This window comes from Actinomadura geliboluensis, assembly GCF_043197915.1.
GTDB lineage: Bacteria > Actinomycetota > Actinomycetes > Streptosporangiales > Streptosporangiaceae > Spirillospora > Spirillospora geliboluensis.
This window is the reverse complement of the sequence record NZ_JBICUA010000008.1, coordinates 327772-440521: the sequence shown is the minus strand read 5'-3', so window position 1 is coordinate 440521 and position 112750 is coordinate 327772. Positions and strand designations below refer to the sequence as shown.

Here is a 112750-nt window from a genome sequence, read left to right as displayed (position 1 = left end):
AGTCGGGGTCGGGGTGGGAGGGGTGGGCGTGGGGGTGGGCGGAGTCGGCGTGGGGGTCGGAGGAGTAGGCGTGGGCGTAGGAGTCGGGGTGGGGGTCGGCGTGGGCGTCGGGGTCGGGGTCGGCGTGGGCGTGGGCGTCCCGTTGGTGATCTCGAAGGTGGCGAACGGGTCGTCCTGGCCCGGGTCCTTCGTGCACTGGACGTCCTTGCCGCCCGCCCAGACCTCGCTGCCGTCGGCCTTCTTCGGGTTGATGCGCTGCAGCATGTTCTCGACGAAGATCTCGCCGGGGCCGGCCTCGCTGAAGACCAGCTGCGGGGCGTCGCCCTCGGCGACCAGGTCCCAGGTCGCGCCCGCCTGCTGCGGGATGTCGACCGGCGGGATGACGACGTCGACCGCCACCGGCAGCTCCGGCGACTCGGGCACCGACAGCACCGCGTCCGCCGTGGCCGTGCCCTCCAGGGTCGTGGCCTTCACGGCGCGGAGCCCGTTGGTGATCGTGCCGGTGATGTGCGCGGTCGCCTTGATGTGGAACGCGGGCGTCAGCTCGCCGACCGGGATCTGCGCGGGGATGTCGGACTCGACGTCCACCGTGAGCGGCTGGTTGCCGATCAGCGGGAAGACGCAGTGGTAGTTGATCGACTGGTTGACCGGTTCCGCCATCGCGGGGCCGGCGGCGAGCACGCCGAGCAGGGAGAGGCCGAGACCGCCGACGGCCGCGGCGGCGAGGCCCTTGGCCCCGGACCTTCTGCGCTTGCTGAGCTTGGCTTCCAACGTCCTGCCTTTCGTCTGGACGAGACCGGGCGCGCCTGGCGCGGCGCTACCGGATCGTGCGATCCCCCGAGATTCGAGTCACCTCCGCGGATCATTCGTGTGCTTCGGGGAGATTTCGAGCAGATGTCGTGCGCTTCAGGCCGGAAAACTATCGACCCCCAAGAGCACTGTCTTTACGGCCGACTGACAAAATCGGAAGCGTTGATACTCACCGATTCAAGGCTTTTCCAGAGCCCAGATAATGCGCACTTTTCAACACATCAACACGAGCCCAGGGCAAGCCTTGCTCACCCTCCGACACAATCACCGAGAAATTATCAGCGGACGATTATTCTTCGCCCTTTGACCGACGCCCCCGACTCCCCACTCAGAGGTGCTTGTACGTCGTGTAGTCGGACGCGAAGTCGTTGTAGCGCAGGAAGTTGGTGAAGCTCATCGTGATCGTGGCGTCCAGGCCCTCGACGTAGTGCCACCAGCCGATCGGGATGAACAGCAGCTCACCGGGCGCGAGCGTGCACTCCAGCACCTGCGCCTTCCGCATCGCCGGGAACCGCTCGTAGTCGACCGCGCTCGCGTCGACCTCCGAATAGCAGTGCACGGTGTTGTAGACGTAGGCGGTGTCGTGCAGCGGCACCATCTTGACCTTCTTGCGGCCCATCACCTGCGCCATGAAGTTGTTGGTGAGGTCATGGTGGTAGGGCGTCTTCGTGCCGGCCGGGCCGAGCCAGAAGAAACTGCGCCCTCGCGGGTCGCCGTCGAGGTATTCGGAGAGGGGGTCGATGTCGTCCCACAGGACGTCCAGCGCCTGCTGGTTGCGGGACGTGTTGTTGGCCGTCATGTAGAAGTCGTTCGTCGTCCCCGCGGCCTCGACCATGTCGACGTAATCGCGGAACGGCATCAGCTTCTTGTGCTGCGGCCCGTTGATCTCGTAGTTCTCGTCGGACTCGCGTCCGAACTGCACCTCGACCTCGTTGCCGCCGCACGTCTCACGGAGGTAGTCGAAGTCCCACTTGGCGCAGGCCGCCCACGACTTGAGCATTCCGGTGATGATGACCGGGCGGTTCTGGAAGTAGTACTCCTCGAAGAACTCGTCCCGCGACAGCCGCTCCCGGCGCTCGATCTCCCCGGCGTTCGCGCGCATCCGGGCGAGCCGGCCGTAGACGGTCAGCGTCCATTCGCGCTTCCGCAGCCGGTTGGCGATGCGGGACGCGCCCTGCACGTACGGGCTGGCGAGCGCGCCCGCCACCTCCCGCGCGGCCTCCTCCTCGCTGAACTCGTTCTTGACGAGCGCCGCGCGGATCACCTCCGGCGGATTGCCGAGCAGCAGGTTCTCGGCGATCCAGCGACGCCATTGCTCCTTCGGATGTGTCGTCGTCATGGCGTTCCTCCTCTTTCGCGGGCGGATGTCATCCCTTCGGGGCGGTGCGGGACGGGGCGGGAAGGGCCGGCGGGCAACTGATGTCGGCGTCCGGGATGCAGGTGGATCCGAGGGTGACGCGCAGCAGATTTCCGGGACCGGCGACCGTTCCGCTGAACAGCCGGTCGAGGTCCTCGCGGGCGCCGCATCCCGAGAACGGCGGGATGGTGAAGGCGCCTTCGAGAATTCCGCCCTGGAGTATGTTGGGCATCTGGCCCTTGAGCGTGATGTCCACGTCGCGCACGGTGCGGCAGCGGGGACCGACGTCCAGCGGCGTTCCGTCGACCTCGACGTCGTAGATGCGGATCGACATCCGCATGTGCGCGCTGACGGACTGGATTCCCGTCTGCATGTCGCTGACCGCGTCGAACGTCCCGTAGTCGGCACCGGGTTCCACGGGACGCTGCGTCATCTCCATCGTCGCGGTCGTCGGCATGAACCCGAACGTGAGAAAGGTCGACCTCGACCGCAGCGGCGCGACGAACTTCTGCCGGACCGACGCGCCCGTGTCGGTGAGCGAATAGACCAGGTTGGTCAGCGCCGGACGCCCGGTCTTCGGATCGTTCAGGACCGTCGCGCCTTTGAGCTTCTTCACATTGGAGAAGCCGGAGAGATAGGTGCAGCCCGGATACCAGTCGTCCGTCGGCCCGGCGTATTTCCCGCATTCGGCCGGCGTCCCACCGGGAGCCGCAGCAGCTTTCTGCCCCGCCTTGGGCGCCCCAGGTGCCACCGGCGCCGTATCCCCCGGCCGCGTCCCCGCCGCGACGGGCACCGTGGCGATACCCCGCTCATCTCCAGACGGTTCACAGGAAACCGCAAGCGGCGGTTGAGCATCCTGCGGCACCTCGCCACCCGCGTCACGCGGCGCGAGCACCACTTCCAGGCCCCCAACGCTGAACGCGAGCTCACCCACCCCAGCGGGCGTCACCGACGGAACGTCCCCAGACGCGGCAAGCACCAGATCGCCGTCCTCCGGCACCGACGTAGGCGGCGTAGCGAGCCCCGCCCACTCGACCGCAGCCGCCTTACCGCCCTGCGCGACGGACACACCAACCCCGACAGTTGCGGCGACCGCAGCACCACCGAGCGCCCTCACATCGCCGAGCGCCGCCTTCGGAATCGCCACCGTCGCCGTGACCCTGCCCGGCTGGACGGGCTCGCCGACCGTCCCGCCATCAGGGAACGTCGCCCGCAGCCGAACACCGACCGCCCCGACCGTCCCGGACGGAAAGGCACAGGAAAAGGACAACGCAGCATCGGCCTCCTGCGCCCGCGCCGCACCGCCGGGCAGCACACCCGTTACGAGCACACCGAGCCCGGCGACTGCGACGCCGAGCGCCCAGCGATTCCGGATCCTCATCGTCGATCACCTCTCGTCAAGCTGCGGGGGTGCGAAGTCACGCGGATCACGTCCAGCCGGGAAGCCACAGGCGTGCCAGCCGATCGGCCTCCGGGACGGTCTCGGCCGTGAGGATCGGATGGAGGTACAGCAGGTTCACCGCGACGACCACGAGATAGCCGACGCCGACCGCACCGACCAGCACACGCGCCACCGGGCGTTCACGGACCGGCACAGCGACCGCGTCATAGAGCAGGACGATCGCGAGGATCGCGAACGGCAGCATCGGCAGCGCGTAGGTGGAGTACATCGTCCGGTGGTCGAACGCGGCCGGAAACCAGGGCAGCCACCCCGCTAGATAGCCGCCCACAACGGCAACGGCCCGCCAATCGCCGCAATAGGTGGAGATGAACACCATGGCGAGCACAGCGACGGTGGAGAACCACCAGATCGAGGGCGTGCCGAGATGGGCGATCTCGCTGACGCACTTGGCGGCATGGCACCCGTCCTGCCCCTGCGGCACCTCCGTGCGCCACATGACGGCGGGATGCCCGAGGACGGGCCATTGCCACGGCCAAGACTGCCCAGGGTTCGGCCCCGTGACACCGCTATGAAAGTCCAAGGTCATCGCGTGGTAATGCCACAGCGACCGGACCGGATCCAGGAACTCCGGCCAGATCCCGCTCGGATGCTGCTCGGCCCAATTCCGCTGAAATCCCGGGACGACCTGACCGAACAGGCTCTTCTGCAGACTCGTCCCCGAAACGAACCAGCCCCACCAACTGGCGACGTAAACAAGCCCGCCAACAAGCCACACCTGCAGCACCGACACCGGAAAGTCGAGCTTGAGCATGCAGCGCCAGGACTTCTCGGCCCCCGCGCCCTTCCGAGCATTCCGGTCCCAGACGAGGACGAGCACCCAGAAGAAGAGCATCGCGTAGACGCCGGACCACTTCGTCGCACACCCGAGCCCGAAACACACCCCAGCAGCCAGACGCCACCCATGCCGGACGAACGAGCCACCCGCACCAGCGGCCATCGCGGCACGCGTCCTGTCCCGATCGATGAGCAGGCACCCGAACCCGGCAAGCACCCAAACGAGTAGGAAGATGTCGAGCATCGAGACCCGGCTCAACACCAGCCACGACCCGTCCAGCGCGAGCAGCAACCCGGCCGCGCAGCCGAGGACGGTCGAACCGGTCAGCCGCCGTGCGATCCGGGCCAGCAGCAGCACCGCCAGAATCCCGGCCACCGCCGCAGCACACCGGTAACCGAACGGCCCGGAGCCGAAGACCGCCATACCGGCCGCGATGAACCACTTGCCCAGCGGCGGATGCGCGGCCCACTCCCCGCCGCCCGCCAGCCCCGCCACCGGATGCCCGGCGAGGAAGTAGGTGTTGGCAGGATTGCCGTCCGCCCCGGTACGCCAGTTGTGCTCCACGCCGTAGTGCAGAAGGGACCAGGCGTCCTTGGCGTAGTAGGTCTCGTCCCACACCAAGGCGTGCGGCGAGCCGAGACGGTGGAACACCAGCACCCCGGCGAACACCGCGACAAGCAGCGGCCCGCCCCACCCCCACAACGGCGCCCGCCATCCGGACGGCCGACCCGTCCGGGTGACGGCTTCTTCCACGGCGACCGAGGCGGCCAACGGACTCCCCCTTCGCTGCGGCATGGGCGGGGATCAAGAACCGTAATGAACGCCGAACCACCGAATGAACCAAGTCCGCGACGAATAAAAGGGCCCGGCCACTCACCCCGGTGAGCCTTCTAAGCCCCCACCCCGCAAACCCGAATCCCGTTATGGGAATCGATGACAAACTTTCCGAGCCCCCGATTCCGCATTGCGCGCTTCCTCACAGACCCGCCCAACCAACCACCCACGCCGATGCCACGCCCACACCCCACCAAAAGGCGCCCGGCCACCCACCGCCCCTCGCCCTAGCGCACCACCGCCACCTGCAGCACCCATGGCCGTACGGCGGCACGAAATACCCCGAAACCGTGAACGTCCTTAAGCCGCCCTACCTCGCGCGCCCGGCGCCTACCCGGTGGGCACTGCTGCACGCCGTGAGCGTCCCTAGGCCGCCCTACCGCCCAGCATGAGCGAGACCAACGCACCCGGAGGTCTCAGTAAGCCGCGCTAACGCCCGGCTGAGGTTCCACGGCAGGTGCCTGCTGGTTCGCCGTGTCGTGTTCAATGGCCGCCCGGTCGCGCATGTCGCGGCCGGGCTGGGAGTGTCGCGGCGGTGCGCGCACCGGTGGGTGGGCCGATACCGGCGTCAGGGATGGGACGGCCGGCCGACCGGCGCAGCGGCCCCCGCACGTCCCCGTCCAAGACTGCGGCCCAGACCGAGGAGTGCTGGCGGCCCGCTGCGAACTGCGGCCCGGACCATCTCGCGGCGGACACCGGGGTGCCGGCCCGCACCGTGACCCGGATCCTGCGCCGTCACGGCGTCCCGGTGCCGGCCGCCTGCGACCCGGTCACCGGGCACCAGATCCGCGCGACCCGCCACAGTGACCGCCGCTACGAACCCCCCGAGCCGAGCGCGATGATCCACCTCGACGTCAAGAAGCCCGGCCGGATCCCCGACGGCGGCGGCCGGCGGGTGCACGGCCGCAGTGAGGCCGTCCGCGGCCGCGGTATCGGCTACGACCACGCCCACACCGCCATCGACGACCACACCCGGCTGGCCTACGCGCAGGTGCTGCCCGATGAGAAGAGCACCACCTGCGCGGCGTTCCCGACCCGGGCGGCGGCGTTCTTCACCGCCCACGGCCTCACCCGCATCCACCGGGCGCCGACCGACAACCCCCCGCAACCACCGCACCTCGGCCGCCTTCCAACAGGCCTGCGCCGAACCGGGCGCCCGGCAGAAGTTCACCCGCCCCCGCTGCCCGTGGACCCACGGAAAGGCCGAACGCCTCAACCGCACCCTGGCCACCGAAATGGCCTACCAGCGCCCCTACACCAACAACGACCAGCCCACCCGCACCCTGCCCGCCTGGCTCAAGCACGACAACACCCAACACCCCCACCCGACCCCGGGCGGCAAACCACCCATCACCCGACTGCCACCAAGATCATGACCGAGTACACCTAGCGCACCACCGCCGCCTGCAGCACCCGTGGCCGTACGGCGGCACGACATACTCCGGAGCCGCGAACGTCCCTAATGCGCCCTACCTCGCGCCGCCGACGCCTACCCGGCGGGCACTGCTGTGCACCGTGAGCGTCCCTAGGCCCCCTACCGCTCCGAACTATGAGCGAGGCCAACGCGCCCGCAGGCTGGAAGGCAACCGCCCACACCACCACGAGCACCCTGCCCCGCCACGCCTGCTCAATCCAGACGCGGGGAACGCCGCCGCTCTAGCGATCACAAGGACGAACGCCCGAGCGCCCTACCTCCACTGACCAACACCAGGTCGCGACAATCCGCCGACGCGCGTCCGTTCGGATGCGAAGGGTGATAGCGATCGTGGACATGAACAGGGTGCGTCGTCGGAAGGCGACCACGCGGCCCTCGCGGAGCTGTGCACCTACCGGGGGGATCGGGCTGAGCCTGGCGGCGACGGCCGCGCTGTAGGGCCACGGTCGGGTCGGCGCGCCACCACCGGTCCCCCAGGACCTCGATCACCTCGGCGCCCACCACGCACAGAGCGGCAAGGACATGCCCTCACCGCCTCGGGGTCGGTCTCGACCGACACAACGTCGGCACCTAGCAGCGCAGCCATTAGGGGTACAGCCAACCTGCCGAGATCTGCACCTCCCCGGTGACCTTCTGCACCGACGTCCCATGCAAGGTGTTCGCAAAGCAGCGCTTGGGCCTCTTTCGGCTTCACGGCGATAGGGGCTGCGTTCTGGCGGCTGCGGGACCGCCCACCGACCGGGATCACCACACAGCTCGCGGAAAGCACGGTGTGTCCACGGATTTCGGTATCAGTGCCGAGCCGGCCGATCATGCGCTCGGCCGGTCCCGTAGCGGGTGGACCACCAAGATCAATCTGGCGTGTGAGCAGGGCCAACGGCCGCTTTCGGTGGTGATCACCGCTGGGCAGCGGGCGATTCGCCGCAGTTCACCGCGGCGCTGGAGGCCATCAGCGTGCCCCGTCTGGGCCCTGGCCGTCCGCGCGCCCGTCCCGTTCGGGTCCGTGCCGACAAGGCTGACTCTTCGCGAAGCAACCGTGCCTACCTGCGCGGCCGCGGCATTGCATGCACCATTCCCGAGCCGGTGGACCAGATCGGCCACCGGCAGCGACGCTGTCCGGCGGGCGGATGTCCTCCCGCGTTCGACGATGATGATTGCAAGGCAAGACACGCCGTCGAGTGCGGCATCTACCGACTCAAGCGGAACCAGGCGGTGGCAACCCGCTACGACAAGTTGGCGGTCCGCTTTGAAGCCAGTGTGCATATCGCTGTGATCGGCGAGTGGCTGCGACCAGGGCCTGTGCCATCCTGACCGTGCCGATCAAGCACCCCAGGTGACAGGGCCCCGCCATGGCTCTGCACTTTGCCGTCGAGAACGCCTCCCACCGCGCCGAAACCGAGAGCGGTGACTTCGTCGACGAGCCGTCCGAAGATGCGATCTTCATGCTGATCGGCGACCTCAACCTCACGGATAACACCTTCATCACCATCGAACCGCCCATGGACGACCCCGCCTGGTACGCCTCGATCTCCCTGCTGGACGAAGGCGGCTACGAAGTCGAGTACCGCGACGCCCGCCGCAGAGATCACCAACTGACCACCGAAACCGACCCAAGCAAAATCGCCAAGACATCATCATCTGGCTAGCTCACCGATAGCGCAGCCAATCAGCACGCCGAACGACTTCTGAAACACGGCCTAGTGTTCTGCGCCTGAAATCCGTTGTAGATATCGGGCGAGGGAGTCGAGGATCTCTTCGCTGGTCTTGGTCCACACGAATGGTTTGGGGTTGGTGTTCCATTGCTGGACCCAGGCGCGGACGTCGGCTTCGAGGGCTTGCACGCTTTTGTGGACGCCGCGTTGGGTGAGCTGGGTGGTGAGGTAGGCGAACCAGCGTTCGACCTGGTTGAGCCAGGACGACCCGGTCGGGGTCAAGTGAACGTGGAAGCGGGGGTGGCGCGCCGGCCACTCGTGGATGAGGGGTGTCTTGTGGGTGGCCAGGTTGTCGCAGACCAGGTGCACCTCCAACTCGGCGGGCACGGCCTTGTCGATCGCGACCAGGAACTTTTTGAACTCGGTTGCGCGGTGCCGGCGGTGCAGTTCGGTGCCGGCGGTGCCGTCGGCGATGTTGAAGGCGGCGAACAGGCTGGTGGTGCCGTGCCGGGCGTAGTCGTGGGTGCGCCGCTCGGGCATGCCCGGCATCATCGGCAGCACCGGCTGTGACCGGTCCAGGGCCTGCATCTGCGACTTCTCGTCCACGCACAGCACCACGGCCCGCTCGGGCGGATGATGGTAGAGCCCGACCACGTCCACGACCTTTTCCACGAACAGCGGATCGGTGGAGATCTTGAAGGTATCGGCCCGGTGCGGTTTGAGGTCGAACCGGCGCCAGATCCGCCCGACCGTGGACTTGCTCAGGCCGGTGCGTTCGGCCATCGAGGCCCTCGACCAGTGCGTGGCGCCCGCCGGGGTCTGCTCCAAAGTCAGCGTGACCACTTCCTGGACCTTGTCCAGCAGGATCGAGGGCGGACGACCGGGCCGGGGCTCATCGGCCAGCCCGGCCAGCCCGTGCTCGATGAACCGGCGACGCCACTTGGCCACCGTCGGCGGCGAGACGCCCAGCTCGGCGGCCACATGCGTGTGAAATGCCCCCGGCCGGGCGCATGCCAGCACGATCCGGCACCGCAACGCATACGCCTGCGTCGAGGTCGCCGCCCGCGCCCCACGCTCCAACTCCGCCCGCTCGGCCGCGGTCACCGAAAACGGCGCCTTCGGTCGTCCTGTCCTCGCCATCGGCCCAGCATAGATTTACACAACGGATTTCAGGCGCAGAACACTAGCCTGCCGCGTGCACACCTTCTAGCCCGGTCTCCGTCTCCTACGCTCGGCAACCCGTGACCGGTGGCTCAGCAGCGTCCTCGGCTCGCGTGGGCGCGGCCGTGGGTGTCCTTCCTCTTCTTCGACGAAAACGACCGCCACATGCTGGTCGATCCCTCGTGCCTGGACTGTCGCGATGTCGGCGGCGGCAGTTGCATCGAACGCGAAACGAAACCCCGCACACCGAGCCGCGGTACGCGTAGTCGCTAGGTCTGGACATCCGGTTAAAGATCAGTCGGCTGTCAAGGACTCTCCGCACCTGACGCCTTTGGGCGGTGCTCGCTTCGGCTCCTTTGGTGGTGGTGTTAGGGGCCGGCGGTTTGGCGGCGGCTTCTGGGTGTGGTTGGTCGGGTGCGGCGGGGGCGTGGGTGGGCGTGGTGTGTGGTGGTGGTCCAGAGTTTGGTGGCGGATGGTGTTTGGGGGGTGGGTGGTGGGGTGTCGGGTGGGAGGAGGCGGTAGCGGTAGCGTCCGGCTGGGTCTTTGGTGATGGCGATCTGGTGCGGGTTGGTGTGCTTGAAGCGGTTGTGCCAGCCGCAGGTGAGGGCGAGTTTGTCGATGTCGGTGGGGCTGTGGCCGAGGGCCCAGCCGTTGACGTGGTCGACCTCGCACAGTGTCCCGGGGACTTCGCACCCCTGCACCGCGCAGGTGGAATACAGGGTCTCCAGGACCTGGCGCTGTGGGGCGGTGGCGAACCGGACCCGATGGCCCAGATACAGCGGGGTGTTGCCGCCGCCGAGCAGGAGCGGAGACACCCCTGCGCTGAGCGCGATGCGGCGGGCTTGGGCGGCGGGGATGGGGGTGCCGTCGGTGAGGCGTGCCGGGGTGGTGCCGCCGGTGAGGGTGTCCAGGTCGCAGATCACGGTGACCTTGGTGGCCTTGTGCCCACCCGACAGCACCGTGGTCAGCGCAGCGGCCGTCCGCTCCGACAGGTCACGCTGGTCGTCGGTCCCGGCGGGTTTGGCCAGCGGCCCGAGAGTGCCGTCCCAGATAGCTGCGTCTTCGGCGTTCAGCCAGCCCTTGATGTAGCGGCCGCCGCCGAGGGACCGGGTCGAGTCGATCCAGGATTGTTCGTAGCCGCGCGCCACGTCTTCGGGGGCTTGTTCGGTGCCGTCGCGTTCGGCGATGACGTCGCGGATCCGCTTGCCGAAGGAGGCGACCTTTCCTGCGGAGAAGCCCTGGTCGACCATGCCCAGCAGGATGTCTTCGGCTTTGCCGCAGTCATCGTCATCGAGTCGGGCGACTGCGTCGGCGATGGTGGCGGCATAGCCGTAGGAGAGGTGGCCGGTGGTCCACCGCTCGGTCATCTCGGGCAGGCGGTGGCGCTGCCGGGCCAGGGTGAGGCGTTCCTTGGCGCGGGACTCGCGCATGCCCAGCCGGGACCGCAGCCAGGATCGGGTGGAGGGGTATCCCCACCGCTGCACCTCCCGAGCACCGTCGACCACGCCGATGAACCCGGCGAGGGTGGCTTCATGCAGGTCGGTTGTGGTGGCGAGGGTCTCGGTGAGTTCCATGCACGCCGCCGCTGATTCGGGGGCGGTGCGGGAGGCGAGTTCGGCGGCGATCGAGGCGGCCGCGTGCACCAGTTGGCTGGTGGACATCGACGCGGTATCGATCTCACTCGAACACATAACTCTATGTTATCGAACAGTCACGCTATCGTACAGTCGTTCCGGAAAATAGTTTGCCCGTCTTGGAGGCTGACCGCGTTGCGGGATATTTCACCCCCTTCCGGGCACAGAAAGGGAAACCCGGTCACCTAGCCGAAGTTCTCGGGGCCGAAGGCCCCGGGGACAGCAACCATGCACAGACCCGCAGCCGAATCACCACACCCCTGCCGCCGAGCCCAGCCGAAGTGACTCCAGCCCACAGCGACCGAAGCGTCCGCGCCGACCTGCCAGGGGCCACCGCAACCGGGCACCCACAGAAACCACACTAATCCGGTAAAAGACCGCCGCAACCTTGAGCAACAACAGAACATTCGCTAGAGAGCTTGAACGACGGGTGTTATCGGCAGGTGGGTGGGGCCACTGGAGCATCCCAGGCGTGTGTTGATCAGGTTTGCGGGTCGGTTGATGCACTAGCCCACACGCCCAGCGAGGCGAAGACGACGTGGTACTAGTCCTCTTCGACAGCGCTGGCGGTGGCGGGCGCTCGTGGTGCTTCTGGTGGGAGCCGCGCTCGACTTCACGGCGACACAGGCTGCGTTCTGGTGGCGTCGGTGGCTGCAAAGGGTCGCCCGATTACCGGGTCCACCCGCAGTACAGAGAGCTCGGCGAGTCCGTGATCCTCCGGCAGGTAGAACGCCGCGCCCCGGAAGCGTGGGCGGCGCGGGCGCAGCCGGCGACGGGCCCGGACCGTCGGGTACACCAGCCAGGCCATGTAGATCACGATCCCGGTTTCGGCCGTGGGACGTCACGCCGAAAGGTGATGTCGAGGCTCTAGCCGAGGAGTGCGATGTCTGGGACTGGACTGCAAGGCCGCCCGAAGGCGGACACCTCGTCCTCTTCTGCAAGGGGTTCGCTCAGTTCATCGGACGTGTGGGAGCGCGGAGAGCTGGACGTCCAGAGGTACGGGTGAGGGCGTGACGAGCCTGTCGGCTCGGGCAAGCAGCTCATCAGGAGGGTTGAGAAGGTGCCCGTGTGCGGAACGGCCGTCACCGCACTGCGTTGGCCGTTCGGAGCAGCGGGGCCGTGAGGAACCTTGATCGTCCGTTGTGGTCTGGACGAAGAGGTTGCGGAGGAGCGCGACGTCCTGCCCCCACTTTCACTTTATATCAGAAACCCGTTCCTCATGAGGCGCGAAAAAATGGCCCATACTGCCGTCGTTGCGAGTCAGCTCGACGGACGATGGGGGCAGCGGAATTGGCTGACGTGCTGGGTTTCGAGCAAATCGACGCTACGAATGTCGCGGACGTCGGCGGTAAGGGGGCGAACCTCGCGGAACTCTCACGGATCGACGGCGTGCGGGTACCGGACGGCTTCTGCGTCACCGTGGACGCCTTTCAGCGAGTCGTGGCCAAGGCGCCCGCGGTCAGCGCTCAACTCGACCTGCTGGCGCGCGTGGATCCGGACGACGGCGCGGCGGTCCGCGACCTCAGCGCCGAGGTGCGCCGGGCCGTCGAGGAACTCGCGATGCCGGACGATCTCGTGGCGGCGGTCGGCGGGGCGCTCGCCCGGCTCGGGGAGCGGGGCGCCTATGCGGTGCGTTCCAGCGCTACCGCCGAGGATCTGCCTACCGCGTCCTTCGCCGGGCAGCAGGACTCCTACCTGAACGTCGTGGGCGCGGACGCGGTTCTGCGCCACGTCCGGCGCTGCTGGGCCTCGCTGTTCACCGAGCGGGCGGTCGCCTACCGGCACCGCAACGGCTTCGACCACCGGAAGGTGCGGATGGCCGTGGTCGTCCAGCGGATGGTGTTCCCGGACGCGGCCGGGGTCCTGTTCACCGCCGACCCCGTGACCTCGAACCGGAAGGTCGCCACCGTGGAGGCCGGTTGGGGGCTCGGTGAGGCGCTCGTGTCAGGACTGGTCGCCGCAGACGTCTACGCGGTGCGCGATGACCAGGTGCTCACTACAGCGGTCGCTGCCAAGGCGCGTTCTGTTCGGGCGGCGCCGGGCGGCGGCACCGAGGACGTGCCGGTCGAGTCGCAGCGGCAGAGGCAGGCGGCGTTGACGGACGCGCAAGTCGTGCGCCTGGTGCGGCTGGGCCGGCGGATCGAGGCGCACTTCGGGCGGCCTCAGGACATCGAATGGTGTCTGGTCGGCGATGACTTCCACATTGTCCAGAGCCGTCCGATCACCACCCTGTTCCCCATTCCCGAGGCCGATGACCAGGAGAACCACGCCTATCTCTCCGTCGGCCACCAGCAGATGATGACCGACGCGATGAAGCCGCTGGGGCTCTCGATGTGGCAGCTGACGACGCCTCGACCAATGTATGAGGCGGGTGGACGGCTGTTCGTCGATGTGGCCCCACTCCTGGCCTCGCCCGCAGCGCGCGCGAACCTTCTGGAGACCGCGGGGAAAGCCGATCCGTTGATGCGGGACGCGCTACAGGTCGTCCTCGACCGTCCTGATTTCCTTCCCCCGGTTTCGGACGAGGGGTCCGGCGGCCGTCCTAGCGGCCGTCCGGCGCCCGTCCCGATGGAGACCGATCCGGGCATCGTCACGGAGCTGATCCGGGAGAGTGAGGCGTCCGTCGCTGCGCTGCGGCGCGAGATCCGAGAGCTGTCCGGGACGGAGCTGCTCGACTTCATCCTCGGCGACATCGCGGAGGTGAAGCGCATCCTGTTCGCCCCGCGCAGTCACCAGGCGATCATGGCCGGGATGGAGGCGGCCTGGTGGCTCAATGAGCACATGGAGGCGTGGCTCGGCGAGAAGAACGCGGCTGACGCGCTGACGTTGTCCGTTCCGCACAACGTGACGTCGGAGATGGGGCTGGCGCTCCTCGATGTCGCGGACGTGATCCGCCCGCACGCGGACGTCGTCGCATTCCTGCAGCGTGTCGCGGACGAAGGCCGGGACGGTGACGGTTTCCTGAGCGAACTGGCCGACTTGCCCGGCGGACGCGAGGTACGGGAAGCCATCCAGAGCTACCTCGACGCCTACGGCATGCGCTGCGCGGGCGAGATCGACATCACCAGGACGCGCTGGAGCGAGCAGCCCGCCATGCTCGTCCCCGCCCTCCTCGGCAACGTCAAGAACTTCGGGCCGGGTGCCGGAAGGCAGCGCTTCGCTGAAGGCCACGATGAGGCGCAGCGGAAAGAACGGGAACTGTTGACGCGGTTGCGCGCCCTGGACGACGACGGGGAGCGGAAGGCCGAGGAGACCAAGCGGATGATCGATCGTGTCCGCGCCTTCGCCGGATACCGGGAGTACCCCAAGTACGGCATGGTCAGCCGCTACTTCGCCTACAAGCAGGCATTGCTGCGGGAGGCCGATCGCCTCGTCCGGTCCGGCATCCTGCGCCAGAAGGACGACATCTTCTTCCTCCGTTTCCAGGAGTTGCAGGAGGTTGTACGAACGGGCAGCGCCGACGCCGAACTCATCGCAGAAAGGCGACGGGCGTTCCGGTCGTACGAGGCCCTCACCCCACCACGCGTCATCACATCGGACGGCGAGGCCATCACCGGCCGGTACCAGCCGGACAACGCCCCGCCCGGCGCGCTGGTCGGTCTCCCAGTCTCGGCCGGCATCGTCGAGGGCCGCGCCCGCGTCGTCCTGGACATGGCACAAGCCGACCTCGAAGCGGGCGACATCCTCGTCACCGCCTACACCGACCCCAGTTGGACGCCCCTGTTCGTCGCGGCCGCCGGCCTGGTGACGGAGGTAGGCGGCCTCATGACGCACGGCGCGGTGGTCGCGCGAGAGTACGGTCTGCCAGCGGTCGTGGGCGTCGAGCAGGCCACCCGGCTGATCCGGGACGGGCAGCGCATCCGTATCCACGGAACCGATGGGTACGTCCAGATTCTCGACTGATCCACCCCGCCGGGGCCGATGAGTCCGCCGGTGCCCGCGGGTCTACCTCCTGACCGAGAAGACCAACGCGTTGGAGGAAGATATGGGCGTCATCCAGATCGAGATGTTCGCGACCCTCGACCTCGTCGGGCAGTCGCCCGGCGCTCCCGACGAGGACCCGCTCGGGTTCCCGTTCGGCGGCTGGCAGGCCCCCCTGCTGGACGAGGTCTCCGGAGCGCAGGTCGGCGCCGCCTACGAGGGCACGGACGCCCTCCTGCTCGGCCGGCGGACGTACGACATCTTCGCCGCCTACTGGCCGAACTACGAGGGCGACGAGGACAACGAGATCGCCACGCTCTTCAACAGCGTCCCGAAGTACGTCGCCTCCCGCGGCAAGCCCGAGCTGTCGTGGGCCGGATCCAAGCAGCTCGGCCCCGACCTGGCCGAGGCCGTGCGCGAGATCCGCGACCGGCACGAGCACGTCAAGGTCGTCGGCAGCCTGAACCTGGTGCAGACGCTCCTGCGCGAGAAGCTCTTCGACCGGCTCGACCTGTGGGTGCACCCGATCGTCCTCGGCGTCGGGAAAAAGGTGTTCGACGGCGGCGCGGTGCCCTCGAACCTCACGCTCCTCGAACCGCCGGCGGCCAGCCCGAAGGGCACCGTGTACCTGCGCTACGGGCTCGCCGACGGCATCCCGGGGACGGGTGACATGAGCGCGCCCGACCGCGGCGTCTGACGCGAAGGCGGCATCCCGCGGGGTGTCGTCAGGTACACCACCGGCTCGGGGTCTTGGCCCAGTGCCGTGATGCGCGCCCGCCGGAAGGCTTGATCACGTCAACGGACGGCCTTCCAGGAGGAATTCATGTCGCGCATCCCCCGATTCGCCGCGCTCGCCACGGCGTCCGCTCTGGTCGCCGGGGTCGGGGTCGGGCTCGCACCGGCCGCGAACGCCGCCGCCCCCGCCCCCGCCGGCCCCGCCACCACCCACGGCAACGGGAAGGGCCATGGCAACCAGCTCGACAGGAAGGTGCGTGAGCAGGCGGCGAAGCTGGTCGCGGACGGGGCGCCCGGCGTCATCGTCATGACGCGGCGCGGCGGCCGGGTGTCGCACGTGACCGCCGGGGTGGCGGACAAGGCGACCGGCGCCCCGATGGACCACCGGCTCCAGTTCCGCATCGCCAGCGTGACCAAGTCGTTCACCTCGACGGTCGTGCTGCAGCTCGCCGCCGAGCACCGCCTGTCGCTGGACGACACCGTGGACGACTGGCTCCCCGGCCTGCTCGGCGCGAACGGCAACGACGGGTCGAAGATCACCGTCCGGCAGCTGCTCGCGCAGACCAGCGGGCTGAACGACTACACGCCCGACCCCCGGGTGATGTCCGACCCGGCCCGGTCCTGGACGCCCGAGGAGCTGATCGCGATCGCGACGGAGAAGCCGCCGCTGTACGCGCCGGGCACGGACTGGAACTACGCCAACACCAACTACATCCTCGCCGGAATGATCATCGAGAAGGCGACCGGGCGGCCGGTGGGCGCGGAGCTGCAGCGGCGGATCTTCACGCCGCTGCGGCTCCGGCACACCTTCTACCCGACGACCGACCCCGGCTTCCGCGGCCCGTACGTGCACGGCTACTACTACGACTACGGCGACGTGAGCACGCTGGTCAGCCCGTCCAGCGCCCGGACGTCCGGCGGCATCGTCAGCACGGTGGACGACGTGGCGCGCTTCCACCGGGCGCTGTTCACCGGGCGGCTGCTGCCGGCGAAGCAGATGCGCGAGCTGCGGACGGTCCGTCCCGTCAACGACGACGGGGTGGTGGAGGACTACGGGCTCGGCGTCGCCCGCATCAAGTTCTCCTGCGGGTACGCGTGGGGCCACGACGGCGGCTTCCCCGGCTACCGCACCTGGACCTACACCAGCGCCGACGGCGGCCGCCAGGCGATCATCACCTACAACGAGTCGAAGCTGGAGCACGACACGGCCTTCCGGGCTGACCTCGCCAAGGCCGCCGACACCGCTTTCTGCGCCTGAACCGCTTTCTGCGCCTGAACGGCCTTCTGCGCCTGAACGAAGGGCACCCGGTTATAAGCGGGTGAGCAGTGGCCGCAGGGTTTTGTTCTTCCGCACTACAGAACAGCGGCGGGGGCGGTGCGTACCGTCGGGGCGTCCAGCAGCACAGCCGGGCAGACGGAGGTGTGCCGATGACCAGAACCCTCGCATCCGGAGACGCAGGCGAGCGGCAGGGTGACGGCGAGCGGCAAGGTACAGGTGAGGGGCGAGGCGCCGCCGAGGGGCGAGGCGCCGGCGCGCGGCGAGGTGACGGGGCGCGGCAAGGTGACGGCGCGCGGCCCGTGCTCCTCCCGCCGCGCCTCGCCGGGCTGATGCGGCCGGAGCTGCCGAGCCTCGCGGAGGAGATCGTCACCGAGATCCGTCGCGCCATCCCGGAGTACGCCCGGCCGCTCGACGGCCCCTACGGGCATGTGCTGCGGCTCAGCGTCGAGCACAACCTGGCCGCGTTCGTCGACCGGATCGCCGCCCCGCACGGCGCGCCGGCCGACGGCGACTCCGCGGCGACCGCGCGGATGCTCGGCCAGTACGAGGCGCACGAGGGCCGCGATCTGGACTCCCTCCAGGCCGCGTACCGCATCGGCGGGCAGGTCGCCTGGCGCCGCGTCATGCGGGTCGCGCCCCGGCACGACATCTCCGCCGCCGTCATGTCCCGGCTCGCCGACGCCCTCTTCGTCTACCTGGACGAGCTGGCGGAGCTGTCGCTCGACGGGTACCGGCAGGCCAGGGCCCGTCCGATCCCCGCGCTGGACGAGCGGCGCCGCCGCCTGCTGCGCCTGCTCCTGGACGGCCCCGAGGCGGAGGTCGCGGAGTCGGCCGAGGCCGCCGGGTGGCCCGTCCCGGACGAGGTCACGCTCGTCGCCGTCGAACCGGACGCCCGCTGCGCGTGGGCGGCGCTGGACGAGGACGTCCTCGCCGACCTGGAGTGCGCCGCCCCGCACCTGCTCCTGCCGGGCCCGTTCACGCCGGAGCGGCGCCGCATGCTGGACGAGGCGCTGCCCGGCCGCCTGATCGCGGTCGGCGTGACGATGCCGACCGGGCAGGCCGCCGACTCGCTGCGCTGGGCCCGGCGGGCGCTCGGGCTCGCGCTCGGCGGCGTCCTCGACGGCCCGGTGGTCCGGTGCGAGGAGCACCTCGTGACGCTGTGGCTGCTGTCGGACCCGGCGCTGGTGGACGAGCTGGCCCGGCGCCGCCTCGGCGTCCTGGACGGCATGACGCCCGGCCAGCGGGACCGGCTGACCGAGACCCTGCGGACCTGGCTCGTCACCCGCGGCACCGCCGCCGAGATGGCCGCGATCCTGCACATCCACCCGCAGACCGTCCGGTACCGGATGCGCAAGATCGAGCAGACCTTCGGCGCCGAACTGGCCGACCCGGAGGCCCGGTTCGGCATCGAGGTCGTGCTGCGCGCCGCCCACCTGCGGGCCCGCGCCGGACGGGCCGGGGCAGGCATCGGCACCGACACCGGCACACGACGTCCACATCCGTCTGCCATCATCCCCAGGTGACTCCGACAAAGCGGACATCGATCCTGCTGCTCGCGGCGGCGGCGGTGCTGGCCGGCGCGGCGGGCTGCGGCACCGAGACCGCGCCCGCCGCCCTCCCGTCCGAGCCGTATCCCGTGCTGCCGTCGAAGCCGGCGACGCCGACGCCGATCCCGCTGGAGCGGAACACGCCCGCCCCGCCGGTCTGCACGCCGGAGGGCATCAGCATCGGGATGGAGGAGCCGGAGGCGGCGATGGGCCTGCGCGCCGCGACCATCCGGCTCCGCAACTGCGGCGACCGCCCGTACCGGCTGAACGGCTACCCGTCCGTGCGCGTCCTCGACAAGGACCGGCAGCCGTTCGACGTGGAGATCGTGCGCGGCACGACGCAGGTCGAGGACCCGGGGCCGAAGCCGCTGACGATCCGTCCGGACGGGTCCGCCGTCTTCGGGATCGTCTGGCGGAACCTCGTCACCGACCCGACGACGACGGCGGTGGCGGGCACGTACCTGGAGGTCCGGCCCGCGCCGGGACGGCCGGTCGTCATCGTGGAGTCCGATGGGCCCATCGACCTCGGCAACACCGGACGCCTGGAGGAGACCGCCTGGCGCCTCCCCCGCCCCTGACCCGGCTCAGCGGGGCGGCGCCTGGACCTTGCCGATGCCGAGCGTGTTCTCGGCGGGCATCAGGCCGGTCTCCAGGACCTTGACCAGGATCGGCATCGTCAGCTGCCCCAGCCGCTCGGCCTTGGCCTCGCCGAGGGCGCGCCAGGGCGCGTAGGCGAGGTCGTCGGTCATCCGCTCGACGGAGTCGCGCAGCTCCCGGCCCCGGTCGGTCGCGGTGCCGTCACCGCTCACGAGGCCGCGGGACGCGAGGCGGTCGCGGGCGGCGGCCCACTCCTCGTCCGTCCAGCCGCGGCTCGCGAACGTCTCCACGGACGCGGCGCCGACCGCGGCGAACGAGACGAGCGACTCGGCCGGGTCGAGCCCGTGGGTGAGGAGCGCGGCGACGTGGCCGTCCCCGCGCTGCTCGCGCAGGATGCCGATCGCGTGCCACAGCGCGAGGTGCGGCTCGTCCGGCCAGGGCAGGTCGGCGTTGGCGGCGGCGATCGGGCGGCCCGCGGTGCCCGCCTCCTCGGCGGCGGCGCGGGCCAGCGAGGCGGCCTCGGCGAGGTCCGGGGAGCCGATGGCGTCGCCGAGCAGCGCCCGGTACATGCGGTCGACGGCGCGCACCCGTGCCCGCAGGACGCGCTCGGGCGGCGCGACCGTCCACACGGCGGGGACGTGCTCGGCCACCATGCGCGGGCTGAAGCTGTAGAACGCGGACGCGACCCGCTCCGGACCGGCGGCGCCGAGCGGGGCGGCGCGCCAGGCGAAGTAGCTCGGCCAGCGCGTATCGACCTCGTACCCGAGCTCCGCCGCCTCGGCGAAGACGTCGGGCGAGTACCAGAACAGGGCGTGGACGGCTTCGAGCTGGTGCCACATCTGCCGTGCCAGGCCGGGGTTCTCCGTCATCGGCGCTCCTTCGCTCGGGATCACCACCAGCCTATCTAGACAGTGACAAGATTTCACCGGCCGAGCCGGAACGCGTCCGCCTCGGACCACCGCCCGTCCGTCCCCAACGCCGCCGACCAGGCACCCGACGCCCCGCTGACCTGCGTTGACGGCATCCCCGGAGCGACACGCACCTCCCCGGAATAGGCACCGCTCGACGCTGCCGGATAAGCACCAGATGCAACGGACTGGCCGTGTGGCACCCCGCGATAGGCCCCCGAGGCTGCGGGATGCTCGTCCAACACGGCCGGGTAGGCGCCAGACGCTGCCGGGTGTGAGGGCGTAGGGGCGGCAGCGGGGAGGGCGCGGGTGTAGGCGCCAGAGCGGGTCGGTGGGCGTCCTGTCGTGATCGGCGCCGGCGCGGAGGCGGTGCGGCGGGTGCGGCGTTCGTGGCGGGGGAAGGCCAGGAGCGCCAGGACGGCCAGACCGACGCCCGCGACGCGCAACAGGAACGGTCCCGACTCGTGCGGCCACGGCTCGCCGTACAGCAGCGTGGCCGACAGCAGCAGGTGCGTCTTGGCGGTGACCGTGACGACCGTGACGATGATCATGAGGCGGCAGCGCTGCAGGCCGATCGAGAGCAGCCCGAGGCCGAGGAGGCCCGCGAGCAGAAACAGGTAGGGGTGCGGCGAGGCCAGCACCCCTGCGCCCCGGCCGTCGGCGAGCATCATCGCCATGCCCTGGCCGAACACCTCGGTGGCGCCGAGCAGGACGCCCGCGCCGAGCCCGTGGGCGATGCCGGTCAGCGGGCGCGCGTGCCGTCCGCTGACGGGGCGGTCGCGCACGCAGAACATCCACAGCGGCAGGACAAGCGACGGCACGAACACCAGGCCCGCCTTCCACAGCGGGAGGGTATCGGCGGCACTGGCGCCGCCCGGCCGGTGCAGGGCGTCCGGCAACGACTCGCCGGCGCCGGGCAGCACCGACAGCGCCGCGGTGATCATCGCGGCCACAGTGATGAGGACCGCGAGCCACTCCCGCGACGTCGGCCGTTCACCGAACCCGCTCATCCCCACCGCGAGGAGCGTGATGAGGCCGAGCCCGTAGGCGGGCAGGGTCGCGACCACGGGCAGCGTCACTAGCGCGAAGGCCGACAGGGCGAACCCCGCCAGCAGCACCGCGACCCCGGCGAGCCAGCGCGGACTGCGCCCGAGCCGTCCGGCGGCGTGCAGCGGGTGCCGACCCCCGATCGGGCTCATCCGCCCGGCGGCCGTCTTGAACAGGACGTAGGCGGCGATATAGACGGCCTGCGCGGCGCAGGCGAGGACGACCGCGTGCATGGCGCACCTCCGGGACGGACTCGCGTCCTTCACCCCACCCGGCGAAAAACGCTGTCGAAACGGATGGTGACATGAGGAGGGCGTCCGCCGATTCTCGCCGCGAGACGGAGAAAACACCCGATTTGTGCGCCTCGGTGAGTATCGCGGGGCCCGGCTGTCCCGGAAAGGCCAAGATCAATGCATCGGGCGCATTGCCGATCACTCACCGCAGGTGAATGATTGCGGTGCGCTTCCGAGTCAGGTGTGGTGATGCAGTGTCGGTCAGGTTGGAGAGGCTGGGCGAACCGTTCGGCTTCAGCGACGGCGAGGGCGGCCGCCGGGCCCGCCGAGCGGTGCGCGAGCGCGCCGCCAAGCTCATCGCGGACGAGGGGCTCCTCGACGACGTCGAGCTGATGACGGCCGAGGCCGTCGCCAACGCCGTCCTGCACGGTTCCGGGCTCGTCACGGTGACCGTCGCCACCGACGGCCGCGCGCTGCTCGTGGAGGTCGCCGACGACGGCCCCGCCCGCCCCGGACCGGCGGCGGCCGACCCGCACGTCCGCCGCCGCCTCGACCACGGCCGCGGCCTGACCGTCATCGACGCCCTCGCCGACGAATGGGGACTGGATCAGACCCCCGACCGCACCCGCCTCTGGTTCACCCTCAGCCCCTGAACCCAGCCGAGCGCTAGGGCAGGGATAGGAGCGCAGGGCGCTAGGGGGGCGGCGTTAAGAGGCAGGGCGTTAAGAGGCAGGGCGTTAGGCGGGCCGGGCTCTAAAAGGGCCGGGCGGTAGGCGGGCCGGGCGGTAGGCGGGCCGGGCGGTAGGCGGGCCGGGCGGTAGGCGGGCCGGGCGCTAGGAGAGCAGAGCGCTAGGAGAGCAGAGCGCTAGGAGAGCAGAGCGCGGCGGACGACCTTGCCTGTGGCGTTGCGGGGGAGCGCGTCCAGGAAGTGGACGTCGCGGGGCACGGCGAAGCGGGCCAGATGCTCCCGGACGTGCGCGCGAACGGCGTCGGCGTCCAGCTCAGCCCCTTCGCGCAGGACGAGGAAGGCGGCGGCGCGCTGACCGAACTCCTCGTCCGGGACGCCGACGACGGCCACCTCCCTGACCTGCGGCAGCTTCTCCAGCACCTCTTCGATCGCGCCCGGGAAGACGTTCTCGCCGCCCGAGACGATCATGTCGTCGTCGCGGCCGTGCACGAACAGCCGGCCCTGGTCGTCGAGGTGCCCGACGTCGCCGAGGCTCATCAGGCCGTCCCGCATCTCTTTGGTGCCGCCACCGGTGTAGCCGGCGAACAGCAGTTCGTTGGCGGCGAAGATGCGGCCGGTGGTGCCGGGCGGGACGGGGCGTCCCTCGTCGTCCAGGATCGCGACCTTCGTCCCCGGCGGCGGCGTGCCGGCCGTGTCGGGGTCGGCGCGCAGGTCGGCGGGCGTGGCGATGGTGACCCAGGACGCCTCGGTCGACCCGTACAGGTTGTAGAGGACGTCGCCGAACGCGTCCATGAACGCGGTGGCGAGCGTCGCGGGCAGGGCCGAGCCGCTGACGGCGGCAATCCGCAGGGAGGACGTGTCGTGCTTGCACCTCGCCGCCTCCGGGACGTCCAGGACGCGCTGGAGCATGACCGGCACGGCGACGAGCGCGGTCGCTCCCGTGACGTCGATCGTGCGGAGGGTCTGCTCGGGGTCGAACCGGCTCCGCAGGACGATCGTGGCGCGCAGCGAGATCGCGGTCTGGAGCATCGCGTAGCCCCAGGTGTGGAACAGCGGCGCCTCGATGAACATCCGTTCGTGCACCCGGTAGGGGATGCGGGAAAGGATCGAGGTGAGCGGCGACAGCCCGGGGCGCGAGTGCCGGTCGGCGCCCTTGGGGTGGCCGGTGGTGCCGGAGCTGAGCACGATCGTCCGGCCGGGCTTCGCCGGCGGGTCGACCGGCGCCGTCGGCGCGGTCGCGATGACGTTCTCCAGCTCCGACCCGGGCCCGCCGGCCGTGATGACGTGCGCGGTCTTCGGCACGGCCGCGATGAACCCGGCGAACTCGGCGTCGGCGATGACGACCTCGACCTGCTGCTGCCGCAGGACGGTGACGAGCTGCTCGGTGCTCATCCCCGTGTTGAGCAGCACCAGGTCGGAGCCGCGCTTGCTGCACGCGGTGAGCGCCTCGACCATGCCGCGGTGGTTGCGGCACAGCACCGCCACGCGGGGCGAGTCGTTGAACCGGCCGAGCGCGGCGGCGAGCCGGTCGGTGCGGGCGTCCAGCTCGCCGTAGGTCAGCTCCCCGGCGTCGTCGGCGATCGCGACGACGCCGGGGTCGCGGGCGGCCGCGGAGGCGACCGTCCCGCCGAGCAGGGTGCCCCAGCGGCGCAGGGCGTCGAGCTGGCGGACGACCTTCAGCGGCGGCCCGGGGCGCCACAGCCCGCTCCGGGCGAACATGCCGCCCGCGCGCGCGACCGACGCCGCACGGTGCCCGAACTCCGATCGTCCGCTCATCTCCCACCGCCTCCGGTACGGGGTTCCGGATTACCGACCGTACGGTTGGCGGCTTTCGTGCACTTCTGACTGAAGTCAGCTCTTCGCGGCGGCGATTGTCAGGTGCCTGACAACGAACCGTCCGCGGCGGCGGTCATCGGGGCGTCCGCCTTGTGCGTCCTGCCCGCCTTCTCCGCCGCGTCCGCCGCGTTCGCCTCGGCGGGCGCCGCGGGCTCGGCCAGGTCGAGGCTGTCGCGCAGCGTGACCGGCTTGAGCAGCGCCGCCGCGATGATCCCGACGACCGCGATGGCGGTGGATACCAGGAAGATGTGCCCGGTGGCATCGCCGTAGGCGGCCCGGACGATCTCCTTGACCGGTCCCGGCAGCGCCGCGATGTCGAGGTTGCCGGCGTCGCCGCCGCCCGCGGTCGGGTCGACGCCGAGCCGCCGCAGCCCGCCGGCGATCTTGTCGGCGACCTGGTTGGCGAGCACCGCGCCGAGCACCGACACGCCGACCGTCCCGCCGAGGGAGCGGAAGAAGGTGACGGTCCCGCTGGCGGCGCCGATCTCGTTCAGGTGGACGGAGTTCTGCACGACGAGCACGAGGTTCTGCATCGTCATGCCGACCCCGGCGCCGATCAGGAACATCCCGACGCCGAGGTAGACCAGCGAGGTCTCGTGGTCGATGGTCGCCAGCATGCCGAACCCGGCGGTCAGGACTAGCGTCCCGAACACGATGTACGGCTTCACCTTGCCGGTCTTGGTGGCGAGGCGTCCGGCGATGGTGGACGCGCCGAACACGCCGAGCATCATCGGGAAGGTCAGCAGGCCCGCCTTGGTCGGGCTGTAGCCGCGTCCGATCTGGAAGTACTGGCCGAGGAAGACGGCGCCGCCGAACATGGCCATGCCGACCGCGAGGCTCGCGATGATCGCGAGGGCGGTGTTGCGGCGCGCGACGATGTCCAGCGGGACGATCGGCTCGGCCGCCCGCCTCTCGACCCACACGGCGATCGCCAGCAGCACGACGCCGCCGCCCGCCATCGCGGCCGTCTGCCAGGACAGCCAGGCGAAGTTCTCGCCGACGAAGGTGACCCAGATGAGCAGGACGCTGACACCGGCGGCGATCAGCGTCGCCCCCGCGTAGTCGATCTTCACGTCGGGGCGCCGCATGACCGGCAGCTTGAGGGTCTTCTGCAGCAGCACGAACGCGACGACGGCGAACGGGACGCCGATGAAGAAGCACCAGCGCCAGCCGAGCGCCGAGTCGACGATCAGCCCGCCGAGCAGCGGCCCGCCGACGGTCGCGACCGCCATCACGCCGCCGAGGTAGCCGTAGTAGCGGCCCCGGTCACGCGGGCTGATCATCGCGGCCATGATGATCTGGACGAGGATCTGCAGCGCGCCGACGCCGAGCCCCTGCACGGCGCGGAAGAAGATGAGCTGCGCGGTGTTCTGCGCGAACCCGGACGCGGCCGACGCCACGATGAAGATGACGACGCCCGCCTGGAGCAGCGTCTTCTTGTTGTAGAGGTCGGCCAGCTTGCCCCAGATGGGGGTACTGGCGGTGGACACCAGCAGGGTCGCGGTGACGACCCACGTGTACTGCGACTGGCTGCCCTTGAGCGCACCGATGATCTGCGGCAGCGCGGTGGACACGACGGTGCCGCTGAGCATCGCCACGAACAGCACCAGCAGCAGGCCGCTGAGTGCTTCTAGGACCTGCCGGTGCGTCATCTGCGCAGGTCTGGTCGGGGCAGGAACGGTCAAGAGACGCCTCCGCGAGAAGTTGGGAACGAGGCTTCAACCCCGCCGCCCCGGGCTCTTATTCCCAGTGGGCAAATTTTCTCACAGAGCAGCATTTGAAGGTGGGTAGGCTGGACGCACCATGGAGAGCACCGGTGGGCTGCGCGAACACAAGGGCGGACTTCGCGAGCGCGAGGGCGGGTCGCCCGAGCGGCAGAGCGGACGCCCCGAGCCCCAGGGCGGATCGTCCGGGCAGCAGGGCGGATCGTCCGGGCAGCGGGACGGACGCCCCGAGCCCCAGGGAGCGCGGCCTGAGCCGCGCGGCGGGCTCCGCGAGCGCAAGAAGGAGGCGACACGCCGCGCCCTTCACGAGGCCGCGATGCGCCTCTCCGTCGAGCACGGCCTTGACGAGGTCACCGTCGAGGCCATCGCCGACGCCGCCGGCGTGTCCCGCCGCACCTTCTCCAACTACTTCGGCGGCAAGGAGGAGGCCCTCCTCTACGGCGGCGAGCAGCGGATGCGCGCCCTCCTGGAGACGTTCCAGGCCCGCCCGGAGGACGAGTCGTCCTGGACGGCGCTGCAGGCCACGTGGCGGCTCGTCCACGAGCGGTTCGGCGACCTCGACCCGCAGTGGGCGGCGCAGGTCCGGCTCGCCCGCAACCACCCGTCCGTCCTGGCCCGGCAGCTCGCCCACTACGCCGAGTTCGAGCGGGCCCTCACCGAGCTGATCGCCGCCCGCGACGGCGTCCCGTCCGCCGGCCTGCGCCACCGCGTCATGGCCGGGGCGTTCATGACCGCGCTCCGCGTCGCGTCCGTGACCTGGACCGAGGAGCGCTCCACCCGCTCCCTCGCCGAGGTGGTCGAGGAGTCCCTGGCCGAGATCGCCCGCGAGTACCGCTAACCGGCGCCGGCGCTCTCCGCGAGCTCGGCGGGGTGCAGGTCCCCGGTGAGCAGCCGCCGCGCCCGCGCCCACCGGTCGGGGCCGTCCAGCCAGGCCCGGACGAGCCGCCATCCGTGGTAGTAGGCGTAGAGGTAGGGGTTGCCTCCCGGCACCATGACGAGCGGCATCGCGGCGGCCGCCTCGTCCTCCCCGAGCAGCGCCCAGCGCACCAGGTAGTCGCGGACCTCGCGTTCCGGCCGCCCCTCGGCGGCCATCAGCGTGGCGTTGGGCCAGACGCCCCACAGCAGGTTCGCCGCGCGGTGCAGGGCGGCGACCTCGCCGGGGTCCCGGCCGAGGACGTTCCCGGAGAGCCATTCCCGGGCCTCGTCCCCGGGGAAGACCAGTTCCTCCGCCGCCAGCCCCAGCCCCTCGCTGAGGACGCCCTGCGGTGAGAGCAGGAACCAGACCCGCCGTTCGAGCCGTCCGGGCAGGTGGATCTCCTTGAGCACCGCTTCGGCGATATGCCCCGGATGCCCCTCGTGGGCCACGACGTACAGCAGGTCGGCCAGGTTGAACGGGACATCGCGGTTGATGTGGATGGTGGAGGATCTGCCGCCCGCGTACTCGCCCGCCGCATGGAACGGCACATCGGACACGAGCCGGCACGTGACGGTCTCGTCCTCGGGCAGCGGGACGATCCGGGAGGTGCGGGCCCGGGTCTCGGTGACCGCCCGGTCCACGAGCGCGGGGAGCCGGTCGACGTCGTCGAGCCGGTGGGCGCCGCGCCAGCCCGCCCGGCGCTCGGCGAGCGACCCGCCGGGGGTGCCCGGTGGGAGCGCCGCGTCGAGCATCTCGTGCGCCTCGGCGAACACCGCCTCCGGCACCCGCTCCGCCTCGATGCCCAGGCATTCGCGGACGTACTCCGGCAGCGCGGCCGGCACACCCGCAAGGCGCCGCGCCACCGCCCGCAACGCCCGCACCTGCCCGGCGAGATGGACGGCACGATGGTCGGCGCGGTGGCCAGTACGCTGGTCGACGCGGTGGTCGGCATGGCGGTCGGCACGGTGGTCAGTCCGGTGGTCGGCGCGGCGGTCGGCATCGCGGTCGGCGCGGCGGTCGGCATCGCGGTCGGCGCGGCGGTCGGCATCGCGGTCGGCATCGAGGTCGGCATCGAGGTCGGCGCGGTGGTTAGTGCGGCGAGCGGCGTGGTGAGGGGCTCGGGTGGGTTCGGACGGGAGGGCGTCCAGCAGCGCGTCCGCGTCCTCGGCGAGGCGGGCGGGCGGGACCGGCTCCTCCGCCGCGACCGCCTCCCGCCATCCGGCCGGACCCCGGTAGACCAGCGCCAGCCCGCTGGTGTTCGGCCCGTCCGCGGCTCGGGCGACTCGCAGCGCCAGCAGCGCGTAGGAACGCAGCCACTCGTCGTCCATGTCGCCTCCTTCTGTCAGAGGGGGTTCCGCAATCGAGGCCAAGCTAGCCGTACGGTTTTCCGTACACTGCACGGATGGAGGCTGCGCGGATGGGAACTGCACGCAGTGACTCGGTCTGGTTTCGCGGCGCGGAACGTCCGCGCAAGCCCCGGCTGTCGCGCGAGCGGATCGTCGCGGCGGCGGTCGCGCTACTTGACGCCGAGGGCGTGGACGGCTTCTCGATGCGGCGGCTCGCCGCCCGGCTCGGCGCCGGGACCATGTCGCTGTACGAGTACGTCGCCGCCAAGGAGGACGTCCTCGATCTGGCCCTCGACGCCGCCATCGCCGAGATCGAGCCGGTGCCGGACGAGACCGGCGCCTGGCGGGACGTCGTCGCCGCGCACATGGCTCGCGGGCGGGAGGTCATGCTCCGCCACCCGTGGGTGCCCGCCCTGATGGGGACGAGACCGCTGCTGGGCCCCGGTTCCCTGGCCCGCTCGGAGCGCGTGTTCGCGGCGCTCCACCGGGCGGGCCTGTCGGGGCCGGAGCTCACCGCGGCCGTGAGCGCGGTCAGCGGCTACCTGCACGGGTTCGTCGCCGAGGAGCTGGCATGGCGCGCCCGGTTCGCGACCCGGCGGCGGAGGCGGAGCTGCGGGAGCGGGCCGGGGAGCTGATCCGGCGGGACGCCGCCGACTATCCGACGCTCGCCGTGCACCTGGACGCCGGGGGCACCGACTTCGGCGCGGGGTTCGAGCTCGGCCTGTCGATCGTCCTGGACGGGATCGCGGCGCGGCTCCCCGCCTGATCCCGACCGCAGCACCCCGCCTGATCCCGACCGCGACTCTCCCTTGATCCCGACCGCGGCTCCCGGGCGGTCAGGGGCGGGGGATGTTGCGCAGGTTGCTGCGCGCCAGGTCGAGCATCTTGCCGACGCCGCCGGTGAGGACGGTCTTGCCCGCCGACAGCGCGAACCCCTTGACCTGCTGCGGCGTGATGTGCGGCGGGATGGACAGGGCGTTCGGGTCGGTGACGACGTCCAGCAGGTAGGGGCCGGGCGCGGCGAGGGCCCGCTCCATCAGCGTGCGGACGTCGGACGGGCGCTCCACCCGCGCCGACTCGATCCCCATGGCCGCCGCGACCGCCGCGTAGTCGACGGCCTCGTGGTCGGTCTCGAAGGCGGGGAAGCCGTCCACCATCATCTCCAGCTTCACCATGCCGAGCGACGCGTTGTTGAACACGATGATCTTCACGGGGACGCGGTGGAGCTTCACGGTGAGCAGTTCGCCGAGCAGCATCCCGAGGCCGCCGTCACCGGAGAGCGACACGACCTGGCGTCCGGGCGCGCCGTACTGGGCGCCGATGGCGTGCGGCAGCGCGTTGGCCATGGAGCCGTGCACGAACGAGCCCATCACACGGCGGCGCCCGTTGGGGGTGAGGTAGCGGGCGGCCCACACGTTGCACATGCCGGTGTCGACGGTGAATATCGCGTCGTCGGCGGCGAGGTCGTCCAGGACGCTCGCGACGAACTCCGGATGGATCGGAATGTGCTTCTCGATGTCGCGCGTGTAGGCGGAGACGACGTTCTCCAGCGCGCGCGTGTGGCGGTGCAGCATGTCGTCCAGATACGTCTGGTCCTGCTTCTGCTCGACCTGGTCCATGACGAGCCTCAGCGTCTCGCCCACGTCCCCATGGACGGCCAGGTCGAGCGGGGTGCGCCGCCCCAGTTTCGCCGGGTCGTCGTCCACCTGGATCGTGTTCTTGCCGGGCAGGAACGGGTCGTACGGGAAGTCGGTGCCCAGCAGCAGGACGAGGTCGGCGGCCTGCATCGCCTCGTAGCAGGCGCCGTAGCCGAGCAGCCCGCTCATGCCGACGTCGAAGGGGTTGTCGAACTGGATCCACTCCTTGCCGCGCAGCGCATGCCCGACCGGCGACAGCAGCCTGTGCGCCAGCTCCATCACCTCGGCGTGCGCGTCCTTCACGCCGGAGCCGCAGAACAGCATCGGCCTGCGCGCCCGGTTCAGCGCCCCGGCGAGCTGCGCGACCTGGTCGGACGGCGGCCGGACGATCCCCTTCCGGACGAGGAAGTCGTGCTCCCCGGTCGAGGCGACCGCGTCCTTGCCGGCGGTGTCGCCGGGCATCGTCAGCACCGCGACGCCGCCGTGCCCGATCGCGTGCTGGATCGCGGTCCGCAGGATGCGCGGCATCTGCTCCGGCGTGACGATCTGCTCGCAGTAGTGGCTGCACTCGGTGAACAGCCGCTCGGGATGCGTCTCCTGGAAGTAGCCGCTGCCGATCTGGACGCTCGGGATCTGCGACGCCAGCGCCAGCACCGGCGCCCCCGACCGGTGCGCGTCATAGAGGCCCTGGATCAGGTGCGTGTTGCCGGGCCCGCAACTGCCCGCGCACACCGCGAGCCGCCCGGTCGTCTGCGCCTCGGCCGCCGCCGCGAACGCGCCCGCCTCCTCGTTGCGGACGTGCACCCAGTCGATCCCGGCCGTCCGGCGGACGGCGTCCACGACGGGGTTGAGGCTGTCGCCCACCACCCCGTAGACGCGCCGTACGCCGGCCTGCCGCAGCACCTCGATGAACTGGTCGGCGACGGTCGCCATGCGTGCCTCCCCGTGGTCTGCCCGCTCCCCGCTCCGGGAAATGCCCGATGATCTCCCCCTGACACCCGGCGGCCCGCCGGGTTAAATGGTCAAACCATGAACCGGATGTGGGGTGCGGGTCGAATGCGGCGCGATGGTGGGATGTGGGGTGGCGATCGACTGCGGGTCGCGAGTGGGATGTGGAGCGCGGGTGGGATGTGGAGCGCGGGTGGGATGTGGAGCGCGGGTGGGATGTGGAGCGCGGGTGGGATGTGGGGTGGGGGCGATGGATGAGCGGGACGACCTCGGCTTCTGGACGTTCGTCGACCTCGCGGGACGGCGGCTCTCGGAGGAGTTCGGCTTCCCCGACCGCCTCGCGACCCGGCTGCTGCTGACCCTGAACCGGGCGTCGGCGATCGTCACCTACGACCTGGAGTCCACGGTGCACCGGCCGCGCGGGCACTCCTGGGCCGGGTTCCGGCTGCTGTTCGTGACCTGGCTGGCCGGTCCGCTGGAGCCGGGCCGGGCCGCGACGCTCGCCGGGATGAGCCGCGCCGCCGTCTCCAACCTGGCGAAGACGCTGGTCGCGGACGGGATGATGGACCGGACGCCCGGCGAGCGCGACGGCCGGTCGGTGATCCTGTCGCTGACCGAGAAGGGCCGCACGGCGATGCTGGAGATCTTCGCCGCGCAGCACGAGCGCGAGCGGCAGTGGGCCGGCACGCTGACCGAGACCGAGCAGCGGATGCTGATCATGCTGCTGGACAAGCTCATCGCGGGCCGGACGTCCTTCGACGCCCGCGAGCGTTCCTGACCCCGCGCCGGCCGGGCGGCACGGGGAGGGCCGGGCCGCCGTGACCGGGTTAGGCCCTTCCCTGAACGGAAGAACACCCGTAAGGTCGGCAGAAAGTAGTTAATGCATTAACCATCGGAGGCGATGGACATGGCCCACTACCGTCGGGTCGGCCACGTGCCGCCGAAGCGCCACACCCAGCACAGGCACATCGACCACGGGGACGGCGAGGAGCGGCTGTACTTCGAGGAACTGATGGGCGAGGAGGGCTTCTCGTCCGACTCGTCCCTCCTGTACCACCGGGAGATCCCGTCGGCGATCACCGACTCCCGGGCCTGGGACGTCCCCGACACGGCGACGACCCCCAACCATCCGCTCAAGCCGCGCCATCTGAAGCTGCACGAGCTGTTCCCCAAGGAGACCTGGGCGGACACCGACGTCGTCACCGGCCGCAGGGTGATCCTCGCCAACAACGACGTGCGCCTCTCCTACGTCGTGTCGTCCGCCGACTCGCCGCTGTACCGCAACGCGACCGGCGACGAGATCGTCTACATCGAGTCGGGAACGGCAACGGTCGAGACGGTCTTCGGCACGCTGTCCGCGCAGCAGGGCGACTACGTCATCATCCCGACGTCCACCACGCACCGCTGGCTGCCGACCGGCGACGAGCCGCTGCGCGCCTACGCGATCGAGGCGACGGGCCACATCGCGCCGCCCAAGCGCTACCTGTCCCGCTACGGGCAGTTCCTGGAGAACGCCCCGTACTGCGAGCGCGACCTGCACGGCCCGTCCGAGCCTCTGCTCTCCGACGAGACCGACGTCGAGGTCCTCGTCAAGCACCGCACGTCGCGCGGCATCGTCGGCACCCGCATGACGTACGCGCGGCACCCGTTCGACGTCGTCGGCTGGGACGGCTGCCTGTACCCGTTCACGTTCAGCGTCCACGACTTCGAGCCGATCACGGGCCGCGTCCACCAGCCGCCGCCCGTCCACCAGGTGTTCGAGGGCCACAACTTCGTCGTGTGCAACTTCGTGCCGCGCAAGGTGGATTACCACCCGCTGTCGATCCCGGTGCCGTACTACCACTCGAACGTCGACTCCGACGAGATCATGTTCTACTGCGGCGGGGACTACGAGGCGCGCAAGGGCTCCGGCATCGGCCAGGGCTCCGTCTCCGTCCACCCCGGCGGCCTCGCGCACGGCCCGCAGCCCGGCGCCTACGAGCGCAGCATCGGCGTCGAGTTCTTCGACGAGCTGGCGGTCATGGTCGACACGTTCCATCCGCTCGAACTCGGTGAAGGCGGGCTGGCCTGCGAAGACTCCGCCTACGCGTGGACCTGGGCGAGGCAGCGGTGATCCCCGCGTTCGCCCACGGCCTGTGCGACGACGCCGCCGTGTTCCCGCCGGGACTCGCACCGCTCGCCGACGCCGTCCCGGCCCACCGCGCGCACCGCGCCGCCCCGTACGCCGACCTCGTCGGCCCGCTCGTCCTGCCGGCGACCGCGCTGGACGACCTCTACCCGCTGCTCGGCGGGGAGCCCCTCGACGTGTCGATCACTGCGCCGAGCGGCCCGTGCCAGGCGTCCAAGGCCCTCGCCGCCGCCGCCGACCTGCCGATCACGGTGCGCGGCCTGGAGGTCGCCGTCCCGCCCGGCATGCAGCCGGAGGAGTTCTTCCGCCTGCTCGGCCGCGCCGACGTCCCCGTCTACGTCGAGATCCCGCGCGACGACCGCCGCTCCGCGATGATCGCCGCCGTCGCCGCGCGGCGGCACCGCGCCAAGTTCCGCACCGGCGGCGTCAAGGCGCACCTGTACCCGAGCCCGGAGGAACTGGCCGCCGGGATCAAGCAGGTCGTGGACGCCCGCCTCCCGTTCAAGGCGACGGCCGGGCTGCACCACCCCGTCCGCAACACCGACCCGGAGACCGGCTTCCATCAGCACGGCTTCCTGAACCTGCTGCTCGCGACCGACGCCGCCCTGCGCGGCCGCCCGGTCACCGAACTGGCCGCGATCCTCGCCGACCGCGACGCCCGCTCCATCGCGTCCCACGTCTCGACGCTCGGCACGGCCCGCACGATCGCCGCGCGCGGCCGCTTCCTGTCCTTCGGGACGTGCAGCATCACCGACCCGCTGAACGAACTCGCGGACCTGGGCCTGCTCGCGTCCGCCCTCCAGGAGACCACCCGATGACCCGCATCGCGATCCCCGAAGGCTCCCACTTCGGGCTCGCCAACCTCCCGTACGGCGTTTTCTCTCCCCCCGGCGGTTCACCGCGCGTGGGCGTCCGCGTCGCCGACTCGGTCGTGGACCTCGCCGCGGCGCTGGGCGACGACGTCTTCGCGGCACCGTCCCTGAACCCGTTCATGGCGCAGGGCCACGCCCGCTGGGTCGAGGTCCGCGAACAACTCCTCGACCTGGTCGCGGACGACATCCCCGACGCGGCGGTGCATCCGGTGGACGCGGTCACCATGCACATGCCGTTCGAGGTCGCCGACTACGTCGACTTCTACGCGTCCGAGCACCACGCGTCGAACCTCGGCCGCCTGTTCCGCCCCGGCTCCGAACCGCTGATGCCGAACTGGAAGCACCTCCCGGTCGGCTACCACGGCCGCGCCGGCACGGTCGTCCCGTCCGGGACGGACATCGTCCGCCCCACCGGCCAGCGCAAGGGCGAGGACGCCCCGACCTTCGGCGAGAGCCGCCGCCTGGACATCGAGGCCGAAGTCGGCTTCGTCGTGGGCACGGGCTCGCCCCTGGGCACGCCGGTCACCACGGAAGACTTCTCCGAGCGCGTCTTCGGCGTCGTCCTGGTCAACGACTGGTCGGCCCGTGACATCCAGGCGTGGGAGTACGTCCCGCTTGGGCCCTTCCTAGGGAAGAGCTTCGCGACGTCCATCTCCCAGTGGGTCGTCCCCCTCCTCGCCTTGGAAGCGGCCCGCGTGGCGACCCCGCCCCAGGACCCGGAGCCCCTCCCTTACCTCCAGGAGAAGAACCCGTGGGGGCTCGACCTTTCCCTTGAGGTCTCGTGGAACGGCCAGGTGGTCTCCCGCCCGCCCTACCGCGAGATGTACTGGTCCCCGGCGCAGATGCTCGCGCACATGACGGTGAACGGCGCCTCGTCCCGCACAGGCGACCTGTTCGCGTCCGGCACCATCTCAGGCCCGGCCAAGGACCAACGTGGCGCCTTCATAGAACTGACCTGGGGCGGCAAGGAGCCCATCGAGGTCAACAACGAGCCCCGCACTTTCCTAGAGGACGGCGACGAGGTCGCCATCACCGCCACGGCCCCCGGCCCGTCCGGCACCCGCATCGGCTTCGGCGAAGTCAGGGGCCGAATCCTCCCCGCCCGCTGAGCACAGCCACCGCCCACAGCCTCCGTGGGCGGTGGCTCAGCCGGCCTTACCAGGTGGCCGGGTACATGCGGTGCTTGAGAAGCAGGTCAACCTGCTCAACGGCTCCCTCAACCTCTCCGCACGGAGATAGGTAGCCCGCCCGTCCCCGCTCAGTCTCGTAGTAGGCGAGGCCCCCGGGGACGGCCCTCACGTCCACCAGGACCCCGACATCCCGGACGGCCCCGCGCGCGTAGACCCACAGCATCGGCAGCCACCCGACCCGGTAGAGCCGGAGGCACCGATACCCGCGCGCACCGACCCCGTCGGCAAGAAGATCGAGCCAACGCACGGCCATGCGGCGTCCCGCCACCGTCCGCCCCCACAGCACGGCCGTACGCATCAGGTGGCGACCTTCGCCCACACCCACTTGCCGTGCGGCTCGGTGTCGCGGACTCCGCAGCCGGACGAGAGAGCCTGGACGAGCGGGAGGCCCCACCCGCCGATCCCGTCGTCGTGCCCGTCCTCCAGGGCCCGAGCGTCCGGCACGACGTCGTCCAGCGTGAGCTCCACGACCGGCCGCATTACCGGCATGGCATCGGACGAGTCCCACACCGCCAGCACGACGGCCGAAGCCTCCCGCGTGAACCGGACCCGGATCTCCCGATCCGCCGGCGCGTGCCGGACGGCATTGGCGACAAGCTCACCGGCGATCAACAGAACATCGTCCGCGAGCTTTTCCAGCCCCCATTCCGCAAGCCGGAACTCCACCAGAGTCCGCACCAGTCCCGACACCGTCCCGGCCGCGAGACAAGAAATGTCCAACTCGCCCGAACCCGAGGCTTTCACTCCCATTTCACCCACCTCCCTTTCCCTCGCGTTTCCACGACAAGGCTGCCTCCGGTTGACATATATTGGCTACGGGAGTTCAACAAGCTCAACAAGCCAAGGATGACCATGCGCACGCGTCACGGCTTCGATCCCGACAATGATCTCTGGGACTTCATAGCCGTTGAGCTGCGAAGACAGCGCCTTGAGCGAGGACTGTCCCTCGCTGCCGTGGGCGACCTGATCGACAGGGATCGGTCATTGGTTGCCCGTGTTGAATCAGGAGACACCAGGCTCCAGGCGAACCACGCAAGCAAGATCGACGGCGCCTGGGGCTTGGGCTGCTCTTTCAGGCGCTTGGTGAACTTCGCCAAGGCGGGGCACGAGGTCGAATGGTTCAAGACACATCTAGATCTTGAAGCAAGATCCGCTGAACTTCGGATATGGGAGCTCGGCTGGGTTCCGGGCCTACTCCAAACCGAGGGCTACATCCGCGCCATGTTCGACGCGGCCGGGATAGAAGACCCCGAGGACGGAGTCAAGGCCCGTCTCCAGCGCCAGGAGTACCTCCACCGCAAGCCACGGCCCCGAGTGTGGGTTCTGCTCGACCAAGGCGTCATAGAGCAGCCGGTGGGCTCCACCGCGATCATGCGCGAGCAACTTGCCCATCTCGTGGAGATGGCCAGTCTCTCCCATGTCACCATCAGAATCGTTCCCAGGGACGCCGGTGCGCACGTAGGCCGCGACGGTTCTTTCAAGATCATGACCGTGGACCGCTCGCACACGGTCTACTGTGCTGCCCATGGGGGCGGACGACTCGTCCAGGATGCAACCGAGATAGCCTCATATCGGGTGTGGTTCGACCTCATCGGAGATGTGGCCTTACCCAAGAACGCATCACTGAACGTGCTCATCAAGATGCTGGAGCGATTCTCATGATCCAATGGCGAAAGTCCAGCTACAGCGGTAGTACCTCGACCCAGTCGGACTGTATTGAGGTCGCTGATCTGGGCCCGGAGATTGGCATTCGGGACAGCAAGGCACCCGGCGCAGGCCACCTCGCTCTCTCCCGGCAAGCCTTCGCCGGCCTCCTTTCCCTAGCTCTGCGGGATGAGTCGCCTCACCGAGGCCCCTCGATCGCGCTCTCATGACCACCCAATGGCGCAAATCCACGCGGTCGGACGACTACGGCAACTGCGTCGAACTGGCACGACTCGCGGGGGGCGTCGGCGTCCGTGACAGTAAGGACGCCGACGCCGGGCACCTCGTCCTCACCCGCCGAGCCTTCGCCTCCCTTATTGCTCAGGCCAAGCGGGACTAGTTCCATTGCCAGGCGAGGGCCTGACGGCGAGATGCTCTAGTTGGTCGCGTTCACGCTGGTCGGTAGGGCGGGTTCGGCTCTTGGCCGGTCACGCGCGGATGTAGCGCCGGAACGTGATGCCTGAGGGGAAGACTCGGTGTTCGGCCAGGTGGAGCCGCACCTCCTTGCTCACGGGCATGTACGGCTTGCCGCCGCCGATGATCACGGGGGACGCGTACACCCAGAACTCGTCGATCAGGTCCGCCAGGGAGGCGGCGAGTTCGGGGCCGCCGAGCTGGAGCGGGCCGTCGAACTCCTGCTTGAGGCGCGTCACCGTGGACTCGGCGTCCTTGCGGCGGACGATCGTGACCCCTTCCGGGACGGTCTGGACGGTGTCGGAGAAGACGTACCGCGGCGTCTCCTTGTAGAGCTGGGCGAACTCCCGCTCGAGGGGCGGGGCGTCCTCCTTGCCGAGGTCCTGCGTCCAGGGCTTCTCCATCGCCTCGTACAGCCGCCGCCCGAACAGGAACGCCGAGATCCGGCGGACATGCTCGTTCGCCGCCCGGCGGAAGTCGTCGTCCGGGTCCATGAAGCCCATGCCGCCGCCGGGGTCCTCGATATAGCCGTCCATCGAGGTGTTCATCCAGTAGATGACCTTGCCCATGAAGCTCCTCACCGGTCGTAGAGGTCGTCCAGCGTGCAGACCTGGCGGGGCGCCGAAACTCATCGGCCGCCGTGCGGGGCGGGCGGGGTGGCCGGATGCGGTCAATGGAGCGGGGCCGTGATCATCACCGGAGCGGGCGGGGACGTTAATGATCATGTTCGGATCTGATGGAGACAGGCCGGTCGGCGGGGTGAGGCGGCTTCCGGTGGTGGTCGGCGCGGCCGCCGCCGTGACGTTCGGGCTCTGCGTGCCCGGCGCGTCCGCCGATGTCCGGTACGAGCCCGGGGCGCCCGGGCTCGGCGACCCCTACTTCCCCGACCTCGGCAACGGCGGGTACGACGTCGCCCGCTACCACCTGAAGACCGCCTACGACCCCGACACCGACCATCTCACCGGGACGACCACGATCACGGCCACCGCCACCCAGAACCTGTCCCGGTTCAACCTGGACCTGTTCAAACTGAACGTGCGGTCGGTGCGCGTGAACGGGCACAAGGCCGCGTTCGCCCGGACCGGCGAGCGCGAGCTGGAGATCACGCCGCGGCGGGGGCTGCGCAAGTCGCGGCCGTTCACCGTGGTCGTCCGGTACGACGGCGTGCCGCAGACGCTGGGCGGCCCGATCGTGTTCGACCTGCCGTACGGGTTCCTGCACACGTCGGACGGCGCCACGGTGGTCTCCGAGCCCAACGCCGCCTCCACCTGGTTCCCGTCCAACGACAACCCGCGCGACAAGGCGCTCTTCACGATCGAGACGACGGTGCCGAAGGGGCTCAAGGCGATCTCCAACGGCCACCTGGTCAAGCGGTGGACCGCCGGCGGCAAGGAGACCTTCCGCTGGCGCGAGGACAGGCCGATGACGACCTACCTCGCGACCGTCTCGATCGGACGGTTCAACGTGTCGACGACCACCACCCCCAAGGGCGTCCCGCAACTGGACGCGGTCGACCCGGCGGTGGCGTCCGACCCCGACGCGCTCCAGACCCCGGAATGGACGACGCGGGCGACCGACGGGCTGGCCGACTATTTCGGCCCCTACCCGTTCACCAGCTCCGGCTCCATCATCGAGAACAATTCCGTCCCGCCGCTCAACATCGAGAACGCGCTGGAGACCCAGACCCGGCCGACCTACCAGAAGCACCCCATCGAAAAGGGTGTGGTGCACGAGATGAGCCACCAGTGGTTCGGCAACAGCGTCTCCCCCGGACGCTGGAAGGACGTCTGGCTGAACGAGGGCTACGCGCTGTGGACTGAGAAGTACTGGGCCGAGAAACACGGCGGCCCGTCCGCCCAGGAGGCGTTCGAGCAGATCTACGCTGACCCGCCGCCCATGCCGCCGGGACGGCCCGCGTTCTGGGACGTCGTGACCGCCGACCCCGGCCGCGACCAGATGTTCCACCGCTCCATCTACTTCCGCGGCGGAATGGCGCTGCAGGCCCTCCGGCACAGGATCGGCGACGACCTGTTCATGAAGCTGACCCGCACCTGGCTGGACGAGCACAAGTACGGCAACGGCACCACCGAGGAGTACGAGGCCCTCGCCGAGCGGGTCTCCGGCCAGGACCTCGGCGCGTTCTTCACGACCTGGCTCCACAGCACCGGCAAACCGCCCGCCTGGTGGTAGCGCCCCGGCGGACCGGACGGGCGGCAGCCCCCGCCCGCCCGGCTCCTCCCTGCGCGTCCCTCAGGACCTGGGGACCCGCAGGTGTCGGCGTTCGGCCAGCTCCTCCTCGCCGACCACGGTCAGGACGGGAGTCCCGGGAGGCGCGAACATGGTCACCACCAGCTGCGACTGGGCGTCCGGAAGGTTGTTGGCGCCCTGGATGTGGATCACGTCGCCGCCCGGCTCGAACACGGCGTCACCGGCCTTGATCACCCGCGGCGCCTGGCCCTCCAGCTCGAAGAGGATCTCGCCCTGGGTCACGTAGCCGAACACCGGCCCGGGGTGCCGGTGCGGCGGCGCGCCCGGGTCGCCGGGCGGCAGCGTGACGCGGATCGTCCTGGCCTCGGCACCGTCCACGATCTTGGCCGCGGCGTCCGGCAGGGTCGAGACGACCTCGACGCCCGGGGGCAGGTGAGAGCTCATGCGTTCCTCCTCCACAGCTGGTGAATGTCCACAGCTAAGGACCGGACGCCCCGCCCGTTTGTGACAGCGCCGCGCAAGGCGGGGATCATGTCGGAGCCCGCGGTTAGGGTGCCGCCATGCCAGTTCCCGAGGTCATCCCGATCGCCTACGAGCCGGACTACCGGACGGGCACGATCGGCCGCTACGCCGATGGCCAGTTCCTCGCGTCGATCACCTACGCGTTCCCGGACGGGTACCGTCACGGCGAGGGCTGGGAGGACGTGAAGCGGCTTTACACCGTCCTCCATCGGTTCGACTTCGAGGGCCGCCACATCGACTCCGACATCTGGTGCGCTGGAACAGCGCGCGAAGAGCAGCGGCAACGCGGCCACGCGGATTCGCCGGGAGTTCGTGCGGAGGCGCGCATGGCGGAGTTGCTGGACGCTCTACCGCATCGCGAATACCAGGACATCGGTATCCGCCCGTTCCGGGTGACCGCCGACGGCGTCCTGTTCGGCCTGGTCATCGAGCAGCATGGGGAGGACGAGAACGAAGACGACTGGGCCGAACTCTATCCCGACAACCTCGGATTCAGCGCCCCCTGGGACGGCGAATACTCCACCTGACGGCAGGGGAATCGGCAGATTCCACGAGGCGGGGGCAGGTCGCGGGTTCGGGGTGGCGGCTCAGGCGCCTAGCGCACCGAGGATCGATGCCAGGATCGTGGACGCCGGGCCGGCTATGTCGGCGGCCTGGGCGAGGCCCGTGCGGAGCATCTCCAGTTTCGTCTTCGCGGCCGCCTGGTCGGGTTCGGCCCGGTCGAGGTCGACGGCCACGCCCTGGATGACGTTGGCCGCCTCCTCCTTGTCCCCGTCGGGCAGATCGGCACTGGACAGGACGAGCCGCAGCAGCTCGGCGAGGTGCTCCTGCCCGGCCAACGCGGAATGGGTGTTCTGGAAGTCCTGGATGACCGTGTCGACCGGCCGATTGATGAACGTGGTCTGGCCGTGGAAATTGAAGTTCTCCACCATGCTGGCACCGCTCTCGACGATGGCCGTGTGGCCGTTGAGGATGTATTTGTTCTCGCGCCTGCGGAAGAGCGGCCTGGCGAGCGACCGCCGGATGCGCTCCTCCGCGCGGGCGACGCGCTCGAACGCCGCCTGGTCGTTCTCGGCCGCGTCACCGTAGACGGCCGATGGGTGATTCTCCTCGAACGGGTAGAGCGCCTCGGCGATGGAGTATGGCTCGGGCGGGGCGTCGAGCGCTCGCAGGATCTCGCCGAACAGCTTGCGCAGGTACGTCGCCGACACCTCGTTGATGGGGAACACGATCCGGTTCTCCATCGCGTCGCCGCGGACCAGCGCGAGACACGGCAGCAGATCCGGGTCGATGCCGAGAGTGCGCGCGATGTCGTAGGCGCGGTGCCGCTCATAGGGTTTCCATTTGAGCCAGCGCAGCGTGTTGAAGACCCGGTACAGCTCAGGTTCGAGGTTGTCGCGCCAGTAGCGCTTCGTCGCCGACCAGTTGGACGGGCGTTCAAGGACGAACAACCGGAATATCGGGCCTGAGAGGGCGTTCAGTTCGTCGAAGTGCGTGCGGACATAGGTGGCCAGTTCGACATCCGCGTCGGTGTAGAGAAGGATTCCCCACAGCCGGGGCAGCGACCGGGGCGACGGTGAGCGCGAGCCCAGTTGCAGGCTGCGGAACAATGCCTGCGGATCGGGCGCGGGCCCCACGGAATAGGCGCCGCCCGCCTCACGCTCGATGCTCAGGACGACGGTGTCGCCATCGCACAGGCCGGCCTCCCCCACCGAGATGTCCTCGGGGTATCGCTCACCGTCCGTGTCATGAAGCCATATGCGGATGAGGGACCCGTATCGGGAGAACAGCGGACCGGTGTCGCCGCCGTACCGCGGACGCCTGCCGTCGTCGGGTTGGGCGAGGCCGTGCTTGCGTGCGGCGGCAAGGGCCAGGGAGGTCAGTTCCGCGATCGGCAGCCGCGGCGGGACGGCGACCCGCACCGTCTCGCCGAATCCGGCCCGGTCCAGTTCACGCCACCGCTCCGTCATGTCCGCCGTAACGGCCGCCGTGGGAGAAAAGGCCGCTATATCCCTCATGCGGTAAGTGAGGCGGGCGCTGAAGGGCCCGTGGAACGTGGCCCAATCGCCTTCTCTGACGGCGACCAGCAAACGGAGCTTCTTCAATCGGCGCTCCCGTCCGTCGCGAGCCGGCAAGCCGGCCACTACGTAGCGGAATCGACGATACACGGACAGCTGTTCGGCCACAGCCTGATCATCGGGGAGACGGCCGGATCGCCGGGGAGAGACGTCGGCCGCGGGACCGGGAGAGCGGTCCCGCAGCCGGCGTCCCGGGTCTCTCGGGTCAGGCGCTCGCGCGTTCTCCGAAGAGCGCCTTCACGAACCTGAAGAGCATCAGGACCGGCAGAATGAAGGCGTAGAAGAACATGAAGTACTCGCCGCCGTCGAAGATGAACCCGAGGTAGATCGCGTAGCCGAGGAAGCCCACGCCGAACGCCAGGTTGAGCAGCCGCTCGCCCCCGCTCTGGCCGCCCCCGACGGCCGCCATGAGAAGCATGGCGAGGCCGGACACCAACAGAAAGACGACGTACCACGAGAATGCGGCATCGGCGCCGAAGTCGATATTCATGATTTCCCTCTGAATGTGCGTGACAAAGCTGCATGATCATAGCGGCCGCCCGCCATTGGAATCGCCGTTGGCCGCATCAGGCCAATGGCGGCCATGACCGGCGGCCGGAAGGGCCGCTCAAGCGGGCCATTTGTCACGGTGGTCTTACGGACGCTCTCGCTCGGTGAATGGCGACGGCGCCGGGCCGTTGCCGGACGTGTTGGCCAGCCTTCGTGAAGGGATTACTCCGTGACGATTCGACGCCCGGCGACTGCTGGTCTGCGGTGTCGCGCCGACAATGGCGGTCGGCGTGCCGGGAAGGCCCGAACTTCCAGGACGCGGCGCTGGCCGGAGCCGTCCACGATGCGCTGCGCCCGCTCGTTTCGGCGCTGGCCGGAGAGCAGGACGCCGCGCTCGCCCGGACCCTCAGTGTTCGTCCGGCCCCGGTGGACGCGCGCCGGCCTCGACGGCTTTCAGGATGCCGCCCAGGACGCGGACGGCGAGGTCGCGGACGTCGTCTCGCTCCATGTCCTGTTCCGCCAGCCAGGACGTGGCGGCTCCCTCGACGAACGACAGCCAGCCCTCCAGGGCGATGCGCAGGGCCGGGGACGGGATGGCGCGGCCGGTCAGGCCGTGGGAGAGGGCGGCGAGCAGGTCGCCGCGGACGCGGTGGTGGAGGGCGGCGACCTCGGCGTCCACACCGACGCCGCCGCTGGTGATGGTCTGGAAGGCGGCGCGGTGGCTTTCGGCCCAGCACAGGAAGCCGTCCAGGCTCCGGGTCAGGCGCTCGACCGGGGACAGGTCACCGAACTCCGCGGCGAGCTCGCCGAGGTGTCCGGCGGCGTCCTCGATGACCGCCAGGAACAGGCCCCGCTTGCTGCCGAAGTAGTAGTAGATCAGCCCCTTGGCGACGCCCGCGGCGGCGGCGATCTCGTCCATCGACAGCACGTCGTACGGGCGGTCGGCGAAGAGCCGCGCCGCGGTCCGCATGATGGCGGCGCGCCGGTCGGGGCGGTTCTGGTCCGCCATCGCGCCCTCCTGACCGTCGTCCAGCGCCCCAAGGCTAAGGGATCCGTCGTTCTTGACTTTCGTTCAAACCGGGCCGATATTAGATTGCGAGTCTAATTGTGCGGCCCGTGAGGGACGCGAGGGACCCGGCGACCCGGTGCACGGAGCGTGATGCGATGAACGAGAGTCCGGAGCGGTTTCGCGACCTGCAGCGGCTGGCGTACGAGGCGGCCGAGGAGGTGGCGGCGAGCCTGGCGCCGGGAGTGACGGAACGCCAGGCCGCGCGGCGCCTGCGGCGCCTGCTGGAGAGCCGCGGGGTCGACGACTGGTTCCACGTCCCGTTCGCCTGGTTCGGCGACCGGACCGCCTTCCGCGGGGTCGTCCTGCCGCACCAGTTCCTGCCGACCGGCCGCCGGCTGGCCGAGGGCATGCCCTACATCCTGGACGCGGCGCCGATCGCCGACGGGTACACCGCGGACATCGGCTACGCGGGATGCCTCGGCGCCAACCCGACCTGGGAGAAGCTGACCGCCGACCTGGCGGTGTACCGCGAGATGATCGTGGAGCTGGTGCGGGAGCGGCGGCCCTTCGCCGACATCTACGCCGAGGTCGACCGGCAGATCGTCCGGCACGGGTACGAGAACCGGCACCGCAAGTACCCGGGCAGGGTCATCGGCCATCAGGTCGGCCGGGTCACCAGCCGGCTGCCGCGCAAGGTCATCGTGGGGGCGTTCGGGGCTCGTACGGTGCAGACCGTGGCCCGCGAACTGGTCAAGGAGCGCCTGCAGGGGCGGTCCACGCTCTGGAACGGCTCCCGGCGGTCGCGGCACGCACCGACGCCGGGCCTCTGGGCGGTGGAGCCGCACCTCGCCCTCGGCGGCGTGGGCGCCAAGTTCGAAGAACTGCTGGTGGTCACCGAAGACGGCGCGTACTGGCTGGACGACGACCTGCCGCACGTCCGGCGCTGGACGGCAGCGCACACCAGGAAGCCAGTGACCGGGGAGCCGGTGACCAGGGAGTCGGTGAGCGAGGAGTCGGTGAGCGAGGAGTCGGTGAGCGAGGAGTCGGTGAGCGAGGAGTCGGTGAGCGAGGAGTCGGTGAGCGAGGAGTCGGTGAGCGGGGAGTCGGCGTGAGCGGGTTCACCGGCCGTACGGTCAAGTCGAACGGGGTACGACTGGCCGTCCGCGAGTACGGCGAACCAGGCCGGACGACCGTCGTCCTGGTGCACGGCTACCCCGACACCCAGGCGGTCTGGGAACCGGTCGCGCGCTTTTTGGCCGATGATTTCCACGTGGTCACCTACGACGTGCGCGGTGCCGGTGCTTCGACACGGCCGCGCCGCACCCGGTCCTACGTCATGGACGAGCTGAACGGCGACCTGCACGCGGTACTGGACGCGGTCTCCCCCGACCGCCCGGTGCACCTGGTAGGGCACGACTGGGGGTCGGTGCAGAGCTGGGCAGCCGTCGCGGGCGCGCGCGCAGACGGACGTATCGCGTCGTTCACCTCGATCTCGGGGCCGTGCATCGAGCACTTCGGCCAGTGGGTCCGCGATCGGCTGCGCAGGCCCACGCCCCGCCACGTGCGGCAGTTGCTCGGCCAACTGGCCCGGTCCTGGTACCTGGTGGGCGGCATGATCCCCGGGGTCGGCCGGATGGTGTGGCACCTCGGCGGCACCCGGCTGTTCCCGGTGCTGGTCGAACGGACCGAAGGCATCGAACGCACCCCCGCCGCGACGTTCAAGAAGGACGCGCTGCACGGGATGAAGCTGAACAAGGCCAACGGCCTGCGCTTCCTGCGTCCGGGCCGGATGATTCGCACCGGCGTCCCCGTCCAGGTCATCGCACCGACCAGGGACCGGTTCGTCTCGCCAGAGCAGTCCAAGGACCTGGCCCGCTACACCGGCCGGCTGTGGCGGCGCGAGCTGCCCGCCGGGCATTGGGGCTCCATCGCCGCGCACTCGGGGGCCGTGGCGACGGCCGTCGCGGAACTCGTCCACCACATCGAGGGACGGGACGAGCCCGCGGCGCTGAAGCGGGCGCGCGTCACCCCCCTCCCGGCACCGCGCACCGCCGAACGCGCAGCGACCTCCTGACGCACTGCCCCCCGCCCGAACCCCCTGACCGCACTGCACAGCGGTGCACCCGAGGAAGGAAGCCATGACGGAGACCCGCGCCGCCGACGAGAGGGAGCGGCACCCGATGATCGCCCCGCGGCGGGTGAAGTTCGAGTGGGACGGCACGCCGCTGCACTGGATCCCGGGCGAGCCCGTCGCCACGCACTTCATCAACACCCTGCACCTGCTGCTCCCGGCCGGTGAGCGCTGGTTCGTCCGCGTCTACAAGCAGACGCTCCAGCTGATCGACGAGCGCGACGCCCGGCTCCGCGCGGAGGTCAAGGGGTTCATGGGGCAGGAGGCCGTGCACGCCTACTCCCACCAGGGCGTGCTCGACCGCCAGATGCTGGAGCGCGGGCTGGACCCGCGACCGCTCACCCGCAAGATCGAATGGCTGTTCACCGCCCTCCTCGGCGACCGGCCGCCGCTGCCGCTCATCTCGCGCCGCCGCTGGCTCAACCTGCGCGTCGGGATCATCGCCGGGATCGAGCACTACACCGCGGTGCTCGGCCAGTGGATCCTGGACGCCGAGGAGCTGGACGCGGCGGGCGCCGACCCGACCATGATGGACCTGCTGCGCTGGCACGGCGCGGAGGAGGTCGAGCACCGCTCGGTCGCCTTCGACGTCTACGAGTACGTGTCCGGCGCCTACTGGCGGCGGTTCGTCACCTTCTTCGTCGGCGTCCTCGCGCTGCCGCTCGCCGCCTACGCCGGCGCGGCCTACCTGTGCGCCAAGGACCCCACCCTGCACGGCGTGCGCCCGCGCGTCCGCGACTACCGCCGCGCCGTCCGCCGCGGCCTGCTGCCCGGCAACCGGTTCATGGTCGCCGCCGCCCGCCGCTACCTGCGGCGCGACTACCACCCGTCCACCGAGTGCTCCACCCAGAAGGCCCTGGACTACCTGGCGACCTCCCCCGCCGCCCAAGCGATCGGCTCAAGCAAACCCACCTGACCGACGCCCGCCCACGGGCGACGGTCTCGGACGGCACGTCACGGTCGGACGGTATGTCATGGCCCAGTGGGATCTCATGGCCGGACGCGATGTCATGGCCCGGTGGGACGCCACGGCCGGGCGGCACGTCATGGCCAGGCGAGACGTCACGGCCCAGCGGCACGTCACGGCCCAGCGGCACGTCACGGCCCAGCGGCACGTCACGGCCCGGCGCCACGTCACGGCCCGGCGCCACGTCACGGCCCGGCGGCACGTCACGGCCCGGCGAGACGTCACGGTCGGGCGGCATGTCATGACTCGGCGGGACGTCATGGCCTGGCGGTACGTGATGGCTGGACACGAGGTCATGGCTGGACGGGGCGGCCCAGCAGGGCTGCTAGGCGGGTGACGGGCGGGGCGTCCTCCGGGGCCGGTTGCGGCGGGCCGAATGGGGTGCGGTCGGGTGGGACGTCGGCGAGTCGGGCGCGGGTGAACTCCAGGATCCGTTCGACGATGCCGTCCGGGAAGCGGGGGTCCTGGCCGGTGGCCTGGGCGATGTCCCAGCCGTGGACGACGGCCTCGGTGGCGCGCAGGCGCGCGGCGGCGCTGCCCGGGATCGGGCCGATCGGGCTCTGGAAGGTCTGCTCCAGCACGCCCGGCCGGGCGAGCTCGGCGATCAGTTCACGGGCGCCCTTCCGCTGGGCCGCGGCGGCGTCGTCGCCGAGGGCGTCGTTGAACTTCGGATCGCGGGCGCCCGGCGCCGGAGGTTCCTCACCGCGCAGGGTCGCGGTGAACAGGCGGTCGCCGATGACCAGGTGGTTGACCACGTCGCGGACGTCCCAGTCGGTGCAGGGAGTCGGGTCGTTCCACTGGTCGTCACGGACGCCCGCGACCAGGTCGCCGGCCGCCGCCAGCAGCGAGGCGAGGTCTTCGACGGGTGATGGGGTCATGCGCTGACACCTCCGATACAACAGGTAGCCGCAACGTTACTCACCGTCCCCGACAGAATTCGGAGGAAGCCTCTATCCCCGGACCATACTTACGAGTATGGTCTCCGTACCATGGAGTATGGAGACGAGATCGTGCGGCGCGTCAGGGAGCTGGCGCCGGTCCTGGCGGAGCGCGCGGAGGCCGCCGAGGCGGCGCGGCGGCTGCCGGACGAGACCATCGCGGACCTCGCCGCGACCGGGCTGTTCGGGATGCTGGTCCCGAAGCGGTTCGGCGGGGCCGAGCTGGGGTTCGAGGCGATGGCGGCGGCGTGCCGGGAGGCGGGGGCGGCGTGCGCGTCCACCGGATGGCTCTCGGTGATCTACACGCTGCACAACTGGATGGTCGGGCTGTTCCCCGAGCAGGCCCAGGCCGAGGTGTGGGCGGAGCGGCCGTACGCGCTGATCCCGTGCGCCCTGTCGCCGTCCGGCACCGCGGCGCCCGTGGACGGCGGCCACACCGTCACCGGCCGCTGGGGGTGGGGCAGCGGCGTCATGCACGCCGACCACGTGATGGTCATGGCGCTGGTCACGGTGGACGACGCGATCGAGCCCCGGCTGTTCCTGATCCCGCGGGGGGACGTGACCGTCCACGACGTCTGGCACACGAGCGGCATGCGGGGCACGGGCAGCAACGACATCGAGGTGGCGGACGTGTTCGTGCCCGCGCATCGCTCGGTGCCGATGCTGGAGCTGGCCGAGGGGCGGTCGCCCGGGTCGCGCGTCCACCCGGGGCCGCTCTACCGGACGCCGCTGGTGCCGGTGTTCGCGCTGACCGGCGCGGCGCCCGTGCTCGGCGCGGCCGAGGGCGTCCTCGCGCGGTTCACCGAGCGGATGTCGACCCGCGTGATGGCCTACAGCGGCCAGCGGCAGCGCGACCTGATGAGCGGGCAGATCCGGTTCGCCGCGGCGACCGCGGACCTGGCCGCCGCCCGGCTCCTGCTGGACGGCGCGCTGGGCGACGTGACCGCCGCCATCGCCGGGGGCCGTCCCCTCGACATGACGGAGCGGGCGCGGGCCCGGCTGGTCGCGGCGCACGTGGCGGTGACCGCACGGCGGGTCGTGAACGAGCTGTGCTCCGCGGCGGGGGCGAGCGCGCAGTTCACGTCCTCCCCTTTCCAGCGGGCGCAGCGCGATGTGAATACGATCTCCGGGCATGTGGTGTTCGACCCGGACGCGGCCTACGCGCTCTACGGCAGGATCGGGCTGGGCCTCGACCCCGGCCCGGTCGTCCTCGTCTGACCGGCGGCGGGCGCGGGCATGACGTCCCCCGGTGAGGCGGGCATGACGCCCCGGACGAGCACGGCGCGGACGAGGATGGCGCGGACGAGGATGGCGCGGCGGGACTGGATCGAGGCCGCCTACCAGGAGCTGGCCCGCGCCGGCGAGCGCGGCGTGACGATCAACGCGCTCGCCGCCCGGCTCGGCGTCACCAAGGGCAGCTTCTACTGGCACTTCACCGACCGTCCCGAGCTGATGCGGGCGCTGCTCGACCGGTGGGCGCACGAGCGGACGGACGAGGTGCTCGGCCTGTCCCTCGGCAGCACCGCCGACCCGCGCGAGCGGCTGCGCCGTATCCAGGCGCTCGGCCGGGAGGTCGCGCCGATCGACCGCGCCATGCGGCTGTGGGCGCAGCACGAGCCCGCGGCGGAGGAGGCGGTGCGGCACGCCGACCGGGCCCTGCTCGGGCACATCGCCGCGTGCCTGGACGATCTCGGCTTCGGCGCCGAGGAGGCGCGGCTGCGCGCCCGGCTGATGCTGCGCTCCTGGGTCGGCGGCTACCTCATGCCCGGTGAGGACGGCTCCGACCTGTACGAACGCACGCTGGAGATCCTGCTGGCGTGACGCGGCCGGGCGGCTAGTCCGCGCGTCCCGGCCTGTCGCTCGCGCCCGTCCCCCGGCGCTCGATGCGGCCCTCGATGTCCTGCTCGGCGTCGTGGGTGCTCGGGCCCTCGTCCGTGTCGAGGTGTCCGGGGGCGTCGCTCGCCCCGGTGCCGACCCTGTGGATGCGCCGCCTCATGTCCGCTTCGGCGTCCTGGCCACTGGCTCGCTGGTTCATATCGGGCTTCCCCCGCTTCCGGATGGACCGGTCGTTGTGCTGTTGCTACCCCGCCGACCTGCACTAACCCTTCGGCGCCGGGGCCCGGGGGTGCGGCGGCGGGTGCGACGGCGGGCTTTCGGATGAACCGAATCGCGTTCCGGCGAGTCCGATGGTGAACCGCCCGCGGCAGGGAAGGACCCTCATGACAGCTCTGATCGCCCTCATGTTCGTCTTGGCGGCCGGCTGCCTGATCCTCGCGTGCGTGGACCAGCGGAAGCTCTACTGGAAGACCGGCGCCTGGCAGTACCGGAACCCGGAGGCCAACGAGCCTTCCGAGTCGGCGTTCGCCATGCGCCGGGCCTCGCTGGTGATCGGCGCCGTGGTTTTCGTGGTCATGGGGTTCGTCTTCAAGGCGGCGGACAGTTCGCTCGACTACTCCACCGCGCAGGTGAGGTCGGTCGCGTACGCGGCGGCCTCGGAGCTGGACCGGGGGTCGGGGACGGGGCTCGGTTCCAGCTACCGAGCGGGGAGCGACGTCTTCGATGCCGTGCAGGAGGAGGGAAACGGCAACGTGAGGGTCCGGCGCGCCGGCAGCGGCAAGTACGAGCTGACGAATCGCAAGGGCAAGAACCCCGTCTGCCTCACCGTCACGGTCGACAACAAACTGAGGCTGGGCGGGTCCGACCCTTGGAGCCATTCGATCAGCACGTCCGTGGACGAGGGCACTTGCTGACACACCACCGACCCTGGCAGCGGTGGCGGTGGTGGTCAGCTGAGGCGCGCTAGGAAGGCGAGCATCGCTTCGTTGACCTTCACCGGGGCCTCCATCTGCACGAAGTGTCCCGCTCCTTCAACGGTGTGGACGTCGCGCAAGCCCGGCACCAGACTCTCCATCTGCTTCAGAGCATTCGACCCCATCATCTGCAGGACGGGGTCACGCTCGCCCACAAGGAACATCGTCGGGACGGCGACGGGCTCGTCCGGACGATCCTGCTTCTCTCTCCACACATGGTCGTAGGCCCGGTACCAGTTGAGGCCGCCGGTGAACCCCGTCCGGCGGAACTCGTCGACGTAGTAGGCGAACTCGTCCTGCGACAGCCACGGCCAGGGCAGGGGCGGGGCTTCCGGTAGTACGTCCAGGTAGCCGTTGCCTTCGCTGGGGTGCTGCCAAATGTCGAGGTACCGGTAACCGCCGCTGAGCGCCCAGAACACGTTCGCCAGGAAGCGCTCTGGCTCGGCCACCAACTCCCGGTCGGCAGGCCCCTCCTCCTGGAAGTAGTGCACGTGGACGAAGTGCTGTTCGGCCATCCGCGCGTAAAGCTCGGTGGGCGGACGGCTGGAAACCGGCATGCGCGGCACGCTCAGCTGCATCAGCGCCTTGACTCGTCCAGGGGCCCATTGAGGCAGGTCCCAGACGAGAGCGGCTCCGAAGTCATGTCCGGCGAAGACGGCCTCATCGATGCCTAGGCCGTCCAAGAGCCCGACCACGTCCGCGACGGTGCGGCGCCGGTCGTACTGCTCCGGCGAGGCGGGACGGCCGCTGCGCCCGTAACCGCGCATGTCGACTGCGATGGCCCGGTACCCAGCCGCCGCCAGCACCGGCAACTGGTGGCGCCAGCTGTACCAGAGGCCGGGGAAGCCGTGGCACATCACCACAGGAAGCCCCTGCTCCTCACCCAACTCGGCCACGTGAAGCGCGATGTCGCCGACGTCGAGCACGCGGTGCCGGACGTCCTCCTCGCCAAGGCTCATGCCGACGATCCTCGGCGCCCGTCCCGCCGCGGTCCGCTCCCCTCCCGTTCACCGGGACAGGGGACTGGACGGACCGCCGGCCGTCGGCGAAGGTCGAGCCACCATGCCGCAGCCACCGAGCCCCGACCTCGCCGCGCGCGTCGCGCGGCTGGAGGCCGTCGAGGCCATCAAGGCCCTCAAGCACCGCTACCTGCGCGCCTGCGACGCCAAGGACCCCGCGGAGTTCCGCGCGTGCTTCATCGCGTCCGGCGCCTCGATCGACTACGGCCGGCTCGGCGCCTTCGACGACGCGGACGGCATCGCCCAGGTCTTCGAGCGGATCGCGCTGCAGAAGATCGACGGCCGCAACGCGATCCTCGACATGCACCACGCGCTGCACCCGGACATCACCGTCCACAGCGAAACGAGCGCGTCCGGCCGCTGGACGCTGAAGTTCCGCCAGGTGAACCTGTTCGACGACACCGAGACCGTGGCGACCGGCGAGTACGACGACGAATACGTCATCGAGGACGGCCGCTGGAAGATGTCGAAATGCCACTTCCACCGCTACTGGTCGATCACCCGCCCGATCGGCCCGGACTGCCGCGTCGACCAGTAGGCCGCCCCGGCTAGAGTTCCGCCCGATGGACACGACATTTCGCACGGCCGACCCGGCCGACGTCCCCGCCCTCGTCGCGCTGATCGAGAGCGCCTACCGCGGCGACGCCAGCCGCGCCGGCTGGACGACCGAGGCCGACCTCCTCGGCGGTCAGCGCACCGACGCCGAGGCCGTCACGGACGTCCTGACCGGCCCCGGCTCGCGCATGCTCGTCGCCGAGACCGACGGCGCCCTGACGGCGTGCTGCCAGTTGGAGAACCGGGGCGGCCACGCCTACTTCGGCATGTTCGCCGTCGCCCCGTCCCGCCAGGGCGGCGGCCTCGGCAAGCAGGTCCTCGCCGAGGCCGAGCGCGTCGCGCGCGAGGAGTGGGACGCGACCGAGATGCACATGACGGTGATCAGCGCCCGCGAGGAGCTGATCGCCTGGTACGTCCGCCGCGGCTACGCCCGGACCGGCGAGACGAGCCCCTTCCCCTACGGCGACGAGCGCTTCGGCCTGCCCAAACGCGACGACCTGGAGTTCGAACTCCTGGTGAAGAAGCTCACCTGGCGGCGCCGCGCGTACTCGCCTGACACCCCCGCGGCTACTCGCCGGTCACGCCGTCGGCCAGCTCCCTGACGATGTCGAGGTGCCCGACATGCCGGGCATACTCCTGCAGCACGTGGAACAAGATCCAGACCAGTGCCGGCCGGTGCTCGGACGGCCCGAACCCGCCGCCCGTACGCGCCGGGTCCTGCAGGTCGGCGCCGGCCACGATCTCGCGCGACCGTGCGCATTCGTCCAGGAAGAGCCGCTTGAGACCGTCCACCGACTCCTCCGGGCCGACGTGCCAGCGACCGCTGCCGGGGTCGCGATCGCCGTCGACGTCGTCCACCCGCTCGGCGGCGAAGCCCCAGCGGAACCAGCGCCGCTCGACGTAGGCCAGGTGCTTGAGCAGCCCGAGCGGCGTCCAGCCGGACGGGAGCCTGCTCGTGCGCAGGTCGTCCTCGGGCATGCCGTCGAGCTTCCGCAGCAGCGCGGACCGGTAGTGGTCGAGGTAGCCGAGCAGGAGTTCGCGGGTGTCGGTCAGCGTGTCCGGCGGTTCGGGCACCGGGGATGAGTCGGCCATACGGCGGACGCTAACTCTGCCGCCGCCCGTGCCGCCACGCGATTATCGGCCCTGCCTCGTCACCGCGACGGTGCGGGCACGAGCCGGAAGGCGATGAAAGCCGGGAGAGCCTCCAGGCGGGTGTAGTCGTCCGGGTAGCGGTCGGCCATTTCGGGGACGGGACGCGGCTCCAGCAACTCCTCGATGAGGAAGCCGGCCGCGCGGAATTCGGCGCAGATCGACGTCAGGGGGCGTCGCCAGGCCCGGATCGGCCAGTCCCGGTCACCGCTCAGGGATTCCTCGACCGGCTCCTCCGTGAAGTAGGAGCCGCCGAGCCGCACCCATGCCATGGTCGGGTGCTCGGTGGAGAGGACGACAGCTCCGCTGGGCTTCAGGATCCGGCGCAGTTCCGACAGCAGCGCCACACGGTCGTCGATGTAGTGCACGGCCAGGGCGAGAACGACGAGGTCGTACGCATCGTCCTCGACCCACGTCAGCGGCCGGGACAGGTCGTGGACGCGCAGGTCGGCGCGGCCCCCGGTGCGCGCGCGGGCCATGTCGACGAAGGTGGGGCTCGCGTCGCAGCCGGCGACGCGAGCCCCGCGCTCCAGCAACTCGGCGGCGTACAGGCCGGGGCCGCAGGCGGCGTCGAAGACCGCCAGCCCGCCGACGTCACCGGTAAGACCCAGAACGGCCGGACGGTCGTAGAGGGCGTTGTAGGCACTGTCCTCGGCATGGGCCGCATACTCGCGGGCGAATTGCTCGTACATGCCCCCGATCGTGCCAGAAAGATCGACTGCCCTTGTCAATATGTCCCACCATGGCGGGTCAGCCTCACGGCGCCCGATGGCGCCGTCTTCTGTTTGAGCAGGAGCAAAGCCTCTCAGGCCACACGCGCTTCACCACCGAGCGAGTGTCTCTTCACCAAGGGGCAACCACGTGCGGAAGCGCCACGCGAACCGGGGCGGGCCGCGGCCGGCGCCGGCGGCGGACCGTCCCACGGTGCGCCGGCGGCGCCTGCGTGCCGAGCTTCGCAGCGCCAGGGATGAAGCCGCTCTCCCCCTTGGAGCAGGTCACCGAAAACCTCGACTGGCCCCTTTCGCAAGTCATTCGCATCGAGTCCGGCGCGGTCAATTTCTCGACCACCGACCTCAAGGCGATCCTCTCGCTCTACGCCATCGAGAGCAGTCGCCTCGACGAACTCGCACAATTGGCCAAGGCAGCGCGTGAACGCACATGGCGGAGCGGCCACCGGAAAGTGCCGCCGCTGCATTTACGAACTGATCGGTTACGAGTGCGCGGCCCCCATCGGGTCAGCGGGGCTTCTCCCCGTCGCTCGCCGCGCCCTCCGCCCGGTCGGGGTCGTAGATGTACCCGGTGTAGACCATCCCCTTGACCGTCGTCCGGGTCGGTTGGAAATGCCGCGGCGACAGCGCGCAGAAGCCGCTGCAGACCACTTCGCGGAAGACCTGGTCCGAGACGATCAGGGCGACGTTCCGTTCCGGCCGGCGGTCCAGGTGCCGGCGGAGCGGGCGGGCGTCGAGGAGCCGGCTCACGACCACCGGCGCGTCCCCGGCCGGCCCGAGCGAGGCCGGCCATCCCATGATCAGTGCTCCGTGGTGGAAGGAGAGCCGGACACGCACCCGCGGATGCCGGGCCTCCCGCCGGTTGGCCTCCGCGAGCGCGCGTTCGAGGGCGGGGGCGAACACGCCGATGACCGTGACGATGTCCGGGTCCCCCGGCAGTACCGCCAGTTCTCCGTCGCCGCTGACCTGCTGCAGCCACTGGCCCCTGTCAAGGCCGGCCGCCGCGGCCGCGGCCTCGATCGACTCCTGCAGGACCTGCTGTGCCTGCACCTGGAGGCGAGGGGGCCGGGCGCTGTACCCCTGGATGTCGATCGCGAGCAGGAATCGGAAGAGCAGCCGTGCGCCGGAACCCGACTCGGCCGGCGGTGCTGGAGTGATCGTCATATGTGCCCTCGCCCCCATCTGGCCCTGGTGCGACTCTGGTTGGCCTCGGCTCAAGAATCGCACTTCGCCGGGCCTTTTTGCAGCCACCTGGACGCCGGCAGGGAGCACACTGACATATGTCATTCCGCCACGCTTCGCAGAGCCAGCAGGCAAGCTGCGTGCATTACAGCAAATGACTCGGGGAGGCCGCTGGTAGCCGCACCAGAACAATGAGACGCCTGGCGATCTGCCACCTGACAGACTGATATCTACTGCAAGCTGTCTGTCGGGTTATATTTCTATTATCTCCCACCTCGCGCCCGGAAGCGAGGGTGCTCGCGGTGGGAGATGGAAGCCATTCGGAATGGGGAGAAGGCGCGGAGGGTTCGCGGACCCCGACCGACCCGCGACACCTCCGCGCCTTCGCTCATGGGGCCCGTCAGTAGCCGCCTCCCGCGGCGCCTGCCGCCTTCTTGCCGGTGGGGGTGGTCGCCCACCAGACCCCGCCGACGCCCTGGCCCTTCGTGTCGCCGGGCTGCTCGTCCTTCTCGTAGTAGTACATGGGCCAGCCGTTGATGGTGAGCTGGCACTTGCCGTCGTCCTTGCGCTCGATGAAGCCGACGACCTTCTTGCTGACGCCTTCGAGCTTGAGCTTCTTCCAGCCCTTGAAGGTGGCCGGGGGCCACGCCTTCTTGCAGGCGCCGAAGCAGTTGGTGGTCGGCGGCTTGTTCGTGTCCCTGTCGTAGCGGTAGAGCGTCCGGCCGTCGCCGTCGGTCAGGATCAGGCCGAGCTTCGGGTCGTTCTTCGCCTTGACGACCGTCCAGCCCTTCCAGCGGTTGTCGGTCTTGACGGGAGCGGCCTTCTTACCGGTCGGGGCCGCGGCGTACCAGGTGCCGCCCACGCCCTGGCCCTTCACGTCGCCCGGGCCCTGGTCCTTGGCGAACCGGTACAGCGGCCATCCGGCGAGGGTGACCTGCCAGGTGCCGTCGGGACGCTTGACCTTGCCGACGAGCGACTGCTCCACGCCGGTCGCCTTGATGTCGCCCTGGCCGGCGACGGCCGGCGGCCAGGCGCGGGCGCACGCGTCAGCGCAGGTGGACGCGGGCGGGCGCGCGGTGTCGTTGTCGAACCGGTACAGCGTCATGCCGTTCCCGTCGGTGACGACCTTGCCAAGCTTCGCGACGCCCGCGACCTCCAGCGCGGTCGGCGCCGCGGCGGGCGCGGGCGGGGCGGCCGGCGCGGCCTGCGCCTGGGAGCCGGCGGCGGTGTTCTGACCGCCGCCGGGGCGCTCCTGCCCGCAGGCGCTCACGACGAGTCCCGTCGCGGTCAGGGCGGCCGCTAGGGGGATCACCCAGCGTGGGAATCTCATGGCGTTGTCCTCCAGGTCGTCTGGGCCCCGGCTCCGGTCCAGGTCCCGTCCCGCGATCCGGGACGAGCCGCCGCGCCGCTCGCCCGGATCGACGAGGAGTACGGTGAACCGCACGGAAGGGGTTCAAGCCGGGAACCGCGGACCCATCGGACGGGTCAAAGCAGGGCGAAGGCGACAAGGAAGGCAGCGGTGACCGGAGACGAACCTGCGGGCGGCACGATCGACCTGACCAAGCGGCCGGCCCGCGGACGTCCGGAACCCGAGCGGCAGGGCCCCGCCTGGATCGTCGTCCCCGCGCGCGTCGTCGCGCTGATCGTCGTGCTGCCGCTGCGGCTCGTCCACGACCTGTTCGTGCTGCTCGGCCGCGGCCTGCGCGGCACCGGGCGCGCGCTGTACCGGTGGCTGCTCGCCCCGCTCGGCCGACTGGCCGCCGCGATCGGCCACGGCATCGCCGCCGTGCTGGACTTCCTCCTGCTGCGGCCGCTGCGGTGGCTCGCCGTCGTGGTGGTCCTCGGGTTCCTGCGCTGGTTCGGCCGCGGGTCGGGACGGCTCGCCCGGTGGATCTACCGCGCGCTGATCGCCCCGGTCGGCCGGTTCTTCGCGATGCTCGGACGCGGCCTCGGCAGGCTGCTGGAACTCGTCCTTCTGCGTCCGCTGGTGTGGCTGATCGGCGTGCTCATCGTCCTGCCGGCGACGCTGCTGTGGCGGTACGTCCTGCGCCCGCCGCTGCTCGTCCTCGGCTGGCTGTGCCGGGTCGCCTGGGGTGGCCTCACCTGGCTCGGACGCGGGACGCTCCTCGTCCTCGGCGCCCTCGCGGCCAGCGTGGTCTGGTCGTGGCGGGCGCTCGGGCGGTGCCTCGGCTGGCTCGGGCGGGTGCTGGTCGTCATCCCGGCGCGGGCTCTGTGGCGGTACGTCCTGGCACCGATCGTCGCGGGGGCGGTGGGCGCGTGGCGGCTCGCGGCGCGCTTGCTGCGCTGGCTCTGGCGCACGTTCGTCGTGCTCCCGGTGCGGGTCGTGGTCGTCGTCCCGGCCCGCTGGGTGGGGACGAACGTGCTGCGGCCGATCGGGCACGGCATCGCCGCGGCGTGGCGGGTCTCGGTGCTGGAGCCCGCCCGGTCCGTCCGCCGGACGATGCGGCAGGCGACCCGGGACGTCCGCCTGGCCCTGCGCCGCACCTTCCGCGGGCACTGATCGCAGGCCCGCCGGAGGCGGCTGAGATAATCGAGCACGATGTATCGATTCCTGTTCTCCGTGGTCATCACCCGCGTCCCGGCCGAGGCAGCGCACCACCTGACGCTGCGGGGGCTGCGCGCGATCCAGGCCGTGCCCGGGCTGGCGCCGCTGCTGCGGCGGCTGCTCGCCCCGCGCGACCCGGCGCTCGCCGTCCACGCGCTCGGGCTGGACTTCCCGAGCCCGCTCGGACTCGCCGCCGGGTTCGACAAGGACGCCGTCGCCTACGAGGCGCTCGGCGCGTTCGGGTTCGGCCACGTCGAGATCGGGACGGTCACCGGCCGCCCGCAGCCCGGCAACCCGACCCCGCGACTGTTCCGGCTCCCGCCCGACCGGGCGGTCATCAACCGGATGGGCTTCAACAACGCGGGCTCCGAGGCCGCCGCGCGGCGGCTGCGCGACCGCCGCCCCGGCACGGTCGTCGGCGTCAACATCGGCAAGACGAAGGTCGTCCCCGAGGCATCGGCCGCCGCCGACTACGTCGCCAGCACCGAACGGCTCGCCCCTTACGCCGACTACCTGGTCGTCAACGTCAGCTCTCCCAACACGCCCGGCCTGCGCAACCTCCAGGCCGTCGAGCACCTCCGCCCGCTGCTGACGGCCGTGCGGGACGCCGCCGACCGCGTGTCCGCGCGCCGCGTCCCGCTCCTGGTCAAGATCGCCCCCGACCTGGCTGACGACGACGTCGACGCGGTCGCCGACCTCGCCCTCGACCTCGGCCTGGACGGCATCATCGCGACCAACACCACGATCGGCCGGGACGCCCTGCTCAGCCCGCCCGCCCTGGTCAAGGAGACCGGCGGGCTGTCCGGCGCGCCGCTGAAGGAGCGCTCGCTGGACGTCCTGCGCCGCCTGCGCGCCCGCACCGGCGGACGGCTCGCGCTCATCTCCGTCGGCGGCGTCGAGTCGGCCGACGACGTGTGGGAACGCGTCCGCGCGGGCGCGACCCTCGTCCAGGGCTACACGGGGATGATCTACGGCGGCCCGTTCTGGGCGCACCGCGTCAACCGCGACCTGTCCCGCCGCCTCCGCGCGAGCACCTTCCGCACCCTGGACGAAGCCCGCCGCTGACCGCGTCCCGCCGGCCCTTCCCCGGCCCGCGCGCATCGGCGGGACGCCCGCGGGCACCGTGCCCGTATGGCCGGCGAGTTGATCACCCGCAGGACGCTGCTCACCCGGATCGCGCCGGCGCTGCTCCTCGGCGTCCCCGCCGCCGTCACGCGGGCGGGCGGGTTCGACCTTCCTCCTGGTCCAGTGGCTCGCGCCGCCGGCGTCCGAGGCCCCGGAACTGCTCGTCGCGGTCATGTTCGCGTGGCGGCTGCGGGACGCCGACGCGATCGGGACGCTGCTGTCGAGCAAGGTCAACCAGTGGACGCTGCTGATCGGCACCCTCCCGCTCGCCTACCGGCTCGGCGGCGGCGCCTGGTCGCTGCCGCTCGGCTCACGCCAGACCGAGGAGGTGCTGCTGACCGCCGCGCAGACCGTCCTCGGGCTCGCCCTCCTCATCGACCTGGTCTTCAAGCAGTGGGAGGCCGCCGCGCTGTTCGCGCTGTTCGCGGTGCAGTTCGTCCTGCCGGACGAGACCGCCCGGCTCGTCCTGTCGGGCGTCTACCTGGCGATCGGCTTCTCCGTGCTGATCCAGCGGCACCGCGACCTGGGCGCGGCGATGTCGGCGGTCGTCCGGCCTAGATGAAGAAGCCGTCCGCGATCAGCTCCGGCAGCACCGCGTCGGCGTGCGCGCGGACCTGCTCCGCGTCCATGCCCGTCAGCTGGGCGATGGCGCCGAGCAGCGGATCAAGGGGCAGCGTGCCGTCGCAGACCCCGGCGAGACCGGCCTCGACCGTCCCGACCCCGGCCGCCCGGCGCAGCCGCCGGGTCTGCCGCAGCACGATCCGCTCCGGGTCCTCGGCGCCGGGCGGGCCGACCTGTTCCTGGACGAGCCCGTCCGCCGCCGCGAGCAACTGTCCACAGGCTGTGGAAAACTCCGCGCCCTTCCGGAGCCCGTCCAGGATCTCGCCCGCGTAGGCGCCGACGGGCTCCTCGACGGCGTGCCGCAGCTCCTCCACCCGCACCACGGGACGCTCGCTCCGCCGCAACGTGATCCACCCGAACCCGACCCCGACGACGTTCCGCCGCTCGAAGTGATCGAGCCACGCGTCGTACCGCGCCCGGTACTCGGGCGTCCCCGCCTCACACGAATCCCGGAGCCACAACTCGGCGTACTCCGCCGGATCCTGGACGTCCCGCTGGACGATCCACGCGTCGCAGCCGTCCACCCACGCGCCGACGCGCTCGTCCCACGGCACCCCGTCGACATGCAGCCAATTGGCCAGGAGCTGGCAGTATCCGCCGTCTTCCAGATACCGCGCCGCCTCGCCGACGAGCCGCCGGCAGAAGTCGTCCCCGGCCATCCCCGACTCGCGGTAGGTGAACCGCGGCCCCTCCTCCGGCGCCACCACGAACGGCGGATTCGACACGATCAGATCGAACCGCCGCCCCCGCACCGGCTCCAGCAGCGACCCCGCGCGAAGCTCGGCGCCGTCCACCCCGGAGAGCGCGAAGCTCATCGCCGCGAGCTCCAGCGCCCGCGGATTGACGTCCGTCGCCGTGACCCGCGCGGCCGGATTCCGCCCCGCCACATGGACGGCCTGCACCCCGCACCCGGTCCCGAGATCCAGAACGTTATCCACAGGGCTGTGGACAACGAGCCGCGCCAGGCTCCCGGACGCCCCGCCCGTCCCCACGACATGATCGTCCGCCGGCACCCGCCCCGCCCCGGGCCGCACCTTCAGGTCGGACACGACATATCCGGCATGCCCATCACCGCCGACGTCCTCCAGCGGCTCCACCCGCAGCAGCGCCCGCAGCTCCCCACCGGACACCTCGGCGAGCCCCGCCGCCACCAGCTCGTCCGCCGCGATCGCGTCCGCCGGAACCGGCACCTGCAGCCAGAACAGCCGCGTCAGCACCTCCACCGGCGACCCGCCCCGCGTGGCCCGCAACGCCGGCACGATCTCGTCCCGCGCCAACGCCCCACCCGCGACGCCCCCCAGCAGCTCCCGCACCCCGGCCACGGTGTACCCGCCACCGACCAACAACTTCCGCACCCGAACCAGACCGCTCACCACCCCATCCTCCCGGATGTGCCTGCCCAGAGGAGCGCCCCTGGAAGACTCGTTGCGATCCGGGAGTTGTTGGTCGGTGGGTCGGGGCGGGGTGTCTTAGCCCAAGTAAGTCTCGAAGCCCTTCGCCAGGGACTCGGCTATGCGTTGGCGGAAGGCGGGGTCTGCGAGTTTGGCGGCGTCGGTCTTGTTCTGCATGTTGCCGCACTCGATGAAGACCTTGGGGACCTTCGACATGTTGAGGCCGCCGAGGTCGTCGCGGCGGTCGATGGCGTTCTTGCCGAGGTAGTTGGAGTACGGGATGCCGGTGCCCTGGTGGTAGGCGTCGCGGAGGGCCTTGCCGAGCTTGGCGGAGCCGGTGACCATCGCGGCGTTGCGGCCGATGGAGAGCGGCTCGATGATGTGGAAGCCGTGGCCGGACGCGGAGGCGCCGTCGGCGTGGATGGACACGGCGGCGTCGGCCTTCAGGCGGTTGCCGAGGGCGGCGCGCTCGGTGATGCAGGGGCCGACGCCCTTGTCGTCCTCGCGGGTGAGGGCGACCTTGGCGCCGCGGGCGCGCAGGAGCTTCGCGAGGCGGTTCGAGACGTCCCAGGTGAAGGCGTGCTCGGCGTAGCCGGACCGGGTCTCGGTGCCGGTCGTGTCGCACGCCTTGCTGCCGTTGCCGATCTTGACCTGCTTGTTGATCTCGGACGGGTGCGCGGCGTTGCCGCCATTGTGGCCCGGGTCGATCACGATGGTGCGGCCGTCCAGCGGGCGGCCGCCGGCCTTCGCGGCGGCCGGTGACTGCTCGTCGGGCGCGGCCGGGGCCGTCGGCGGAGGCGCGGGGTCGTCGGCGGACGCGCCGGAGGAGCCGGTGCACGCGGTGAGCGCGCCCAGGCACAGCGCGAGACCGGCGGCCATCGGGCCGCCTCGATGGATTCGCACAGGCCGATTCCTCCGTGATGACTTCGTTACCGGGGACCCTGACAGTCTGCACGGCGGCGGAGGTTCGTCAAACGCGGTCCGCGAAATCAGCGGAGCGGGTCCTCCTTGCCGAGCAGCGCGGCGAGGGCGCGCGCCTCGTCGGCGTCCAGGCCGAGGACGACGCGGGGCCGCCCCCACGGGTGGTCGATGGAATGCGCCACATAGCTGGCGACGGACTCCGACACCTGCTCGGCGAGGCCGCGGGCGTTGCGCCACTCCGACCACGCGCGTTCCAATTCGCTCGCCGCGCGCTGCGCGCACGACACCAGTTCCGGATCACGCACGAGCTGAACCCCCCAGTGGACTTTCCCGACGTCCGGCCCGGCCGGGCGGCCTCCCCCGAGGCCGCCCGGATGCACCCGTCGGACGGTGAGTCCCATTAACCCCCCGGCGGCGGGCCGGGGACCGGCGAATGCGGCAGGCTTGGCCAGCCCCTTACCCGTCGAAAACCGGTTCCTGAACGATCGACGCGGCCGCGGGCGGCCACGGGCACCGGTCGCGCGGGCGTGCGTGCGGGAGCGTGAAGAGGCGGGGGGACGTCTCGGGTCACCGGGGGAGGCGGGTCACGGGGCGGGAACGGGCCCCGTCGTGGAGCGCACCACGAGGTGCGGGACGACCAGGTTCTGCCGGGCGTGCCGGGACGGGTCGCCGATGCGCGCGGTGAGCAGTTCGGCGGCCACCCGCCCCATGTCGCGGCGCGGCTGGTCCACGCTGGTGAGGGAGATGTGGCGGATCGCGGCGAGGTGGGTGTTGTCGTAGCCGACGATCGACAGGTCGGCGGGCACCCGCATGCCGAGTTCGTCGGCGGCCGAGAGGGCGCCGGTCGCGACCAGGTCGTTGGGAGCGAAGATCGCGGTGGGGCGGGCGTCGCGGCGCAGCAGGGAGCGGGCGGCGCGGTAGCCGCCGTCCTCGGTGAAGTCGCCGGTCTCGACGACGATCTCGGCGGCCAGCCCGTGCCGGCGCATCGCCTTCTCGTAGCCGGCGCGGCGGTAGTGGGCGGTGGTGGAGCGCGCCCCTTCGATGTGGGCGATGCGGCGGTGCCCGAGTTCGACGAGGTGGTCGACGGCCAGGCTGGCGCCGAGCTCGTCGTCGTCCACGACGATGTCGACGCCGTGGACGTCGCGCTCGCCGACGACGACCACCGGGACGCTCGCCGCGGCCTCTTTGAGCGATTCGGGGACGACGCTGAGCAGCACCAGCCCGTCCACGCGCATCTCCAGGAACGCCTCGACGGCCTCCGCCTCGAACAGCGGGTCCCACCGGCCGCTGCCGACGAGCATTCGCAGGCCGGCGCCGTGCAGGCTCTCCTGGAGCCCGTCGAGGAACTCGGCGAAGAACGGGTTGTGGAGGTCGGCGACGATGGCGCCGATCAGCCGGGTGCGGCCCTCGACCAGGCTCCGCGCGACGGCGTTCGGCCGGTAGCCGAGCTCCCGGGCGGCCTGCAGGACGGCCTGCCTCCGGCGCTCGCTCACGTGCGGCGACCCCCGCATCACCAGTGAGACGAGCGACTTCGACACTCCGGCGCGCTCGGCGACGTTGCGGATCGTCGGTTTCGGCGCCGGCACCGCCCTCCCCTCCTCGCGCGCGGCGGGAGAGGATCCGCTGCGCGGCTGGGGCACCGCGCCCTCTCCCTGCCTGCCGTACGGGGGATTCGGTTCATCAGCTGACATGGCACTCCGTCCGGGGGGACCTGCAGGACCTGCCGCGACGACGCGCCGCCGGGGGAACCGGCGCGCCGACCTCCGCTCGGGAGGAGATGCCATGATGCCGCGCCTTCCGCCCGAATCGTCGCAACCGGGAGTAACGGGCATACGCCAAAGGTGGTTCGGGCCTGTGGTGTTCCGGATCACAGTCGTGTCCGCGGCCGATCACGACCCGGTGAAAAGGACGTCCCGCGCCCGGTCGGCGCGGCACGGCTCCGGGCCCGGCTCGGATACGCTGCCCAGGTGGGAGATCGTGCGGTGGCCGGCGGCAAGGCGCAGGGCCGACGGAGCGGCGGCGGACGGGGCCGTCGCCGGCTCAGCGTGGACGAACGGCGGGACGAGCTGATCGACGCGGCGCTGCAGCTGTTCAGCACGCGCTCGCCCGAGGACATCTCGATCGACGACGTCGCGGCCGCGGCCGGCGCCTCCCGGGCCCTCGTCTACCACTACTTCGGCGGCAAGTACGAGCTGTACATCGCGGCGCTCGGCAGCGCGGCGAAGAAGCTGTCGGTGCTGCTCGAACCGCCGACGGAGGGCAAGCCGCTCGACCGGCTGCGCATCTCGCTGAAGCGGTACTTCGACTTCGTGGAGAGCCACGCGGCCGGCTACACGGCGCTGCTGCGCGGCGGCCCCGCGGACCGCTCCGGCGAGGCGGGCGAGATCGTCGACGGCATCCGCCGGCTGCTGCTGGACCGCATCCTGCACTCGCTGGACGTGGAGGTCCCGCCGCCGGTGCTGCGCATCACGCTGCGCTGCTGGATGGCGACGGTGGAGACCGCCGGCCTGGACTGGCTGGAGAACCGGGACGTGCCGCGCCCCGAGCTGGAGCGGCTGCTCGTCGACCAGCTCGTGGCCATCATGCAGACGGCCGGCCGCCACGACCCGGGCACCGGCGCCCTGTTCGCCCGCCTCTCCCAGGAGGAGCTGGGCGACTGACCGCCGTGGCCGTAACCGCTGTGGTCGCAACCGCTGTGGTCTCAACAGGTGCGGTCGTAACCGCCGCGGTCCTGACAACTGTGGCCGTAACAACCGCGGCCGTAACTGCTGTGGCCGCCGGGACTGGTGTCCGGTTGTGGACGATTGAACCTAAGGTGTCCGAAATTCCGTGCAGGCCGGCATCCCACCCACGGGATCCGCGGGCGCGATGCCGGCCCGAACGGCGTGCTCGGTACCGGGCCCACGGTTCTCGGATGACCGTGGTCCCGGCCGGTCGTCCAGGAGACCCCTGGAGCGTCCTTCGCGCGCGAGGTCGCCCAGCGGCCTCCCGGCTGTCCCCCCTTGGTGCCGTGCGCGTTACTCCGAGCGCTGCTGCGGGATGCCGGCGAGCAGCGCCCGCACCTCCGCCTCGCGGTAGCGACGGTGCCCTCCCAGCGTCCGGATGGACGTGAGCTTTCCCGCCTTCGCCCACCGTGTGACGGTCTTGGGGTCGACGCGGAACATCGTCGCCACCTCCGCCGGCGTCAGCAGGGGCTCGGCCTCTGGCGTACGTGCTGACATGTTTGCGGCCTCTCCTCCGTGGACCGATGACAGCGATCCTGCGATTGATCCTCGCGTGGTCACTGATGTCCCCTATGGCCCGAAAGAGCCACTATGACATCACAACGTGTAACCTTGCCACCACTCAGCGCAACAAGCAAGTTCCTGGCGGTAGTTGCGTGCAAACATCCCCGCGACGGCGGGGTGTCGCACCTGAGCGGCGAACAGTGGGTCACGCTGCGTGATTCTAGCGACACGTATAGTCGTATCGCGCGCGGATTCGGGAAATTTGTTTTAGTTCGCGGCCTCCAGCGCCCGCACGGGCCGCCAGCGGGCCAGCAGTCGCTTGTACATCGCGACGGTCAGCTCGGCCTCACCGCGCTCCATCCCGGTGAGGGCGACGGTCATCTCGGCCACCGACTCGTCCGCGCTGAGGGTCCGGTCGTCCAGCAGGTGGACGAGGCCGCCGTAGTCGAGCTCGACCAGGGAGCCGGGATGGAACTCGCCGAGCCACCGGGCGAGCGTCTCCAGCCGCCCGGCCGACAGGAGGTAGACGTCCTCGGAGCCGTCGCCGAGGTTCTCGCGCACCACCGGGAGCGCCGTCGCCACCCGGCGGCGCGCCTCGCCCATCGAGGTGACGTAACTCAGCGTGCGCGCGGGCGCGGCCGTGGCCGGGCCGTGGCCGGGCAGTTCCTCGGCCGCGTCGGCGGACTTCCGGTACCCGGTCCCCGGCGTGCCGAGCATCAGGCACCGCTCCCCGCGCGCGAACGGCACGAACCAGTCGAGCGGGACGTGCCAGGTGCTCGTCAGTATGTGCGGCCGCAGCGGCCGCCCGGCGCGCTTCCACTGCTCGAACTCGCTCATCGCCCGCTCCGCCACCGGCGGCGGGATGAACGCCGCCGCGACGCCGGCGGCGTGCTCGTTGCGGAACCGCTCGAAGGCCAGCCACGAGCGCAGCCGCGTCCCCCACGGGCACACGTAGATCATGTCGTCGAGGCGGCGCACGTAGGCGTCCCGGCTCTCCCGCTCGGGGACGACCTCGGGCGGCGTGCCGACCAGCCTCAGCGCGGCCTCGCGGTGTTCCACACCGAGCGCGTGGATCCGCCGCGGGCGCCGCCTGGAGTCGGCGTAGACCGTCCACAGTGTCCGCGCGGGCTCCGGGAAGGCGGTCACCGGTTCATAAACCCGTAGGTACGCGGCGTACGGAAGCACAACCGCATCGTGACATGAGATCAGGGCGGACGGGGGGCCATACCGCGCCCTAGTCTGATCTAGAGACAGAGAGGAGGGCACTACCGTGCCTAATGTCTTCGGGGCGCCCCACAAGGGCACCGAACCCCGACACGAGCAGGTCGTCTTCTGCCAAGACGAAGCCAGCGGCCTGCGCGCCATCATCGCCATCTACTCCACTGCGCTGGGCCCGTCCCTGGGAGGAACCCGCTTCTTCCCCTACGGCACCGAGGAAGAGGCACTCGCCGACGTGCTGAACCTGTCCCGGGGCATGGCGTACAAGGCTGCCATGGCCGGGCTCGATCTCGGCGGCGGCAAGGCCGTCATCATCGGCGATCCGGCCGTCGACAAGTCCGAGGCGCTGCTGAGGGCGTACGGGCGCTTCGTCCAGTCGTTGAACGGCCGCTACTACACGGCGTGCGACGTCGGCACGTACAGCGAGGACATGGACATCGTGGCGCGGGAGTCCCGCTACGTCACCGGACGGACGGTCGCGCACGGCGGCGCGGGCGATTCCTCCATCCTCACGGCGTTCGGCGTGTTCCAGGGCATGCGGGCCGCCGCCGAGACGATGTGGGGCACGCCGAGCCTCCGCGGCAAGCGGGTCGGCGTGGAAGGTGTCGGGAAAGTCGGTCACCGGCTGGTGGAGCATCTGCGCGAGGACGGCGCGGACGTCGTGGTCTGCGACGTGAACGAGGCGGCGGTCGACCGGGTCCGGTCACTGCACCCGGAGGTGGAGGTCGTCACCGACGCCGACGCCATGGTCCGCGCGGATCTCGATGTGTACGCACCCTGCGCGCTGGGGGGCTCCCTGAACGACGACACCGTTCCCGTGCTGCGGGCCAAGGTGGTGTGCGGCGCGGCGAACAACCAACTCGCCCACACGGGAGTGGAGAAGAGCCTCGCCGACCGGGGCGTCCTGTACGCGCCCGACTACGTGGTGAACTCGGGCGGTGTGATCCAGGTCGCGGACGAGATCGAGGGCTTCAACTTCGACCGCGCCAAGGCACGGGCGTCCGGCATCTACGACACGACCAGGAAGATCTTCGCGCTGGCCGCCGACGACGGCGTCCCGCCGGCGGTGGCCGCCGATCGGCTCGCGGAGCGCCGGATGTCCGAGATCGGCAGGCTGCGGGGGATCCTCCTCTAGAGCGGCCTAGGGGTCCTTTTGGGCTCGGCCCCGGTCTGGACAGTGGGGCTTCCTGACTCGTTTAGACCGTTGCAAGACCGTTGCAAGGGCCGCCGTGGAGCGCTGTACGACCGTCCCACGGCGGCCTGGGCATGTACTCGTGACCACCGGATACACTGTTGTCATCAGCAACAGGAGCGCCGCCACGTACCGTCGATGTACCGAGCCAGGCGCAAAACGGGTACGGTTGTACCCGTGACTGACGCATGGCTCATCAGGCACCGGTTCGTGTGGTACACGCGCGCGTTGATGGGCCCACGAAAGCCCTGACCATCGAGGGGGTCGAGCCAATGGGTCGCGGCCGAGCCAAGGCCAAGCAGGTGAAGGTTGCCCGGCAGCTCAAGTACAACACCGGCAACACGGACCTCGACCGCCTGAAGGACGAACTGGGAGTCACGGACTCCGGCGACGACTCGTACGACGAGCTCGCCGAGAAGTACGCCGACTACGCCGATGACTACGGCACGGAGCACCGCAAGGACGGCACCTCCGGTTGACCGGCCGACAGCGCGCCACTGCCCGCCACGGGCAGTGGCGTTTGTCGTGACTTCTCCAGTTCGGCGCGGTTTTCCCTCATGGGGGGTGTGCGAGTCATGGTTTCCGTCGGCCGCCGAGAGGGCCCCTGAGGCACCTTCGGCGGCGCACGCTTCCGTGGTGACGGTTGAGGGCTGAGAGGCGCTCAGTGACCCTCTCAGCCCGTCCCACCCGGCGTCCCCGCCTTTTCGGGCCGCGCCCCGCCGGACGGCGGGGCGGTCGGCCGCGCGGCTAGCGCAGGACGGCGGCACCGGTGCCGTCGGTGATCTCACCGAGCGCCCAGGCGGGCACGCCGCGCGAGGTCAGCAGGCGCAGCGCCGCGTCGGCGCCGTCCGGGCTCACGATCGCGGCCATCCCGACGCCCAGGTTGAACGTCTTGTCCATCTCGGGCTGCGGCACGCCGCCGTGGCCCTGCAGGACGCGGAACAGGGCCGGGACCTCCCACGAGGAGCGGTCGAGCACGGCGTCCACCGTCGGCGGCAGCGAGCGGGCCAGGTTCGCCGCCAGCCCGCCGCCCGTGATGTGCGCGAACGCGCGCACCCCGCCGGCCTGGATCAGCGCGAGGCAGTCCTTGGCGTAGATGCGCGTCGGGGTGAGAAGTTCCTCACCCAGCGGACGGTCTAGTTCGGCGGGCTCGGACTCCAGGGCCAGGTCGGTCGTGGCCAGAATGTGCCTTACGAGCGAGTACCCGTTGGAGTGGATGCCCGACGAGGCCATGGCGAGGACGACGTCCCCCACCTGGACGCGGTCCGGGCCGAGGATCTCGTCTGCCTCGACGACGCCCGTCCCCGCGCCCGCGAGGTCGAACTCGTCCGGCTCCAGAAGGCCGGGGTGCTCGGCGGTCTCGCCGCCGACGAGGGCGCACCCGGCCAGGGCGCAGGCGTCCGCGATCCCGCCGACGATGTCGGCGATCCGTTCCGGGACGACCTTCCCGCAGGCGATGTAGTCGGTCATGAACAGCGGCTCGGCCCCGCATACGGCGAGGTCGTCGATGACCATGCCGACCAGGTCGTGCCCGACCGTGTCGTAGATGCCGAGGCGCCGCGCCAGGTCGACCTTGGTACCGACGCCGTCCGTGGACGTCGCGAGCATAGGACGCCTGTACTTCAGGAAGGCCGAGGCGTCGAAGAGGCCCGCGAACCCGCTGACGTCGTCGACGACCTCCGGGCGCCGTGAACGGGCCACCCGGGACTTCATCAGCTCTACGGCGCGTTCGCCCGCGGCGATGTCGACACCGGCGGCCTCATAGGACGTCAACGCCCGACCTCCAGCAGGTGCTTGCCGCGGGCGTCCTGCTCCACGGGGATGGGGTAGACGCCGTCGAAGCACGCCCGGCACAGGTTGTTCTTGGGGATCTGCGAAGCGGAGATGAGCTCGTCCAGGGAGATGTAGCCGAGCGAGTCGGCGCCGATGGAGTCGCGGATCTCCTCCACGGACAGGTTCCCGGCGATCAGCTCGGCGCGGGTCGCGAAGTCGATGCCGTAGAAGCAGGGCCAGGCGACGGGCGGGCTGGAGATGCGCACGTGCACCTCGGCGGCGCCCGCGTCCCGCAGCATCCCGACGATGGCGCGCTGGGTGTTGCCGCGCACGATGGAGTCGTCCACCACGACCAGGCGCTTGCCCTCGATCGCCTCGCGCAGCGGGTTCAGCTTGAGCCGGATGCCGAGCTGCCGGATCGTCTGGGACGGCTGGATGAACGTCCGCCCGACGTAGGAGTTCTTCACGAGGCCCTGGCCGTAGGGGATGCCGGACGCCTCCGCGTACCCGATCGCGGCCGGGGTGCCCGACTCGGGCGTCGGGATGACCATGTCGGCCTCGACGGGGTGCTCGCGCGCCAGCCGGCGGCCCACCTCGACGCGGGTGGCCTGGACGCTGCGCCCGGCGATCGTCGTGTCGGGCCGCGCCAGGTAGACGTACTCGAACAGGCAGCCCTTGGGGCGCGGCTCGGCGAACCGCTCGGACCGGACGCCGTCGCCGTCGATGGCGACCAGCTCGCCGGGCTCGATCTCCCGGACGAAGCGCGCGCCGACGATGTCGAGCCCGGCCGTCTCGGACGCCACCACCCAGCCGCCGGCCTCCAGGGAGCCGAGGACGAGCGGCCGCACGCCCTCGGGGTCGCGGGCCGCGTACAGCGTCCCCTCGTCCATGAAGACCAGGGAGTACGCGCCGCGGGTGGCGGGGAGGATCTCCCGCGCCGCGGCCATCGGGCCGCCCTCGCCGTGGTGGGCGAACAGCGCGGTGAGGACCTCGGTGTCGGTCGTGGCGGTCAGCACGCCCGGCTCCAGCCGCGCGGCCAGCTCCGGGGTGTTGATCAGGTTGCCGTTGTGGGTGAGCGCGAGGCCGCCCGCGTCCGTGGACCGGAAGGTGGGCTGGGCGTTCTCCCACGTCGGCGACCCGGTCGTCGAGTAGCGGCAGTGGCCGACGGCGATGTGGCCGCGCAGCGTGTTCAGCACCGACTCGTCGAAGACCTGGGCGACGAGGCCCATGTCCTTGAACACGACGATGCGGGAGCCGTCGCTGACGGCGATACCGGCCGATTCCTGGCCGCGGTGCTGGAGCGCGTACAGGCCGTAGTAGGTGAGCTTGCTCACCTCGGCCCGCGACGCCTGGTCGGCGGGGACCCAGACGCCGAAGACCCCGCAGGCGTCCTGGGGAGCGCGGTCGGAGGGATCGATGTCGTGGCTCAGACGTCCGTCACGGAGAGGCACGCTCGCCAGTCTAGATGCCCGATTCACCTGCTCCGATCGGTGGCATGTCTTAACGGACCTTTACCCCCTGGAACCACGGGCATCACGCGGTTCGGGGGAATCTGGGGACGACACGTGGAGGGGACACATGACGCTGCCCGGGTACCAGACCTACGCGCCGCCCGCACCGCCGCGGCGCAGCGGGCTGGCGAGGGCCTCGCAGGTGCTCGGAATCACCGGACTGGTGGGGCTCGTCTTCTGCCTGGTGGGCTTGATACCCGCCCTCGTAGGGTTCGCCCTGGGAGTGGCCTCCCTCGTCCGGCGGGACCCTGACCGACGGCCTGCCGTCGTAGGGGTCGTCTGCTCCGCCCTTGCGCTCCTCATAGGCGGGGGCGTGGGCTTCTGGCTGCTGAGCAAGGCCGTGCAGTGCGCGGACGAGACGAGGTACCCGGACGAGACGTCACGCCGGGGGTGCGTCGAGCGCGAGTTCCCCTATGCGCGAGCGGACGTCCAAGGCGCCGGTGCGGTGCGGGGCGCTAGTGAGGGTCACTCGGCCAAGGCCCGGACGGCGTCCTCGTTGAGCGCGGACGAGTACACCCGGAAGTCGTCCATCAGCCCGCCGAAGCCGGGCTTGGTGAGTTCGCTGCCCAGGTAGATGGGTCCGGACGGTGTGACGACGGGGTGCTCCAGGGGGGCGGCGCCGTCCAGTACGCCGTTGACGTAGAGGAACATCCCCTGGGTGTTCACGACGAAGGCGACATGGGTCCATTCCCCCAGCGACAGCCTGATGTGACTGTCGACATAGTCGGGGCCCTTCACAGTGAACAACTGGACCCGCAGCCGCATGGCGTCCGGGTACAGCCACAGGCCGAGGCCCCGGGCGTCGTCCTCGGCGACCGGCTTGTAGACGAGGCTGCGCCACTCTCCGGTGGGCGCCTCGGTGACCTGGACGAAGAACGCCAGGCTGAACCCGAACACCTGGCTGAGGACGAGCTGGGGCACGGCGGGGATGACGGCCCGGTCGCGCCCGCTGAGCGACAGCGCCTCCCCCTCGCGGCCGGGGACGATCCCGGCGGTCTCGTCCAGTTCGGCGGCGGGCCCTGCCCCGGTCGCGTCCGCGACCGTGCGGCCGTCCACGGTGTCGACGTCGAACGTCCAATGAGCGATCAGCACGGGGATCACCTCCAGCAAGGCGGATACTCCCGCACGGGAAGGTTTCAGTCGATGGGTAGAGGAAGATAGCCCGTCAGGTCCGCGCGCGCGCCACTGGCCCGGACCCGCCCGTCCGCGACCGCGTCGGCCCAGGCCAACCGTCCCGTCGCCAGTGCGATCCAGGTCGCGGCGTCCATCTCCACCACATTCGGTGGTGTACCACGGGTATGGTGCGGGCCGTCGATGCACTGAACGGCGGCGTGTGGAGGGACCCGGACCTCCACCGAGCGGCCGGGCGCCGACTCGGCGAGCCGGTCGAGCAGGAACCGCACCGCCCCCTTGACCACCGGCCGGGATGGTTCCGTGCCCTCCGCCTCGGCGGCGAGGACGGTGTCCAGGGCCGCGCGACGGAGCGCGGCGGGCTCGTCCTCGCCGGTGTGCGGCGGCAGGCCGAGCGCGGCGCGCTGCTCGTTCAGGACGGCGGAGGTCAGCGGGGTTCGCGGCATCGGGACCGACGCTACCCCGTCCGTCAGGGTGAACGCGGAGCCGGCGGCGGACGCTGGTGGGGGCCGCTCCGGCACGGCCGGCCCGGACAGGCGGTAGAAATGGACCCCGGTGCCAGGCATGGGGAGTGAGTTGAACGGGGAGCCGGGGACGCGCGTCCCCGGAGGACACGGAGGTTCGTGAGATGCCCGAGGCGCTGCCCCTGCAGCCGGGTGACCCGCGCAGGCTCGGCTCGTTCGAGATCACGGGCCGGCTCGGCGTCGGTGAGCAGGGCGCCGTCTTCCTCGGCAGGGACCCGGCGGGCGGCCACGTCGCCGTGAAGGTCCTGCACGTGCGGCTCAGCGGCGAGCCCGTCGCCCGGTCCCGGTTCGCCGGCGCGTTCACGTCCGCCCGGAAGGTCTCGGGGTTCTGCACGGCGGCGATCCTGGCCGCCGACGTGGAGGGCGACCGCCCCTACGTGGTGAGCGAGTGGGTGGACGGGCCGTCCCTCCAGCAGCTCGTGGACGAGGAGGGCGTGCGCGGCGGCGCCGTCGTCGAGCGCCTGGCGGTCGGTATGGCGATCGCGCTCGCGGCCGTCCATCGTGCGGGTGCTCTTCATCACAACCTGAAGCCGGCGAACGTCCTGCTGGGGCGCAACGGCCCGCGGATGAGCGACTTCGGTATAGCGCACGCTCTGGAAGCGGTGAACGTCGCCTTCAGCGGCCACAACACCGAGGACCCGTCCTACAAGGCTCCGGAGCAGTTGAGCGGTCTGGGCATCGGCCCGGCCGCCGACGTGTTCGCCTGGGCGTCGACGCTGCTGTTCGCCGCTACGGGCAAGGCGCCGTTCGGCGAGGGCTCGCCGTCCGAGGTGATGCAGCGCATCGTCTACGACGAGCCCGACCTGTCGGACGTCCCCGACGCCGTGCGGGAGGTGATGGCAGACGCCCTGGCCAAGGACCCGGCCGCCCGTCCCACGGCCCCGCGCATCCTTGAGCGGCTTCTTGGCTCGGACAGTCCGCTTCCTGCCCGCATGCCACCGTCGATGGTGGAAGAGGGACGCGCCTTGGCCGCCGGCCCTGCGGCAGGTCCTGGGGGCGCCCGGAAGGACGTCCCACCGGCGGCGCCGTTGCGTTCTCCCATGGGCGTCCCAGCGCCTCCCATGGGTCCTTCGGGCCCGGCCCACCCTCCCGCACCACCGATGCCTCCACCGATGCCCATGGCTCCTCAAGGGCCGCCGGTGCCTCCCCCTCCGGCCGCCCAGCCTGGGCCTTTCGGGCCACCGGGGCCGTCCGGTCCGCCTCAGGAGGGGGCGTCGCCGTCCCTTCCCCTCCTCGGCAAGCTCTCGCGCACCCGCAAGGCCCGCCGCGACCCGGAGCCCGCACCCGAGCCGCCGCCCCTGGCCGACCTGGACCCGGCCGCCTTCGAGGCGACCGCGATGTTCGGCGCCGTCGGCCTGGACCGTCCGGCCGGCTCCGCCCAGCGGGAGGAGCACCCCCGGTCGGACGAGACCACGAGGTTCGATCCGGTCGCCGCCGACCCGACGGCCGCGTTCGACGCGGTGGCTCCGGACCCGACGGCGACGTTCGACGCGGTCGGCATGTACGACCACCCGCCCACCGGCGGCGACACGGCGGGGAACCTCATCCCCGGGCTCGGCCATGGGCGCGACGGCGGCGGACATCGTTCCTCACCGCTGTCCTCCCTCGCGCGCATGCGCCGCCCCAGCAACCATGTGCTCGGGCTCGCCCTTTCGCTGTTCATCGGCGTCAGCGTCGGCATCGCCATCATCGCGCTGGTGCTGTGGCCCCAGCTCAAGGGCGACGATGGGCCGCCCCCGGACAGCGCCAACGCGTCCAACAACCGTCCGGTGACAACGATCCCGTCGTCCTTTGCGGGCACCTGGAAGGGGACTGTGGTCAACACCAACCGCAATGTCTCCTTCCCGGTGGAGGTCACGTTCCAGACAGGCGGCACCACGGCCCAAGCGGTGTATCCGCGTGAGGGGTGCAACGGCACGCTCACATTGGCCAGGGGCACCGAAAGCGCGCTGAAGATGAACCTGGCCATCGGCAAGCCGTGCACGAGCGGGGTCGTCGAGATCACCCGCCAGCCGGACGGGACCCTGCAGTACACATGGAGCAAGCCGGGCACGAAGCTCGCCTACGGCGGCCGGCTCAACCGCGGCTGACCGGCGGACATAGGGCCTCATATCCGGCAATACAGTCAGTTTGTCGTCTCTTATCAGGACAGTTCCGCTAGGGTTCCCCTCGGTCGAGATCATCGGCCTTGTTGGCGGGGCCCGCCGCTCGCGGTCCCCCGGCATAAGGAGAGGCCGTGCGGGCTGTCCACCGAAGGCTGCTGTTGGCCGGCGCAGTCGCGACGAGCCTCGCCGCCGCCGCGGCGCTCCCCGCGTTCGCCGGCGACTCCGCGTCCCTGGTGCGGGTGACGGCGGCCGAGGGCACCCCGGTGCCCGGCCAGTACATCGTCACGCTGAAGCCCGGTGCGTCCACCGACACCGCCGCGAAGAACGTCAGGGCGTCCGGCGTCAAGCGCTTCGACGGCGTGCTGAACGGCTTCGCCGCCAAGCTGACCGGCGACCAGCTGGACAAGCTGCGCCGCGACCACCGCGTCGCCGCGATCGAGCAGGACCAGATCGTCCGGGCGACCACCACCCAGCGCTCGCCGCTGCCCTGGGGCCTCGACCGGATCGACCAGCGGTCCAGGAAGCTCTCCAAGACCTACTCCTACACGTCGTCCGGCAGCGGCGTGAACGCCTACGTCATCGACACCGGCATCGACGTCCGGCACAAGGAGTTCGGTGGCCGCGCCTCCGTCGCCTGGACGGCGAGCAGGTTCGGCGGCAACGGAAGCGACTGCAACGGCCACGGCACCCACGTCGCGGGCATCATCGGGGCCAAGACCACGGGCGCCGCCAAGTCGGTCAAGCTGCGGGCACTGCGCGTCCTCGACTGCAACGGCTCCGGCTCTATGTCGGACGTCGTCGCCGCCGTCCAGTGGCTGCGCACCCATGCCGCCAAGCCGGCCGTGGCGAACCTGTCCCTCGGCGGACCGAAGTCCTCGGCGCTCAACACCGCCGTGATGAACCTGTCCAAGTCCGGGGTGTTCGTGTCCGTGGCCGCAGGCAACGACAACAAGGACGCCTGCAACTTCTCCCCGTCCGGCGCCGGATGGGTCATGACGGTCGGCGCGACCACCGTTTACGACAACCGCGCCGCGTTCTCCAACTGGGGCAAGTGCGTCGACATCAACGCCCCCGGTTACGGCATCTGGTCCACCTGGCCTGGCGGCGGCCTGAAGAAGGCCAGCGGAACGTCCATGGCCGCCCCCTACGTCAGCGGCGTGGCGGCCCTCTACCTGTCCACGCATAAGAAGGCGACTTTCCCGCAGGTGCAGAAGTGGCTGAACGACAACTCCACGCACAGTCTCAAGAAGCTGCGGTCGCAGCCCAATCGGCTGCTCTACAAGGGCAAGCTGTGAGTCCGGTCACGTAGGATGGCCCGGCTCCCAGCAAGGGAGCCGGGCTTCGCGCGTACGCGCCGTCCCACCGGGCCCTTGGGTCTACCCTTGGCGAGGCTGGACGGTTCTTTAGCTTTCATTGACCTTCGGGCCACCGGACCTCCGTACCTACGGCCATGACGAGAGGAGAACACGTGGAGACCCCCGCCTCCACATGTCGGCCCACCGCCCGCCGGCGAGGTGGACGACGCGCCGCCGCGGCTCTCGTGGCCATCGCCACGGCACTGCCGCTGCTCGGCACCGCGACTCCGTCGGCGGTGGCGGCGCCCCCCGCGGCCGTCCCCATGGATCCGGGCGACAGCGCCAAGTTCGCCAAGCTGAACCGCCAGATCGCGCAGCTCGACAGGGAGTACGGCGGCGACCTCGCCAAGCTGCGGGACGCCCAGTACGCCGCCCAGAAGGCGCTGAGCAAGTCCAACGCCCTGCAGAAGGACCTCGTCGAGGCGCGCAACCTCGTCGCCCAGCTCGCGGCCACCCAGTACATGACCGGCGGCCAGGACCCGACCGTCACCTTCGTCACCGACGCGAACCCGACCGACCTCCTCAGCAACGCCACCCTGGTCAGCCACCTCGCGCAGAACAAGGCCGCGAAGGTCGCGCAGATCCAGAAGCTCGTCAACGACCAGCTCGCCGCCCGCAAGCAGGCGCAGCAGAAGATGACGGAGCTGAAGAAGGAACTGCAGGACCTCAAGAACCGCAAGGCCCAGATCAAGAACCTCGTGAAGAAGTACAAGCCCGAGTCGCCGAGCGTCGGCATGGGCGGCGTCACGCCCCGCATGTTGAAGGTGAAGAACACCCTCGACGTGGAGTTCGGGCCCTTCCCCACGATCGGCTGCGTCCGCCACACCGCCGACCCGCAGGACCACGGCACCGGCCACGCCTGCGACTTCATGGTCACCACCGGCGGCGCGATGGCCTCCGGCAGCGCCCAGTCACTCGGCGACCAGACGGCCCAGTACGCCATCTCCCACGCCAGCGCCCTCGGCATCAAGTACGTCATCTGGCGCCAGCGCATCTACGACATGCGCAGCCCCGGCTGGCGCACGATGGAGAACCGCGGCGGCGTAACCGCCAACCACTACGACCACGTCCACATCTCGGTCTTCTAGCCGTATCCCGCTCTGACCAGGGCCGCAGGTCACGAGATCTCCCGAGAGGGCACATCCAGGGCACTCGCCCCCGGAATCGTTCCCCACGTGTCGTCGATCGCCTTGCGCATCCGGTCCCGGCTGGACGGCATGAGATGGGTGTAGGTCCGGAGCGTGAATCCAGGGTCAGCGTGCCCGAGGAACTCGGCGAGCGCCCGGATGTCTACGCCCTGCTCCAGCAGCACACTGGCGAAGTGATGCCGCAGCGCGTGAAAGCCGTTGGCCCGAGTTGCCGAAACATCGGCGCGCACGAGGGCCGGTTTCCAGACGAAGCGGTTCCACTCGCTGCGATGGATTGCCGTCCCCTGCCGGGTCGTAAAGATCAGCCGAGCCGTCACCGGGTCACCGTCCGGCGCCTTCCACGGCAGAGTCACGGGCACGGGCGGGTAGTTGTCCGGCTGCATGTGCTCGGCCAGGAGCAGCCGCAGCGACTCAGGTAGAGGGATGTCGCGTTCCTTGCCGCCCTTGGGCAGAGCGAACACCTTACGCCGACCCTTGAAGATTTTGATCTGCCGCCGGACGTGCACGACCCCTCGAAGGAAGTCGACATCCTCCTCGGCCAAACCGAACGCCTCACCTTGCCGAAGTCCGAGCCGAGCCCCAACCGCCACCATCACCGCGTATCGCTCAGTGATGGCCCCACCGACCGCCGCCACCCGTTCGACCGGCCACGGTTCGAACTTCCGTCCGTCCCGCTTGGGCGCACGCACCGACGAGGCCCGGCACGGGTTCTTGATGATCACGCCGTCATCTATGGCCGCGTTGAAGACCGTGGAGACGTGCGCGAGGATCACCCGGACGTAGTTCGGCGCGATCACCTGCTGACGTCCCCGCAGCCACGCTTGCATCAGGGACGGCCGCTTGGACAGCACGCCGAGCTGCTTGTCCCCGAGGTCCGGATAGACGTGCAGGCGTAGCCGCTGTTCGATGGCATCGCGGGTCCCCTCGTCGAAGGTCTGGGCCGCAAGCCACTGCACGGCGTACTCCCGGAAGGTGATCTTCCCGGCGTTCGGGTCGACGTACATTCCGGAATCGAGGTCAGCTTTGACCTTGGCGTCAAAGGCGTCAGCGCAGGTGTTCGGGTCCTTGCCCGCCTTCTTCGCGAAGTTGCGCTTGCACTGCTTGCCGTTCTCGTCACGCCACCGGACTTGCCAGCGATCCCCCTTACCGTGGTCCGCGCTGGGGAACTGCTTGTGTTCACGGCATCGAGGCATCGCCTTGCCCTGCTCGTCGCCACGAGGCTTGGCCGTGTGCCACCGGTCGTAGACGGCCATTACGCGGCCTCCTGCTGCTGGCGGAACCAGTCGAGGACATCAGCGGGGAGGTAGCGGAGATGACGTCCCACCTTGGCCGCTTTCGGTCCAGTGCCGAGGTAGCGCCACTGATGGAGCGTGGCCACTGGGACGCCGAGGAAACGAGACACCTCCTGCGGGGTCCATGTTCGGTCGACCGGCAGGTTCACTACCGCTGTGTTTGGAGTCCTGTTCACGCCGCCTCCGCAGTTGCCGAAAGTTCTGGGGTGGGGTTGAGGGTCGCGGCGTCGAGCTGGCGGCGCCGTTGGATGCGTTCATTGATCAGCAGGAGAAGCCGTTGCTCGGCCGGCTTCACGTCCGGGTCTCCAGGCCCCGCCCGTTCCCAGACGTGGACGGCGTTCGGATCGGCCGGATTCGACACGGGGACGCCAGCCTCAGCGAGCCGGGCGAGAACCCATGCCTTGCGGTCGGCTTTGTGGTCGGCGAGGGTCTTGCCGGACCATTTGCGGGAGACCAGGACGCGGCGGCCGCCGTAGCCGAGGTGTTCGCGGCGGTGGGCTTTGCCTTTGCAGTAGCCCGGCGTGAGGCCTTTGCGCGCGTTCTTGGGCTGTACGCCGTAGCGCAGCCAGTTCGCGCACGTCGGCGAGCACGGTTCGTAGCGCAGGGCTTCGGCCATCCGGTCGACGTGTTCACGCTGCGCGCTCGTCTCGGCCCGGTGGCATTCGGCCACGCCCTTGACCAGGTACTTGGTCAGGTAGCCGATGCAGCGCCGGGAGTCGGCGGAGTCGGCGAGGACACCTTGAGCGTCGATCTGCCGCCCGAATTTCACCACGTGCAAGGGGTCGGTGTCGTCGTCCTGGCCGAGAGCGTCTAGCGCCTCATCCCAGGTGGGCAGCACCTCACCGGTGGCCGGGTCGAGGTAGCCGCCGTTACCGTCCACGCCTGCCGCGTCGTCCCAGACGGGTAGGTGTTCGCCGTCGAAGACGACGCGATCGGTCGGAGGCCACCACACTTGGTGGTAGGTGGCCGCCACCACCTGCCTCAGCTCAGCGCGGGAAATGGTGCCCCGTATGGCCATGTGCAGGTGGGGCGCGAGACGGCGTTGCGGTTCGACGGCGGCGAAGTACTGGACGTCGTAGCCGACGAACCGGCGCAGGTTCTGCACGAACCGGTCCACCAGCTTGGAGAAGTGCAGGGCATCACGGGCCGCCCGCGCGTAGTCGTAGGACTCGGGGTCGACCGGCGTACCGTCCGAGCGCACCCGCCCGTAGGAGTCCAGGGTGAGGGTCAGGAACAGCGAGGGCCGGAAGGTCTTGCCATCCTTGCCCCGGAACACCTTGCCGACAGTGCGGGAGTCGACCGGACGCCGGGGAAGGTCGGGCGCATCCTGCCGCCGCCGGGTCGACCGAGTGCGCCGGCCCCTGGTCTCATCGCCGGTTTTGAGGGAACCGCGGACCCCGGTGCGTTCAAGCTCGTTGTCCAGGTCGCGGATCACCGCGTCCCAGAACGAGGCGTCTTCCCCGTCCGCCGTTCCGTCGACTGCTGCGCGGTCGCGAGCAGCCGCAGCGTGCGCCCGCAGCTCCATCCACGCCCGTTGCTCCTCGTCCGGGTCGGCGCGCGTGATGACCGGTTCCTCGGTCAGGTGCCAGCCCTGGCGACACTGCACGGCGCGGAGCTTGCGCTTGCGTTCGGCGCACGAGGGACAGACCGAGGCCAGGGTGTGACCGCAGGGGACATAGACCATTTCGGCCGCGCCCGTGTTCAGGTCGACCCGCCGCATGGGGACCGGACGGATACAGACGCCGTGTTCGACTGCGACCGCTTCCAGCACGCCCCGCGCCAGCGGAGCCAGTGTCTTGACGACCGGTTCCGGGCCGGGCTCGACCGACGAGGGCGGAGTGTCCTCGGAGGTGTCGTCGAGGGTGGGTTGCCTCACGCCGCCTCCACATCAGGGAGGCCGAGCGTCACCATGTCGCGAATGTCGTTGTCGGAGATGTAGGCGGCCCGGACCCGCACCGGGTCAGGGGAGGCTTCCAGTCGGACGAAGCCGACGCCCGCGCCGATCTCGGGGATGGAGGAGATCTGGTCTGCGAGGGCGCCACGGTCGCGGGCACCGTCGCCGAGGACCATGTCGACCTGTTCGTCTTCGTCCAGGCGCAGGGCGATGCGGTCGGGGAAGAGGTTGCGCAGGTTGTTGACCTCTTTGCGCGCGTCCTGCTGCGCCCCGATCACGCAGTACCCCACCGAACGCCCCTGCGAGGTCAGCACCGCAAGCGCCGACTCGGCCCGCTTCCGTAGATCCCGTTCAGGGCAGTAGGCGGTCAGGAACGCCAGCTCATCCACCACGATCACCCGGAACGGATGCTCATGCGAGGGCGTGAACGACCGGGTGACACCGGCGAACTGTTCGGCGCGGGCGTTCATGTCCTCGGCCGCCGCCTCCAGCAGCTCGACCATGCCGCCCTTGGGGTCGTCGCTGTAGCGCCCGTACCGCTCGAACAGCGGACGCCCGAAAGACAGCTCCATGCGCTTGGGGTCGACCGCCCACACCTCCACCAGCCCGGCCAGCATCAGCGGCAGCAGCGCCCGAACGGTCGACCAGATCACCGAGCCCTTGCCGGCCCCCGTCGCCCCCGCGATCAGCACATGCGTACCGAGCAGCCGCAACCGCCATGGCGACCCGTCCTCACACCGCCCGACCACCACCCCCGCCAGGTCGACGTCGGAGCCGTCCGGGACGGGCAGGGCAGGAATGGGGACAGCGAGGGCGTCTTTGCGGACGAATTCCAGCCAGATGCGGCCCGGACGGTCCCCGTCGCGGACGCGGACCAGGGTTGCGCCGAAGCCGTGCGCGAGGTTGACCGCGACCCGCTCCCACGCGTCGGGAGCCTGCCCCTTGAGCATGCGGACGAGCACTCGATCCGACGTCGGGCCGCAGCGCACGCGGACCAGGGAGGGCAGGTACTCCCGCCCCTTGTGAACCTTGGTCAGGCCAGCGGTGACCAGGACGGGTTGCCAGTCGCGCCGGTACACCGCGACGAGCCGCCACCGGGCACGGGCCGGACGGGCGATCCAGCGGACGAAGGACGGACGGTCCACCCCCGCCCACACCGACAGGCCCACGGCGACGAGGGCCAGGACCACGACGGGGACCAGCCACCCGAACCGGACGCCGAGCCACCCCAGACCGGACAGGACGGAGACGGGGACGATGTTGCGGACCAGGAACACGGCCATCCGGACCAGCGTGCGGACGGCGTTGACGAGCAGCACCAGGCCCTCGGGCATGTGCCACACCGGAGGCGCCCACTTCGGGGCGGCGAACGGGTCACGCTGCGCTTCAACGGCGACGTTTTCGCCGGGGCCGAGCTTGCGGAACTCCCATGCCATGATGGGTCACCTCTTCTTTGTGCTGTTCAGGGGAGAGAAGCGGGGCGGCCGGAGGTACCAGCTCCAGCCGCCCCACCCGTGTTCAGGCCGCCGTGTTCTCGGAGGGTTCGGCCACGCGGTTCTCGACGTGGAGCCGCCCCACCTCGGCCGCGTAGGCCGCGAAGGACTCGGCGAGCTGGCGCGCGATCCGCACGTCTTCGGCGGTCGGCGTGGTCGGGTTCGTCGGAGTGATGGTCACGTTGGCGCGCGCGTGCCTCACCGAGATCTGCGCCCGCCCGTAACCGGTGACCGCCAGCACCGACACCGACTCATCCGGGTGCAGGGACACATGCACCGCCGCCGAGCCGTCCGGCTCCACCTGGACCGTTGTGTAGCTGTAGGCGTCCATCACGCAGCCGCCCCCTTCCCCGGCGACCGCACCGACGAGGACGAGGGGCGGCGGCCCGAGCGGTACAGCCGCTCCACCTCCACCGCGTACGCCGCCGCCTGCTCGGCCAGCCGCCGCGCGAACTCCACATCCCCGGCGTTCAGCCGCTCGGGAAGCGTGAGGGTGACCAGCACCCGACCCGCCGACACGGTGAACAGCGGCGTACGCGCCCGGAACGCCCGGAACTCGGTCGAGGCCGCGCCGTCGATGGGCAGCGACAGCGCCGACATGCGCCCGCCCGCCATCACGCGGCCTCCTTGCCCGCCGCGTTGTCCTTGCCCGAGCGGTTCGCGCCGCCCTTGAAGTTGGCCGGACGCACCGCGCCCGCCTTCAGCGAGTAGGCCAGCCGCCCGGTACCGGAGTTCACGTAGGGCGTCACCGTCAGACCGTCGAACTCCACCGGCACGAACGGGAACCCCGCCGGAGCCTCCGGCACCAACGGCTGCACCGGCCCCGACAACTTCACCTTGAACGTCCCCTTGGACTCGGGGTCGGCGTCCAGCACCTCCACCGCCCACACCAGTTCCCCGGTGTCCTTGTCCCGCGCCTGCACGAAGTTCTCACGGGTCGACCGGTCGAAGTCCCGCACCGCCTCCACCCCGCCCTTGACGAACGCCCCGAACGGGAACACGTCCCCGAACGCGACCTTGAACGGCCCCTGCACCGCCATCGCAGATCACTCCTGTCGATCGGTCCTTCTGACGACAACTCGGCTTGTCGAGTTGCTGTATCGACAGACTATGCGAGGGCGAGCGATTTACAAGGGGGTGTAAGTCGACTTATCGAGTGATCTGAATCACAGTCCGTAGGACTCTTCGAGCACGTGCAGTGACCCCGGGAGGGTGGCCTCCACGACCAGGACCGTGCGGCCGGTGGAGTCGACCACCGATCCCAGCACCGACAGCACGGGCTCGCCCTCCACCAGGTCGAGGGACTGGCGCTCTTGATCGGTGGCACGTCGAGCACGAAGGCGCTCATCGACGCGGGCCAAGCGGTCATTGGCGTGCGCGGTCAAGAGCTGGCGGACCGGAACCGTCAACAGTCCATCTTGGTCCAGGCCGGAGGCTCGCGCGACATCCAGCGGAGTCCACAGCGAGACAAGCTCACTGGCGATGGAGTCGTACAGTCCCACGTATCGCCGCAGGTGGACAGGCGCCGACTCGGCCAGTCCGAGGAGCATCGCCACCGCGTTCGGAGCAGGTACGCGACTGACCTCCACCAACCTGACCGAGGAGGCGGTTTCCTGGCGATCCAGGACGGCCAGGCCGGGCCGGCTGCTACGCGCCCCAGACGAGGGAGCGGCCTTAACGAAGGTGCCCCTCCCGTGCTCACGATGCAGTTCGCCCAAGAGCTGCATCTCATTCAAGGCACGAACCACCGTGGGACGCGCCGCCCCGAACTCCCGCCCAAGCGCCGACTCGGAAGGAATCCGCGAGTTGACGGGATAGGTCCCGTCCTTGATCCGAGCGCGAAGCGTCTCCATGATCTGGACGTACTTCGGAGCGTACGAAGCGTGATCTGACACGATGTCCTGCCAACAGCTCGACAATACGAGTACCCACAGGAAACCAGACGCCACCGGCGCTGTCACGACATCACTGGTTCCCGAGCAGGCACTTCCTCGCCCAACCACCTCAGCAGCGCCCACCAGGGCCCCACGCCCCACCCTCACGCACCGCCCGCCCCAACCGGTCCAGAGGTCACCCCGATCCGGGAAGCCCAAGGAACGACTGAACCCCCGGCGAGACTCGCAGTGATCAACTGCGGTACGCCGGGGGCTCAGCTCAACCCTTGATGACGCAGGCCCGAGCAATCCACTGGACGAGGTCTCCACACGAAGGCCGTGCGGCTATTCGGGCCTTGGATTCTCCTGAACGGCCGTGAGACTTGTGGTGCCTGGGGCCGTGGAATGACTTTGACGCCGGGTTAAGTTGGTTGCCGCCCGCCCCGCGGGCGATTGGGGAACCCCACCAGGCCGGGGGAACCGGCGGGAAGCGCTCCGCGGGGCGGGGGCCGTCTACGGGGTGGCGGTCGGGCGGGTGGGCCTGTCAACGTGCGGGAGACCTCCCACCACCGGACAGCCGACCATCCGCGCGGCGGAGAGCATGAACGCGTAATCGACGGCGATGCGCGCCCAGACGAACTTCCCTTCGCCCAGGCTGCACCATCCCCAGCCGCCGGACGCGAACGCCTGAACGATGATCAGGCCGCGCCCGCACTCGGCGCCGTCGACCGGCGTTTGCAGCGCGGGGCGTCCAGGGTGCCCGTCCCACACGCACAGCTCTATGCCAGCGTCGATCCGGCTCACCCAAGCGCGGATCGTGGTGCCCTTGCAGAGCGTTGCCGCGTTGGCCGCCAGCTCACCCATGATCTGGCAGGCGTCGCTCGCGTAGGCCGCGAGCCCCCATCCCTCCAGGGCTTCGCGCACCAGAGCACGGCTCAGATACACGCTCTCGGGACCGGCTTTCGTCAGCGTCTGCACGCGCAGATGCGCCGACTTGTCCATCAGAGCCATTGCGGTCATCGAAGGCCGCCCTCCCCGCCGGCGACCGGGCCCGCCAGCATGCCCGCCAGCACCGCCGGAGCCGACTCGACGTCGTCGACCGGCGCCACCCGCTCACCGGAGTCAGCGCGAACAAACCACCACACCCCGCCGAGTCGCTCACACCCCACGGGCACCGACCGTGCGCGGTCCGCGCCGCTCACCACCAACAACAGCGGCGGCCTGCCCGCTTGGCTCGCCAACCCACACGACAACGGCTCCCCGCCCCGCACGATCACCGCGTCCAAGGCCGCCAAGTGCAACCGACGCGCGCCAACCGCGTGATTGAGCCGACCAACGGGCCGACCGTCATCGCCAGCGCCCGATCTCATCGGCTCTATGACCACACTGGCCTTTTCCGTGTCACCCGCCATGACAACGCCTCCTTTCCCTGTGTTTCGGATACGGCGACATGGGGTCTTGCCATCACCCTGGCTCGCGGCCCGCGCGAGAGCCGAACCGGATGACGACCGCCCGCAGCATGCCGCCTGACTCGCCGACTTACGCCACCTCGGCGCGGCTCACCCCGCCGCACTCGGTGCAGCTCTCCCGCCGTCGTTCCGGCCCGCGTCCGAAGTCACCTCGCGCGACCAGCAGGTCAAGCCGGGACGACACCCAGGACCAGCCACGCCCCATGCACGAACCGCAGGGGGTCTCACGAGTCGGCTCGTTCTCTCCGGGACGAGGGATCACCAGTCATGCCTCCTGAAGCCGCATGATCAACTGTGGTCTGATGCCGTACGGTGTTGCTTGTCATAGAGGCAACCAGTCATCACGTTCTGTCAGCACCGCTAACCAGCCCCTTTCCCGCCCCCAACCCGCCCCTTTCGCCCTCTGTGAGGCAAGGCCGGATGCCCGACGCGATCCCCAACGTGCAACTCACCGCTTGGCGTGAGGCGAGGTACTCGACTCGCGCGGATATGGCCGAGGCCGTCAACCGCACATCCACGGCGATCGCGAAGGGGTTGGTCTGCGACGAGGAGCGGCTTCGCCGTTGGGAACGGGGAGAAGTGCGCTGGCCGCATCCTCCCTACCGGAAAGCACTCCAAGAGTTGACCGGCCGGACGGCTGAGGAACTCGGCTTCGTCCCACCCGCGAAGCAGAAGGAGCGCAGCCGTTCGCGCACGGAACTCGCGCCCTCCTCGCCCGCAGAGGCAGATCCCGACCACTTCGAGACGGCCGAGTTGGCGCATACGGCCGAACTCGCTCGCCTCACGCAGTGGGTAACCACGAGCGGCACCAACGAAGAGGCCATTGCACGGCTCGCAAGATCAACAGGGTCCCTTGCGGCATCCCACACCCAGGTTCCGGCGAGAAGACTGCTCCGCGAAGTGGTCCAACTGCATCGCCGTACGCAGGAACTCTTGGAACGTGGACGTCACCGGCCCCGCCACGTGCGAGAACTACTCAGGATCGATGCCGACCTTCTAGCCCACGCCGCCGTGATCTTCGGAGACGTCAATCTCGACCACGCCGCCGAGGAGTACGCCGCAGCCGCGCTCATCCTGGCCCAGGAGGCAGGAGCCAACGAGTCCCTCGCCTGGTACGCCCAGGCCAAGACGGCACGCTGGCAGAACCGATTCATCGAGGCAGCCGACCTTGCCCGGCAAGGCTTCGAGGCCAGTGCGCCCAACCCGATGAAGACACAACTCGCCTGGTACGAGGCGAACGCCGCCGCTCTCCTTGGAGACAAGACCAGGGCACGCGAGGCGGTGAACCGTGCCGAGCGATCCGCCGAGGCCGGCCACGACACCCCCTCTGATCTCTCGGTGTGGTCCTTCCCGACCGAGCGCCAAGCCCTGTTCTCCCTGTCGGTGGCCACCCGAACCGGTGATCTGGACGGCGCGCTACAAGCAGCCGAGATGGCGGACAGCGCATGGGCAGCGGGCGCCCCGGTCGCTCCCGCGAACTGGGCTCAGATACGTGTCGGCACCGGAGTCGCCCACCTGCTGAAGGGCGACCTGGACGGCACCGCCGAGGAACTGACCAAGCTTCTAACACTGGACCCCGGAATGCGGCTTGCGACCGTCACCCGCTACCTCGGCGACCTGGACCGCCAACTTGGTCGAGCACGCTTCCAGCACAGCCCGCTCGCTGCGCAGCTCAGACAGCAAATCCGTGACTTCAACGCCGCCGCCCTGACCGACGACGCAGATATGGAGAGCCCATGAGTCCGCTGCCTGCGCAGATGACTGACCGCTGGCGGAACCGCGAGGAACCCGGACCAGGCCAAGGCACGGTCTATTGGCACATCCTCATGAGCGGCCATCCCGAAGCGCAGGAACTCGCGCAGACGGCTCAAGAGCGGCTCGCCCCCTTCTCCGGCCTGCACTTGACCCCCGCTGCGTGGCTACACGTGACCACCCACGTCGCCGGCCCCTCCGACGAGATCACCGACGACCAGCAACAAGACATGCTCGCGATGGCAAGAGGTCTTCTCAGCAAGACTCCGCCCGTCGATGTGACGCTAGGCCGGGTCCTGTACCACCCCGAGGCCATCGCCATTGCCGTCCGTCCCGCGGCGCCCTTGACCCAGATCCGCGAAGCCGTCCAGGCAGCCACCCTCAAAGTGACCGGCAGCGAGGGAACGGCCGAAGGCCGAGCCACGTGGGCCCCGCACATGACGATCGCCTACAGCGAGGCGGACCAGCCAGCCGGGCCGATCATCACCGCACTTGGCCGAGAGCTTCCAGCACGCCAAGTCACCATCGACACCGTCACCCTGGTCGTGCAACGCGGAGCAGAACGACTCTGGGACTGGCACCCCGTAGGACAAGCCCGCCTACTCGGCCATCCCTGACCGGCCCATGTCCGTCCGCGCGGGACACAACCCTTGATCATTGCCGAATTGGGCTGTTTGAGATCAAGGGGCGGCGGCGCTCAGGCCGCTGCGCGGCCCCGCGCCAGGCCGCCCGGAGCGTGCGGCGTGGGCGCCGGTCACCGGACGGCCGCGCCGGGCCGCGCGCCGCGCCACGCCAGCCGGCCCCGCCCCGACCGCTCACCGCAGGGTCGCGCCGCCACCCTGACGAGCCGACGCCGGAGCGTTCGAGTCCGTTCGGCGACGAGCACCAGGGCGTGACTGTTGGTCGAGCGCCGTTGGAGTCCTCAGGGGAGATTGCCGGAAGATCGGTTGCGCGTGCGCTACTGGGGAACCCCGTGGTTCCCCAGACCCCTCCTGGACCCGGAGGGCACTCCCGCGCGAATCGGTCTGTCACGGATTGCGCGCCGTTCGCGCGGGAGCACCCTCCGGACAGGTCCGTTCGTCTGTTGCGGGGCGCGGGACGACGGCAGTCGGGAAGCTCAGACCGGGTGGCGTGGCTGTCCAGCTCAGGCCTTCACAGATAACGCTCGATCATTTCGGCTTGCTGAGTGTATCCACGCTCACGGAGGTATCTAAGAAACACGTCCATTGGTGGACGGTTGCTCTTGTATGGGTCAGTGGATGGACCCGTATAGAGACCACCACCGGGCCCCGTATAAAGGCCGCCCCCTGGCCCGGTGTAGAGACCGCCACCAGGGCCCGTGTAGAGGCCGCCGCCGGGTCCCGTGTAGAGCCCCCCGTCGGGCCCCGTGTAAAGGCCACCGCCGGGCCCGGTGTAGAGACCGCCACCGGGCCCTGTGTAAAGGCCACCGCCCGGTCCGGTGGACCTCCCGCCGTCAGGACCGGTGTACTCGCCACCGCCCGGTCCGGTGTACAGCCCCCCGCCAGGACCCGTATATCGGTCCCGGGGCCACATGTTCTGGGTCATGCGAGCAGTGTAGGAGTGGCTTCGGACGCTGTAAGGGTGCTTGCAGGTAAGGCCAACTGAGGCCATCTCATCGTGCCCGTTGCGTGCCCGTTGGAGCGGACGATCAGGGTCGTGAACGGTCGTCAGCGGGGTTGAGGGCATGCAAGGGCAGGTCAGCGGTCCGGCTGGTGATCGTTGATCTAGGGAAGTGACTTCCCAAGCTGACGGCGCGTTCCAGCCCAGAGCCCCCGATGTGTGAGGGCACATCGGGGGCACATGGGTTCGCGATCATGCGCGAGACGACGAGAACCATCGAGGGCAGTAGCGCCAGGTCAGAGCAGGAACGGGCGACGTTGCCGCAGGTCGTGATCTCGGCCCGTTCAGAACTCGGTCTTCTAGACGTTTTCGCGCGCGGTTACTTTCTGCGGCCGAAGAGGAAGTAGGCGATCGGGCCCACGTAGTTGACGAAGGCGAGCATTCGCCAGAGGCGCTTCGGTCCCTTGACCTGCTCGCTCGGACGGCGCTGCAGGTCGACCAGTGCCGCCGCCGAGAGCGACAGTTGCACCGTCGTGGCGCCCGCGATGAACGAGCGTTCCCGCCGACTGAGTTCGGACCAGCGCTTGGTACCCACCCGTGCCTCCCCGTAGACCGGTTGCAGTCTCAGGCTAGACGCGGGCGGGCGGGAGGCAGAGGGCACCCCTGGTAGTGAGAAGGGGCGCCCCTTGGCGGGACGCCCCTTCGTCGATCAGAACTTCGTCAGTCGGCGTAGCTCGGGAGCATGCGCTCGTGCGCCTCGCGGAGCTCCGACAGGCCGATGCTGAACAGCTCCTGCTGGTCGCCCTCCGGGCCGCGTCCGGTCACGTGGAGGGAGTCGCCGCCCGCCACGCCGATCTGCGTGACCGGGACGCCCGCCGACTCGCACAGGGCCGCCAGGCGCGCCTCGGCGCCCGGCCGGACCACCAGCATCGCGCGGGCCACCGACTCGCTGAACAGCGACACGAACGGGTCGCCGGGCAGCGTGATGCGGGCGCCGAGGCCGCCGCGCAGGCACGACTCGACGAGGGTCTGCGACAGGCCGCCGTCCGACAGGTCGTGCGCCGCCGTGATCAGGCCGTCCCGGATGGCGGCGACCATGACGGACGCCAGCGCCGCCTCCGCTTTCAGGTCGACCAGCGGCGGCAGGCCGCCCAGGTGACCGTAGACGACGTGCGCCCATTCCGAGCCGCCGAACTCCTCGCGGGTCTCGCCGAGCAGCGCGATCGTGGCGCCGTCGGTGGTCAGCGACATGTTCACCCGGCGGCGGACGTCGTCGTGGACGCCGAGGACGCCGATCACCGGGGTCGGGTTGATCGGGGTGTCGCCCGTCTGGTTGTAGAAGCTGACGTTGCCGCCGGTGACCGGGATGCCCAGGTACTGGCAGCCGTCCGCGAGGCCCTCGACGGCGCGCGCGAACTGCCACATGACGCCCGGGTCCTCCGGGGAGCCGAAGTTGAGGCAGTTCGTGACGGCCAGGGGACGCGCGCCGGTGGCGGCGACGTTGCGGTACGCCTCGCTGAGCGCGAGCTGCGCGCCCGAGTACGGGTCGAGGCGCGTGTAGCGGCCGTTGCCGTCCAGGGACAGCGCGATGCCCAGCCCCGACTCGTCGTCGATGCGGACCACGCCCGCGTTCTCCGGCATCGCCGAGACGGTGTTGCCGAGGACGTACCGGTCGTACTGCGACGTCACCCACGTCTTGCTGGCGAGGTTCGGGGACCCGGCCAGCCACAGCACCGTCCGGCGCAGCTCGTCGCCCGTGGAGGGACGCGTAAGACGGCCCGGGGTGTCGGCCTGCAGGGCCCCCAGGTCGTGCGGGGGCTCGTACGGGCGGTTGTAGACGGGGCCCTCGTCGGCGGCCGTGACCGGCGGGAGGTCGACGATCGTCTCGCCGCGCCACGTCATGACGAGGCGGCGGGTGTCGGTGACCTGGCCGATGACGGTGGCCGGGATCTCCCAGCGGCCGCAGATCTCCATGAAGCGGTCGACCTTGTCGGGCGACACGACCGCCATCATGCGCTCCTGCGACTCGCTCATGAGGATCTCCTCAGGGCGGAGCGTCTGGTCGCGGAGCGGGACGGCGTCGAGGTCGACGTGCATGCCGCCGGTGCCGGCCGCGGCCAGCTCCGTCGTCGCGCAGGACACGCCCGCGGCGCCGAGGTCCTGGATGCCGACCACGAGGTCCTCGCGGAACAGCTCCAGGCAGCACTCGATGAGCAGCTTCTCCATGAAGGGGTCGCCCACCTGGACCGACGGCCGCTTCTGGTGCGACTCCTCGTCGAACGTCGCCGAGGCGAGGACGGACGCGCCGCCGATGCCGTCCGGCCCGGTCAGGGCGCCGAACAGGATCACCTGGTTGCCGGGGCCGGGGGCCACGGCGCGCTTGATGTCCTCGTGCTTCATCACGCCGACGCACAGGGCGTTCACGAGCGGGTTCTGCTCGTAGCAGGCGTCGAAGACCGTCTCGCCGCCGATGTTGGGCAGGCCCAGGGAGTTCCCGTAGCCGCCCACACCGGCCACAACGCCGGGCAGGACGCGCTGGGTGTCAGGGGCCTCTGCCGGGCCGAAGCGCAGCGAGTCCATGACGGCGATGGGGCGGGCGCCCATCGACATGATGTCGCGGACGATGCCGCCGACGCCCGTAGCGGCGCCCTGGTACGGCTCCACGTAGGACGGGTGGTTGTGCGACTCCACCTTGAAGGTGACCGCCCAGCCCTGGCCGATGTCGACGACACCGGCGTTCTCCCCCATGCCGACCAGGAGCTTGTCGGTCTTCGGTGCCTTGTCGCCGAACTGGCGCAGGTGCACCTTGGAGCTCTTGTAGGAGCAGTGCTCGCTCCACATGACCGAGTAGATCGCCAGCTCCGCCGACGTGGGACGGCGCCCGAGGATGTGCCGGACGCGCCGGTACTCCTCCTCGTTCATCCCCAGCTCGGCGTACGGCTGCGGACGCTCGGGGGTCGCGGCGGCGATGGCCACGGTGTCCGTGCCGTGGTCGACGGGGACGGCCCCCGCGATCGCGGGCTGCGGACCGGTGCCCCGGCCGAGGGCGGGCTGCGGACCCGTGCCGCGGCCGATGGCCGGCTGCGGGCCGGTGCCCGTGCCGATGGCCGGTTGCGGCCCCGTCCCACGGCCCACGGCGGGCTGCGGACCCGTGCCCGAGCCGATCGCGGGCTGCGGGCCGGTGCCGGTGCCGATGCGCGGCTGCGGGCCCGTTCCGGGGCCTTCGGAGCGGACGGGCACCAGCGGGCCGGTGTTCAAGTTCACGGCGGGCTGCGGGCCCGTCCCGGAGCCGATGACGGGCTGCGGGCCGGTGCCGGTGCCCACGGCGGGCTGCGGGCCGGTGCCGGGGCCCTCAGGGCGCGCCAGCGGGCCCGAGTTGAGGTCGACGATCGGCTGCGGGCCGCTGCTCGGGATCGCGGGCTGCGGGCCCGTCCCGGTACCGACCGCGGGCTGCGGGCCCGTCCCCGTACCGACGATCGGCTGCGGCGCCGTGCCGGTGCCCACGGCGGGCTGCGGGCCCGTGCCGGGGCCCTCGGGGCGCGCCAGCGGGCCCGAGTTGAGGTCGACGATCGGCTGCGGCGCCGTGCCCGGCCTGACGGCCGGCTGCGGGCCGGTCCCGGTCCCGACGGCGGGCTGCGGGCCGGTGCCCGTCCCCACGGCGGGCTGAGGCCCAGTACCGGTGCCCACGGCGGGCTGGGGGCCGGTGCCGGAGCCGCCGGGCGCCGCCGGCGGGCGGGGCGCGGCGAACGCGCTCAGGTCGGGCATGGTCAGCGACGGGTCGCCCGCGGTGGTCGAGGGATCGACCACGGTGACCGAGGGGTCACCAGCGGCGCGCTCCTCCTCCAGCGCCCTGGCGAACTCCTGCTCGGGCCCCTGCGCGGGGCCGGCGGGCGGCGCCATGGGCGGCGGCGGCTGCTCGCCGTCCTGCGGCAGGCCGCCGGCGGGCGGGGACGCCTGGACGGCCGGGTCCTGGACCGGGCGGCCGGCCGGGGCCGCGTGCCGGTCCTCCTCGATGATGGCCTTGAAGCCCTGGGTCACCGCGGGGTTGACGGGCTGGAGCTCGGGGTCGTCCGCGTCGGACTTGAGCTCGCCGAGCCACTCCATCGAGGGCTCGTCGGACGCGTTGCGGGTCGCTCGCCCGGACGCGTGGGGCCGTTGCTCACTCATGCGTTGACCAGTCTCTTGACGATCGAGGTGAAGAAGCCGAGCCCGTCGGTGGACGGGCCGGTCAGGGACTCCACGGCATGCTCGGGGTGGGGCATGAGGCCGACCACGTTGCCGGCCTCGTTGCAGATGCCGGCGATGTCGTCGAGGGAGCCGTTGGGGTTCAGGTCGACGTACCGGGCGACGATCCGGCCGGTGTCGGCCAGTTCGATCAGCGTCTCCCGGTCGGCGGTGTACCGGCCGTCCCGGTTCTTGATCGGGATCACCAGCTCCTGGCCCTCGCTGTACTCGCTGGTCCAGGCGGTGTCGGCGTTCTCGACCCGGAGCCGCTGGTCGCGGCAGACGAAGTGCAGCCCCGCGTTCGGCAGCAGCGCCCCCGGCAGCAGATGTGATTCGCACAACACCTGGAAGCCGTTGCAGATGCCGAGGACGGGCAGGCCCGCGTTCGCGGCGGCCACCAGCTCGGTCATCAGCGGTGCGAACCGGGCGATCGCGCCCGCCCGCAGGTAGTCCCCGTAGGAGAACCCGCCGGGCAGCACGACGGCGTCCACGCCCTGCAGGTCGTGGTCGCCGTGCCACAGCGCGACCGGCTCGGCGCCGGACAGCCGGACGGCGCGTGCGGCGTCCTTGTCGTCCAGAGAACCGGGAAAGGTGATGATGCCTACCCGGGCAGCGTCCATCTGTTCTGTTCCTCCGAAATGAGGTGCGGCCGGGACGGTCGGGATCTCCTCCGCCGATCACCCCGCTGCGCGCGTCGCATACCCCCCGCGCGCCACTAATCTACCCGGCGTTGTGCATGAGTCCGGCGTCGAGGCGGCGGACCAGGGCCCCGTCGCTCCAGGTCAGCCGCTTCCGCAGGTGAACGACGGTGCCTGCGTCGGGCGAGGAGTCGATGTCCAGTTCGTCCACCAGCGCCCGCATGATTTTAAGCCCGCGGCCGGACTCGCTCAACGCGCCCCGGTCGACCGGGGCGGGCCGCGGGCCGCGGCCCCAGTCCATGACCTTGAGCATGCACTCGCCGTCGTCCACGTGCCCGGTGACCTCGTACTCGCCGGTCGCGCGGGCGTGCTGGACGACGTTCGTGCACGCCTCGGAGGCGGCGACGAGCATGTCGTCGACGCAGTCCTCGGCGACGCCGAGCCCGCGCAGGGCGTCCCCCAGCACCCGCCTGATCACCGGGATGCTCAGCGCGTCGCGCGGCAGCGCGAGCGAGAACCTCATGTCCACCCGGTCACCTCGTGTCATGCCCCGGGCTTCCCGATCGTTCCCCCGACCCCGGAGCGTGCTCGACGACTCGACGCAGCTAACACTTCCCCGGCGGTATCTTCCGTAATCGCCATACTGGCGGGTCTTTCCAGGGCGGTAGGACGCCCGTGACCCGGACCGGGCCGGTTACAGAACGTGAACCTCGTAGTTCTCGATCACCGGGTTGGCCAGCAGCGTCTCGGCGATCTTGCCGACCCGCTCCAGGGCCGCCTCGTCGGCGTCCCCCTCCAGCTCCACCTCGAACCGCTTGCCCTGCCGGACGGCGACGACGCCCTCGTATCCCAGCTGCGGCAGCTTCCGGGCGATCGCCTGGCCCTGCGGGTCGAGGATCTCCGGCTTGAGCATGACGTCCACGACGACACGCGCCACGACCGCCCCCTCACTGATCTGCGCTTTTCCTGACGATCTGAAGCGTACGGCACCATGGCAGTCCACGACCCGTCCGCACCCCCGGAGCCGTCCGATGAACATCGAGGACCTCACCCCCTCCGAGCGCCGCCTGTGGAAGGCCTTCCCGAAGGGGGAGGCGGTCGACCTGTCGTCCGGCGACCCGGCGTTCGACGACGTCGGGCAGTCCGACCGGTGGGGACACGACCGGGTGGTCAGAGCGGAGGTCCTGGTCGCCCTCCTCGTCGGCGCCGTGGAGCCCGAGCCGGGGCAGGTCGCCGCCGTCCGGCTGACCGGCGCCCGCGTCACCGGGTCGCTGAACCTCGGGCACGCCGAGGTCACCGTCCCGCTGGCGCTCACCGGGTGCTCGTTCGACGAGGCGCCGCACCTGTACTGGGCGAGCATGAACAGCGTCCACCTGATGCGCTGCCGGCTGCCCGGCCTGGTCGCGTCCGGCACCCGGGTGGACGGCCACCTGTGGCTGGAGGGCAGCCGGATCAACGGCGGCCTCTGGCTGGACGGCGCGAACATCACCGGCATCCTGAACATGTCGGGCGTCCAGCTGACGAACCCGGGCGGGGACGCGCTGCTCGCCGACCGGCTCGCCGTCGAGGCGAACGTGTACTGCGACCAGGGCTTCGTCGCCAACGGCGAGGTCCGGCTGCCCGGCGCCCGGATCGGCGGGCAGCTGATCTTCCGGGGCGCGCGGCTCTACAACCCGACCGGCGTCGCCCTGTACGCGAGCCGCCTGGACGTCGCCGCGAACGTGTTCTGCGACGGCGGGTTCGCCGCCGAGGGCGAGGTGCGGCTGCGCGGCGCCCGCGTCGGCGGCTACCTGTCGTTCGTCGGCGCGAACCTGTCCGCGCCGGAGCGCACCGCGCTCAACGCCGACGACCTCGCCGTCGAGACCGACGTCTACTGCTCGGACGGCTTCACCTCCGTCGGCGCCGTCAGCTTCTCCGGCGCCCGCGTCACCGGCCAGCTCAGCCTCCGCGGCGCCCGGCTCCGCCACGAGGGGACGGCGCTGAGCCTGCAGCGCGTCCAGGCCGAGGAGCTGCTGCTGCGCACCGCCGAGCCCGTCCAGGGCACCACGGACCTGTCCTACGCCCGCATCAACCTGCTCCGGGACGACGCCGCGTCCTGGCCGGACCGCCTGCAGCTCGACGGCCTCCAGTACGAGACCCTCGAACCGCCGCTCACCGCCCGCGAGCGCCTGGCCTGGCTGCGCCGCGACTCCGACGGCTACGCACCGCAGCCCTACGAGCGCCTCGCCCAGACCTACCGCGCCCTCGGCCTGGACGCCGACGGCCGCTCCGTGCTGCTCGCGAAGGCCCGCGACCGCCGCCAGACCCAGGGCGTCCCCCGCAAGATCGTCGGCTGGCTGCAGGACGTCCTCGTCGGCTACGGCTACCGCCCGTTCCGCGCCGCGAGCTGGCTCGTCGGCCTGCTCGCCTTCGGCACGATCGTCTTCTCCCTCCACAAGCCCGACGTCCTGGACGACGGCCACAAGCCGCACTTCAACGCGTTCTTCTACACGCTGGACCTGCTGCTGCCGATCGGCAGCCTCGGCCAGGAGATCGAGTTCGCCCCGAAGGGCGTCTACCAGTGGATCGCGAACCTCATCGTCGCCGCCGGACTGATCCTCGGCCTGACCGTCGCCGCCGGCGCCACCCGCGCCCTGTCCCGCGAGTGACCCTCACCGGCGGGAGTTGAGACGGGCGGCCTGGCGCGTCAGATGGTCGCGCTCGGCGAGGTCGGGCGCCTTCCGCGCCGCCTCCGCGTACAGCCGCGCCGCCGTCTCCAGGTCGCCGTCGCGCTCGTGCAGGTAGGCGGCGGCCGCCGTGTAGCGGGGCAGGGAGTCGTCCAGCTCCGCGAGCGCCGCCAGCCCGGCGCGCGGACCGTCCGCCTCCCCGACCGCCACCGCCCGGTTCAGCCGGACGACCGGGCTGCCGGTCAGGCTCACCAGCTCGTCGTACCACTCGACGATCTGCACCCAGTCGGTCTCCTCCGCCACCAGCGCGTCCGCGTGCAGCGCAGCGATCGCGGCCTGCGCCTGGTACTCGCCCAGCCGGTCCCGTGCGAGCGCGGCCTGGAGGATCTCGACGCCCTCCGCGATCAGCACGGTGTCCCACAGCCCGCGATCCTGCTCCGCCAGCGGCACCAGGCTGCCGTCCGGCGCGGTACGGGCGGCGCGCCGGGCGTGGTGGAGCAGCATCAGCGCGAGCAGCCCCGCCGCCTCCGGATGGTCGACCATCCTCGCGAGCTGCCGGGTGAGCCGGATGGCCTCCGCCGCCAGGTCCACATCACCGGAGTAGCCCTCGTTGAACACCAGGTACAGGACGCGCAGCACGGTGGCGACATCAGCGGGCCGGTCGAACCTCACGTCCGACACCGTCCGCTTGGCGCGGCTTATGCGCTGCGCCATGGTCGCCTCAGGCACCAGGTAAGCCCGCGCAATCTGGCGTGTGGTCAACCCGCCCACCGCACGCAGCGTGAGCGCGACCGCCGACGACGGCGTCAACGACGGATGCGCGCACAGAAAGTACAGCCAGAGCGTGTCGTCCACCGCGGTCACGGGACCGGGCGGCGGCTCCTCCTCGGCCCGGTCCTCCCGCCGGCGCCGCGCCGCGTCCGCCCGCGTCGCGTCGAGGAACCGCCGCCAGGCCCGGCTGACCAGCCAGCCCTTCGGGTCGCGCGGCGGGTCGTCCGGCCACGTCCGGACCGCCTCGACCAGCGCGTCCTGCACGGCGTCCTCGGCCGCCGCGAAGTCGGCTCCGCGGCGGACGAGGATCCCGAGCACGCTCGGCGTGAGGCTCCGCAGCAGAGCCTCGTCCATGGACGTCACTCCGTGATGGTCGGCGGCGCGGCCAGGAACGGCCGCACCTCCAGCCACTCGTGGATCGGCCGTCCGCCCGCCCCCGGCGCCGCCGACAGCTCCCCGGCCAGCTCCACGGCCCGCTCGTAGGAGTCGACGTCGATCACGATCCAGCCGGCGATGAGGTCCTTGGTCTCGGCGAACGGCCCGTCGGTGACCGGCGGCCGCCCCTCCCCGTCGTAGCGGACCCACGTCCCCTCGGGCGACAGCGCCTGGCCGTCGACGAACTCCCCGGTCTCCTCCAGCCGCGCCGCGAAGTCGTCCATGTACTGGACGTGCGCCGAGATCTCCTCCGGCGTCCACTTGTCCATCGGCACGTCGTTCACCGCCGCCGGCGCGCCGCTGTAGTGCTTCAGAAGCAGGTACTTCGCCATCGTCGTCTCCTGGATGCTCGTGCGGCCCATTCTGACCGCCTCCGCACCGGGGACGAAGCCGCCCACGGGATCTCGACATCCCCGCGCGAACTTTTTCCACAGAGTTCGATCCCGTCCCGCTGCGCCTCGCCTTTCACTAACGTCAACATCACGCAAAGGAGGCGGTCATGGCCCTGAAGATCGACGTCCGCGCCGTGCACGCCGAGCTTCAGGCGATTTCCACGGCGATGTCCGAGGTGACCCGACTCATGGGCCCGCAGACCTGGCAGGGCGGCTCCGCCGCCGCGTTCACCACCGACCTCCAGGGCCACAACCGCGCCCTGAACCGCCTGATGCTGGACGCCGAACGCACCGCCATCCGCCACAACCAAGTGCCCCTCACCCTCGCCCCGCCGGAGATCCCCCGTGTCACACCGCCCGCCGGCAAGCCGGGCGTCGCCTCGGTCTCCCCGTCCGCCTTAGAACGCCTGGAGACGGCCCTGAACCGCGCCGCCGCCGACCTCCCCCACCGGGCCAGGGCGATCCGCGTCCACCTGGCCCCGGCCCGCCCCGACATCCCGAGCACCACGTCCTGCGACAACGCCGCCGCCTGGTGCCGCAGCCAGGCGGCCCGCATGCGCACCCGCATCATGTACGCGCTGGCCGAAACCGAGGTCAGCCCGACGCCCTTGATCCAGGGCCCGGTCATCGAGATCCCCGACCTGGAACGCTTCGGCTCCAAGGAGATGACCGACCTGGCCCGCCTCCAGGCGCGCGCCTACCTGAAGCACACCACCCACCCGGGCGCCGGCACCCCGGCTCTCATGTCCGAGATAGCGCGCACTCTGCGCGAGAACAGCAAGAACACCGCCTACCTGGCCACGTTCTTCTCGAACGTCCCACCGGGCTCCGTGGGCAAGCTCGCCTACCGCCTCCACCGCCTGAGCAAGACGAGCGGCCTGACTCCCGAAGACAAGAAGACGGTCGGCGACATGGGCACGGCCTTAGCCGTCCTCTCCCGCAAGAAGGACGGCGAACCTGTAGCCGCCGAAGCCCTAGGCTCCGCAGGCAACGACATGCCCGGCCAAGCCCTCCTGGTCAAGCTGAGCGCCCCCGACGTCAAATGGAGCAGCGCCATCCTGGCCGACCTGGGAAGGGCCGCCCTCCGCTGGCGCCAGAAGTACCCGTCCTACGTCATCAACGAAAAGCAGCAGATCGACGTCGCCACCATCATCCAACCGGTCAACCAACCCGACCACGAGTGGTGGCGAGACTGGGACCTCGACGACGACCCGAAAATGCTCAGGGCCTACGACCCGGCACTCAACGTCCTAGGCCGCATCTCCCAGCAGCGAGACCTCACCGCCGCACGCACCCTGGCCGCGACGAAACTGGAAGCCACGTTCACCATCAAGGACGCCGAAAAGGCCGCCGCCCTCACCTGGATGACCCGCGGCACCGGCGAAACCTACGCCTCGCTGCTCGTAGCCCCCGACTGGCCCGACGGCGGCACGATCGCGGGATCGGTCATCCAACTCGCCACCACCCCGCAGAACGGCCACGAAGAAGAAGCCGCGACCAACGCCGCCGAGATCATCAAAGCCGTTTCCTGGTGGAACGATAAAGGACGGGAGGCGGTCAACAAATACCTCAAGAAGGACAGTCCACCGGACTGGATTCCGTGGTTCGACGTTCTCCCGCGATCGGACCAGGGGCCGAGCTGGATCAGCCGCAGCGAGCATTACGCGGCCGAACTCGGTCCCGGCATGCGCAACGGCCTTCTCGGGATGATCCGCATGCACATGCCGGTCCTCGCCAAGGGCGACGTCGCCGTCAGCGGGACCGGGCTCACCAGCGCCGATCCAGTGACGGGACGCGTGCACGCCGACGTCGGCGGTCAGGAGGTCCAGTCCTTCCTGCGGACGCTGGCCGCGGACGACAGGGTGTGGGCGCAACTCGCTCACGATGCGCAGATCTACCGGCAGCGGCTGTTCACCTGGGCGCTGACGCACCACCACCTGACGAGGGCCGCCGACCGGTCCGGCTACCTTGAGGGCAGCCTCATCGCCGCTTATCTGATCGAGAGAAGCAACAGCGAGAAACTCACCCAGAAAGAGTTCGACGATGCCCAAAAGCACCTGGGCGTACTGCGCAACGTGGTGGGCGCCGGCATCGGATTGAGCCCGGCGGGGAAAGTGCCCGGCGTCACGGACGCGTACAGCATCGGCACGGACATGGCCTTGGACAAGGTGAAGTACCAGGACTTCGAGAAGAAGATGGCGCAGATAACCGCGCATGATGCGACGTACGGCGACCAACTCTATATCGACCTCGCCCACGCCTATGCCTTGTCCAAGGGTGGTCACACGGGGAACAAGGAGATCGATGCGCTGCTCGCACTGGACACGCTGACCGATGACCAGAAGGCCGTGGTCATCCACTGGACGAAGGAGCACCCGTTCCGCCGGGGAACGGCGGAAACCGACACCCTGGACGGGACCGGCGTGATCCGAATGATCGAGAACGGGGTGAACCAGAACCGGCCGTCAGGCAGTTCCTAGCGGCCGAAAGGAGTGCCGCTCAGCGGCTCGGGGAGCTTAAAGGCGTACACCTGGCCGCACCTGCGGTCGTTCAGCACGATCGTGCCGTCCGCCCGCCTGACGACGCCGCCGGGGAGGGCGGAGGCGATCGTCGCGAGGCCGCCACCGGCCCCCGGACACCACTTGAACCCTCCCCAGGACAGTCGCTCCATACGGCCGTCTGCCCGGACGATCGTCGGGCGTGGAGTGGTCCGGGTGGGTGTTGTTCCTCCCAAGAGCAGCACGTCGCCGTTCCCGATGCCGATCATCGCGGACCATGGAGGCAAGGCGGCGGTGGAGGCGGGAAAGCGAACGTAGCGGGCCTTCCCGGTTCGCGGGACGTACAGCAGACCTGCCCGGCCCAGCAGGATCGTCTGACCGTTCTGGTCGGTGACTGCGTCCTCAGGCCGCAGCCCCCCGCCCGCAGCCACCTTGGCGAGCGCCTCCGAGTACCCCGGTGGGGACCACTCGCGGAGAGTTCCGGATCCCACCACCTCGAACATCCGACCCGCTCGGGAGACGACGATCGGCGTGCCGTCGGCGCGGGCGAAGAACTTCGCGCCCGTCCAGTCCCGGTAGAGGCCGCGGGCCTCCTTCTCCGGGAGAGCGGCTCCGTTCACCCCGGCCACCTCGACCGTCGCGGACGGCGCCGTCCACTCGATGATCGGGGTCTGCTTCCAGTCGGTGAGCGCCACCTTCGTGACCGCCAGTCCGGACTTGGCGGCGAGCAGCCACAGGTCGTTCCCCTGGACGAACATCTGGTCGGCCGCGATGTCGACGGCACGCAACTGGATGCGTCCGTCCTTCCCCAGCCGAACTATGCGGCCCTCCCGACCGTGGTACACGCGGTAGTAGAGGGTTCCGTCCCGCGAGACCGCAAGCCCCCCGCCGCCGTATGCGCTGCTTCGGAGGGCGAACTCGCCGTCTCTGGGGTCCCTGTTCAGGTCCGGGGAGCCGGCGATTACTACGGCTTGGGCTGGGTGGGTGGGGTGGGGGGTCGGGTTGAAGGCGGGGGCTTCCGTGTGGGTGCAGGCGGTGGGCAGGGTCAGCAGGAGGGCTACTGGCGGGATGACCCTGGTGTAACGCACGTGTCGATGATGCCAGGGGCGGGGCGGATCCGGGTGGGGTGCGTCACGTTCGGGGGGTCAGGGGGCGGGGCCGGGGGTAGGGATCACGGTGGCGGGACTTGCATCGCAGGGTGTGATGTCTGCCACGATGGCATTGCGGCTTTTGTCCCTTACCGGGGTCAGTGGCCGTTGACATCGGCCGGCGACGCGGCGATCCCGTGTTCCGGCCCCGAACGAGGAGTGTCATCGATGACGATCGACTCCGTGCGCGGCGCACCCGGCACCACCGAGCTCGCCGAGCCCGAGCTCGTCCGGCTGCTTACCCCCGAGGGGGAGCGCGTCGAGCATCCCGACTACCCCCTGGACCTCAGCGCCGAGGACGTGCGCGATCTGTACCGCGACCTGGTGGTCGTGCGGCGGATCGACCTGGAGGCCGTGGCGCTGACCCGGCAGGGTGAGCTCGGCCTGTGGGCCTCGCTGCTGGGGCAGGAGGCGGCGCAGATCGGGTCGGGGCGTGCGCTGTCCGAGCACGACATGGTGTTCCCGACGTACCGGGAGCATGGTGTCGCGTGGTGCCGGGACGTGGACCCGCTGAAGCTGCTCGGGCTGTTCCGGGGCGTGAACCACGGCGGGTGGGATCCCGCCGAGCACGGCTTCCACCTGTACACCATCGTGATCGGCAGCCAGACGCTGCACGCGACCGGGTACGCGATGGGCGTCCAGCGGGACGGGGTGCTGGGGACGCCGAAGGCGGGCGCGGCGATCGCCTACTTCGGGGACGGGGCGACCTCGCAGGGCGACGTGAACGAGTCGTTCGTGTTCGCGTCCGTGTTCAACGCGCCGATCGTGTTCTTCTGCCAGAACAACCAGTGGGCGATCTCGGAGCCGCTGGAGAAGCAGACCCGGATCCCGCTGTACAAGCGGGCGCAGGGGTTCGGGTTCCCGGGCATCCGGGTGGACGGCAACGACGTGTTCGCCTGCCTCGCGGTGACCAGGAAGGCCCTGGAGAACGCCCGGACGGGGCAGGGCCCGACGCTCATCGAGGCGTACACCTACCGCATGGGCGCCCACACGACGACGGACGACCCCACGCGGTACCGGCTGAAGGCCGAAGAGGAGGCGTGGAAGCTCAAGGACCCGATCGAGCGGGTCAAGGCGTACCTGGTGCGGGGCGACCTGGCGGACGCGGGGTTCTTCGAGAAGGTCGAGGACGAGGCGAAGCAGCTCGCCAAGGAGCTGCGCGAGGGCTGCCGGTCCATGCCGGACCCGGAGCCGCTGTCGATGTTCGACGAGGTGTACGCCGAGCGGCATCCGCTGATGACCGAGGAGCAGGAGCAGTTCGCCGCCTACCTGGCGTCGTTCGAGGAGGAGGCGAAGTGAGCACCACCCTGACCCTCGGCAAGGCGCTGAACGAGGGCCTGCGCAAGGCCATGGAGAACGACCCGAAGGTCCTGGTGATGGGCGAGGACGTCGGGAAGCTCGGCGGGGTGTTCCGGATCACCGACGGCCTGCAGAAGGACTTCGGCGAGGAGCGCGTCATCGACACGCCGCTGGCCGAGTCGGGCATCGTCGGGACGGCGATCGGGCTCGCGCTGCGCGGGTACCGGCCGGTCGTGGAGATCCAGTTCGACGGGTTCGTGTTCCCGGCGGCCGACCAGATCATCACGCAGCTGGCGAAGATGCGGATGCGGTCGCTCGGGGCGCTGTCGCTGCCGGTCGTGGTGCGGATCCCGTGCGGCGGCGGCATCGGCGCGGTCGAGCACCACTCGGAGTCGCCCGAGGCGTACTTCACGCACACGGCGGGGCTGCGGGTGGTGTCGTGCTCGAACCCGGTGGACGCGTTCGCGATGATCCAGCAGTCGATCGCGTCCCCCGACCCGGTGATCTTCTTCGAGCCGAAGCGCCGGTACTGGGACAAGGCCGAGGTGGACGTCGACTCCAGTGAGTGGGCGCCGCTGCATCGGGCGCGGGTCGTCCGGCCCGGGGAGCAGGTGACGGTGCTGGCGTACGGGCCGGCGGTGAAGACGTGCCTGGAGGCGGCCGCGGCCGCCGCCGAGGAGGGGCGGTCGCTGGAGGTCATCGACCTGCGCTCGCTCAACCCCCTCGACATCGGCACGGTGACGGAGTCGGTGAACCGGACCGGGCGCTGCGTGGTCGTGCACGAGGCGCCGGTGTACAGCGGGTTCGGCGCCGAGCTGGCCGCGCGGATCACCGAGCGGTGCTTCTACCGGCTGGAGTCGCCGGTGCTGCGCGTCGGCGGGTTCTCCACCCCGTACCCGCCGTCCCGCCTGGAAGACCAGTACCTGCCCGACCTCGACCGCATCCTGGACGCGGTCGACCGGACCTTCGCGTGGTGACGCCGGTGACCGAGCCGAAACTGTTCAAGCTGCCGGACGTGGGCGAGGGCCTCACCGAGGCGGAGATCGTCAAGTGGCACGTCCAGCCGGGCGACACGGTCGAGGACGGCCAGACCATCGTCGAGATCGAGACGGCCAAGGCGATCGTGGAGCTGCCCTGCCCGTTCGACGGCGTGGTGACCGAACTGCTGGCCACCGAGGGCGAGACCGTGGACGTCGGCGTGCCGATCATCGCGGTGGACGCCGGCGGGGACGGCGCCGTGGCGACGCCGGTGTCGGAGCCCCCGGCGCAGACGGCGGCGCTCCGCGAGGAGGGCGTGCCGACCGCGAACGAGCCGGGCATGGTCACGCCCGAGGAGCCGCCGAAGCGGCAGCCCGTGCTGGTCGGGTACGGGGTCAAGGAGGGCGCGACGAAGCGGCGGGCGCGCAAGGCGTCGTCCAACGGGGTCGCGTCGGCGCCTGTTGCGCCCGTGCGGCCGCCGGCGCCTCGTCCACAGCCTGTGGACAACGGGTTGCCACTGGCGAAGCCGCCCGTCCGGAAGATGGCGAAGGATCTCGGGATCGATCTCGCCACCGTGACGGGGTCGGGTCCGCAGGGCTCGATCACGCGGGAGGACATCCTCGCCGCGCAGGGCGCTCCGCAGGCGCCCGTCGCGGCGGGCCCGCGCGAGGAGCGCGTGCCGGTCAAGGGGGTGCGCAAGGCGACGGCGGCGGCGATGTCCGGTTCGGCGTTCACGGCCCCGCACGTCACCGAGTTCCTCCAGGTGGACGTCACGCGGACGATGGAGACCGTCAAGCGGCTCCGCGAGCTTCCCGAGTTCGCGGACGTGAAGGTGTCGCCGCTGCTGCTGGTGGCGCGCGCGCTGCTCACCGCCGTGCGACGGCACCCGATGGTGAACTCCACCTGGGTGGACGGCCCGAACGGCGCGGAGATCGTGGTCAAGCGCTACGTGAACCTGGGCATCGCGGCGGCCACCGACCGCGGGCTCATCGTGCCCAAGGTGAAGGACGCGCAGGACCTCGACCTGCCCGGCCTCGCGCGCGCGCTGAAGGAACTGACGGAGAAGGCGCGCGCGGGCAAGGCGTCCCCGGCCGACCTGTCAGACGGGACGATCTCCATCACCAATGTCGGCGTGTTCGGCGTCGACACCGGGACGCCCATCCTCACACCCGGTGAGGCGGCGATCCTGGCGTTCGGCCAGATCAGGGACATGCCCTGGGTCCACGAGGGCGAACTGGCCATCCGCAAGGTGACCACGCTGGCCCTCTCGTTCGACCACCGCATCGTGGACGGCGAACTGGGCTCCCGCGTCCTGCGCGACGTCGGCGACATGCTCGAAGACCCCATCCGCATGCTCGCCTGGAGTTGACGTCCGGGGCCGGTGCCGCGACGCGGCACCGGCCCCGCGACCGATCGGCAACCGCCCCGCGCAGTGCCGGATTACGAGACGGGGACCTTGTCCACCTTGCCGAACGGGCCGGCGTTGAAGGTCACCGATCGGACGTCGCCGGGCGGGGCGGGCAGGTAGACGAAGCCGCGGGCGGGCTTGCCCACGGCGGTCAGGAAGGTGGCGCGTCCGGCGTCGAGGTAGATATTCGTGCCGCCCTGCCGGGCCGGGCCGACGCGGACGGCCCGGTAGGCGTCCTTGCCGCCCGGCATCTGGATGCTGAACGAACCGAACACGGCGCCCGGGTGGTTGGGATCAGGGTAGGAGGCGTCGGGAGGGACGGTCCCCGGCCCTTCGTTCACGATGTTGAACACCGCGACGATGTAGGCGCCGTCCCGGTAGAAGGGTTTGACCTCCAGCCGCCGCTTGTCGGCACCGAAGGCGGCCGTGCGGGTCGCCACCGTCTTGCCGTCCTCCGTCTGGAAGTCGGCCGGTGAGGTGGTGCCGCGCGCGCCCGGCTTCGCCTGGTAGGAGATCTCGACGCGGTTGTTGCGCGCGGCGTCCCTGGCCACGCGCTCCGCGTTCCCCTTGCCGGTGGCCGTGTAGGTGAAGGCGCCGCCCAGCCGCGTCTTCATCTCCTTCAGGACGGCGTCGGCCTGCTCCTTCGAGAGCTTCATGTCATCGCCGTCGGTGTGGCCTTCGATCGACAGCGCGCCTGTCGCCCCTGTCTTGATCTGTTGCGCCGTCTCGTCCAGGACGGCCTTCGCACCGCTGGACAGCTTCGCCGAGCCGTTGTCGAACAGCGCGCCGGCCCGCAGGCCGACGGTGACCTCCGACCCGCTGGACGTCACGTCCTTCGTCTCGCCCTCGACGATGTCGTACAGATCGACCGGGTTGGGCCCCGGACCGGACGAAGGCGAAGCCGAGACCGAGGTCGAAGCCGATGGGGAGGCCGATGGGGACGCGGACGGCGACGGCGACAGCGGCGTGGAGCGGCCGAAGGGTTCAGCCCCCACGGACGGCTCCACGCCCACCGACGGCCGCGACGAAGGCGTGGACGACGACGGCGGCGCGGACGACGGCACCGAAGACGCCGGCGAAGAAGGGGCCGGTGCGGAAGGGGTCGCGGAGCCCTCCGTCACCGGGATCCCGGTGTACTCCCCCGCCGTCCCCGGCGTGATCGCGGTGACCTTCGCGACGTCCGCCGGGATCACCGGGTACTCGGCGGCCATCTCCCGGGTGGAGCCGGGCGTGATGTCGGAGCCGCTGGTGACGCCGGTCGGCTTGTAGAGCCGGCGCCCGACCGGGTCGATCAGCGCGATCTCGAACGGGACGGACTTCGTGGCCGTGTCCAGCGACGTGATGCTGAACCGCAGCACCGCCTTGCCCGCCTGCCGTTGCACGCTCCTGATGTCGAGCCGCGCGTGCAGGCCGTCCGCGCCGCCGAACCAGCCCTCCCGCGAGAACGATCCGCTGCTCTGCGCGGCCGGGCTCGGCGCGGCGCCGCCCGGTCCGGCGGTCGGCGGGGCGACCTTCTCGGCCTTGTCGGCGGACGAGCAGCCCGCGACGAGGAGTAAACCGGCGAGGGAAACGGCCAGAGGCAGCGCGCGCATCGAGGAACCGGTCCGGGGTGGAGGCGGGCGAGGGACGCGGCCAACAGTAGTCAAATGGGACGGCCCCTCGCCATACAGGCGCGACCGAGCACAGCCGGCCGTCGCGCTGCGCCGGTCAGATGTTCTTGAGCGCCCGAACGAAGCAGCCGAAGTCTCGGCGAGTCACCCCGACCACAGGGCCATTGGGGTCCTTGCTGTCACGCAACGCCACCATCTGCGAAATCAGAGCAACCTCGACGCAGTTGTCTCCCGACTCATTGCTGCGGGACGACTTGCGCCATACTGGCGTGGCAGTGGACATCGCCAGCCGACTAGAGATTCTTGACCGTTCTTGCAAGGCTCCGGAATCAGAGTGACTGATGACGAGTTTGGGGCCGTCGGAGTCCTTGCCGTTACGGAACGCAACGATGTTCGACACGCCGGCGACATCGACGCGGTTGTCATTCTGAACTGTGCTGCGCGAAGCCTTGCGCCACACCGTCCTCCTCCAGACCATCCTCTTCACGAGTTCTCTCCAGCGGAGGGTGAATCCTGCTTACAAGTTCTTGAGCACCTCAGCGAGTCGCCGGAAGCCTTCGCGATTCATAATCATCTTGGGACCGTCGGGGTTTTTACTGTCCCGGACCACCACTACATCGCGGGCAGATGTGACTTCGACGCACTGGTCCCCGTCATCGTGACTGCGGGATGCCTTGCGCCAGGTCGCCTTGCTCAGGTCCATTTTTCTTCAATTACCTTTCGGATCAGCGCTCGCGAATCCGCTGTGTTGAGCGACTGTGCATTCAAGGTGTGCATCACTTCGCTGATCTTTGCAAGCTCTGACGGATCACGTGTCGTTTCACCTCCCGTAGCTTTAACGATATAGGCAATCTCACTTCTGTCGCCTTGGGTTGCGATGGTGAACGAGGCTCGCACACCTCGGTAATAGCGGGTCCTAGCGATCTGAAGAAAGATGCCTTCCCTCAGGGATAGCTCGATCAGGTACTCGAGTTGCTCGCGCATGACCTCCTTGGAACCGACCTGACGGTGCAGGACGCTCTCCTCCATCACCACACTGATCATGGGGCGGGGCGTTCTAGACAAAAGCGCTTGACGCTTCATGCGGGTAGCTACCGCGTCCTCGTCGACCAGCAGGACACGAGCATACGCCTCCGTCTGAAACAGCCCATAGACCAGATAGTTCTCATACACCCTGAGCTGGTCAGCCGACGCCTCCACCTTCGGGAAGGCCACGAAGTGGGTCGGATACCTGACCTGCTTGATCTGCTCCAGGAGGTCGTCCCATGCCTGGGTGATCTTGCCTCCGGCGTTCAGCACGTTGTCCACGCGTTCGGCGAAGTCTCGACGGCACTTCGTCCGGCCGCACTCCACGTGGCTGACGTAGGACCGCGCAACGTTGACAAGGTCGGCCAGTTGACCCTGTTTCAGACCACTCACCTCACGGCACCGCTTGACCACAGTCCCGAAGCCGACCAGTTCGGGGTCGATCTTCGGCCGGGCGCCACCAGATGCGGGCATGGCTGCTCTCCTGACGGATGCTAGTAGCGCGCTAATAGCTGCTACTCGAATGTGGCTACTGCACGACTCTCCTGAGATTTTACGGCGCGACGTGGCCTGATGGTGTTCGCTCAATAACACAGGGTGATAGCGGCGGGTTCTTCCGGTTTGAAAGGTTGACCCCGTTCGAGATCAGCCTCCGTCCAGGCCGGAGGGTCTACCGATGCCAGCAGTACTGCTCGCGCCCGAGGAGCCGGCGCCGCTCGTCCTCGATCCGTCCGACGAAGCACCCGCGAGAGCGCGCCGCTACCTCATCGACCGGTTCCGCGAACTGGGGCACGCCGACGACTTCGTCGGGCGGCTCGTGGTCACCGAGCTGGTTACCAACAGCTACCGGCACGTCGGGACCGGGCACATCGTTGTCCGGGTCTTCGCGGACGTGCGCGAGCCGCTCACTGTCGTCGAGGTCTGGGACGAGAGCAGGTCCCTGCCCGTCCTCCAGCGTGAGGACCTCTGCGCCGAGAGCGGGCGCGGTCTGCTGCTGATGGCCGAACTCGTCCACGACTGGGGCGTCCGGCCGCTCAACGAGGAGGGCAAGGTCGTATGGGCCCGCTGCGCCCGCTGAACGTCCAGGCGGGCCGCCACCTGCTGCGGTGGCGGACACGTCTGGGACGCTCCACCGCCATCCGCAACCTCGACCTGCTCGCCGTCGCCCTCCAGGCCAGGAGCTACCGGTTCGTCAAGCTCTACCAGGCCGACGAGTTCCCCACCCGTCCTCCGCTTCTGTGGGTCTTCGCGTTCAGCCCGGACGACCACGTCCGCGTAGCAGTGACCGTCCACGCCGTACCTGGCCGGGACTGGGCCTACTACGAGGCCGGGCGCGGACGGCACGGCTACCTCTGCCCCTGCGGCGACACCAAGGAAGCCGCCGACCGGGTGGACGCCGTCCTCAAGCACCGCATGTTCCCCTCCACCTGGTAGCGCGGCCGGAGGCATCCCGATGACCCACATTTCCGAAGCGCGGTACGACCGGCCGACGCAGGCCGGATCGGCGCCCGCGCCACCGCTGCCCGCGCGTCCGGTCGGGCGTCTGGACCTGGATCTCGACATCGACCGGGCCCTCGATGACCTGCACCGCGCCTTCCCCGGCATCTGCATCTGGCACGGCGAGTTCAGCGGTTCGTTCTGGGCGCTCCTCCCGGACCGGCTGGTCGAAGCCAGGACGGTCGCCGATCTGGCCCGGCAACTCCGCGCCGCTCTGCCCCGCCCCGAGCCCGAATCGCATGCGTGCCGCTCTCGGCCGTCCACTCGCCGTGCAGACGGAACCTGGACGTCCGCGACGCCCGCCACCCGGCGACCGGCGCGACGCGGCAGGCGCGGCCGTCGTGTCGTCCGCTGGCTCCTGACCACCTGCCTCCACCTGACACCGGCGGCTCCATTCCCGTGACCGGCGCCCCTCGAAAAGCCCGCGCGCCGTGAAGGTCCGAAATGGTCAGGCGAGTCATTCCAGTCCGAGCCGAACGAGGCCCGAACTGGCTCGATATTCCGTAAGGTCACAATGTCCCCCGGAAGGAACGGCCCCATGGGCAAGCACGAGAATCCGTCGAACTGCGGCATGTGCGGCGGAAGCGGAAAGATCACCGTGAACAACGACAGCAAAGAGCAGAGCGTCACATGCCCCAGTTGCAATGGTTCGGGAAAAGCATGAGCATCGATGCCGCATTCGATGCCATGCCGCGTGAAGCGTTCGTCCCCGACCTGGTCTGGGTCCGTCGTGACAGCGCCTGGGCCGTCCCCCTGCGCCGCCAGGACGACCCGGACGGGTGGCGCGCTCTCGTGCACTCCGACGACGCCATCACGACGCAGATAGACGACGGAGCGTCCGAGAAAGGCGTGTGGCCCACGAGCTCGTGCTCGGCCCCGCGCGTCGTCCGGCAAATGCTGGAGCTCCTGGACCTCGAACCCGGTCACCGGGTCCTGGAGATCGGCACGGGCACGGGCTGGAACGCCGCGTTGATGGCACAGATCGCCGGGCCGGAGAACGTCACCACGATCGAGATCGACGCGGTGGTGGCCGAGCAGGCAAGGGCGAACCTGGCCGGGGTCGGCTGCCCGGTCCAGGTCATCACCGGGGACGGCGAGGCCGGGAGTCCAACGGGCGGTCCTTTCGACCGGCTGATCGCCACGGCCGCCGCGGCGGAACTGCCTCATGCCTGGGTACGGCAGACGCGGCCGGGCGGGCTCCTACTGGTCCCGTGGGCTCCGACGTTCCACCCCGACGGCCCGATCGCCCGTCTGGCCGTGGACGACCAAAGCAGGGCAGAGGGCCGGTTCGTCGCTCCCTCCTGGTTCATGCCGCTGCGCGGTCAACGGATCTCCCAGCCCGTCCGAAACGCCTACAAGGAGAGGTGGGCCAGCGCGGGCAAGCCCGCGATCGACCGGTTCGGTATCACCGTGACGCCGGAGGGGCAGACGATCTGGCTCGACTCCCCGGAAAACCCCATCGACCCGTCCTGAACGTGAACAGACCCCCGCCGGGGTTCGGCGGGGGCCTGTTTCAGAGGGTCAGAACGCCTCTTCGGGGAGGTCCATCACGTCGAGGGTGGTGGCCTCGGTGATGGCGCGGTCGGAGGCGAGGCGCGGGAGCACCGTCTGGCAGAAGAACTGCGCCGCCGCGACCTTGCCGCTGTAGAACGCCTTGTCGGAGTCGGAGACGTCCCCGCCGCCGAGGGCGGCCAGCGCGACCTCGGCCTGGCGGAGCAGCAGCCAGCCGACGATGAGGTCGCCGAGGCCGAGCAGCAGGCGGGTCGTGTTGAGCCCGATCTTGTAGAGCTGCTTCGGGTCCTCCATGGAGCCGAGCGCCCAGCCGATCATCGGGTTGAGGATGCCCTGGACGTCCTCCAGCGCGCGGCCGAGCAGCGCCCGCTCGTTCTTCAGCCGGCCGTTGCCGGCCTCGGACTCGGCGAACGCCTGGATCTCGCCCGCGAGCACCTTCAGCGCCTCGCCGTTGTCCCGCAGGATCTTGCGGAAGAACAGGTCCTGGCCCTGGATCGCGGTGGTGCCCTCGTACAGGGTGTCGATCTTGGAGTCGCGGATGTACTGCTCGATCGGGTAGTCCTGCAGGAAGCCGGACCCGCCGAGGGTCTGCAGCGACTCCGCGCCGAGCAGCGCGTACGCGCGCTCGGAGCCGAAGCCCTTCACGACCGGCAGCAGCAGGTCGTTGATCTTCTCGGCCTGCTCGTCCTTGCGGCCCTCGTGCTCGGCGACCTGCACGGCGTCCTGGTAGGACGCGGTGAGCAGCACCAGCGCGCGCATGCCCTCGGCGTACGCCTTCTGGGTCAGCAGGCTGCGCCGGACGTCCGGGTGGTGGGTGATCGTGACGCGCGGGGCGGTCTTGTCCGTCATCTGCGTCATGTCGGCGCCCTGGACGCGCTCCTTGGCGTACTCCAGCGCGTTCAGGTAGCCGGTCGACAGGGTCGCGATGGCCTTGGTGCCGACCATCATGCGGGCGTACTCGATGACGAGGAACATCTGCTTGATGCCCTGGTGCACGTCGCCGACCAGGTAGCCGACCGCGGGGTGCTTCTCGCCGAAGGTCAGCTCGCAGGTCGTGGAGACCTTGAGGCCCATCTTCTTCTCGACGTTGGTGACGTAGGCGCCGTTGCGCTCGCCCAGCTCACCGGTCTCGAGGTCCACCAGGTACTTGGGGACGAGGAACATCGACAGGCCCTTGGTGCCGGGGCCGGCGCCCTCGGGGCGGGCCAGGACCAGGTGGAAGATGTTCTCGGACATGTCGTGCTCGGCCGAGGTGATGAAGCGCTTGACGCCCTCGATGTGCCAGGTGCCGTCGGGCTGCTGGACGGCCTTGGCGCGCCCGGCGCCGACGTCGGAGCCCGCGTCCGGCTCGGTCAGCACCATGGTGGCGCCCCACTGGCGCTCCAGGGCCAGTTCGGCGAACTTCTTCTGCTCGGGCGTGCCGATGTGCCAGAGGATCTGGGCGAAGCCGGGGCCGGAGGCGAACATGTAGACGGCCGGGTTGGCGCCGAGCACCTGCTCGGCGACGGCCCAGGTGAGGGAGCGCGGGGCGCCGCTGCCGCCGAACTCGGGGGCGAGGTCGAGGCGGTACCACTCGGCGTCCATCCACGCCTTGAACGACTTCTTGAAGCCCTCGGGCATCTCGACGGTGCCGGCGGCCGGGTCGAACACCGGCGGGTGGCGGTCGGCGTCCTCGAAGGAGTCGGCGAGCGGGCCCTCGGCGAGCCGGTTCACCTCGTCGAGGATGCTGCGCGCGGTGTCCTCGTCCAGTTCCGCGTACGGGCCGCTGCCGAGGAGGTCCTGGCGCCTGAACACCTCGAAGAGGTTGAACTCCAGGTCCCGGAGGTTGCTCTTGTAGTGCCCCATTCGAGACTCCGTCTGATCCGGCGGCGGCCGGGGGCCCCGCTGCGTACTGGTGGGTAACTCAACATCATGCTACCCGCTGGTAACCAGTTGGCAACCACCTAAGTCAGGGGCGATCCGGCCACATCGAACCACGCTCGGGTCCGAACATGTGACACAACTCACAAGCCCGCCGCCGTCCTGCGCGTCCGGTACCGGCCCCGTCCCGCCCCGCGGCCCGGCGCCCGCCCTCCGACCTGCGCCGGGGCCCGCCCCGGCGACCCGCACCGGGCCCTCCGCCGGGCCGCCCGGGCGTGGTGGGAAGATCGGGCGGGGGCGTGAACATCGTGAGGCACGAGGAGGTGCGCATGAACCAGGAGGAGCCCGGAGCCCCGAGGCTGACCGTCATCGGAACCGGCTACCTCGGCGCCACGCACGCCATCTGCATGGCGGTGCTCGGCTACGAGGTCCTCGGCGTGGACGTCGACCGGCACAAGATCGACCGGCTGGCGTCCGGCGAGGTCCCCATCTTCGAGCCCGGGCTGCCGGAGCTGCTCACCAAGGCGCTCGACTCCGGCCGGCTCCGGTTCACCACCTCGTTCGAGGAGGCGGGCGCGTTCGGCGACGTCCACTTCCTGTGCGTGGGAACCCCGCAGCAGGCCGGCTCGGACGCCGCCGACCTGAGCTACCTCGACGCCGCCGTCCGCGCGCTCGCCCCCCACCTGCGCCGCCGGGCCCTCGTCGTCGGCAAGTCCACGGTGCCGGTCGGGACGGCCGCGCGGCTCACCGGCCTCGTCCAGGAGCTGGCGCCCGCCGGCAAAGAGGTCGAGCTGGCGTGGAACCCCGAGTTCCTGCGCGAGGGCTACGCCGTCGACGACACGCTGCGCCCCGACCGCATGGTGTTCGGCGTCGCGTCCGACTGGGCGGACGAGCAGCTGCGGGCGGCGTTCAAACCCGTCCTCGACCTCGGCACCCCGGTCATCCGCACCGACCTCGCCACCGCCGAGCTGGTCAAGGTCGCCGCCAACTCCTTCCTCGCCACCAAGATCTCCTACATCAACGCGATGGCGGAGGTGTGCGAGGCGGTCG

General features: G+C 70.4%; 107 protein-coding genes and 1 pseudogene (2 of these 108 running past the window's edge). 50 read left to right on the top strand and 58 right to left on the bottom strand.

Going from position 1 to position 112750, the window contains the following annotated elements; translation table 11 throughout:
* From ACGFI1_RS26965 to ACGFI1_RS26950, 4 genes are all read right to left on the bottom strand, one after another.
* Nucleotides 1–771 carry the 5' portion of a DUF6801 domain-containing protein gene (locus tag ACGFI1_RS26965; protein WP_392788976.1) on the bottom strand. 573 nt of this gene lie to the left of the window's left edge, so 771 of the gene's 1344 nt are visible here — the first part of the coding sequence; its start codon is at nt 769–771; the stop codon falls past the left edge of the window.
* Nucleotides 772–1138: 367 nt separating this feature from the next.
* Nucleotides 1139–2149, bottom strand: a complete 1011-nt coding sequence (locus ACGFI1_RS26960; RefSeq protein ID WP_387078518.1) for a cupin-like domain-containing protein — start codon at nt 2147–2149, stop codon at nt 1139–1141.
* Nucleotides 2150–2177: 28 nt separating this feature from the next.
* Nucleotides 2178–3548, bottom strand: coding sequence for a DUF6801 domain-containing protein (locus ACGFI1_RS26955; RefSeq protein WP_392788973.1), 1371 nt, complete (start codon nt 3546–3548; stop codon nt 2178–2180).
* A 46-nt stretch (nt 3549–3594) separates the two neighbouring features.
* Nucleotides 3595–5175, bottom strand: a complete 1581-nt coding sequence (locus tag ACGFI1_RS26950; protein WP_392788970.1) for a dolichyl-phosphate-mannose--protein mannosyltransferase — start codon at nt 5173–5175, stop codon at nt 3595–3597.
* A gap of 503 nt (nt 5176–5678) precedes the next feature.
* On the opposite strand from ACGFI1_RS26950, the pseudogene ACGFI1_RS26945 reads away from it, so the two are divergent.
* Nucleotides 5679–6614 (top strand): annotated as a pseudogene (locus ACGFI1_RS26945) (IS481 family transposase).
* Nucleotides 6615–8022: 1408 nt separating this feature from the next.
* Entirely contained in the window at nt 8023–8319 is a 297-nt protein-coding gene (locus ACGFI1_RS26940; RefSeq protein WP_392788967.1) for a hypothetical protein, read from the top strand.
* A gap of 51 nt (nt 8320–8370) precedes the next feature.
* Here the strand turns inward: ACGFI1_RS26940 and ACGFI1_RS26935 are convergent, their stop codons facing one another.
* Nucleotides 8371–9465 (bottom strand): IS630 family transposase, encoded by a 1095-nt coding sequence (locus ACGFI1_RS26935; protein ID WP_392788964.1) that lies wholly within the window; start codon nt 9463–9465, stop codon nt 8371–8373.
* A 389-nt stretch (nt 9466–9854) separates the two neighbouring features.
* Nucleotides 9855–11177, bottom strand: coding sequence for an HNH endonuclease signature motif containing protein (locus ACGFI1_RS26930; RefSeq protein WP_392788961.1), 1323 nt, complete (start codon nt 11175–11177; stop codon nt 9855–9857).
* A gap of 1218 nt (nt 11178–12395) precedes the next feature.
* Here ACGFI1_RS26930 and rph point away from each other — a divergent pair.
* The 5 genes from rph (at nt 12396) to ACGFI1_RS26905 (ending at nt 19180) form a co-directional block, all read left to right on the top strand.
* On the top strand, nt 12396–15023 hold the full coding sequence (gene rph / locus ACGFI1_RS26925; protein WP_392788959.1) for a rifamycin-inactivating phosphotransferase: 2628 nt from the start codon (nt 12396–12398) through the stop codon (nt 15021–15023).
* 82 nt (nt 15024–15105) lie between these two features.
* Nucleotides 15106–15738: a dihydrofolate reductase family protein gene (locus ACGFI1_RS26920; RefSeq protein ID WP_392788956.1), complete on the top strand. Its 633-nt coding sequence runs from the start codon at nt 15106–15108 to the stop codon at nt 15736–15738.
* Nucleotides 15739–15864: 126 nt separating this feature from the next.
* Entirely contained in the window at nt 15865–17034 is a 1170-nt protein-coding gene (locus tag ACGFI1_RS26915; RefSeq protein ID WP_392788953.1) for a serine hydrolase domain-containing protein, read from the top strand.
* A gap of 320 nt (nt 17035–17354) precedes the next feature.
* The gene (locus ACGFI1_RS26910) at nt 17355–18578 is read left to right on the top strand and encodes a helix-turn-helix domain-containing protein (RefSeq protein WP_392788951.1); all 1224 of its coding nucleotides are present in this window, start codon (nt 17355–17357) and stop codon (nt 18576–18578) included.
* On the top strand, nt 18575–19180 hold the full coding sequence (locus ACGFI1_RS26905; RefSeq protein ID WP_392788948.1) for a DUF4232 domain-containing protein: 606 nt from the start codon (nt 18575–18577) through the stop codon (nt 19178–19180). Before ACGFI1_RS26910 ends, ACGFI1_RS26905 begins: the two co-directional genes overlap by 4 nt.
* A gap of 6 nt (nt 19181–19186) precedes the next feature.
* Here the strand turns inward: ACGFI1_RS26905 and ACGFI1_RS26900 are convergent, their stop codons facing one another.
* Both ACGFI1_RS26900 and ACGFI1_RS26895 read right to left on the bottom strand, forming a co-directional pair.
* Entirely contained in the window at nt 19187–20068 is an 882-nt protein-coding gene (locus ACGFI1_RS26900; protein WP_392788945.1) for an SCO6745 family protein, read from the bottom strand.
* Nucleotides 20069–20121: 53 nt separating this feature from the next.
* Nucleotides 20122–21387 (bottom strand): hypothetical protein, encoded by a 1266-nt coding sequence (locus tag ACGFI1_RS26895; RefSeq protein WP_392788942.1) that lies wholly within the window; start codon nt 21385–21387, stop codon nt 20122–20124.
* A 254-nt stretch (nt 21388–21641) separates the two neighbouring features.
* Between ACGFI1_RS26895 and ACGFI1_RS26890 the strand changes: the two genes are divergently transcribed.
* Complete coding sequence (locus tag ACGFI1_RS26890) at nt 21642–22040, top strand: ATP-binding protein (RefSeq protein WP_392788940.1); 399 nt, start codon at nt 21642–21644, stop codon at nt 22038–22040.
* Between the two features lie 212 nt (nt 22041–22252).
* Here the strand turns inward: ACGFI1_RS26890 and ACGFI1_RS26885 are convergent, their stop codons facing one another.
* Together ACGFI1_RS26885 and ACGFI1_RS26880 are read right to left on the bottom strand one after the other, a co-directional pair.
* A complete protein-coding gene (locus ACGFI1_RS26885; protein WP_392788937.1) occupies nt 22253–23851 on the bottom strand; it encodes an AMP-binding protein in 1599 nt (532 codons plus the stop codon).
* A gap of 98 nt (nt 23852–23949) precedes the next feature.
* The gene (locus ACGFI1_RS26880) at nt 23950–25563 is read right to left on the bottom strand and encodes an MDR family MFS transporter (RefSeq protein ID WP_392788934.1); all 1614 of its coding nucleotides are present in this window, start codon (nt 25561–25563) and stop codon (nt 23950–23952) included.
* A gap of 151 nt (nt 25564–25714) precedes the next feature.
* Between ACGFI1_RS26880 and ACGFI1_RS26875 the strand changes: the two genes are divergently transcribed.
* A complete protein-coding gene (locus ACGFI1_RS26875) occupies nt 25715–26473 on the top strand; it encodes a TetR/AcrR family transcriptional regulator (protein ID WP_392788931.1) in 759 nt (252 codons plus the stop codon).
* Here ACGFI1_RS26875 and ACGFI1_RS26870 read toward each other — a convergent pair.
* Complete coding sequence (locus ACGFI1_RS26870; RefSeq protein WP_392788928.1) at nt 26470–27879, bottom strand: hypothetical protein; 1410 nt, start codon at nt 27877–27879, stop codon at nt 26470–26472. The two genes, ACGFI1_RS26875 and ACGFI1_RS26870, sit on opposite strands and share 4 nt — an antisense overlap.
* 89 nt (nt 27880–27968) lie before the next feature.
* Here ACGFI1_RS26870 and ACGFI1_RS26865 point away from each other — a divergent pair, with 89 nt between their 5' ends.
* Both ACGFI1_RS26865 and ACGFI1_RS26860 read left to right on the top strand, forming a co-directional pair.
* Nucleotides 27969–28532 carry a TetR/AcrR family transcriptional regulator gene (locus tag ACGFI1_RS26865; RefSeq protein ID WP_392788925.1) on the top strand — a complete coding sequence of 188 codons (564 nt, stop codon included), beginning with the start codon at nt 27969–27971 and terminating at the stop codon, nt 28530–28532.
* Entirely contained in the window at nt 28469–28663 is a 195-nt protein-coding gene (locus ACGFI1_RS26860) for a TetR/AcrR family transcriptional regulator C-terminal domain-containing protein (protein ID WP_392788922.1), read from the top strand. Before ACGFI1_RS26865 ends, ACGFI1_RS26860 begins: the two co-directional genes overlap by 64 nt.
* Nucleotides 28664–28733: 70 nt before the next feature.
* Here the strand turns inward: ACGFI1_RS26860 and ACGFI1_RS26855 are convergent, their stop codons facing one another.
* Nucleotides 28734–30467: a pyruvate dehydrogenase gene (locus ACGFI1_RS26855; protein WP_392788919.1), complete on the bottom strand. Its 1734-nt coding sequence runs from the start codon at nt 30465–30467 to the stop codon at nt 28734–28736.
* Nucleotides 30468–30732: 265 nt separating this feature from the next.
* On the opposite strand from ACGFI1_RS26855, the gene ACGFI1_RS26850 reads away from it, so the two are divergent.
* From ACGFI1_RS26850 to fahA, 4 genes are all read left to right on the top strand, one after another.
* Entirely contained in the window at nt 30733–31260 is a 528-nt protein-coding gene (locus ACGFI1_RS26850; protein ID WP_387078546.1) for a MarR family winged helix-turn-helix transcriptional regulator, read from the top strand.
* Between the two features lie 129 nt (nt 31261–31389).
* Nucleotides 31390–32595: a homogentisate 1,2-dioxygenase gene (locus tag ACGFI1_RS26845; protein WP_392788917.1), complete on the top strand. Its 1206-nt coding sequence runs from the start codon at nt 31390–31392 to the stop codon at nt 32593–32595.
* A complete protein-coding gene (locus tag ACGFI1_RS26840; RefSeq protein WP_392788914.1) occupies nt 32571–33428 on the top strand; it encodes a hypothetical protein in 858 nt (285 codons plus the stop codon). The genes ACGFI1_RS26845 and ACGFI1_RS26840 overlap by 25 nt, the downstream gene beginning before the upstream one ends.
* Entirely contained in the window at nt 33425–34591 is a 1167-nt protein-coding gene (fahA, locus tag ACGFI1_RS26835; RefSeq protein ID WP_392788912.1) for a fumarylacetoacetase, read from the top strand. Before ACGFI1_RS26840 ends, fahA begins: the two co-directional genes overlap by 4 nt.
* A gap of 46 nt (nt 34592–34637) precedes the next feature.
* On the opposite strand, the gene ACGFI1_RS26830 is transcribed toward fahA, so the two are convergent.
* Together ACGFI1_RS26830 and ACGFI1_RS26825 are read right to left on the bottom strand one after the other, a co-directional pair.
* Entirely contained in the window at nt 34638–34925 is a 288-nt protein-coding gene (locus ACGFI1_RS26830; RefSeq protein WP_392788910.1) for a hypothetical protein, read from the bottom strand.
* A 44-nt stretch (nt 34926–34969) separates the two neighbouring features.
* A complete protein-coding gene (locus ACGFI1_RS26825) occupies nt 34970–35422 on the bottom strand; it encodes an ATP-binding protein (protein WP_392788907.1) in 453 nt (150 codons plus the stop codon).
* A 102-nt stretch (nt 35423–35524) separates the two neighbouring features.
* On the opposite strand from ACGFI1_RS26825, the gene ACGFI1_RS26820 reads away from it, so the two are divergent.
* From ACGFI1_RS26820 to ACGFI1_RS26810, 3 genes are read left to right on the top strand one after another with little or no spacing between them, the layout of a single operon-like run.
* Nucleotides 35525–36334, top strand: a complete 810-nt coding sequence (locus ACGFI1_RS26820; protein ID WP_301176912.1) for a helix-turn-helix domain-containing protein — start codon at nt 35525–35527, stop codon at nt 36332–36334.
* Complete coding sequence (locus ACGFI1_RS26815; RefSeq protein ID WP_138640638.1) at nt 36331–36546, top strand: DUF397 domain-containing protein; 216 nt, start codon at nt 36331–36333, stop codon at nt 36544–36546. Before ACGFI1_RS26820 ends, ACGFI1_RS26815 begins: the two co-directional genes overlap by 4 nt.
* Complete coding sequence (locus ACGFI1_RS26810; RefSeq protein ID WP_392788903.1) at nt 36543–36716, top strand: DUF397 domain-containing protein; 174 nt, start codon at nt 36543–36545, stop codon at nt 36714–36716. Before ACGFI1_RS26815 ends, ACGFI1_RS26810 begins: the two co-directional genes overlap by 4 nt.
* Nucleotides 36717–36804: 88 nt before the next feature.
* Here the strand turns inward: ACGFI1_RS26810 and ACGFI1_RS26805 are convergent, their stop codons facing one another.
* Nucleotides 36805–37359: a dihydrofolate reductase family protein gene (locus tag ACGFI1_RS26805; RefSeq protein ID WP_386872362.1), complete on the bottom strand. Its 555-nt coding sequence runs from the start codon at nt 37357–37359 to the stop codon at nt 36805–36807.
* Between the two features lie 154 nt (nt 37360–37513).
* Between ACGFI1_RS26805 and ACGFI1_RS26800 the strand changes: the two genes are divergently transcribed.
* Nucleotides 37514–38980 carry a M1 family metallopeptidase gene (locus tag ACGFI1_RS26800; protein ID WP_392788900.1) on the top strand — a complete coding sequence of 489 codons (1467 nt, stop codon included), beginning with the start codon at nt 37514–37516 and terminating at the stop codon, nt 38978–38980.
* A 60-nt stretch (nt 38981–39040) separates the two neighbouring features.
* On the opposite strand, the gene ACGFI1_RS26795 is transcribed toward ACGFI1_RS26800, so the two are convergent.
* Nucleotides 39041–39442, bottom strand: a complete 402-nt coding sequence (locus ACGFI1_RS26795) for a cupin domain-containing protein (RefSeq protein ID WP_364551830.1) — start codon at nt 39440–39442, stop codon at nt 39041–39043.
* A gap of 116 nt (nt 39443–39558) precedes the next feature.
* Between ACGFI1_RS26795 and ACGFI1_RS26790 the strand changes: the two genes are divergently transcribed.
* Nucleotides 39559–40047: a hypothetical protein gene (locus tag ACGFI1_RS26790; RefSeq protein WP_392788897.1), complete on the top strand. Its 489-nt coding sequence runs from the start codon at nt 39559–39561 to the stop codon at nt 40045–40047.
* Between the two features lie 60 nt (nt 40048–40107).
* On the opposite strand, the gene ACGFI1_RS26785 is transcribed toward ACGFI1_RS26790, so the two are convergent.
* The 3 genes from ACGFI1_RS26785 to ACGFI1_RS26775 form a co-directional block, all read right to left on the bottom strand.
* On the bottom strand, nt 40108–41706 hold the full coding sequence (locus tag ACGFI1_RS26785) for a hypothetical protein (RefSeq protein ID WP_392788892.1): 1599 nt from the start codon (nt 41704–41706) through the stop codon (nt 40108–40110).
* A gap of 97 nt (nt 41707–41803) precedes the next feature.
* A complete protein-coding gene (locus ACGFI1_RS26780; protein ID WP_138640644.1) occupies nt 41804–42088 on the bottom strand; it encodes a hypothetical protein in 285 nt (94 codons plus the stop codon).
* A gap of 405 nt (nt 42089–42493) precedes the next feature.
* Nucleotides 42494–43096 carry a TetR/AcrR family transcriptional regulator gene (locus tag ACGFI1_RS26775; RefSeq protein WP_392788889.1) on the bottom strand — a complete coding sequence of 201 codons (603 nt, stop codon included), beginning with the start codon at nt 43094–43096 and terminating at the stop codon, nt 42494–42496.
* A gap of 155 nt (nt 43097–43251) precedes the next feature.
* Here ACGFI1_RS26775 and ACGFI1_RS26770 point away from each other — a divergent pair, with 155 nt between their 5' ends.
* The 3 genes from ACGFI1_RS26770 (at nt 43252) to ACGFI1_RS26760 (ending at nt 46143) form a co-directional block, all read left to right on the top strand.
* Nucleotides 43252–44208, top strand: a complete 957-nt coding sequence (locus tag ACGFI1_RS26770) for a M24 family metallopeptidase (RefSeq protein WP_392788886.1) — start codon at nt 43252–43254, stop codon at nt 44206–44208.
* The gene (locus ACGFI1_RS26765; protein ID WP_392788884.1) at nt 44205–45170 is read left to right on the top strand and encodes an alpha/beta fold hydrolase; all 966 of its coding nucleotides are present in this window, start codon (nt 44205–44207) and stop codon (nt 45168–45170) included. The genes ACGFI1_RS26770 and ACGFI1_RS26765 overlap by 4 nt, the downstream gene beginning before the upstream one ends.
* A gap of 64 nt (nt 45171–45234) precedes the next feature.
* Nucleotides 45235–46143: a metal-dependent hydrolase gene (locus ACGFI1_RS26760; RefSeq protein WP_392788882.1), complete on the top strand. Its 909-nt coding sequence runs from the start codon at nt 45235–45237 to the stop codon at nt 46141–46143.
* 344 nt (nt 46144–46487) lie between these two features.
* Here ACGFI1_RS26760 and ACGFI1_RS26755 read toward each other — a convergent pair whose 3' ends face one another.
* Nucleotides 46488–47072, bottom strand: coding sequence for a TIGR03086 family metal-binding protein (locus tag ACGFI1_RS26755; protein ID WP_392742701.1), 585 nt, complete (start codon nt 47070–47072; stop codon nt 46488–46490).
* A gap of 111 nt (nt 47073–47183) precedes the next feature.
* On the opposite strand from ACGFI1_RS26755, the gene ACGFI1_RS26750 reads away from it, so the two are divergent.
* Entirely contained in the window at nt 47184–48350 is a 1167-nt protein-coding gene (locus tag ACGFI1_RS26750) for an acyl-CoA dehydrogenase family protein (RefSeq protein WP_392788880.1), read from the top strand.
* An 18-nt stretch (nt 48351–48368) separates the two neighbouring features.
* On the top strand, nt 48369–48953 hold the full coding sequence (locus ACGFI1_RS26745; RefSeq protein ID WP_392788877.1) for a TetR/AcrR family transcriptional regulator: 585 nt from the start codon (nt 48369–48371) through the stop codon (nt 48951–48953).
* A 13-nt stretch (nt 48954–48966) separates the two neighbouring features.
* Here the strand turns inward: ACGFI1_RS26745 and ACGFI1_RS26740 are convergent, their stop codons facing one another.
* Complete coding sequence (locus ACGFI1_RS26740) at nt 48967–49128, bottom strand: hypothetical protein (RefSeq protein WP_392788874.1); 162 nt, start codon at nt 49126–49128, stop codon at nt 48967–48969.
* Nucleotides 49129–49351: 223 nt separating this feature from the next.
* On the opposite strand from ACGFI1_RS26740, the gene ACGFI1_RS26735 reads away from it, so the two are divergent.
* Nucleotides 49352–49882, top strand: coding sequence for a hypothetical protein (locus ACGFI1_RS26735; RefSeq protein ID WP_386872336.1), 531 nt, complete (start codon nt 49352–49354; stop codon nt 49880–49882).
* Nucleotides 49883–49917: 35 nt separating this feature from the next.
* On the opposite strand, the gene ACGFI1_RS26730 is transcribed toward ACGFI1_RS26735, so the two are convergent.
* A complete protein-coding gene (locus ACGFI1_RS26730) occupies nt 49918–50901 on the bottom strand; it encodes an alpha/beta fold hydrolase (protein ID WP_392788872.1) in 984 nt (327 codons plus the stop codon).
* A 103-nt stretch (nt 50902–51004) separates the two neighbouring features.
* Between ACGFI1_RS26730 and ACGFI1_RS26725 the strand changes: the two genes are divergently transcribed.
* Entirely contained in the window at nt 51005–51499 is a 495-nt protein-coding gene (locus tag ACGFI1_RS26725) for a nuclear transport factor 2 family protein (protein ID WP_392788870.1), read from the top strand.
* Nucleotides 51500–51524: 25 nt separating this feature from the next.
* A complete protein-coding gene (locus tag ACGFI1_RS26720) occupies nt 51525–52118 on the top strand; it encodes a GNAT family N-acetyltransferase (RefSeq protein ID WP_392788868.1) in 594 nt (197 codons plus the stop codon).
* Here the strand turns inward: ACGFI1_RS26720 and ACGFI1_RS26715 are convergent.
* From ACGFI1_RS26715 to ACGFI1_RS26700, 4 genes are all read right to left on the bottom strand, one after another.
* Entirely contained in the window at nt 52084–52608 is a 525-nt protein-coding gene (locus ACGFI1_RS26715; protein WP_138639553.1) for a DinB family protein, read from the bottom strand. The two genes, ACGFI1_RS26720 and ACGFI1_RS26715, sit on opposite strands and share 35 nt — an antisense overlap.
* A gap of 59 nt (nt 52609–52667) precedes the next feature.
* Nucleotides 52668–53357, bottom strand: coding sequence for a class I SAM-dependent methyltransferase (locus tag ACGFI1_RS26710; protein ID WP_392788864.1), 690 nt, complete (start codon nt 53355–53357; stop codon nt 52668–52670).
* Between the two features lie 543 nt (nt 53358–53900).
* The gene (locus tag ACGFI1_RS26705; RefSeq protein ID WP_392788862.1) at nt 53901–54557 is read right to left on the bottom strand and encodes a hypothetical protein; all 657 of its coding nucleotides are present in this window, start codon (nt 54555–54557) and stop codon (nt 53901–53903) included.
* A gap of 418 nt (nt 54558–54975) precedes the next feature.
* Nucleotides 54976–56019 carry a hypothetical protein gene (locus tag ACGFI1_RS26700; protein ID WP_392788859.1) on the bottom strand — a complete coding sequence of 348 codons (1044 nt, stop codon included), beginning with the start codon at nt 56017–56019 and terminating at the stop codon, nt 54976–54978.
* Nucleotides 56020–56094: 75 nt separating this feature from the next.
* Here ACGFI1_RS26700 and ACGFI1_RS26695 point away from each other — a divergent pair, with 75 nt between their 5' ends.
* The 3 genes from ACGFI1_RS26695 (at nt 56095) to ACGFI1_RS26685 (ending at nt 58828) form a co-directional block, all read left to right on the top strand.
* Entirely contained in the window at nt 56095–57096 is a 1002-nt protein-coding gene (locus ACGFI1_RS26695) for a hypothetical protein (RefSeq protein WP_392788856.1), read from the top strand.
* Between the two features lie 39 nt (nt 57097–57135).
* Nucleotides 57136–58206 carry a quinone-dependent dihydroorotate dehydrogenase gene (locus ACGFI1_RS26690; protein WP_386872320.1) on the top strand — a complete coding sequence of 357 codons (1071 nt, stop codon included), beginning with the start codon at nt 57136–57138 and terminating at the stop codon, nt 58204–58206.
* Nucleotides 58207–58381: 175 nt separating this feature from the next.
* Nucleotides 58382–58828, top strand: a complete 447-nt coding sequence (locus ACGFI1_RS26685; protein ID WP_392789065.1) for a hypothetical protein — start codon at nt 58382–58384, stop codon at nt 58826–58828.
* Here ACGFI1_RS26685 and ACGFI1_RS26680 read toward each other — a convergent pair.
* From ACGFI1_RS26680 to ACGFI1_RS26665, 4 genes are all read right to left on the bottom strand, one after another.
* Nucleotides 58821–60260 carry a DUF7059 domain-containing protein gene (locus tag ACGFI1_RS26680; protein ID WP_392788854.1) on the bottom strand — a complete coding sequence of 480 codons (1440 nt, stop codon included), beginning with the start codon at nt 60258–60260 and terminating at the stop codon, nt 58821–58823. The two genes, ACGFI1_RS26685 and ACGFI1_RS26680, sit on opposite strands and share 8 nt — an antisense overlap.
* Nucleotides 60261–60356: 96 nt before the next feature.
* Nucleotides 60357–61181, bottom strand: coding sequence for an N-acetylmuramoyl-L-alanine amidase (locus tag ACGFI1_RS26675; RefSeq protein WP_386872316.1), 825 nt, complete (start codon nt 61179–61181; stop codon nt 60357–60359).
* Nucleotides 61182–61267: 86 nt separating this feature from the next.
* A complete protein-coding gene (locus ACGFI1_RS26670) occupies nt 61268–61504 on the bottom strand; it encodes a hypothetical protein (RefSeq protein WP_138639918.1) in 237 nt (78 codons plus the stop codon).
* A gap of 279 nt (nt 61505–61783) precedes the next feature.
* Nucleotides 61784–62785: a LacI family DNA-binding transcriptional regulator gene (locus ACGFI1_RS26665; protein WP_138639917.1), complete on the bottom strand. Its 1002-nt coding sequence runs from the start codon at nt 62783–62785 to the stop codon at nt 61784–61786.
* A gap of 381 nt (nt 62786–63166) precedes the next feature.
* Between ACGFI1_RS26665 and ACGFI1_RS26660 the strand changes: the two genes are divergently transcribed.
* The gene (locus ACGFI1_RS26660; RefSeq protein WP_240808332.1) at nt 63167–63859 is read left to right on the top strand and encodes a TetR/AcrR family transcriptional regulator; all 693 of its coding nucleotides are present in this window, start codon (nt 63167–63169) and stop codon (nt 63857–63859) included.
* 357 nt (nt 63860–64216) lie between these two features.
* Here ACGFI1_RS26660 and bldC read toward each other — a convergent pair whose 3' ends face one another.
* Together bldC and ACGFI1_RS26650 are read right to left on the bottom strand one after the other, a co-directional pair.
* Nucleotides 64217–64420 carry a developmental transcriptional regulator BldC gene (gene bldC / locus ACGFI1_RS26655; protein WP_012850682.1) on the bottom strand — a complete coding sequence of 68 codons (204 nt, stop codon included), beginning with the start codon at nt 64418–64420 and terminating at the stop codon, nt 64217–64219.
* Between the two features lie 273 nt (nt 64421–64693).
* Nucleotides 64694–65611 carry a hypothetical protein gene (locus tag ACGFI1_RS26650; RefSeq protein WP_392788851.1) on the bottom strand — a complete coding sequence of 306 codons (918 nt, stop codon included), beginning with the start codon at nt 65609–65611 and terminating at the stop codon, nt 64694–64696.
* Between the two features lie 85 nt (nt 65612–65696).
* On the opposite strand from ACGFI1_RS26650, the gene ACGFI1_RS26645 reads away from it, so the two are divergent.
* Entirely contained in the window at nt 65697–66779 is a 1083-nt protein-coding gene (locus ACGFI1_RS26645; RefSeq protein WP_392788848.1) for a Leu/Phe/Val dehydrogenase, read from the top strand.
* 329 nt (nt 66780–67108) lie between these two features.
* Nucleotides 67109–67315: a DUF3073 domain-containing protein gene (locus ACGFI1_RS26640; RefSeq protein ID WP_089328938.1), complete on the top strand. Its 207-nt coding sequence runs from the start codon at nt 67109–67111 to the stop codon at nt 67313–67315.
* Between the two features lie 268 nt (nt 67316–67583).
* Here ACGFI1_RS26640 and purM read toward each other — a convergent pair whose 3' ends face one another.
* The 4 genes from purM to ACGFI1_RS26620 form a co-directional block, all read right to left on the bottom strand.
* The gene (gene purM / locus ACGFI1_RS26635) at nt 67584–68609 is read right to left on the bottom strand and encodes a phosphoribosylformylglycinamidine cyclo-ligase (RefSeq protein WP_392788846.1); all 1026 of its coding nucleotides are present in this window, start codon (nt 68607–68609) and stop codon (nt 67584–67586) included.
* Entirely contained in the window at nt 68606–70060 is a 1455-nt protein-coding gene (purF, locus tag ACGFI1_RS26630; RefSeq protein ID WP_138639913.1) for an amidophosphoribosyltransferase, read from the bottom strand. The genes purM and purF overlap by 4 nt, the downstream gene beginning before the upstream one ends.
* A 525-nt stretch (nt 70061–70585) precedes the next feature.
* On the bottom strand, nt 70586–71212 hold the full coding sequence (locus tag ACGFI1_RS26625; RefSeq protein WP_171069303.1) for a LamG domain-containing protein: 627 nt from the start codon (nt 71210–71212) through the stop codon (nt 70586–70588).
* A 44-nt stretch (nt 71213–71256) separates the two neighbouring features.
* Nucleotides 71257–71697, bottom strand: coding sequence for a sterol carrier family protein (locus ACGFI1_RS26620; protein ID WP_392788843.1), 441 nt, complete (start codon nt 71695–71697; stop codon nt 71257–71259).
* A gap of 182 nt (nt 71698–71879) precedes the next feature.
* Between ACGFI1_RS26620 and ACGFI1_RS26615 the strand changes: the two genes are divergently transcribed.
* The 3 genes from ACGFI1_RS26615 (at nt 71880) to ACGFI1_RS26605 (ending at nt 76323) form a co-directional block, all read left to right on the top strand.
* Nucleotides 71880–73865, top strand: coding sequence for a serine/threonine protein kinase (locus ACGFI1_RS26615; RefSeq protein WP_392788841.1), 1986 nt, complete (start codon nt 71880–71882; stop codon nt 73863–73865).
* A 146-nt stretch (nt 73866–74011) separates the two neighbouring features.
* Nucleotides 74012–75175: a S8 family peptidase gene (locus ACGFI1_RS26610; protein WP_386872301.1), complete on the top strand. Its 1164-nt coding sequence runs from the start codon at nt 74012–74014 to the stop codon at nt 75173–75175.
* Nucleotides 75176–75420: 245 nt separating this feature from the next.
* Complete coding sequence (locus ACGFI1_RS26605; protein WP_386872299.1) at nt 75421–76323, top strand: coiled-coil domain-containing protein; 903 nt, start codon at nt 75421–75423, stop codon at nt 76321–76323.
* 29 nt (nt 76324–76352) lie between these two features.
* On the opposite strand, the gene ACGFI1_RS26600 is transcribed toward ACGFI1_RS26605, so the two are convergent.
* The 9 genes from ACGFI1_RS26600 to ACGFI1_RS26560 form a co-directional block, all read right to left on the bottom strand.
* The gene (locus tag ACGFI1_RS26600; protein ID WP_392788837.1) at nt 76353–77636 is read right to left on the bottom strand and encodes a tyrosine-type recombinase/integrase; all 1284 of its coding nucleotides are present in this window, start codon (nt 77634–77636) and stop codon (nt 76353–76355) included.
* A complete protein-coding gene (locus tag ACGFI1_RS26595) occupies nt 77636–77785 on the bottom strand; it encodes a helix-turn-helix transcriptional regulator (RefSeq protein ID WP_281259391.1) in 150 nt (49 codons plus the stop codon). Before ACGFI1_RS26595 ends, ACGFI1_RS26600 begins: the two co-directional genes overlap by 1 nt.
* A gap of 62 nt (nt 77786–77847) precedes the next feature.
* Nucleotides 77848–79446: a replication initiator gene (locus ACGFI1_RS26590; RefSeq protein ID WP_392789062.1), complete on the bottom strand. Its 1599-nt coding sequence runs from the start codon at nt 79444–79446 to the stop codon at nt 77848–77850.
* A gap of 101 nt (nt 79447–79547) precedes the next feature.
* Nucleotides 79548–81005: an FtsK/SpoIIIE domain-containing protein gene (locus ACGFI1_RS26585; RefSeq protein WP_392788834.1), complete on the bottom strand. Its 1458-nt coding sequence runs from the start codon at nt 81003–81005 to the stop codon at nt 79548–79550.
* A gap of 82 nt (nt 81006–81087) precedes the next feature.
* Entirely contained in the window at nt 81088–81393 is a 306-nt protein-coding gene (locus tag ACGFI1_RS26580) for a hypothetical protein (protein ID WP_392788831.1), read from the bottom strand.
* A complete protein-coding gene (locus ACGFI1_RS26575; RefSeq protein ID WP_301174752.1) occupies nt 81393–81677 on the bottom strand; it encodes a hypothetical protein in 285 nt (94 codons plus the stop codon). The genes ACGFI1_RS26580 and ACGFI1_RS26575 overlap by 1 nt, the downstream gene beginning before the upstream one ends.
* The gene (locus ACGFI1_RS26570; RefSeq protein ID WP_392788828.1) at nt 81677–82102 is read right to left on the bottom strand and encodes a plasmid replication, integration and excision activator; all 426 of its coding nucleotides are present in this window, start codon (nt 82100–82102) and stop codon (nt 81677–81679) included. The genes ACGFI1_RS26575 and ACGFI1_RS26570 overlap by 1 nt, the downstream gene beginning before the upstream one ends.
* 126 nt (nt 82103–82228) lie before the next feature.
* Nucleotides 82229–82915, bottom strand: a complete 687-nt coding sequence (locus ACGFI1_RS26565) for a GntR family transcriptional regulator (protein ID WP_301174754.1) — start codon at nt 82913–82915, stop codon at nt 82229–82231.
* A gap of 534 nt (nt 82916–83449) precedes the next feature.
* Nucleotides 83450–83947: an ATP-binding protein gene (locus tag ACGFI1_RS26560; protein ID WP_089328422.1), complete on the bottom strand. Its 498-nt coding sequence runs from the start codon at nt 83945–83947 to the stop codon at nt 83450–83452.
* An 878-nt stretch (nt 83948–84825) separates the two neighbouring features.
* Between ACGFI1_RS26560 and ACGFI1_RS26555 the strand changes: the two genes are divergently transcribed.
* On the top strand, nt 84826–86145 hold the full coding sequence (locus ACGFI1_RS26555; protein ID WP_143228102.1) for a hypothetical protein: 1320 nt from the start codon (nt 84826–84828) through the stop codon (nt 86143–86145).
* Complete coding sequence (locus ACGFI1_RS26550; RefSeq protein WP_392788824.1) at nt 86142–86774, top strand: 2'-5' RNA ligase family protein; 633 nt, start codon at nt 86142–86144, stop codon at nt 86772–86774. Before ACGFI1_RS26555 ends, ACGFI1_RS26550 begins: the two co-directional genes overlap by 4 nt.
* 1343 nt (nt 86775–88117) lie before the next feature.
* Here ACGFI1_RS26550 and ACGFI1_RS26545 read toward each other — a convergent pair.
* The 5 genes from ACGFI1_RS26545 to purS all read right to left on the bottom strand — a co-directional run bounded on the left by ACGFI1_RS26545 (nt 88118) and on the right by purS (nt 93537).
* A complete protein-coding gene (locus ACGFI1_RS26545) occupies nt 88118–88333 on the bottom strand; it encodes a PLD nuclease N-terminal domain-containing protein (RefSeq protein WP_386872292.1) in 216 nt (71 codons plus the stop codon).
* Between the two features lie 125 nt (nt 88334–88458).
* The gene (purL, locus tag ACGFI1_RS26540; protein ID WP_392788820.1) at nt 88459–91905 is read right to left on the bottom strand and encodes a phosphoribosylformylglycinamidine synthase subunit PurL; all 3447 of its coding nucleotides are present in this window, start codon (nt 91903–91905) and stop codon (nt 88459–88461) included.
* Nucleotides 91902–92582, bottom strand: a complete 681-nt coding sequence (gene purQ, locus ACGFI1_RS26535; protein ID WP_138639017.1) for a phosphoribosylformylglycinamidine synthase subunit PurQ — start codon at nt 92580–92582, stop codon at nt 91902–91904. The genes purL and purQ overlap by 4 nt, the downstream gene beginning before the upstream one ends.
* Before the next feature lie 100 nt (nt 92583–92682).
* The gene (locus ACGFI1_RS26530) at nt 92683–93123 is read right to left on the bottom strand and encodes an ATP-binding protein (protein ID WP_138639024.1); all 441 of its coding nucleotides are present in this window, start codon (nt 93121–93123) and stop codon (nt 92683–92685) included.
* A gap of 171 nt (nt 93124–93294) precedes the next feature.
* A complete protein-coding gene (gene purS / locus ACGFI1_RS26525; protein ID WP_171069231.1) occupies nt 93295–93537 on the bottom strand; it encodes a phosphoribosylformylglycinamidine synthase subunit PurS in 243 nt (80 codons plus the stop codon).
* 94 nt (nt 93538–93631) lie between these two features.
* Here purS and ACGFI1_RS26520 point away from each other — a divergent pair, with 94 nt between their 5' ends.
* Complete coding sequence (locus tag ACGFI1_RS26520) at nt 93632–95248, top strand: hypothetical protein (protein ID WP_138639019.1); 1617 nt, start codon at nt 93632–93634, stop codon at nt 95246–95248.
* Between the two features lie 3 nt (nt 95249–95251).
* On the opposite strand, the gene ACGFI1_RS26515 is transcribed toward ACGFI1_RS26520, so the two are convergent.
* Complete coding sequence (locus tag ACGFI1_RS26515) at nt 95252–96391, bottom strand: RNA polymerase sigma factor (RefSeq protein ID WP_138639020.1); 1140 nt, start codon at nt 96389–96391, stop codon at nt 95252–95254.
* Between the two features lie 5 nt (nt 96392–96396).
* A complete protein-coding gene (locus ACGFI1_RS26510; protein ID WP_138639025.1) occupies nt 96397–96804 on the bottom strand; it encodes a YciI family protein in 408 nt (135 codons plus the stop codon).
* A gap of 167 nt (nt 96805–96971) precedes the next feature.
* Here ACGFI1_RS26510 and ACGFI1_RS26505 point away from each other — a divergent pair, with 167 nt between their 5' ends.
* Nucleotides 96972–99344, top strand: a complete 2373-nt coding sequence (locus ACGFI1_RS26505; RefSeq protein ID WP_392788817.1) for a hypothetical protein — start codon at nt 96972–96974, stop codon at nt 99342–99344.
* Here ACGFI1_RS26505 and ACGFI1_RS26500 read toward each other — a convergent pair.
* Nucleotides 99341–100450 (bottom strand): hypothetical protein, encoded by a 1110-nt coding sequence (locus tag ACGFI1_RS26500; RefSeq protein WP_392788814.1) that lies wholly within the window; start codon nt 100448–100450, stop codon nt 99341–99343. The two genes, ACGFI1_RS26505 and ACGFI1_RS26500, sit on opposite strands and share 4 nt — an antisense overlap.
* 228 nt (nt 100451–100678) lie before the next feature.
* Between ACGFI1_RS26500 and pdhA the strand changes: the two genes are divergently transcribed.
* From pdhA to ACGFI1_RS26485, 3 genes are read left to right on the top strand one after another with little or no spacing between them, the layout of a single operon-like run.
* Nucleotides 100679–101809 (top strand): pyruvate dehydrogenase (acetyl-transferring) E1 component subunit alpha, encoded by a 1131-nt coding sequence (pdhA, locus tag ACGFI1_RS26495; protein ID WP_364552685.1) that lies wholly within the window; start codon nt 100679–100681, stop codon nt 101807–101809.
* A complete protein-coding gene (locus ACGFI1_RS26490) occupies nt 101806–102786 on the top strand; it encodes an alpha-ketoacid dehydrogenase subunit beta (protein ID WP_364552683.1) in 981 nt (326 codons plus the stop codon). The genes pdhA and ACGFI1_RS26490 overlap by 4 nt, the downstream gene beginning before the upstream one ends.
* Before the next feature lie 5 nt (nt 102787–102791).
* Nucleotides 102792–104156 (top strand): dihydrolipoamide acetyltransferase family protein, encoded by a 1365-nt coding sequence (locus ACGFI1_RS26485; RefSeq protein ID WP_364552681.1) that lies wholly within the window; start codon nt 102792–102794, stop codon nt 104154–104156.
* A gap of 71 nt (nt 104157–104227) precedes the next feature.
* On the opposite strand, the gene ACGFI1_RS26480 is transcribed toward ACGFI1_RS26485, so the two are convergent.
* The 4 genes from ACGFI1_RS26480 to ACGFI1_RS26465 all read right to left on the bottom strand — a co-directional run bounded on the left by ACGFI1_RS26480 (nt 104228) and on the right by ACGFI1_RS26465 (nt 107305).
* A complete protein-coding gene (locus tag ACGFI1_RS26480) occupies nt 104228–105787 on the bottom strand; it encodes an OmpA family protein (protein ID WP_392788811.1) in 1560 nt (519 codons plus the stop codon).
* Nucleotides 105788–105902: 115 nt separating this feature from the next.
* Nucleotides 105903–106265 carry a DUF397 domain-containing protein gene (locus ACGFI1_RS26475; protein ID WP_392788808.1) on the bottom strand — a complete coding sequence of 121 codons (363 nt, stop codon included), beginning with the start codon at nt 106263–106265 and terminating at the stop codon, nt 105903–105905.
* A gap of 57 nt (nt 106266–106322) precedes the next feature.
* Nucleotides 106323–106508, bottom strand: a complete 186-nt coding sequence (locus ACGFI1_RS26470; RefSeq protein ID WP_387069231.1) for a DUF397 domain-containing protein — start codon at nt 106506–106508, stop codon at nt 106323–106325.
* Nucleotides 106499–107305 (bottom strand): helix-turn-helix domain-containing protein, encoded by an 807-nt coding sequence (locus ACGFI1_RS26465; RefSeq protein ID WP_387069233.1) that lies wholly within the window; start codon nt 107303–107305, stop codon nt 106499–106501. Before ACGFI1_RS26465 ends, ACGFI1_RS26470 begins: the two co-directional genes overlap by 10 nt.
* 202 nt (nt 107306–107507) lie before the next feature.
* Between ACGFI1_RS26465 and ACGFI1_RS26460 the strand changes: the two genes are divergently transcribed.
* The 5 genes from ACGFI1_RS26460 (at nt 107508) to ACGFI1_RS26440 (ending at nt 109801) form a co-directional block, all read left to right on the top strand.
* Nucleotides 107508–107909 (top strand): ATP-binding protein, encoded by a 402-nt coding sequence (locus ACGFI1_RS26460; protein ID WP_392742605.1) that lies wholly within the window; start codon nt 107508–107510, stop codon nt 107907–107909.
* Nucleotides 107888–108265 carry a hypothetical protein gene (locus ACGFI1_RS26455; protein WP_386872268.1) on the top strand — a complete coding sequence of 126 codons (378 nt, stop codon included), beginning with the start codon at nt 107888–107890 and terminating at the stop codon, nt 108263–108265. Before ACGFI1_RS26460 ends, ACGFI1_RS26455 begins: the two co-directional genes overlap by 22 nt.
* A 19-nt stretch (nt 108266–108284) precedes the next feature.
* Entirely contained in the window at nt 108285–108731 is a 447-nt protein-coding gene (locus ACGFI1_RS26450; protein WP_392788804.1) for a hypothetical protein, read from the top strand.
* A 135-nt stretch (nt 108732–108866) separates the two neighbouring features.
* A complete protein-coding gene (locus tag ACGFI1_RS26445; RefSeq protein ID WP_392742597.1) occupies nt 108867–108992 on the top strand; it encodes a hypothetical protein in 126 nt (41 codons plus the stop codon).
* Nucleotides 108989–109801, top strand: coding sequence for a methyltransferase domain-containing protein (locus ACGFI1_RS26440; RefSeq protein ID WP_392788801.1), 813 nt, complete (start codon nt 108989–108991; stop codon nt 109799–109801). Before ACGFI1_RS26445 ends, ACGFI1_RS26440 begins: the two co-directional genes overlap by 4 nt.
* A gap of 48 nt (nt 109802–109849) precedes the next feature.
* Here ACGFI1_RS26440 and ACGFI1_RS26435 read toward each other — a convergent pair whose 3' ends face one another.
* Nucleotides 109850–111685, bottom strand: a complete 1836-nt coding sequence (locus tag ACGFI1_RS26435) for an acyl-CoA dehydrogenase (RefSeq protein WP_392788798.1) — start codon at nt 111683–111685, stop codon at nt 109850–109852.
* A 344-nt stretch (nt 111686–112029) separates the two neighbouring features.
* On the opposite strand from ACGFI1_RS26435, the gene ACGFI1_RS26430 reads away from it, so the two are divergent.
* Nucleotides 112030–112750, top strand: partial view of a UDP-glucose dehydrogenase family protein gene (locus ACGFI1_RS26430; RefSeq protein ID WP_392788795.1) — the 5' portion only. Its footprint extends 647 nt past the window's final position; only the first 721 of its 1368 coding nucleotides appear in the window; its start codon is at nt 112030–112032; its stop codon lies beyond the right edge, outside the window.

Bases quoted from the DNA above. Each gene is read 5' to 3' on its own strand.
- ACGFI1_RS26465 (WP_387069233.1), bottom strand. From the start codon at position 107,305: ATGCCCGCATCTGGTGGCGCCCGGCCGAAGATCGACCCCGAACTGGTC.
- ACGFI1_RS26510 (WP_138639025.1), bottom strand. From the start codon at position 96,804: ATGGCGAAGTACCTGCTTCTGAAGCACTACAGCGGCGCGCCGGCGGCG.
- ACGFI1_RS26570 (WP_392788828.1), bottom strand. From the start codon at position 82,102: ATGGCGGTGCAGGGGCCGTTCAAGGTCGCGTTCGGGGACGTGTTCCCG.
- ACGFI1_RS26600 (WP_392788837.1), bottom strand. From the start codon at position 77,636: ATGGCCGTCTACGACCGGTGGCACACGGCCAAGCCTCGTGGCGACGAG.
- ACGFI1_RS26915 (WP_392788953.1), top strand. From the start codon at position 15,865: ATGTCGCGCATCCCCCGATTCGCCGCGCTCGCCACGGCGTCCGCTCTG.
- ACGFI1_RS26470 (WP_387069231.1), bottom strand. From the start codon at position 106,508: ATGGACCTGAGCAAGGCGACCTGGCGCAAGGCATCCCGCAGTCACGAT.
- ACGFI1_RS26745 (WP_392788877.1), top strand. From the start codon at position 48,369: ATGACGTCCCCCGGTGAGGCGGGCATGACGCCCCGGACGAGCACGGCG.
- ACGFI1_RS26740 (WP_392788874.1), bottom strand. From the start codon at position 49,128: ATGAGGCGGCGCATCCACAGGGTCGGCACCGGGGCGAGCGACGCCCCC.
- ACGFI1_RS26960 (WP_387078518.1), bottom strand. From the start codon at position 2,149: ATGACGACGACACATCCGAAGGAGCAATGGCGTCGCTGGATCGCCGAG.
- ACGFI1_RS26480 (WP_392788811.1), bottom strand. From the start codon at position 105,787: ATGCGCGCGCTGCCTCTGGCCGTTTCCCTCGCCGGTTTACTCCTCGTC.
- ACGFI1_RS26935 (WP_392788964.1), bottom strand. From the start codon at position 9,465: ATGGCGAGGACAGGACGACCGAAGGCGCCGTTTTCGGTGACCGCGGCC.
- ACGFI1_RS26790 (WP_392788897.1), top strand. From the start codon at position 39,559: ATGCCAGTTCCCGAGGTCATCCCGATCGCCTACGAGCCGGACTACCGG.
- ACGFI1_RS26800 (WP_392788900.1), top strand. From the start codon at position 37,514: ATGTTCGGATCTGATGGAGACAGGCCGGTCGGCGGGGTGAGGCGGCTT.
- ACGFI1_RS26760 (WP_392788882.1), top strand. From the start codon at position 45,235: ATGACGGAGACCCGCGCCGCCGACGAGAGGGAGCGGCACCCGATGATC.
- bldC (WP_012850682.1), bottom strand. From the start codon at position 64,420: ATGTCAGCACGTACGCCAGAGGCCGAGCCCCTGCTGACGCCGGCGGAG.
- ACGFI1_RS26515 (WP_138639020.1), bottom strand. From the start codon at position 96,391: ATGGACGAGGCTCTGCTGCGGAGCCTCACGCCGAGCGTGCTCGGGATC.
- purL (WP_392788820.1), bottom strand. From the start codon at position 91,905: ATGAGTGAGCAACGGCCCCACGCGTCCGGGCGAGCGACCCGCAACGCG.
- ACGFI1_RS26720 (WP_392788868.1), top strand. From the start codon at position 51,525: ATGGACACGACATTTCGCACGGCCGACCCGGCCGACGTCCCCGCCCTC.
- ACGFI1_RS26455 (WP_386872268.1), top strand. From the start codon at position 107,888: ATGGGCCCGCTGCGCCCGCTGAACGTCCAGGCGGGCCGCCACCTGCTG.
- ACGFI1_RS26845 (WP_392788917.1), top strand. From the start codon at position 31,390: ATGGCCCACTACCGTCGGGTCGGCCACGTGCCGCCGAAGCGCCACACC.
- ACGFI1_RS26770 (WP_392788886.1), top strand. From the start codon at position 43,252: ATGAACGAGAGTCCGGAGCGGTTTCGCGACCTGCAGCGGCTGGCGTAC.
- ACGFI1_RS26505 (WP_392788817.1), top strand. From the start codon at position 96,972: ATGGCCCTGAAGATCGACGTCCGCGCCGTGCACGCCGAGCTTCAGGCG.
- ACGFI1_RS26730 (WP_392788872.1), bottom strand. From the start codon at position 50,901: ATGAGCCTTGGCGAGGAGGACGTCCGGCACCGCGTGCTCGACGTCGGC.
- ACGFI1_RS26930 (WP_392788961.1), bottom strand. From the start codon at position 11,177: ATGTGTTCGAGTGAGATCGATACCGCGTCGATGTCCACCAGCCAACTG.
- ACGFI1_RS26805 (WP_386872362.1), bottom strand. From the start codon at position 37,359: ATGGGCAAGGTCATCTACTGGATGAACACCTCGATGGACGGCTATATC.
- ACGFI1_RS26450 (WP_392788804.1), top strand. From the start codon at position 108,285: ATGACCCACATTTCCGAAGCGCGGTACGACCGGCCGACGCAGGCCGGA.
- ACGFI1_RS26920 (WP_392788956.1), top strand. From the start codon at position 15,106: ATGGGCGTCATCCAGATCGAGATGTTCGCGACCCTCGACCTCGTCGGG.
- rph (WP_392788959.1), top strand. From the start codon at position 12,396: ATGGGGGCAGCGGAATTGGCTGACGTGCTGGGTTTCGAGCAAATCGAC.
- ACGFI1_RS26565 (WP_301174754.1), bottom strand. From the start codon at position 82,915: ATGGAGACGCTTCGCGCTCGGATCAAGGACGGGACCTATCCCGTCAAC.
- ACGFI1_RS26875 (WP_392788931.1), top strand. From the start codon at position 25,715: ATGGAGAGCACCGGTGGGCTGCGCGAACACAAGGGCGGACTTCGCGAG.
- ACGFI1_RS26775 (WP_392788889.1), bottom strand. From the start codon at position 43,096: ATGGCGGACCAGAACCGCCCCGACCGGCGCGCCGCCATCATGCGGACC.
- ACGFI1_RS26885 (WP_392788937.1), bottom strand. From the start codon at position 23,851: ATGAGCGGACGATCGGAGTTCGGGCACCGTGCGGCGTCGGTCGCGCGC.
- ACGFI1_RS26560 (WP_089328422.1), bottom strand. From the start codon at position 83,947: ATGGCTCTGATGGACAAGTCGGCGCATCTGCGCGTGCAGACGCTGACG.
- ACGFI1_RS26615 (WP_392788841.1), top strand. From the start codon at position 71,880: ATGCCCGAGGCGCTGCCCCTGCAGCCGGGTGACCCGCGCAGGCTCGGC.
- ACGFI1_RS26555 (WP_143228102.1), top strand. From the start codon at position 84,826: ATGCCCGACGCGATCCCCAACGTGCAACTCACCGCTTGGCGTGAGGCG.
- ACGFI1_RS26460 (WP_392742605.1), top strand. From the start codon at position 107,508: ATGCCAGCAGTACTGCTCGCGCCCGAGGAGCCGGCGCCGCTCGTCCTC.
- ACGFI1_RS26705 (WP_392788862.1), bottom strand. From the start codon at position 54,557: ATGACGATCACTCCAGCACCGCCGGCCGAGTCGGGTTCCGGCGCACGG.
- ACGFI1_RS26440 (WP_392788801.1), top strand. From the start codon at position 108,989: ATGAGCATCGATGCCGCATTCGATGCCATGCCGCGTGAAGCGTTCGTC.
- ACGFI1_RS26895 (WP_392788942.1), bottom strand. From the start codon at position 21,387: ATGCACGCGGTCGTCCTCGCCTGCGCCGCGCAGGCCGTCTATATCGCC.
- ACGFI1_RS26690 (WP_386872320.1), top strand. From the start codon at position 57,136: ATGTATCGATTCCTGTTCTCCGTGGTCATCACCCGCGTCCCGGCCGAG.
- ACGFI1_RS26735 (WP_386872336.1), top strand. From the start codon at position 49,352: ATGACAGCTCTGATCGCCCTCATGTTCGTCTTGGCGGCCGGCTGCCTG.
- pdhA (WP_364552685.1), top strand. From the start codon at position 100,679: ATGACGATCGACTCCGTGCGCGGCGCACCCGGCACCACCGAGCTCGCC.
- ACGFI1_RS26900 (WP_392788945.1), bottom strand. From the start codon at position 20,068: ATGACGGAGAACCCCGGCCTGGCACGGCAGATGTGGCACCAGCTCGAA.
- ACGFI1_RS26830 (WP_392788910.1), bottom strand. From the start codon at position 34,925: ATGGCCGTGCGTTGGCTCGATCTTCTTGCCGACGGGGTCGGTGCGCGC.
- ACGFI1_RS26825 (WP_392788907.1), bottom strand. From the start codon at position 35,422: ATGGGAGTGAAAGCCTCGGGTTCGGGCGAGTTGGACATTTCTTGTCTC.
- ACGFI1_RS26755 (WP_392742701.1), bottom strand. From the start codon at position 47,072: ATGACCCCATCACCCGTCGAAGACCTCGCCTCGCTGCTGGCGGCGGCC.
- ACGFI1_RS26580 (WP_392788831.1), bottom strand. From the start codon at position 81,393: ATGGACGCCTACAGCTACACAACGGTCCAGGTGGAGCCGGACGGCTCG.
- ACGFI1_RS26870 (WP_392788928.1), bottom strand. From the start codon at position 27,879: ATGGACGACGAGTGGCTGCGTTCCTACGCGCTGCTGGCGCTGCGAGTC.
- ACGFI1_RS26725 (WP_392788870.1), top strand. From the start codon at position 51,005: ATGCCGCAGCCACCGAGCCCCGACCTCGCCGCGCGCGTCGCGCGGCTG.
- ACGFI1_RS26865 (WP_392788925.1), top strand. From the start codon at position 27,969: ATGGGAACTGCACGCAGTGACTCGGTCTGGTTTCGCGGCGCGGAACGT.
- ACGFI1_RS26445 (WP_392742597.1), top strand. From the start codon at position 108,867: ATGGGCAAGCACGAGAATCCGTCGAACTGCGGCATGTGCGGCGGAAGC.
- ACGFI1_RS26810 (WP_392788903.1), top strand. From the start codon at position 36,543: ATGACCACCCAATGGCGCAAATCCACGCGGTCGGACGACTACGGCAAC.
- ACGFI1_RS26780 (WP_138640644.1), bottom strand. From the start codon at position 42,088: ATGAATATCGACTTCGGCGCCGATGCCGCATTCTCGTGGTACGTCGTC.
- fahA (WP_392788912.1), top strand. From the start codon at position 33,425: ATGACCCGCATCGCGATCCCCGAAGGCTCCCACTTCGGGCTCGCCAAC.
- ACGFI1_RS26795 (WP_364551830.1), bottom strand. From the start codon at position 39,442: ATGAGCTCTCACCTGCCCCCGGGCGTCGAGGTCGTCTCGACCCTGCCG.
- ACGFI1_RS26850 (WP_387078546.1), top strand. From the start codon at position 30,733: ATGGATGAGCGGGACGACCTCGGCTTCTGGACGTTCGTCGACCTCGCG.
- ACGFI1_RS26575 (WP_301174752.1), bottom strand. From the start codon at position 81,677: ATGGCGGGCGGGCGCATGTCGGCGCTGTCGCTGCCCATCGACGGCGCG.
- purQ (WP_138639017.1), bottom strand. From the start codon at position 92,582: ATGGACGCTGCCCGGGTAGGCATCATCACCTTTCCCGGTTCTCTGGAC.
- ACGFI1_RS26750 (WP_392788880.1), top strand. From the start codon at position 47,184: ATGGAGTATGGAGACGAGATCGTGCGGCGCGTCAGGGAGCTGGCGCCG.
- ACGFI1_RS26710 (WP_392788864.1), bottom strand. From the start codon at position 53,357: ATGTACGAGCAATTCGCCCGCGAGTATGCGGCCCATGCCGAGGACAGT.
- ACGFI1_RS26955 (WP_392788973.1), bottom strand. From the start codon at position 3,548: ATGAGGATCCGGAATCGCTGGGCGCTCGGCGTCGCAGTCGCCGGGCTC.
- ACGFI1_RS26550 (WP_392788824.1), top strand. From the start codon at position 86,142: ATGAGTCCGCTGCCTGCGCAGATGACTGACCGCTGGCGGAACCGCGAG.
- ACGFI1_RS26640 (WP_089328938.1), top strand. From the start codon at position 67,109: ATGGGTCGCGGCCGAGCCAAGGCCAAGCAGGTGAAGGTTGCCCGGCAG.
- ACGFI1_RS26585 (WP_392788834.1), bottom strand. From the start codon at position 81,005: ATGGCATGGGAGTTCCGCAAGCTCGGCCCCGGCGAAAACGTCGCCGTT.
- ACGFI1_RS26620 (WP_392788843.1), bottom strand. From the start codon at position 71,697: ATGCCGCGAACCCCGCTGACCTCCGCCGTCCTGAACGAGCAGCGCGCC.
- ACGFI1_RS26435 (WP_392788798.1), bottom strand. From the start codon at position 111,685: ATGGGGCACTACAAGAGCAACCTCCGGGACCTGGAGTTCAACCTCTTC.
- ACGFI1_RS26530 (WP_138639024.1), bottom strand. From the start codon at position 93,123: ATGAGGTTCTCGCTCGCGCTGCCGCGCGACGCGCTGAGCATCCCGGTG.
- ACGFI1_RS26855 (WP_392788919.1), bottom strand. From the start codon at position 30,467: ATGGCGACCGTCGCCGACCAGTTCATCGAGGTGCTGCGGCAGGCCGGC.
- ACGFI1_RS26940 (WP_392788967.1), top strand. From the start codon at position 8,023: ATGGCTCTGCACTTTGCCGTCGAGAACGCCTCCCACCGCGCCGAAACC.
- ACGFI1_RS26860 (WP_392788922.1), top strand. From the start codon at position 28,469: ATGGCGCGCCCGGTTCGCGACCCGGCGGCGGAGGCGGAGCTGCGGGAG.
- ACGFI1_RS26880 (WP_392788934.1), bottom strand. From the start codon at position 25,563: ATGACGCACCGGCAGGTCCTAGAAGCACTCAGCGGCCTGCTGCTGGTG.
- ACGFI1_RS26520 (WP_138639019.1), top strand. From the start codon at position 93,632: ATGAACATCGAGGACCTCACCCCCTCCGAGCGCCGCCTGTGGAAGGCC.
- ACGFI1_RS26715 (WP_138639553.1), bottom strand. From the start codon at position 52,608: ATGGCCGACTCATCCCCGGTGCCCGAACCGCCGGACACGCTGACCGAC.
- ACGFI1_RS26820 (WP_301176912.1), top strand. From the start codon at position 35,525: ATGCGCACGCGTCACGGCTTCGATCCCGACAATGATCTCTGGGACTTC.
- ACGFI1_RS26815 (WP_138640638.1), top strand. From the start codon at position 36,331: ATGATCCAATGGCGAAAGTCCAGCTACAGCGGTAGTACCTCGACCCAG.